The sequence below is a fragment of the Rapidithrix thailandica genome (assembly GCF_039710355.1).
Taxonomy (GTDB): domain Bacteria; phylum Bacteroidota; class Bacteroidia; order Cytophagales; family Flammeovirgaceae; genus Rapidithrix; species Rapidithrix thailandica.
In genome coordinates this window covers 57,672-147,593 of the sequence record NZ_JBDKWZ010000018.1, presented here as the reverse complement: position 1 = coordinate 147,593, position 89,922 = coordinate 57,672, and the positions used below count along the sequence as shown (strand labels likewise).

The window sequence follows — 89,922 nt, the reverse complement described above, 5'->3', positions numbered from 1 at the left end:
CTTTATCAATTATCGCTCTAAGCTCGGATACTTCTTCTTGCAGTAATTTGACCCTGTACCTTTTCATCTTTTTTCTAAAGGTACTGAATTATTACGTTATTTTAAATTTTACTTAACACTAGTTGGGTGTGCCTTATGGGCACAAGCCCAGGCGCCTCAACACGACTACTCCCACGCCTTGGTTCTCAAAATGTTTTTGTCTAAGCCGGATGGAAAAGGAGGCTGTTTGATTGGGAATACCTTTGAGGACGCTTTGCAATTGATCCGGTAAACGGATGCATTAACCCTTGCGGTTCCCAAAATTATTTATCTGGTAGGTTGGCAATACAACGGGCATGATGATCAATACCCGGCCTGGTTTGAGGTGAATCCGCTTTTGAAAAGGCCGGAAGATGCTACCGCAGAAGAAAGTTTGCGTTGGCTGATGCGGGAAGCCAAAAAATACCATACCACTGTCAGTCTGCATCTCAACATGACAGATGCTTATGAAGACAGTCCTTTGTGGAAAACGTATGTGAAAGAGGATCTGATTTCTAAAAACGAAGACGGTTCTCTAATGGTCATCGGGAAGTATAATGGTCGTAAAGCCTATCAGGTAAATTACAAAAACGAATGGGAAAAAGGGTATGCTCAACATCGTATACAAGTTCTTTTAAAGATGCTCCCTTTACAAGAAGCCGGTACAGTGCATATTGATGCTTGGTTTGCCCGGGCCAGCAAAGGCCATGAAGAAAGTATGGTTACCGAAGCCGAATACCAAAAGAAAATCTGTAATTATTGGATGGCCCATGGGGTAGATGTGACCAGTGAATTTATCATCGATTATATGAGTGGGCTCATTCCCTATGCCTGGTGGTTCAACCAGGGCAGCCAGCGCTATCTGGACATTCCGGCCAAACTGTATTGTGGCGGAAAAATCAATCCGGACTTGAAAGGTGACCAGGCTTTAGGGTTTTTGTTTGGTACCAGTATGCACGGGGAAGGAGTTTGGACGGATTTTAACACCTTTTCTTCACGAAAGGATTGGCAGGGGCTATTTGCCGAACGGTTTTACCTCAATAGTGTGCCTTATTTTTTCCTCAATCAGTTTGAAAGAAAATCCCTCGAAGGCAAAGGGCAAAACCGCATGGCTCGCTATAGTCAGGGCGTGGAAGTTCATTTGGCGGATAGTACGGTCAGGCAATACCAGCAGTTGTTGCGAAAAGGTGATGATGTATTGTTCCCGGCCATTTGGATGCAAGAGAAAGCCCTGGTAGCGTATAGCAAAGAAGGTTATCAACAGCGAGTGTGGACATTGCCTATAGGCTGGGATCATGTAGCGGAAGTAGAACTTTATCAAGTATCTGCAAAGGGAAATGTCTTTTTAAAAAAGACGAAAGTAAAGAAACAAGCTTTGACATTGACCTTGGAAAAGGGGCAGGTAATATTGGTTTTAGCAAAAGAGTGAATTGCAGATAGAAACCTTCCAGGTTTTCAAAACCTGGAAGGTTTCGGCCTTTCTTGATGAATTAAACCCCGAAAAATATGAAGATGAAAAAAATACTTTACTTATTGATTCCTTATCTGGTCATGGGTTGTCAACCAAGGGAGCAAGCAGACTTGCCGGTGACGAACCGGGGCATGTGGAGCAAACATCCGGCTGAAAAATGGCAAGACGCTCTGGTGACAGGAAATGGCCGAATGGGGGCTTTGGTCTTTGGAAAACCACATTCGGAACAGATCATTTTTAACCATGAATTTTTGTACGAATACATAGGTTCTGAGCAAGTAAATCCTCCGGATATCCGTCAGTACCTGAACAAAACCCGGAAGTTAATTATTGATGGAAAATATAAAGAGGCTACCGCCTATTCTGTGGAAATGGCGAAAAAAGAGGGTTATTCCGGTTTGCTTTGGACTGATCCTTATCATCCGGCCTATGCCATGAGCATTTCCCAACCGGAACACGGTACTGTAAAAAATTATCAACGCAGGGTGAATTTTCTAACCGGGGAGGTAGAAGTGACTTGGGAAGACGAACATGGCCAATGGAGCCGGAAGTTGTTTATCTCACGGCCGGACAATATCATCGTACAACAGATCAAAAACCTTTCCGGCAAACCTGTATCCTGTTCTATAGGAATACATTTTCAAGAAGGAAATCCTGAAGCTCGCACGAAGTATCTTACCGATAGTCAAGAGCTGTATATTCATGAGCCGGAAATTGAAGTAGACGAAGAGTGGATGACCTTTCGCTTGGGATATTCCAAAATTGAAAGGGGATATGAAGGGGTCGTACAAGTGATTGCCAAAGGTGCTGAGAAAAAGGCAGAGGGAAATCAGCTTCATATTAAAGGTGCCCATGAAGTGCTGTTGATTTCCAGAATCAATTACTTGGAAAATTTTGATCAGACGGAAATACCGGCTACTCAAAAATCCCTTTCCGGTTTTACAAAAGACTATCAAACTTTATTACAACCCCATGCGATTGTACATGGAGATATGTTTACCCGGACCGACTTGGATTTTGGGGGTAGTGATCAACGAAATCTCTCTTCGGAAGAGCTTTTTGAACTTCAGTCCAGCCTCCCTGATTCCATCGTTCCTGGATTTTTGGAAGAGGTGTTTGATATGGGAAAATATGTATTGATCACTTCCAATGGGGAAAACCCGCCTAATCTGATGGGGATATGGACAGGTGAATGGCGGCCGATGTGGTGTGGAGACTTTACCTTGGATGCCAATGTCAATTTGCAAGTGGCCGGCGTGAATTTGTTGAATTTGCCCGAAGCCATAGACAGTTATATGAATCTATTGGAACGAGTGGCACCGGACTGGGAAATGAACGCCCGGAATTTATACGGGGCAAGAGGGTTTCTGACGGGTACCCGTACTTCCGGAAGGCGTAATTTACATACACATTTCAATCCGGGATTTCCAGGGCATTTTTGGATAGCAGGTGCACAATGGCTGGTGTATCCGGGATATGAATATTATTTATGTACAGGGGATCGACAATTTTTGACAGAACGGTTGTTACCCTTAATGGAAAAAACGGCTTTGTTTTATGAGGATTTCCTGAGTGAAACAGACGAACAAGGCAATTATATTTTTGCCCCTTCTTATTCCCCTGAAAACTGGCCCAAAGGACAGGATTCACCCACTGCAATCAATGCGGTGATGGACATTGCCGTGGCCAAACAGGCATTGCAGGATGTGATTACTGTGTACAAAGAGCTACATCTTGATCCGGAGAAAATCAAAAAATGGGAAGGGATTTTGGCAAAACTGCCTCCTTACCTGATCAATGAAGAGGGCGCCTTGAAAGAATGGGCCTGGGAGAGCCTGGACGATAATTATGACCACCGCCATGCTTCCCATATGTATCCTGTATGGCCGGCCCATGAGTTCAATCCGGAAGATACTCCCGAGTTATTTAAAGCTACCTCTGTCGCCTTGGATAAAAGAGGGGACGGGGACTTATCCGCCCATGGTATTGTGATAAAGTCCTTGGCTGCCAGTCGCTTAAAAAGAGGCGATTTTATAGAGAAGAAACTTATTCAGTTTCTCACAGGCAATTATCTGAACCGTAGCTTGGTGACCAACCATAACCCCGGAATCATTTACAATACGGATGCTATCAATTGTTTTCCGGGATTACTTTATGAAATGTTGGTATATTCCAAACCCGGTGAAATCGAATTATTACCTGCTTTGCCTTCCCAGCTATCCAAAGGTTCTGTGAAAGGAGTGGCGTGCCGTACCCGGGCCATTATCGATCGGATGGACTGGGATTTAACCCAACGAACTATTCATGTAACTGTCAAATCCCTGGCAGACCAAAAAGTGCTCCTTACCTGTCGCCAAGGAATCAGTGAAGTTTCCACTCCCAACGCAAACTTTGAAAAAGTAGATGATACGCATGTTCAATTATCTTTGAAAAAAGGGGAGACGGTCACCTTGGAAGTGAGCTTGAAACAGTAGGTTTGAATCGGGGAGGGGATAAAAAACCTTCCAGGTTTTCAAAACCTGGAAGGTTTTTTACATTTAGTAGGATTAACACCTTTCAGTGGCATAATCCCAATACAAATTTTTAAATTACTCAGATGCTATGCTTTCTTTGATTTAACCATGATTAAAAATGTCTTACAAACACCTGAAAAACCAGTCCTTTTATAAAGTATTCTACGGAGTTTGGGGTGCTATTTTACTCTTTTGTTGCCTTTCTGTAAAAGCTCAACAAATGGGAAAAACACTATCCATAGAGTACTTTGGAGCAAAAGCCAACGATGACCGGAACGATGCCGAAGCTTTGAGAAAAGCGGCGGAGTATTGTCGCAAATCACCGGGAACTACACTTCGTTTTCCTCCGGGGCGTTACGATTTTCGGGATGAAAAGGCCGTGTCGTTTATGAAAGATGTACTGGCCGGTAAGATGGGTAAGAATCCTGAAAAAGTCATTTTTACTCCCTATTATCCTTATATAAAAGGGTTGGATTTTACCGGAGCCAAAAATATTACCTTGGAGGCTGAAGGTGCCGAGTTGTATTGTGAAGGTTGGATGGAGCCTATTAGCCTGGAATATTGTGAAAATATCACTATCAAAGGCCTGACGATTGATTACAAACATCAACCGCATAGCGAGGGCAAAGTGCTCAAAGTGAAAAAGGGATATATGGAAGTGGAATTTGACAGGCGTTTCCCGGTGCAGGAAGATATGGTTGTTACCCGTATCATGTTTTGGGATACACAAGCCGACCGTCTCTTACCTTATCCAATTTACTTTCCGGAGCAGGTCAAGTTAGTAAGTCCGCAAACCTTGAGGATTTATTCGGAAGAAATCCAGAAAAAACATAAGAAGAAAATAGCCTTGTTGAATCATAGCTTTCATTTTCGTCCGGCTATTCTGATTCACGAATCCCGGGATACGTATTTGGAAAATGTGACGATTCATGCACAACCGGGAATGGGTATTGTCGGGCACCGTTCACATAATGTGACGATGAAAGGGCTTCGAGTGGTGCCGAGAGAAGGACATTATCAATCTACGAATACCGATGCAACGCATTTCACCTCTTGTACAGGGTTAATTCGTTTTGATGGTTGTCAATTCAAAGGACAGGGAGACGATGCTACCAATATTCATAATTATTACAACACTATCACCCGGAGAAATACGGAAAAAGTATGCGAAGTGGCAGTGAAAACAGCTTATGGTACCCACGCCCAAGTATTGGATTACCCGGATGTCGGAGACAAGATGGAACTGGTAGACAAAATGTCTTTGAAGAAGATAAGAGTATATAATGTATTAAAAGTGGAAAAATTTGATACTTATTGGAAAACCCGTTTAACCTTGGACAAAGCCTTACCGGAGAATATCGAGGAGTATTATCTGATTAATAGTACCCGGTTGCCAAAAGTGGAAATGGTTCATTGCAATATTCAGAGTCATTTGGCCAGGGCAGTGTTGATCAAAACCCGGAATGTATTAATCGAACACAATACTTTTCAAAATACAACAGGTACCGGTATCCACATCGGAGCGGAAGGTGATTGGCAAGAGGGCGTAGCGGCTGCGGATGTAGTGGTGCGAAACAACCGGATTATTCATTGTGGCAGAGGAGATGGAACGCAAAATGGAGCTTGTGGTATTACAGTCAACGTAAAAGCGGAAAATACCAAAGTACCGGGCTTGCACAAACGATTGCTGTTTGAACATAATATTATCGAAGGGGAAAATGCGGAATGTGGAATATTTATTTCGGGTGCGGAAGATGTAACAATCCGGAACAATGAAATCTCCGGCTGTAAAGAACCGGTGAAAGTACAGTATTCCACCAAAGTGATGATTGATGGAAAACCTGTGCCGGAAGAAGGTTTTCCGTCAGCAGGAAATTGATGGGAAAGGTAGATAAGGTTAAAAAACCCGCCGGCACGATACATTGCTGGCGGGTTTTATATTTAAAGAGGGTTGATTGTTGTGAACCTTCCCTCGCTTTATTAGCTCTTCACTGTTTCTTCCACCCATTTTCTGGCGTTGACAAAAGCTTCGATCCAAGGGGAAACTTCGTCTTGACGCCCTTCAGGGTAGTTGGCCCAGTTCCATGGGAAGATAACTCGCTCCAAGTGCGGCATCATCACCAAGTGACGACCGTCTTTGGAAGCTAATGCAGCGGTAGCATAATCCGAACCGTTCGGGTTACCCGGATATGCTTCATAACTGTATTTCGCCGGGATATGGTATTCGCTTTCAGCCAGTGGCAATTGGAATTTTCCTTCTCCATGCGCAATCCATACACCCAATCGGCTTCCTGCCAGTGACTGTAACATTACAGCGTTATTTTCGGCAATGTTCAGGTTAAGGAAGGCGGATTCGAATTTATGTGTTTCGTTGTGAAGCATCTTTGGTTTTTCGTCATGTTCCGGAGTAATTAAACCTAGCTCAATCATCAATTGACAGCCGTTACACACTCCTAAACTCAAAGTATCTTCACGTGCATAGAAATTGTCCAATGCTTGTTTCGCTTTTTCATTGTACAAGAAAGCACCAGCCCAACCTTTTGCCGAACCCAGAACATCCGAATTAGAGAATCCTCCTACAAATACGATCAGGTTGACATCTTCCAGGTTTTCACGTCCGGAAATCAGGTCGGTCATATGCACATCCTTCACATCAAAACCGGCCAGATGCATGGCATAGGCCATTTCCCGGTCGCCATTCACACCTTTTTCCCGGATAATGGCTGCTTTTACACCCGTTTTTTCTTTTCTTTCCGGGCTGATGCCATATTGACTAAATGACCCGGTAAAGTCTTGTGGGAAGGAGTAGGAAAGCGTCTGTAGTTTATAGTTTTTGAAACGTTCCGTTGCTTTTTCGGCTCCGCTTTGTTGGCGATCAAGCAGGTAGGAAGTTTTCATCCAGGTATCTCGCAAGGTAGGAATGTCCAAAGCATACTCTGTGCTTCCTTTACTGATTTTCACTTCCTGGCCTTCTACCGGCTGACCGATGATATGGAAATCCAAATTGTTGTTTTCCAAAATACCTACTACTTTCTCTACCTCAGCTACTTGAATCACCACTCCGGTATTTTCACTGAATAAGACCTTGACTGCGTCTTCTTCTTCAATACTGTTCAAGCCGATGTTCAAGCCCAGTTCCGTTTGAGCGAACGTCATTTCCAACAAGCAAGTCACCAAACCTCCGGCAGAAATATCGTGTCCGGCCAATACCAGGTTTTGAGCGATGAGTGTTTGTAAAGTGTTGAAGGCTGTTTTGAAATAGGCAGTGTCCTGTACGGTCGGTACTTCGGTTCCCAGCTTATTTACAACTTGCGCAAAGCTACTTCCTCCTAATTTATACTGGTCTTTCGAAAAGTCGATATAGATCAAAGCCGAATCTTTTCGGTTTCTCAACACCGGACTCACTACTTTGTTGATATCTGCTACTTCTCCGGCGGCAGAAATAATAACCGTTCCCGGAGAGTATACTACATCGTTTTTGTACTTCTGTGTCATGGAAAGAGAATCCTTTCCTGTCGGGATGTTGATACCCAGATCGCAAGCAAACTGGCTTACTGCTTCTACAGCTTCGTACAAACGGGCATCTTCTCCCTCGTTTTTACAAGGCCACATCCAGTTAGCACTCAGAGAAACGGATGTCAGTTGTTCGCTCAATGGGGCCCAAACCATATTCGTCAAGGCCTCGGCAATACTGTTGATCGAACCTGCTTTGGGGTCGACCAAAGCGGCTACCGGAGCATGTCCGATGGAAGTGGCAACTCCCTTATTACCATGATAGGCCAAAGCCATTACGGCCACATTATTCAAAGGCAATTGAAGGGTTCCGGCAGTTTGCTGTTTGGCTACCTTACCCGTTACCGAACGGTCCACTTTGTTGGTCAACCAATCTTTACTGGCTACAGCCTCTAATTGTAATACGCTTTCCAAGTACTCTTGGAATTGTGCCGGCTCGTAACTTACCGGAGCGTAATTGGCCTTTATAGTTTTGTCTGCCATGACGGTTTTCGGAGGTTTTCCGAACATATCTTCCAACTGTAAGTCGATCGGACTTTCTCCGGTTTTGCTATCGGAGAATTTAAAGTGCTGATCGTCTGTGGTTTCACCCACTTCATACATTGGGCTGCGTTCCCGCTTGGCAATATTTTGTAAGCGTTCTATGTCTTTTTCCTTAATCACCAAACCCATTCGCTCTTGCGACTCATTTCCCACAATTTCTTTGGCAGATAAAGTCGGATCGCCGATTGGCAACTTGCGGATGTCGATGGTTCCTCCGGTGACTTCAACCAGTTCCGATAGGCAGTTGAGGTGACCTCCGGCTCCGTGATCATGGATAGAAATAATGGTATTATCGTCTGATTCGGCCAACGCGCGGATGGCGTTGTAGGCACGTTTTTGCATTTCCGGGTTAGAACGTTGTACCGCGTTCAGTTCGATTTTATTATCAAATTCTCCGGTAGCAACAGAAGACACAGCGCCTCCTCCCATACCGATACGGTAGTTATCTCCCCCTAATATGACAATTTTATCGCCCTTTTCGGGATCTTTTTTCAGGCTGTCTTTCAATTTGGCGAAACCAATTCCTCCCGCCAGCATGATCACTTTGTCGAAACCGAACTTCTTCTCATTTTCAAAATGTTCAAAGGTCAGTACCGAACCACAGATCAACGGTTGACCGAACTTGTTACCAAAATCGCTGGCTCCATTCGAAGCTTTGATCAGGATTTCAAGCGGGGTTTGATACAACCACTCCCGGGCAGGGGTAGCTTGTTCCCATTTTCTGGCTTCTTCCAGACGGGAATACGAAGTCATATATACAGCTGTTCCGGCCAAAGGAATACTTCCCTGACCTCCGGCCATCCGGTCTCTGATTTCCCCTCCGGCTCCGGTTGCGGCCCCGTTGAAAGGCTCTACGGTAGTAGGAAAATTGTGTGTTTCTGCTTTTAACGAAATGACTGTGTCAATGTCTTTCACCTCAAAGAAGTCTGCTTTATCGTGTGTAGCCGGAGCAAATTGTTCTACTTTCGGGCCTTTGATAAAAGCAACATTGTCTTTGTAAGCGGATACCAAATTGTGACCGTTGGCTTCGGAAGTTTTTTTGATAAGTTTGAAAAGCGAATAGGGCTTTTCTTCTCCGTCAATTACAAAAGTCCCGTTGAAAATTTTGTGCCGGCAGTGTTCGGAGTTTACTTGAGAAAAACCAAATACCTCACTATCGGTCAGTTTCCGGCCGATTTTCTTACTCACCGATTCCAAATAAGCGATTTCATCTTCACTCAGCGCCAAGCCTTCTTGTTGGTTGTAAGCGGCTATGTCTTCGATATGTTGTACCGGTTCCGGCTCGATATCAATGGTAAACACCTCTTGGTCCAAGCCTTTGTACAGGGCTTGCAACATAGGGTCAAAAGCCGCCTTTTCATCTTCTACCTGAAAAAACTCCTCAATGCGCACCATGCCCGGGATGCCCATGTTTTGAGTGATTTCCACGGCATTGGTACTCCAGGGAGTGATCATTTCCTTTCGAGGGCCTACAAAGTAACCCTCTACTTGGGTTTGATCAATATGCTCTGCATTGCCAAATAGCCATTTGAGTTTGTCCAGATCGGCAGGATTCAATTGCTGGCTTACCTGTGCCGCAAAGATTTTATGCTTGTGAAGTTGATAAAACAGAATCATGTGAATGAAGGGTATAATAACTTCAAAATAGTTTGCTGCTGCAAAGTTAGACAAAAAACATTTATACAGAGAGCCAAGACCAGTTATCAGTGATGGATGATCAATAATCAGGACAAAACTAGGAGAGGAGTAAAAAATTGAGAAGCGATTTATGAGGGCTATTTTGTTTAAATACCCTGTTATGATAGATTTAAAATAAAAGTAGATCATGAAGTATATAATTCATAAAATATGATCCTGGAAGTAGCAACCCTGGACGTAATTCCGGGAAAGGAAAAAGCCTTTGAAGCTGATTTTGGCAAAGCCGAATCCATTATTTCCTCCATGCAGGGGTATCTTTCACATGAGTTGAAACGGTGTATTGAAAAAAATAACCGCTACCTTTTGCTGGTAAAATGGGAAACCTTGGAAGACCATGAAGTGGGCTTCAGAAAGTCGGCTGAGTACCAAGAGTGGAAGAAGTTACTACATGCCTATTACGATCCTTTTCCTAGCGTAGAACATTATGAATCCCTCTGATTAAATGTTGGAAGAGCACTCGGTAAATTTGGTTTAACTTAAATTGTTATCGAGCACAATTGTATTATTTAGAAAATAATTGCCTATTTTTATACAATAAGTAAACCATAACAAAAAATTGAAAATGAAACTGCTGAGCTATCTTTTGGTTCTGTGTGGTGTGTGGTTAAGTCATTCCGGTGCCAACGCCCAAACAGATTTACCTTTGGTTCCCTATCCGCAAAAAGTACAGCGGCATGACGGAGCCTTTATTTTTTCTAAAAAAGTGAAAATACTTGCGGAGGAAGCTGCCCAAGCAACTGCAAAGTACCTGGAAAAGGAATTACAAGGAAAATTGCCTGTAAAGGTTTCGGCCAAAGCGAAAAAGAATTCCATTTATCTTCGCTTGAACCCGGCATTAAAAGAGCAGTTGGGGCAAGAAGGGTATCAGTTGGAAGTGACTGAAGATCAAGTAAAAATTACGGCCGCCAACCCTACGGGTTTGTTTTATGGAGTACAAACGTTGAAGCAACTATTGCCGGTAGATTTGGTAAACACACCCCTGAAAAGCTGGGAGATTCCTGCATTGAGTATAGAAGACCGTCCTCGTTTTGCCTGGAGGGCATTTATGTTGGACGAGTCGCGGCATTTCCGGGGAAAAGAATTTGTGAAAATGCTATTAGATCAGATGGCTTTGTTGAAAATGAATACATTTCATTGGCATTTGACTGATGACCAAGGCTGGCGGATTGAAATTAAAAAGTATCCCAAACTTACTGAGATAGGGTCGAAGAGAAAGGATACGCAAATTGGCGGCTGGAATAGCGAAAAAAGATCGGGTGAACCTCATGAAGGCTTTTATACACAAGAGGAGATCAAAGAGTTGGTACAATATGCTGCCGAGCGGCATATTACGGTAGTGCCTGAAATTGAAATGCCCGGACATGCCAGTGCAGCCATTGCGGCTTATCCTTGGCTAGGGACAACAGGGAAACAGATAGAAGTTCCGGTGATTTTCGGTAAGATGGAAGACAGTTATAATGTGGCCAATCAAAAAGTATATCGCTTTTTGGAGGATGTACTTACGGAAACCATGGCCTTGTTTCCCTCAAAAGTGATTCATATAGGGGGGGATGAAGTGAAATTCGAACAATGGAAAAACTCTGTTCAAATTCAGGAGTTGATGAAAAAAGAGGGTTTGAAAAGTCCGGCAGATGTGCAGATCTATTTCACTAACAAAATTTCGAATTTTATAGATAGTAAAGGTAGACGTATGATGGGATGGAATGAAATTTTGGGTGGAAACGTACACGAATGGCAAGCGGCCGAAGACGTACAGGTGGGACAATCCCTGGCGAAAAGTGCAGTGATTCATTTTTGGAAAGGAGATTTAAAACTGGTTAACCAAGCCGTAGAGCAAGGATATGACATCGTGAATTCTTTGCATAGTTTTACGTATCTGGATTATAACTATCAAAGTATTCCTCTTCAAAAAGCTTACGGTTTTGATCCGGTTCCAAAAGGTCTGAACCCCAAATATCATCAAAAAGTACTGGGTTTAGGTTGTCAAATGTGGGGGGAATGGACGGCAACGGAAGAGCGAACAGAACATCAGGTATTTCCCCGGATCAGTGCTTATGCGGAAGTCGGCTGGACAAATCTTGATCAAAAAGATTTTGCCCGTTACCAAAGTGCATTAAAATCTTTGCAAATGCGATGGGATGCTTTAGGTATCCGTTATACGAAAGAAGTGGAATAAATCACCCTCACTTTGTGATAATTTTAAACCTTCCAGGTGTTTAAAAGCTGGAAGGTTTTTTTGTATCAGACCTTTATTCATTATTGTCCCTTCCCTCATCTATCCGGGTAAGTTGGAGTAATGACTACTTGTATTCTCAACTTTACGGCTATTATCTCTTGAGCACAAGAAGTTTCGAATCGTTAATATGTGTTAAGTATTTTTACGTAGAGTGATAAATTTTCAATACTTGCGGACTTACTACGTATTTATAAAAATATTTAACACGCACATTTGCATATAATGCTACTTAGGTAAGATGAAGACCTAAATGGTGAAATTCTTACTGCTATTGCCACACACAGATGTACTATCCAATGCCAATTGGGCAGAATTAGCTTTTATCTACTCTTAAAATCATTCAAAAAATTAGTAAGATGCGAGAAATTCTTTTGCTAGTAATAGCTGTGTGCGCTTTTTTCAATAGTAGCGCTTGTAATTTTACTGCGGCCGATAATGCGCAGAGCGATACCTATCATTTGTCGGCAATCTGTAGTAGCCCGTACAATAATGTCACAATTACTTTGGAAGAAGGGGATATCTTGATTTTTGACGAAGCAAATGTGTCAGTCGTAAATTTAATCATACAATTTAACGGAGACAATATCTCTGTTCAAGTGCCCAACACCCTTAGTGTAGCCAGTAGCATAAGTTTTACAGGGTACGGATCGGGAACACTGGATGTAGACGGAGGGTTGAATGTGGCCGGAAGCTGGAGCAATTCGGGAGTTGATTTGGATTTGAACGGAAGCGGAGCGGTCAATGTGGCCGGAGCAATGCATGTGAGTGCAGGTACGGATTGTAGCGGTCCTTGCCCTACTTTTGATTTGTCTGGCCCTTGCGCAGACGGAGGTTCCGATTATTGTGAAACACATGTAAACTGCGGTGCTTCTTGTGATCAGCCTTTGCCGATTACCTTACTTTCATTCACAGCTCAATGGAACAGCCCTCTGGTGAGTTTGAAATGGACAACAGCAATGGAAATCAACAATGATTTTTTTAGCATTGAAGCTTCCGGGGATGGTAAAGAGTTTTATCCGGTGAAAAATATTGGCGGAGCAGGCAACAGTAATCAGCCCATCAACTATCGGGAAGAACTTGCCCCGGAACCTTGGCCGGTAACCTATTACCGGTTAAAACAAACAGATTTTGACGGAACGTATTCGTATTCGAAGGTTGTGTCAGTTAGCAGAAAAGATGAGGGTATAGTGGTGTATCCCAACCCGGCAAGCCAAGGAGATTTTACTCTGAAAATAAAAGTAGATGAGGATACCCATATTTGGCTGTATAATGCTTTGGGGCAAGAAGTTTATCAACAGGTTTTTACTGCCCGGGCGCTGGCCTATTGGCTCGAAAAGCCGATGAGTTTAGCAAAGTATGGACAGGGAACCTATCTGTTACGGATCCGGCAAGGGAAAAATATGATTCATAAAAAAGTGGTGTACTGATAGAAAAGACAAGAAATTTTCCAATCAAAAAGGCTGGAGTCAATTCTCCAGCCTTTTTGATTGGACTGGTATTTTGAATTGAGTCAAAGTAAATAACTATCCATTCTTTCTCTTTGTTTATAATTCGTTTAGGGTTCTTCGTTATTTATTTTTTTCCTAAAACTTGGTATTTGTTACCTTTCTTTTAGTTCCAATAATGCTTTAGGGATTGTGTGAGAAAAAATACATTTTGTCCGGATTATACTAAGGAGGTAGATTGACTTATTTCAAGATCTTTGAAAATTCGAGTATTTATGCAAAAAAATGCAAAATAAATCCAATACTTGCTAGTATTCAGCGTATTCAAGTATACTAAAGCAGTCATGCTAAGAATGCTACTTGGGTAAGAAAGAAATAAAAATTATAAAATTCCAACCCGGTAGCTCAAAAAATTACTCCCTAGTATTGCAGTTTGGATCAACTAGCATAGCCATTATACTCCTGAATTCAAAGAATTAACAAGATGAGAAAAAGACTTCTATTGCTTGTATTAGCAGTTTGTTATTATTCCAGTGTATATAGTGTTGATTGTAATTTTTCAGCTCCGAACAATGGGGTAAGTGATACTTATAACTTTTCCACTATCTGTGGTAGTTCTCCATACACAAATGTGACAATATCCCTGGAAGAGGGAGATATACTACTATTTGATAATCCTACAGAAGATATTGGTAATGGTTCCTTAACTTTAGTATTTAATGGTAATAACATCTCTGTAAAAATTCCTAATAGTTTAACTGTAAATGGAGGGGTTTCTATAGTAGGTTCAGGATCCGGGGAGTTTGAAGTAGGCGGATATCTAGAAGTAATTGGCAATTGGGACAGCCAAGGTGTAGATTTAGATATAAAAGGTGGAGGAGATATTAAATTTAACGGGGCGATGGCGGTTAGTCCGGGTACCGATTGTAGTGGTCCTTGTCCTACCTATGATTTTTTTGGGGCTTGTGGCGGTAATTTAACTTATTGTAATGATCATGTAAACTGCGGTGCTTCTTGTGATCAGCCTTTACCGATTACCTTGCTATATTTTAATGCTACATTAGTTGAAAATTTAGTAGTTCTTAAATGGGCAACAGCTATTGAGGTTAATAATAATTATTTCAGTATAGAGGCTTCCAACGATGGAAAAGAGTTTTACCTGGTGAAAGAAATTCCCGGGGCAGGAAATAGCACTCAATTACTTACTTATCAAGAACATGTTTCTCCCGAACCTTGGCCAGTTACCTACTACCGGTTAAAACAAACCGACTTTGACGGTACGAGTACGTATTCCAAAGTGGTGTTGGTAAGACAAGGCGATGGCGAAGGTGGAGTAAGTGTTTATCCTAATCCTACAGACAATGGCAATTTTACTTTAAGAATGAAAGTAAGTAGCGGGGCACAGGTTTGGGCCTTTGACGCACTAGGTAAAAAAGTATATCAACAAACTTTCTCTTCCAGAACTTCTGCCTATTGGGTAGAAGAACCCATCAGCCTTACAGGTTTCGGACGGGGGGCTTATACATTGCGTATACAACAAGGGGACAAAGTGGTACATAAAAAGGTTATATATTAAGGCTACACGACAACAAAAACAGTGAGCGGGCTTTACCTAAGCCCGCTTTTTTTGCTTTTGGGAAGATAAGGGGTTGAGAAAAGTACTGTTATGCAGCTGTGTTTAGAAATATTTATGGAAATTCACTGAAAAAATTTTTAACTTACTTTTCTCACCAAAGCACCGGAACATTATGTTAGTCGCATATTTTCAGATTATCATCGGTCTTCTGGCTACAAGTTTTGGCATGAAAAAGTTATTGCACTTTAGGTCCTTGATGAACAAAGGAAAAGTCAGTATCGGAAAAGTTTCAGGGTTTCATGAGAAAACCGAACAAGGCCACCGAAGATACTATCCCGTCATTTCTTTCCACACTCAAGAGCATCAGTTAATAAATAGTGAATTGCATATGGGAGCCAAAGTTCCCATGTTTCTCAAAGGAGAAAAGCTTCGGATTATCTATGAGGAAGATAATCCGAAACATATTGAATTATTTGACTTTACATATATCCTATCCCTGTTTATCATCCTGTTAGGCATTGTCGTCATAGTGTTAGGAGGGAGTAAGCTGGTATAAGTTGTCTTGATTTTAGTGGCTTATTGTATAATTTAGAGGAATTACCTTCTCTTAAATAAAAAGAAATAGTGCCATGAATTTTGAAGAGTTTTCTAACAGCCTTGCATCGCCATTTCCACCGCACAAACTCAGTCAGGCCTTGAAGGCATTATGGTATGATGCCAAAGGCGATTGGGATACTGCACACGACATGGCTCAAGAAGATTCTGGCAATGAAGCGGCTTGGGTACACGCCTATTTGCACCGGAAAGAAGGAGATTTAAGTAATGCCAATTATTGGTATCAGAGAGCCGGCCAAACAATGTCTTCCCATTCGCTAAAGGAGGAGTGGGTCATTGTGGCCAGGACCTTGCTGGAAAAATGTAATTAAAGAGTTCGGGTTCCCATAAATTTGACAATTCCACGTTACTTATTACACTGAGCAAATAAACTGAAATTTATTTAATAACTTTCGGGATAGGATAAAGCTCCCTGTCTTATTTTTTTAACACATTCTGGCAACGAAAACAGAGCTAGTAAGGCCGAACGACTACACAACTATGCAACCTAGTAAATCCTTGAACCGAACAGTGATTCTGTTCTCATTATTACTTTTGCAAATAATTGCTTTTACCGCACAAGCGCAACAAAAAGCACTCACATTTGATAACCTTACCTTGGAAGATGGCCTGTCCCAGAGTACCATCAATTGTATGCTCCAAGACACTGATGGATATATCTGGGTGGGAACCCGTGGAGGATTAAATAAATACAATGGGATTGATTTTGAAATGTTTAGCCACAATCCATCGGATTCTACCTCTCTTGTTAATAATATTATTTATTGTTTGTATGAAGACCATCAAGGCAAAATTTGGATAGGTACACAGTTTGGTTTGAGTATTTTTGACCATCAATATCAGAATTTCACCGCATTTGCCGGAAAAGGTGAACAAGGATTGAGTTCGAATACAGTGACGGGTGTTTTACAAGATTCACTTAATCACTACTGGATCGCTACCAACCCGGGAGGGTTGCATAAAGTTACTTTTGCTCAAAATACAAACGGTGAATATTCGGACAGGTCCATTACCTTATTTCAAAATATCCTGGGGAACCCAAGAAGCTTAAGTAGCAATAAAATTACTTGTATGCTTGAAGACCGTTATGGGTTCTTTTGGATTGGGACGGCTGACAAAGGGCTGAATAAATTTGACCCGTATACCGGCAAAGTGACCCGTTATGTTTTTCAAGAAGATAGTCGTAACACTTTGTTGAGTAATCATATCCAAACATTATATGAGGATTTTGACGGTAATATTTGGGTGGGTACGGACAAGGGGGTTAACAAACTTTCTTTGAGCAAAAAACAAAAAAGAAAACTGGATAAGAACGAACGGATTAGTGCTTATTTAAACAATGATGAAAAAGGAAGGGGGAGTAATTCGATTCTGGCCTTTGCGCAGACTGACTCGAGTAGTCTGTGGATTGGAACAGATGATGTAGGAGTGAAAATGCTGGACTTGCCTACTGAACGGATCAAAAGTTTTGTACACAGTGATACCAGACCCAAATCACTGTTGAGTAATAATATTATTTCTATGCTCTCGGATAAAGAGGGGACGTTGTGGGTGGGAACAAATGCCGGTCTAAGCAAAGCGAATCAACAAGGGGCCCGTTTTCATTTGTTACAAAGAAATCCCTCCAATCCGAATACCCTGAGTAGCGATAACATTCAAATGATCTATAAGGAGAGAAGCGGTACCATATGGATCGGGACGTTTGACGGAGGATTAAATAAATACAATTCCAGAACAGGTAAGTTTACCACTTATACCAGCAAGGACATCTTTGATGCCGGTGAAAGTCGCACGGAGGCCAAAAAATTAAAAGAACAGGCGTATATTAATAGCCTTTCCAGCCGGCGAAAAAGACGGTATTTGAGAAATCGAAAAGAAAAACCGAAGCCCCTGTTTTTAAGCAATGACCGGGTACTTTCACTACACCGGGATAAAAACAAAACCGTGTGGATCGGAACCGGTGGGGGAGGGTTGAATAAGTTGGATTTGAGGGATGAGTCTTTTACGCATTACAAAGCGGATTTGGGCAATACCGATAGCCTGAGTAATAATATCATTTGGGCCATATACGAAGATAAGCACCACAATTTGTGGTTGGGAACCGAGGGAGGATTGAATATCTTTAAAAACGGGCGCTTTCAGCGATATATGAATGATCCTAATGATGCGAACAGTCTTAGCCATAACGATGTGAGAACCATCCTGGAAGACCGGAACGGCAACTTCTGGATTGGGACATACGGGGGAGGATTGAACAAATTTGTGCCCCAGGAAAAGAAGTTTTACCGCTATCAGAGTAACGGGAAAAATTCCTTGGCGAGTAATGCGGTATTTAGCTTGTACGAAGACTCAGTAGGCATTATCTGGGTCGGTACTTCGGCAGGACTGAATAAATTTGACCCGGAGTCCGAAACGTTTACTTTGTATTCCGTAGAAGATGGGTTGCCTAATAATTTCGTCTATGGTATTCTGGAAGATCAACATCACAACTTGTGGTTAAGTACCAATAAGGGTCTTTCTCGCTTCAATATGGAAAAGGAGACGTTTAAGAATTATGACCAAAAGGACGGATTGCAAAGTAACGAGTTTAACCCGGGGGCCTATTTTAAAACCCCAAGCGGGGAGTTGCTTTTCGGAGGGATACAAGGATTAAATTACTTTTATACGGATGAAATCAAAGACAATCAAATCCTGCCAAAGATTGTAATCACTGATTTTAAGATCTTCAATAAAAGTGTACCTGTAGGGGGAGATTTGTTACAAAGAGATATCTCAGCAACCGGGGAGTTAGAGCTTTCACATCGCGACCATGTCATATCTTTTGAATTTACAGGTCTGAGTTTTCAACACGCTGAGAAGAATCAATATGCTTATAAGCTGGAAAACTTTGATAAAGATTGGAATTATGTAGGTACCCGTAGGTTTGCCAGCTACACCAACTTGCCTCCGGGAGAATATACCTTTAAGGTAATCGGGTCGAATAACGATGGTGTTTGGAATGAAGAAGGGGCAGCCATTCAAATTACCATTCACCCCCCTTTTTGGAACACCTGGTGGTTTTATACTCTATGTGGTCTTTTGAGTGTGGTGCTGTTATACGGCTTGATTCAGTACCGTTTTACCAAATTGCGGGAAGCGAAAGTGGAACTGGAAAAACAAGTGAACATTCGCACCAAGGAATTGCAAGTGGAAAAAGAGAGGGTGGAATCAGCGAACCTGGAGGTGGATCAAAAGAACAAAGAATTACTGAAAAAAAACCAGGACATTACCAGTAGTATTGCTTATGCCAAAAGGATACAAGAGGCCATATTGCCTTTGGATATTCAACAAAAACTGCCGGAATCCTTTGTCTTATATAAACCTCGTGACATCGTTAGTGGGGATTTTTACTGGCATACTCAGAAAGGTAATAAAATTTTATTAGCGGCAGTGGACTGTACGGGACACGGAGTGCCAGGGGCCTTTATGTCGATGATTGGCCATACCTTGTTGAATGAAATTGTGAATACCAAACAAGTGACACAACCTGCTGAAATCCTGTATTATTTGAATATGGGAGTGCGGGAAATCCTGAATCAGGACCAGGAAAGTATCAAAAGCCGTGACGGAATGGATATCAGCATTTGTGCAATTGATTTGGAAAATAAACAATTGGAATATGCCGGAGCCAAACGGCCCCTGTATTTGGTTCAGAATGGAGAATTTCAGGAAATCAAAGGCGATAAAATTTCGGTGGGGGGTATTCAACGAAATAAGGAAGCCAGTTATACCAATCATTGTATTCCTTTAGAGGATGGATTGCTAATTTATATGGCTTCGGACGGTTATGCCGATCAGGTGGGAGGGCCTAAAAAATCCAAATACCTTACGAAACACTTTAAAACCCTGCTGTATAAAAACCATCACCAGCCGATTAACAAGCAGTATCAAATATTGGAAAAAGAAATCGATTCTTGGCAAGGATCGGAAAAACAAGTGGATGACATCCTGGTGATGGGAGTAAAGGTAACAGTATAAAAGAATTCCTTTTCATGAGTAGAAATACGATTGCACTACTCTTGAGAAGGAATTTTATAGTAATTAAATCATTGCATTTTGAAGAATGTGCCGGACGCAATTGTTTGGTGATTTACATGATTTCCTTGCCATGGTGCCCATTCATCAATGAAATTTTATATTGAATGTCTTCCAGGGAAATCAAATCATCCGTGTCACCTAATATTTCGTCTACCAGACCAAAATCTTTAGCTTCCAAAGCATTTAGAAAACGGTCTCGGCGGAAGGCCTCGTCTATTTCTTGCCGGGTATGATTGGAATGTTTGCCCACCAAATAAAACAATTGATTTTGTAACCTTTCTTGCTCTCTGTAAGCAATTCGTACATCTTCCGTATAGCCTTTGGAGCCTCCTCCGGCCGGGTGCATATGGATGGTTGCGTGAGGCAGGGCATACCGTTGGCCCTTAGCTCCTGAAGTGAGAATCACCGTACTCATACTCATTGTGGCGCCCATGGCCACTGTAGAGACGGGCGATTTTATCGCTTTGATGGTATCGTAAATTGCCAAACCCGAGTAAATAACCCCTCCCGGACTGTTGATGTATAAACTTATGGGCTTGTGATTCTCATTATCGAGATACAATAATTGAGCTACCACCAGGTTTGCCACCTGGTCGTCAATGCCAGAGCCTAAGAAGATAATCCGTTCTTTGAGCAATAAGCTATAGATGTCATAGGCGCTACGAGTAGAGCCGTCTATGACGGTTGGTATAATGGCCATAGTAAATGATTAGATAAGTAAAGGATTCGTATTGAATGTTTGCTAACCAGCAGCAGTGTTGAGTAAAAGAAATATTCCGGTAACCGCGGATGGATACAGGGAATGGATAAATACAGTCAGTTATTATTATTTAAATATAGCATTGACCTCTTTGGCAAACTTTTCTTCTTGCATCAGGGATTGATGAAGAGATTCCAATTGAGATTTTTTTTGTTGTCGCGAAAGCCAACGGATCACTTGATACGTCTTTTGTTGAATACGGACATTTTCTTTTAATTCCGCTGAAGTGAGCATTTTGGCTTGAAAGAGCAATTGGTCATCTTCTTGCATTTCCTTCAAGAGGTATTGATCGATAAGTTGTATATCATGCAATTGCTTCCTCATACACATCCGAATGTTTTACTTGTTCTCTTACTTTTTCAAGACACTTGTATTTTTGCACCGTGGCCGAACGCTTTGTTTTGTAATTAAACTCTTGCGCTATTTGTTGCATCGACCATTTGTCATAGTAGAAAGCCTGAAGTAGTTGTATGCACTTTTGCCCCGCTGCTTTCAGATAGTGTAATAAGCGTTCGGTTTGACTGGATGGGTCAGGGTAAAAATCTTCCGGGATACTTAAGTGTTCTTCGAGCCCACCCAGGGAAGTATTCCTGGTATCTGCTTTCATCTTTTTTAGCCAAAGTATTTTGGCAATTCCTGTAATATAATTGCTTGGCGATGTATGCAAGTTTAAAGTATTGTTGCGCTCCTTTTCCAGATAAATAATCATAGCATCGTGAAAGAGATCTTTGGCAGTAGAAAGATCCCCTCCAAGCCGGTGAATTACCTTGGCAACTTTTGGAAAAGCTTCCCGGTAGAGAGCTATCAGTTGTTGATCTTTTTCTTGTTTCATAGAGATGGGTTTTTACTTATAGTATCCGGAACATGTGAAAGATCACCTTTAAGTTAAAAAAAATCTGACGAATTGATCAAAATACCTCTTTAATAAAAGAAAATAAGGATTGATAGTTAAAGTAAAAATACAAGTTGTATATACAATTAAATGCATTTGATAATACAGAGGGTGCTGCTTCATAATTTCTTAATCTAAAATTTCTCAAAGGGAGATTCATATCTGTTGTTTTTTTATTTATTTTAAACAAAATTTAATATTTGTTTACTTATTTGATTCGCCTTTTCAACAATGGAACAACATCAAGCAGCTGATAATCATTACCTTCTGTTGACTCCCGGGCCACTGACTACTTCTGACACGGTAAAACAAACTATGTTGAAGGATTGGTGTACATGGGACAATGATTACAAAGAAATTGTACAGGAAATTCGACAGTCTTTATTGCAAATTACCGGGTTGGATCAGACATATACCAGTGTTTTGATGCAAGGAAGTGGTACATTTTCGGTAGAATCGGTAATTGGAAGTGTTCTTCCTCCGGATGGAAAGTTGCTTATTTTAACCAATGGAGCCTATGGAGACCGGATTGTCAAAATCGCTACCCATTTACGCATTGACCATACTGTATACCAAAGGACTGAAAATGAAATTCACTCTACAGAACAGTTAGATCTATTGTTGCAAGAAGATCCGGCTATTTCCCATGTAGTAGTGGTGCATTGCGAAACGACTACAGGTATTCTGAATCCTATAGAGCAGTTTGCCCCGGTAGTCAAGCAGCATGGAAAGACCTTCATCGTAGATGCCATGAGTAGCCTTGGGGGGATTCCTATTGACATTAAGGGACTACAAATTGATTTTATCATCAGTAGTGCCAATAAATGTATTCAAGGTGTACCCGGTTTTGGTTTTGTATTGGCTAAGAAAGAAGCATTGGAGGAGTGCAAGACGTATGCACGTTCTCTGTCTCTGGATTTGTATGACCAATGGGCGGCCATGGAACAAGATCCGGGAAAATGGCGGTACACTTCTCCTACACATGTAGTCAGAGCTTTCCGGCAAGCCTTGTGGGAGTTGATCGAAGAAGGGGGGATAGAAGCGCGTTACCAACGCTACAAAGAGAATCACCGTATTTTGGTCCAAGGAATGAATGCATTGGGATTTCAATGTTTAGTGGATGAAGAAAACCAATCACCCATCATTACTTCCTTTGTCAATCCATCTGCATCAGTATATAACTTTCAACAGTTTTACAACCTACTCAAAGAAAAAGGATTTGTGATCTACCCGGGTAAAGTGTCTTATGCGGATACTTTCCGGATCGGTAATATCGGCCATGTATTTCCTGAAGATATGGAAAGGCTGGTGTCCAGTATCCGGGCATCCATGTTTTGGAAATAAACCTTGAGAATACCTAAGCACAAAGCCGTTTGGGAATGATTGTCCTATTAGCGGCTTTGTGCTTTAATGGAAGAATGTAATTCCTTGCATCAAAAGGAATGTGATAGCGCCTACGAAATAACCGATTAATGCCAGCCAGGAAATTTTTTTGAGATACCATCCAAAAGGAATTTTCTCCATGCCCATGGCGGCAACACCCGCAGCGGAACCGATGATCAAAGCACTGCCTCCCGTACCGGCACAATACGCGATGAATTGCCACATCAGATGATCGGTAGGGAATTGGGCTAAATCATACATGCCGATAGCGGCTGCCACCAAAGGGACATTATCCACAATGGCTGACAATAGGCCTAAGACCATACTAATGACAAATACATTGCCTACGGCCTGATCCAGAAAAGTAGCAAGGGATTTGAGGATACCGGTAGCTTGAAGACTGGAAATGGCTACCAAGATGCCAAAGAAAAACAACACACTGGGTACATCCACTCTCCGTAATACACCAATTACGGAAACCGGATCTTTCATTTCCTTCATTTTGTTTTTGTGCATGATCTCAGTGACCAACCACAAAAAACCCAAACTGAATAAAATCCCCATGAAAGGAGGGAGATGGGTTAAAGATTTGAATACCGGTACAAATAGTAAAGAACCTACTCCCAGAAACAAAATGATCATCCTTTCGGATTTTTTGACAAATTTTAATTCGGCAGGCTTCATATTGATGGAATTTCTGGAATATATATTTATCCGGGTGTGCTCAATAGGTGTATGAAAGTTGCCTTTGATCATACAGGAAGCCAAGGTAACCGGGATGACCATACAGATCAAACTGGGAATGATCAGATTGGTAATAATATTGACAGAAGTGATCTGACCATTGATCCAAAGCATGGTAGTCGTTACGTCTCCGATGGGTGACCAGGCTCCTCCGGCATTGGCGGCTACCACCACTATGCCTACAAAAAACATTCGCATCTCTTTTTCTTTGACCAATTTTCGCAAGATGGAAACCATGACGATGGTGGTGGTAAGGTTGTCTAATGCGGCTGAGAGGAAAAAGGAAAGCAAACAGGTGATCCAAAGAAGGGTAATGTTTTTATTGGTAGTGATACGGTTGGTGATAAACTCAAAACCTTCATGGGCATCGATAAGCTCTACGATGGTCATCGCACCCAAAAGGAACAATAGAACGCCAGCGATTTCACCTACATATTCATACAATTCATGGGTGACTAAATGGGCTTCTTTGTCGGAAAAAATAATGTAAATGGTCCAAGTAAGAATGCCGATTAAGAGAGAGGGGGCTGCTTTGTCTATTTTGAGGTTATGCTCTAGTGTGATTAACAGATAACCTACTAAGAAGATACTTACCAATGCAATTACCATGGTATTGACAGTGAGTGGTGAGGTGAAAAAATCAGAACTGCTTTCATAGAGTACTTCTGAGTAAAAGTTTTATTTTAAATTCTTGAAAGGAAATCAGGTGGATATTCAAAAAGTGCTAAAACCTCTTATTTCCATATTATATCAGTGAGTAGTATTTTGTTGATCCGGAAGGATTAGCAGGCTACATTTCCCGCATTCTTTCTATGTTTGTAGGTAAACTACTGATATCAAAATGTTTCTAAGAGAATTCCAAATACGTGTAAGATACGCGGATACCGATCAAATGGGCTATGTTTATTATGGCAACTATGCTACTTTTTACGAAATTGGAAGAGTAGAATCACTTCGGAGTTTGGGTTTTAGTTATAAGCAATTAGAAGAAGAAGGAGTGATGATGCCGGTGTTAGAGTCAAGTTCCAAGTACCTGGGGCCTGCCCGCTATGACGAACTTCTCACCATCAAAACCGTTATCAAAGAATTACCGAAGGTGAAAATCCGGTTTGAGTACGAAATTTTTAATGAGGCAGGAAATTTGATTCACACCGGAGATACTATTCTGGCATTTATCCGCAAGGATAATCACCGGCCCTGCCGGGCGCCAAAACAGATACTCTCATTATTGTCACCATACTTTTCTTGATGTAGGAGGGCTTTTGGGAGAGTATCCGGAAGCATAAAGTCCGCTCAACGGATGGAAATCAGAACCGGTAGGATCGTACGAACCCTGAAGTGAATGAGAATAATCAAAAAATACATTTTTGCAACCTATGCGTTTAAGGCTTTCGCCAAGCTGTTAAAAAATATCCGGATTGGTGACCCTGACATTTCCTTGTATGTGATCTTGTTGATTTTATTTAATAAACTGAAAAATTACGAAATCCGACAAAGGGCCTATGCCGTTGCATTTAATTTTACCATGGCCGTGTTTCCCGCCAGTATTTTTTTGTTTACGTTAATTCCTTATTTCCCGGTTGAACACCTTGATCAAATGCTGTTTAACTTCTTTAATGAAGTCGTGCCGCATTCTATCATGGGGGAATTGGAACATATGATTCGTGACATTGTCAGTAAACAACACGGTGGTTTGATGTCTTTTGGATTTCTATTGGCGTTGGTTCTCTCCTCGAGTGGAATGATGTCCTTGATCCATACCTTTAACCGGATCTATCACAAAAGTGAAGAGCGTCCCTTTTGGAAAAAACAACTGATAGCCACTTTCTTGAATATTGTCTTGGCATTTTTACTATTGGCTTCCATCATTGCCTTAGTGTATGGAAAACTTATTCTTAAGTTTTTGGTCGACTACAGTATTCTCACCAATGACTTCCTTTTTCACCTGATTAACTTTCTACGCTTTGTTATCATTTCTTGTATTTTCTTTTTGGCAATCTCGCTGATCTATTATTTAGCCCCTGCCGTGCCTCAGCGATGGAACTTTATCACAATCGGTTCTTTAGTGTCCACAGTGCTTTGTGTATTGGTGTCATGGCTGTTTTCTTTCTATGTGGAAACCTTTCAAACGTACAATAAATTATATGGCTCCATGGGGTCGATGATTGGATTGATGTTTTGGCTGTTTGCCATCTCTTATATCTTGTTATTAGGCTTTCAAATCAATGCAACTATTGATGAAGCAAAGGACAAACTCAGTGGGATTACAGACGAATTAAAAAAAGATGAAAAAATTTTTTAATAATATTTTGAGAAAATAAAAATCTGTTACATATTTGCAGCCCCAATCGAGGGGAATTAGACTAAAAATAGAGGGTTGGCGGAGTGGTCGAACGCGGCGGTCTTGAAAACCGTTGTACAGCAATGTACCGGGGGTTCGAATCCCTCACCCTCTGCTAGGGTAAGCCTTACCAGCAATGGTAAGGCTTTTTTTATTTCAAACTGTTTTTGATTTTTTTTAAAAAAAGCCTGGTAGTACTATTTTCTATCAGGCTTTTTTGTACCTAATCTGATAAGAAAAAAACCGGCTGCATTGGCATGGCAGCCGGAAATACCTTGTATTAACAATAAACCCTTAAGCAAATTGCTCTGCCTCTGTACTGTCTTTCATGGCTACCGTGGAAGATTTGCCTTGTTGGATCGTATCCTGTACATAATCGAAATATGTAGTGCCTACAAAAGCTTGGTGTTTTACCGCTGTAAAGCCTTCCTCTTGTAAAGCAAACTCTCTTTGTTGCATAGCGGAGTATCCGGCCATTCCGTTGGCTTTGTACGCTTTGGAAAGTTCGAACATAGACGTGTTTAAGGCATGGAAGCCTGCCAAAGTGATAAATTGGAATTTATATCCCATATCAGCCAGGCTTTCGCGGAATGTCAACATCTCTTTTTCGCTTAGGTGTGCGGCCCAGTTGAAAGAAGGTGAGCAATTGTAAGCCAAGAGTTTTCCTGGGTATTTTGCATGGATGGCTTGGGCAAACTCCCGGGCTTGTCCCAAATCAGGGTGGGAGGTTTCCATCCACAGCAAATCGGCATAAGGAGCATAAGAGAGTCCACGGTTGATTCCCTGCTCAATGCCGCTGCGCACTCTAAAGAAGCCTTCTGCGGTGCGTTCTCCGGTTAAGAAACTTTGGTCTGCCGGGTCGATGTCGGAAGTCAGCAGATTGGCTGCATCAGCGTCTGTGCGGGCAACGATCAGGGTGGGAACGTTCATTACATCGGTCGCCAAGCGGGCTGCGATTAATTTTTGAATGGCCTCTTGTGTGGGTACTAACACTTTACCACCCAAGTGCCCGCATTTTTTTGCAGAAGAAAGTTGATCTTCAAAATGTACTCCGGAAGCTCCGGCTTCAATCATGCCCCGCATCAGTTCGTACGCATTTAAATTACCGCCAAAACCTGCTTCGGCATCCGCTACGATAGGAACCATCCAGTCAATGTCGCCCTCCTCGTGTATGGATTGGATTTGATCTCTGCGTAAAAGGGCGTTGTTAATTTTTCGAACAACTTGAGGAACAGAGTTCGCCGGGTACAGCGACTGGTCGGGGTACATTTGTCCGGCAAGGTTGGCATCCGCAGCTACCTGCCATCCGCTGAGGTAAATGGCATTAAGTCCTGCCGCTACCTCCTGAATCGCTTGGTTGCCAGTGAGTGCGCCTAAGCCTGCTACAAAATGTTGAGTATGCAACTTATGCCATAGCTTTTGGGCGCCTTGCTTTGCCAGGCTGTACTCAATTTCTACACTTCCTCTTAATTTCAATACTTTTTCCGGAGCGTATGGCCGGATGATTCCTTCCCAACGCGGGTTGTTTTTCCAATCGCTGGCCAGCAGTTGGCTCTTTGTAGTGGTCTCCATTTTTTTTAGTAAGTTTGGATGTGAAACAAATCAATTTATTGAGTGCTCTCCCCTTGTTAATTTAATGATGGGAGAGTTTTTTATGTGGGGTAAACTTTGTGTGCCCCTGTGAAACTTAAAATAATAGTTATGTGCAGTAGCTATTCGTAATTAATCAATGAGTTTGTAAGCGGGTAAGGTTAAAAACTCCCGCAACGCTTGATCTTTGACTAATCGGTCAAACAGTTGGATGGCTTCCGGAAACCTCCCTTGCTCATAGTTTTCTTCTCCTAGCATGGTTTGAATGCTTTCCACCTCTTCATTAAGCAAGGTTTCGTATAGTTCTTGGGTGAAAGTCCGCCCGTCTTCCAGTTGGATTTGTGCGTGCAGCCATTGCCAAACCTGTGTGCGTGATATTTCGGCAGTGGCGGCATCTTCCATCAGGTTGTAAATGGCGGCAGCTCCGGTGCCTCTCAGCCAACTTTCGATATACAGAATCCCCACATTGATATTCATGCGTATACCTTGTTCGGATACGGTTCCTTCCGGAACTTCAATTAATTGAGAAGCCGAAGTATGGAAATCTTCCCGCAAGTTCTGTATTTGGTTCTTCTCGGGCATGTATTTATCAAATACATCCATGGCAATTTTTACTAGGCCGGGATGGGCTACCCAGGTGCCGTCATGACCGTTTTTGGCTTCCAGTAATTTGTCTTTCCTTACTTTGTCCAAGGCCTGGGCATTGGCTTCAGGGTCGTTTTTAATCGGAATGAATGCTGCCATGCCTCCGATAGCATGCACCCCTCTGCGGTGGCAAGTTTGTATGACTAGTTGTGAATAAGCACTCATAAACGGAACTGTCATAGTTACTTTAGAGCGGTCGGGCAAGATGCGGCCAGGAAGCTTGCGGAATTTTTTGATATAAGAGAAAATATAATCCCATCGTCCGCAGTTTAGTCCGGCTGAATGGTCGCGCAATTCATAAAGAATTTCATGCAGTTCAAATGTTGCCAATAGGGTTTCAATCAATACCGTGGCTTTGATTGATTTTTGAGGAATGCTCAGGTAATTTTGTGAAAAGACAAACACTTCGTTCCACAAACGGGCTTCCAAGTGGCTTTCTAATTTGGGTAAATAAAAGTACGGGCCACTTCCTCTGTCGAATAAGATCCGGGTATTATGAAACAGGTATAAGCCGAAGTCTACTAGGCTGGCACTCATGGGTTCTCCTTTGTAGCAAAGGTGTTTTTCTTCCAAGTGCCAGCCTCTGGGGCGCACCATTAAGGTGGCTGTCTTCGGGTTTAGCTGGTAAGATTTTCCATTGCCGGGTTGGGTAAAAGTAATGGTGCGCAAGTTGGCATCGCGCAAATTCAGTTGCCCGTTTATGGTATTGTCCCAGGTAGGGGTATTACTATCTTCAAAGTCGGCCATAAATACCTTGGCACCGGAGTTTAGGGCATTGATCACCATTTTCCGCTCTACCGGCCCGGTGATTTCCACGCGGCGGTCTAATAGGTCGGCCGGAAGAGGGGCTACTTTCCAGTCTGCTTCCCGGATGGCTTGTGTTTCCGGTAGAAAGTCAGGCAGGGTTCCTTGGTCTATGGCTTCTTGTCTGGCTTGGCGTTTTAATAACAGGTTTTTCCGTTTGTTGTTGAATTCTTGGTGTAAGGCTATTAAAAATTGCAAAGCCTCTTTGGTTAAGATTTCAGCAAATGCTTCGGTGTACTTTCCTTTTACCTCGAGTTCTTCAAGGGTGGGATAGCAAAGTGTTTCCGTGGGTTCCATAAAACAAATTCAATTTATTTAGGTAAAAAGCGGATAGTGATTTTCTTGTATGAATTATCCTATAGCAGGGTATTTTCGGTTAGCTGTTGTTGGGTTGAAAGGTCGAGTTAATGTAGTTAATTCAGGAAATGTTGTAAACCTCTGGCATTATATCAAACAGAGGTGTCTTGCTGCTGGTTGGACTAATTGGCTTTAGCCTTTCTTAGTAGAGCTGAAGAGTAAGATAATTTTTCACAATATAAGAAAAATATTCTATTAGAGGAAATTCCGCTAAAAATTTTTTTTACACTTTTTTCTTTATCTTTGTTTATTCCCATTTCTAAATGATTAATATTGATAAAGCTTTCGGAATGAGTCGTTTTGTATCAATCATAGCTACCAGAAAGAACCTTGGATTTTTTGAAAGGAAGTGGGTTAAAAGTGGAATGGCCCGGCAGAGGCAAGGTTGTTATGCTTTTCTCATTGAGAAAAAATAGGAGGGAAGTTTACTCAATATTTCATTCCGGGAAAAAGACGGAGTTTTAAAGTACATTTCTTATCAGTATGAATACGGATGATGCCTTAACAATAAAATTAATTTTTGCCTTTAAGCTCAAATTGCTTCGCTTGCAAAAAAAGCTTTCCTATCAGGAGTTGTCGGATATGACCGGGCTTTCTACTTCTTATTTGCACGATATAGAGAAAGCCAAAAAATATCCCAAAGTAGATAAAATCAATGCCCTGGCAAAAGCCTTAAATGTTACTTATGATTACTTGGTATCGACCACGGCATCAAAGAAATTACAGCCCATTATCGAATTACTCAACTCGGAGTTTTTCAAGATTTTTCCTCTGGAGATGTTTGGGATCAGCAACTACAAATTGTTTGAGCTGTTTACCAATACACCGGATAAAGTGAATGCCTTTCTGAGTACGATTTTCAAAATCACCCGCAATTACCAAATGCGCAGTGAGCATTTTTACCAAGCGGCATTGCGCTCTTATCAGGAAATGTATGATAATTATTTTGAAGATCTGGAGCAGGCGGTGCAAGCCTTTAAGCAAGAAAAAGATTTGAGTACTGAAGGTCCGTATTCCACCAATACGTTGATCCGAATTCTGATAAGTAGTTATGGTATCCAAGTGGACCGTCAACAATTGGTTCAATACGAAGAGTTGAAAGATTGCCGCTCTTATTATTCCGAGGCAAAAAAAGTGTTGTACCTGAACCAAAACCTAAGTGCAGCACAAGAAAAATTTCTTTTGGGCCGTGAACTGGCTTTTCAGTATTTGGGATTGACGGAAAGACCTTATATTACACGCATTGTAGAAGTGGATTCTTTCGAGCAATTGTTGAATAACTTCAAAGCCTCTTATTTTTCTATTGCATTGTTGATGGGAGAAATGGAGTTGGTCCGGGATGTTCAGGAGTTTTTAGGGCAACCTCACTGGGAGGCCGCTCATTTTTTGCATTTTCTTGAAAAGTACGATGTCACTCCGGAAATGCTCATGCAACGCTTGACCAATATCTTACCCAAGCATTTTGGGATTGATGATCTTTTCTTTTTGCGTCTGCAAGGAAATGGTGGCCACAAAGGCTTTAAAATGACCAAAGAATTGCACTTGTCCCGTTTGCATAGCCCTTATGCCAATTATACTCATGAGCACTATTGTAGAAGATGGGTAGCGATTAACATTCTTGAAAAATTGAGAAATAAAAGTCACAACGAGCTATTGGCTGATTTGCAGATTTCTGACTATTGGGAAAGCAATAACGAATACTTATGTATATCAGTCGCCAAACAGAGCCATGAAACTTCGGAAGAAGGGGTGAGTGTCACGCTTGGATTGAGAGTCAACCCAAGGCTCAAAAAACTGGTCGGTTTTCTCCAGGATCCGGCCCTGGAAACCCGAGAAGTGAATACGACATGCGAACGTTGTGCCATTTCGGATTGTGAAGTCAGGGCCATGGCTCCGGTTATATTGGATAAAAAGAGAAAAGTGGATCGGATCAAGGCTATCGTCCAAGAGGTGGATAACGAAGGTACCATGCGTTTCTAAACCTCCTCTTTTTTTAATAAAATTTGCCGCGATAGCCTGTTTAAAACCAACCTGGTAATACACTTTTCGTTCTTCCGGTAGCAACTCTTGCCAGATATGAATTTATTGCTACCTTTGTGTGAATAAGCTTTAGGGGTGTTCCGGCTTTGGCAGGAACTGAGATTATACCCTCATAACCTGATGCAGTTAGTACTGACGAAGGGAAAAGTTGAGAATTCCTTCCTGATTGTGAATGAATTATACTCCCCCCTGAAGTTTATTGTATGCCTGTGAGTGTGTATTTTCAATACCACAGTTCTCTGGCACAAGGCAAAACCAAGTGTTTACTTTTATACATTGTGTTTTTATGGAGGTATTTGTCAACAATAAACCGTACCGGTATGAAACTTCCCTTTCTCTAGAGCAAGTGCTCACAGAACTGGGCTTAAAAGGGAAAAATGGGATTGCGGTGGCTGTCAACCAGAAGGTGGTGAGCAAACCGCAGTGGCCTTCATTCACCTTGCAAAATCAAGATCAAATCACCGTAATTACCGCCACTCAAGGAGGTTGATACATTTCGTCAATATCCCCCCCTTTCAAAGGATTGAAAAGAGTGGCTGGAAGTAGATAATTGGCTAGAATACCGGCCATTCCCGCTTAACAAAATAATATTCTTTATCCACAAAAAAAATCAGACATGAAAAAAGACAAAATCCCTAATCAGGAAGTCATTTCCAGGGAACCTTTGCCAGCGTCTAAAAAAATCTATGTAAAAGGAAAAATCCACGACATCAAGGTACCGATGCGGGAAATTGCCTTATCGGATACCAAACAACACTTGACTGGAAAGTTGGAAAAAAATCCTCCGGTGACCGTATATGATACCAGTGGTCCGTACACCGATCCCAACATTGAGATTGATGTAAAAAAAGGAATTGAGCGGGTGCGTGAAAAGTGGATTTTGGAGCGGGGAGATGTAGAAAGGCTAGACCGGTTCAGCTCGGAGTATTGTAACGAGCGCTTGAATAACAAAGAACTGGATCAACTCCGGTTCGGGCATATTCAGAAACCTTTGAAAGCAAAGCCCGGAAAAAATGTAACCCAAATGCATTATGCAAAACAGGGAATCATTACTCCGGAAATGGAATATATTGCTATTCGCGAAAGCCAGCGAATCGAAGAAATTAAAGACTTGGGGATCCAACACCCGGGACAGAACTTCGGAGCCAATACGCCTAAAGGGGTGATCACTCCGGAATTTGTACGGGCCGAGGTGGCTGCAGGGCGTGCTATCATTCCGTCTAATATCAACCACCCGGAGATTGAACCGATGATTATCGGACGCAACTTTTTGGTGAAAATCAATGCCAATATCGGTAACAGTGCAGTGACTTCCAGTATCGAAGAAGAGGTGGAAAAAGCGGTGTGGGCATGCCGTTGGGGAGCAGATAACGTAATGGACCTTTCTACGGGTAAAAACATTCACGAAACCCGCGAGTGGATCATCCGCAACTCTCCGGTGCCGATCGGAACAGTGCCGATTTACCAGGCTTTGGAAAAAGTAAATGGAAAAGCCGAAGAGTTGACTTGGGAGATTTACAGAGATACCTTGATTGAACAAGCCGAGCAAGGAGTGGATTACTTTACCATCCATGCGGGCGTATTGTTGAGATATATCCCGATGACCGCCAAACGGGTAACCGGTATTGTATCCCGTGGTGGCTCCATCATGGCGAAGTGGTGTTTGGCCCATCACAAAGAAAGCTTCTTGTACACGCATTTCGAAGAAATTTGCGAAATCATGAAGGCGTATGATGTGTCTTTTTCATTAGGGGATGGATTGCGTCCGGGTAGTTTGGCCGATGCAAATGACAAAGCGCAGTTTGCGGAATTGGAAACCTTGGGTGAACTGACCAAAATTGCTTGGAAGCACGATGTACAAACCATGATCGAAGGACCCGGGCACGTGCCGATGCATATGATCAAAGAAAACATGGACAAGCAATTGGAAGCTTGTGGAGAGGCGCCTTTCTATACGTTAGGGCCCTTGACGACCGATATAGCACCGGGCTATGACCATATTACTTCCGGAATCGGAGCGGCCATGATCGGTTGGTTTGGTACCGCCATGCTTTGCTACGTAACGCCTAAAGAACACTTGGGCTTGCCCAACAAAAAAGATGTGAAAGATGGGGTGATTACGTATAAGATCGCTGCTCATGCGGCCGATTTGGCAAAAGGACATCCCGGAGCACAATACAGGGACAATGCCTTGAGTAAAGCTCGTTTTGAGTTCCGTTGGGAGGATCAGTTTAACCTGTCACTTGATCCGGATACGGCTAAAGAATTCCACGATGAAACCTTACCGGCTGACGGAGCAAAAGTGGCTCATTTCTGCTCTATGTGCGGGCCTCACTTCTGTTCGATGAAAATTACCCAGGATGTGCGGGATTATGCCAAGGAAAATGGCTTGGAAGAAGAAGACCAAGCTTTGGAAAAAGGTATGGAAGAAAAGGCAAAAGAATTTGCAGATAAGGGAAGTGAGCTATATTTGTAATTAGCTTTGTAGAAAGGGCGAATGAGGAAAAGATATTCTTGTGATGTATTTTCCTCATTCCCAGTATTTTTCTGCATATTTCCTGAATCAAAATTCTAAAAGAATATTATGAAACTAAGGGTGATTACTGATCCGGAAGCTGTGGACCGGGAAATTGAAATCATGCACGAATTATTCGCTCTCGGATTGGAATGCCTGCATTTGCGTAAGCCGGGTTATGAGGTAGAGGAGTTGGAGGCTCTTATTTCTGCTATAAAACCGGAGTTTCGTAATCGGCTCGTACTGCACAATCATTTTGAATTAGTCAAAAAATATCAATTGGGAGGCCTGCACCTTCCTGAGCGGATACGGGAGACCTTGGAAGCGAAAAATGCCTTGGAAACGTATATCACCGGATACAAAAACGAAGGATATAATGTGGGTACTTCCGTGCATCAAAAAGAAATCCTTTTGCAAATAAGCAATTCTTTTGATCATGTAATGGTCAGTCCGGTGTTTACCAGTATTTCCAAACAGCATCATATTCCTGCTTTTAGTTGGGATATAGCCGAATGGAAAGGACAATTAAAACCCAAAGTAGTGGGCTTGGGAGGAATCTCCGAACATACCTTGGAGCAGGCCTGGAACTATGGTTTTGAAGAAGTGGCCGTGTTAGGGTCCGTATGGTTGAAGCCGGCCAGAGCAATGACCAACTATTTACGCTTATTAAATAAAGCAAACTCTTTAGCAGTAAACTCTTGATTTCCAAGTTACAGTACATATCACAAGAAACGCCCCAACTCAGTCACCTACAGGCAATCGAACAAGCTTGTCAAGCGGGATGTGATTGGATACAACTTCGCATGAAGGATTGTTCTTTCGAGCAGTATAGAGTTGTAGCCAGGGAAGCCCAAAAGATTTGTGAAGGTTATCATGCACAACTCATTATTAATGATAATGTAGAAGTTGCCCAAGATGTGAAAGCGTATGGCGTACACTTGGGTAAGGAAGATATGAGACCTTCCGAGGCCCGGAAGCGCTTAGGAGAAAGAATTATTATTGGCGGAACGGCTAATACCTTTGACGATATTCAACGATTGCATGGCGAAGGGGTGGATTATATCGGGTTAGGGCCTCTGCGTTTTACAACTACTAAGAAAAAATTAAGCCCGGTATTAGGTTTGAAGGGTTACCGGAATATTCTCGACCAAATGCACAAGGCTTCTATTGTGCTTCCGGTGGTGGCGATAGGGGGGGTACGGCTGGTGGATGTGCCGGAACTGAGGCAATGTGGCGTATTCGGAATTGCGGTTTCCGGCTTGATTACACATGCAGAAAACAAGAAAGCAGTAGTCGACAGCCTTTTCGACAAATTGTCGGAGGAAGCGTAGGAGCATTGTAGGTGTATTGACACTTGCAATACAGAATTCACTCTAAACAAGATTGAAGAATGGAAAAATTAAAAATAGCAGATAAATCATTTTCATCCCGTTTATTTACCGGAACAGGAAAATTTGGCTCTAACCAACTAATGGAAGAGGCTTTGAAAGTTTCCGGTTCGGAGTTGGTAACGGTTGCTTTGAAAAGGGTAGATGTAGCGGACACTACAGATGATATTTTAAACCATTTGAAAGATCCCCAGTTCAATTTACTGCCCAATACTTCGGGGGTTCGGACTGCGAAAGAAGCGGTGTTTGCTGCGGAATTGGCCCGGGAGGCCTTGGGAACAAATTGGTTGAAATTGGAAATCCATCCCGACCCGAAATACCTGATGCCCGATCCGGTTGAAACGTTAAAAGCCGCTGAAGAATTGGTGAAATTAGGATTTATCGTATTGCCTTATGTACATGCCGATCCGGTATTGTGTAAGCGGTTGGAAGAAGTGGGAACTGCGGCTGTGATGCCTTTGGGGGCGCCAATCGGGAGCAATAAAGGACTGAAAACCTTTGACTTCCTGGAGATTATCATTGAACAAAGCAATGTGCCGGTAGTGGTAGATGCAGGTATCGGAAGCCCTTCGGATGCTGCCAAGGCAATGGAAATGGGGGCTGATGCGGTCTTGGTGAATACCGCCATTGCAGTTTCTCCTCAACCGGTAGCGATGGCCAAAGCGTTTAAAATGGGGGTAGAAGCCGGAAGGATGGCTTTTGAAGCCCAACTGGCTCAACCTGTTAATTATGCGCAGGCCAGTAGTCCTTTGACGGCCTTTTTGGACGATTAAGAGGATCAAAGGGTGTTTTTTGCATTATCTCTCCGATTTTCCACCCTTTAACTTTCAATCCTTATTAACAAACCTCTAACCCCAATTATATAAAGAATGAAATCTTTTCGACATACCTTTGAGCAATATCAGTGGGAGCAGGTGGAAGAGAGCATTTATGCCAAAACGGCTGTAGATGTGGAAAGGGCTTTGGCAAAAGACCACGTGGATTTGGAGGATTTTAAAGCGTTAATCTCTCCGGCAGCGGTACCCTATTTGGAACAAATGGCCCGTAAAAGCCACGAATTAACCGCCCAACGATTTGGAAAAACCATCCAACTCTATGCCCCGATGTATCTGTCCAATGAGTGTCAGAATATTTGTACTTATTGTGGGTTTAGTTTTAACAATAAAGTACGCAGAAGAACCCTGACAGATGCCGAAATCATCCGGGAAGCCGAGGCGGTAAAAGCCTTGGGGTATGACCATATTTTACTCGTTACCGGAGAAGCCAATCATACGGTGGGAGTCCCTTATTTTCAAAAGGCACTCAAACTTATCCGTCCTTATTTTTCTCATATCTCTCTGGAAGTCCAGCCTTTGGACCAAGCCGATTATGAGGCCTTAACGCCTTATGGCTTGAATACGGTGTTGGTGTATCAGGAAACGTATCATCAGGAAAATTATAAAGATTATCATCCGAAAGGGAAAAAGTCAAACTTCCACTACCGTTTGGATACTCCTGACCGTTTGGGAAAAGCCGGCATCCATAAAATGGGCCTTGGGGTGTTGATCGGTTTGGAAGATTGGCGGACCGATAGCTTTTTCAATGCTTTGCATCTTGAATATTTGGAAAGAAACTATTGGCAGACCAAGTATTCCATTTCTTTCCCCCGCTTACGACCTTTTTTAGGAGGACATGAGCCAAAAGTAAATATGACTGACCGGGAATTGGTGCAGTTGATTTGTGCTTACCGCTTGTTAAACCAGGAAGTCGAATTGTCACTTTCCACCCGGGAGTCGGAAAAATTCCGGGATAATGTCCTCAAATTGGGCATCACTACCATGAGTGCCGGGTCAAAAACCAATCCGGGTGGCTACGCGGTGGAACCTCAATCGTTGGAACAATTTGAAATTTCGGATGAACGCAGCCCGGAAGCCATCGCTGGCATGATTCAAAGGCAAGGCTATGAACCTGTGTGGAAAGACTGGGATACTACTTATGAGTTGCAAAGAAAAGAAGTGGTTGTGTGATAAATAACCAAGGAGTGCTTGCTCAGGTTACCAACCTATTTTATCATGCCATAGCATACTATTTTTCAACGTACGGGCCAGAGGATAAATGCTCCAGACTAACATAAGCGTTATCCCGGCCCATTTCCAGGTTTTATGTTTGGCCGATAGCTTTTCAACTTCTGAGAAGAAAACAAGCCAAAAGGGTAAAACAAAAATTCCTAAATACCGCTCTCCATCCGGCTCTAACAAATCTCCTTTCAAACTCATTGGGATAAAGTAACAAGTGAATAAAAACAGGAAGTACTTTTTGTATAAAGAAGGGCCTGAAGAAGCGAGCACTTGACGGAGTGTCCAGCAGATTATTCCAAAACAAAGTATAAAACCTAAGTAATTTAACCAGTCGAAGGGTAATGTAGGTAGAAACCAAGTATATATAGCCTGACTGTATACTTTGAGATTAAACCCGATATCTAAATCTTGTAAGAACACCGCAGCATTAGCTTTCAGCCCAATTGCCCATATCAGGTATTGCCAGGTAGTGAAAAATAATAAAGGTACGAATAGGTAGCCTCCGGTAATCCACCAGACAATAGGTTTTTTCCTTTGGTGCCAGAGTAAAAATAACGAACTGCTTAGGGTAATAAGGATGCCTATATGACGTAAGCTTACCAATAAAATCCCTAAAATCATACCTGTTAAAACATATGTGTATAGGGGAAAGCGCTTTTGTAAGGGGGACTCTAGGATGTGAATGGAAACCCATAAATAGCCGTACAGTAAGACGATGAATAAGGGTTCTGTGAACAAAAATTTATGAAACTGTAAAAAAGTCGTAGAGATAGCCAAATGGAAAAAACAGAGGTATTGCCAAAAAGGTTTTTGAAGAAAATACTGGGTAAAATGGTATGCCCAATTTAAAACAAACAGGTACATACAAAACTGGAAAAGGTTGAGAAGCCGCAGATCCTTTTGAAAAAGTGCGATTAATAGGGGAAATAAAGGCGGCTTTTCCTGAAAAACCAGTTGCGAAAACCATCCCGAAGTGCCATGGTTTAAAATATATTGTCCCCCCTCCAAATATACCAATGAGTCAAAGGTCAGTCCTAAGCCCTTCCAATTGGAATAACCTAGTAATGATAGGCCGATTCCGGCTGATAAGAGGTAAAAAAAATTGCGTTTGATCAATTGTCTCATTCCAATGAGGCTTTTTCTTCTTTTATTTTATGGTTTTTCTCAATCACAACCCCATGAGTGACAAATGAAATGCCCTGTTGGGAAATGGTGCTGATCATGACCGCTTGAATGACAGGGTGGTTGAGTTGGGGTTGATGCGTTCCCCAATCCACTACAAAGTTTGCTCCGGCTCCTCCTTGAGTTTCGTTGTGCTCAATGACAAATTCTACGGATTCCATGGGGTGGAGTACCAGGGAAGAATCCAGGTAATGCCTTAAGATTTTCCCATCCGATCCATAGTATTTGATATCATTGACAAACAAGCTGTCCTTGAAGCTGGTATTGCGCACACTTAGAGTAATGGTGAGGTAGATCGTTTTTTCTCCACTGAAATTGTAGATATCCGAATAGGCGGGCACATACACTTTTTCCTGATAAGCCAATTGGGATGTATCCAATGCAACATGTGTATATTTCTTGCTGGGGTAATTGGCCTTTCGTTGGGTGATTGAGGAATTGGTATAATCCGTGCAATTCCACAACAATACCGCCATTGCTGAAATGAAAAAATAAATTCGCATACTGTTTATATTTTGGCTGAAGCTGAACTCATGTTTTTATCACAATAAAAAAAGCTGATCTTGCTATTTGTCAAAGGGGGATTTAAGTGATGTTTTGCAATGTCTTGAGTACTTTTTTACCCCTTGCCACAAAACCCGGAGAACCATAAGGCATTTGATCTTCAATGATGATTTTCAATTCCTGGGTTAATTCCGGGACTTTTTTGCAAACATTGCCCAGTACTGTCATCGCAAAAGCTTTGGTGGCTACGGCCTCTTTGTTGGACTGTAAGGTAGCAAAACCTACTTCTGCGGCCAAACTTAATATTTCCTCATCATCCGGTAAATCAAAATCTTGTAAAACCCGGAAAGTATTTCTTTTGACAGCATTGTGTACCGGATTTTGCAAATTCAAAAGTAGCTTTTTCAGGTAAGGAGCGATTAATTGAGGATGTCGGTCCGCACATTCACTGAGTACGTGAGATGCCCTTTGCGTTACCCGGTATTCATCGCACAGGAACACCTCAATCAGTTCGGCAAATAGCATTGTATCGTTGCCGATAAAAGTGGCTAAAGATTGGCTATGTGCCTTGGAATGCTCTTTTAGTAGTTCATTACGTAGCTTCATAAGCATTGTGTGTATTTGCTTTTTGATTCAATAAACAACCCTGTGATCTGTCTTTTTACAATATGAATAATAGAGTACATTTCCTTTCTGTTGCTGTACCCTTGATACCACCTGCCTCTACCCCGGACATAGTGTTATTTTCCTAGATATTTAGTACTTTCAAGGTATATCCTTCGCCCGGATATTTTTTGTATACAAATCTAAGACAAAGGCATGGGAGAAACACAATGTCAAGCCCGTAGGGTTAGCGATTACGAACATCAAACGGAAACCGGCTCATACAAAAAATACTCATTGGGTCTGGTTTTGAGCGGGGGAGGTGCCCGGTGTTTTTTACAAATAGGGGTTTTAAAGGCTCTGGAAGAACATAACTTACAAGCCCAAGCCGTAGCAGGCTCAAATTTGGGAGCATTGATCGGGGCTCTTTATGCCGCTGGATTAAGTGCTTCCGAGATGCTGGAAAAGTTGAATGGGATTTTTCCGAAAAAAATCAGATCTTCGGAAATTGTTCAGCCTTTTGGCGTTCCGGGGCAGGTACTTAGGTCGGTACTTTCCGAAAATGACTTTCAGGTCTTAAAAAAGAAACTGTATGTGGGGGTTACCTGTTTGGAGTCGCAAAGTGCGGAAATATTACAGAAAGGAAAACTATTTGAAGCGGTAAGTGCTTCCTGTTCATTTCCTTTGTTGTACACCCCTGTCGTATTGAGAGGGAAACATTATCTGGATGGAAGTTTATTAAATGCCTTTCCCATACAACCATTGGAACACTCTTGTAAAATGGTGATCGGTATTAATGTAAATCATAGTAGTGAAAAGCTTGTGCAACATTCTTTCCAGTCATTGTATTCAAAAATTTTTTCAATGACTCCCGGCCAGCAAGTTCAAAATGCACTACACAAGTGCAAATACTTGATTGATCCATATCTTTCTTCTCCTTGTTCGCTTTTGGACTTTTCGCAGGCAGATCGCTTGTATGAACAAGGGTATCGGGAAGGGGTGAAATTGATTGAAGAAAATCCTGAAATTTTGCATAAATAGATCCGCTACAAGTCCCGGACCGGCAAGGGTTGGGCAAATTCGTGCTTGCCTTTCTCAAATGCTTTATGTTATTTTAAAAAATATGCTCAGATAAGGTCTATTTTTTTTAAGTCATGTATGTATTGGCTTCCATAAATTTTCTCGATGAAGTGGTTTACACGTATCGTTTTTGACCGAAGATGGAATCAAAATCGGCTCATCAAGGCACTTTTTGAAGAGAATAGCCAAAGCTATTGTTGAAAAAAGTAACACGGGGGAGGCGTTTTTGAAACAGTTTTTAGGAAAAAGAAAAAGGTTAATTCACTTCGATATGAGATTTTGTAGTTAAAATATGTCAGACAAATTTGAAGGACATATTGCCCCTCCTGAATTAGTTGCTTTGCTACAAGCCAGGAACAAAGCAGCCTTCAATTATTTATATGATCATTATTCCGGGGCATTATACGGGGTTATTTTGCGGATTGTGCAAAAGCAAGATATCGCAGAAGAAGTACTGCAAGATGTATTTTTGAAAATTTGGAATAAAATAGATACGTATGATTCGCAAAAAGGGCGGCTGTTTACCTGGATGCTGAATGTAAGCAGAAATTTGGCCATTGATAAAGTGCGTTCTAAAGAGCTTCGGAACGAGCGGAAAACTGATGAAATGGAAAATAACGTATATTCTTATGAACATAAAAGCCAAGTGCATCAATCCATAGACAGCATAGGAATCAAAGAACAACTCGACAAATTGAGGGAAGAAGAAAGAACAGTATTGGAGTATGTATATTTTAAAGGGTATACACAATCGGAACTTTCCAAAGAAAAACAAATTCCTCTGGGTACGGTAAAAACCCGCTTGAGAATGGCTATAAAGAATCTTCGAAACGTATTAGGAATCTCTTGAATATAAAAGATTACATAGCGTCCGGAATATTAGAAGCCTATGTGCTGGATCAGCTTTCTGAAAAAGAACGCATGGAAGTACTGCAATTGACCCAGGCGTATCCGGAGATCCGGGAGGAATTAAATAAAATCGAAAGTGCTTTTGAAGAACTGGCTTTCCAAACCGCCATTACTCCCGGTGCTCATGTAAAAGATAAAATCTTAAGCCATTTAGAACAAAACGAACCTTATACTCCCGTCAAATGGTCGCATAAAAAAGTGCGTAGCCAAACTATAGGAAATGCGTTTCGATTAGCATTGGCGGCTTCTGTCAGCATTGCGTTAGTGGCTTCCATCTTGGCCGGAGTTTTTTGGAATAAATGGAAGAGTACGGAAGACAAATTGAAGGGTCTTTTGGCGCAAAACCAAGAAATCGCTTCGGAATACAATCAAGTTCAACAGCGATTGGCACAAATTGAATCGGACTTGAAGGTGGTGAATAATCCGGCTTTTCACCGTGTGCGTCTCCAAGGAACCGGGCAATCACCGGAGAGCGAAGTACAAGTCTATTGGAACCCCTCTTCTCAAGAGGTATACCTGAATGTATTAAAGCTGCAAAAACTCTCTGAAGACAATCAATATCAGCTTTGGGCGATCATCGAGGGCAAACCTGTGGACGCCGGTGTATTTGATTTGGCGATCAGTACATTATTGAAAATGAAGTCTGTAGGAAATGCTTCTGCTTTTGCCATTACCATAGAGCCGAAAGGGGGCAGTGCAACTCCTTCTTTACATACAATGCAAGCAATTGGAAATACCGAAGGCTGATATGCCTTACTGCTTTTCCCAACCCCTCCATTAATTTAATTAATATCCTCCCTTAAATTTCCGTAAAAACCATTCGAAAGAAGCTAGTAAAGCCAAGGCTATCAAAAGCCATTTTAAATTGCTAAGATCTTCGTACTCTTCCTGGCTATGGATGAGGTCTTTTAATTTATTTTGTGTCAGGTCAGTTTGCAATTGTTTTAACTCGTTGGCCTGATAAAATTGTCCGTTGGTATGAGCCGCCAGATTACGCAACAAGTTAAAATCAGCGGTAGTGTTGATGGCTTCGATTTCCAATTCTCGCACTGTAAATTCTCCCGCACTCACTTCCGTTTTCCCGTTAAGTTGAGTAGTCGCTTGGTAACGATACACCCCTTGCGACAGTCCGTTAACTTTGTATTGAAAACCCGGTCCACTGTTGGTATAAGTATAACTGCTGGTTTCGTTGGCCTCATTCGTAATTTGTAAATCTATTTTTTGGCCGTATATCCGTTCGTAAATTTCGTTGTACACCTCTGTTTCAAAGATCACACTTTCCGTATCAAAAAATTCATTTGAAATAGGATATACCCGGAATCTGCGCTTGTCTTCTTTGGTGGAGAGGTATTGTACGGTTTTATTGATGATTTCATCGAAGGCATTGGTATTGTCATTAACCGAATATTCGTGCAAACGCCATTGCCAGATTCCCTCTCCCAACGTGACTGCACTTTTGAACCCGTTATGTTCATTCAGTACCAGTAAAGGTTTGTCTGTAGTAATATTTCCTATTTTTTGAAACATGACCACTTCCGAAGTGCCTGTCAGGTCGAAGTTGCCAAATGGAACCGTGACCGGAGGGTATTTGCTGATGACCAGTCGCTTATCGTTGTCCATGGTAAACTTGCTGAAGACATTGTTGTAGGAAGGTGTTACTTTATCAAATTGCCTTCCATTGGCATGTACCTGCACAGCTTCGCTGATCGTATTGAAAGCAGAAAGATTGGATTGATTCCCCAAAATAAACCACATGGCGGTTTTCTGCTCTTGAAAATGTTGGATCAGGTTCTGCCCTACCCGTTGTACATTGGGGATTTGATGAAATATCACCAAGTCGTATTTTTCATCCAGATTCACAGGTTCGGCATTTCGAGTCCCGTCCATTCCCGGAATATGAACGATAAACTCATAGTTTTCATTTTTTTCTACCGCGCTACGCAGTGCTTTGATATCAGGGTGGGGGCTCAAGGCAACCATTAAGATTTTCTCCTTGCTGTCAATGATATCTATATACACATTTTTAATATTGTTTTTCTTGGTAAACTCTCCTTCAAGAGGCAGTACTTCCACCACATAATGTTGAAGTCCTTCTTTTTCGGATTTAGGGAGGAATTCTATGGTCTGAAGACTGTTTTCCCGGGTGAAAGTAAGCGTTTTCCGCTCAATGATTTTTCCCTCTTTTCTTAATAATACTTCAGACTTTTGATTTTCGAAACCCATATTGCCGATTTCGGCTACAATAGGAAATTTGTTACCCAGATAGGCAATTTTATTGGCATAAGCGGCTTTGAGGTTGATATCTTCCTGTGGCAATGTATCTCCAATACCCACTGCAAATACTTTCATCAAATAAGGCAGGTAATTAGGAGCAATTCCTTGATTGTAGATACCATCGGTGACCAATACCACTCCACCCAGGTTCCGGTTTTCGTATTGGGCTTCTATGTCTTTCAGCCGGGAGCTGATATTGGTAGAAGCTCCTCCAAAACCAATGTCTTGAATCCCGGATAAGTTTTGATTGGCATTGAGCGTTTGAATATCCACTTCGTATTCCTCTTCTTCCAGGCTTTCGGCCAGCGTTTCCAGTTCTCCCCGTAATTGAAGCAACCGGGTAGAATCATTTACCAAAGCAATGGATTGGGAATCATCGATCAGAAAGGTAATAACCGGTTTTTCAAAATAGTTTTTTATGGTTTTGACATAAGGCCCCAACAGTAAAAAACAAACACAAGTAACTAAAATAAAACGCACTGTGCCCAGGAAGTAATTGACTGGCTTACTCCAAGGGGCCTTACTGGTATAGAGCAGGTAAGCATATAGAAAACCTGCCATTAGGCATAATAAAAAATACCAGGAAGAATATTCTGTGAGAACTTTAATCATGTTTGGATTTTTAACTTACCGGTTGTTCACCACCTTTCTGATGAAAAAAATCTTTATGTTTCTATAAGGTAGTGTTTTTTATTTTCCTTGGCAGCCTCTGCCAACCTTTGTGGTGCCCCTGGAAAAACCTATCCAATGCATTTACACACTGATAGGGTAGTATAAAATTACACGATAAGTTCGAACTTACAACCATTCACCTGAGGTATTTGTTTGTAAATCCAAATTTATGCGTATAAGCGGTTGTCCGGTTGTACAGAAATGCACTACCCTGTCCGAATTTGTACAGGTTTTCAAATAGTATATAGAAAAATTTATTATATAAATATCTATTTATCAGATAGTTAATTCTAATGGTACGACCTTGGCATTAAAGCAAAACAAGTATTTATATAAGCTTTAAAAACACATGAAAAACGTAATTAAACTATTCGCTTTCACTTTCATTTTATTGTCATTGCCTCGTTTGCTATTTGGTATGCAACTCAGTAATCAACCTGGACCTGATAAATTCAGCAAAGAGGCCCTTTTACAAGGATATACCACGCTCAGCCCTGAAGAACTTAGCTTATTGGAAGAATTGGAAATGGAGGAAGAAACTCCGGATGTAGATCAACTGATTGCCGCTCAACTTCCATCCGAAAAAGAAATTTACTTGGTTGATAATCAAGGAATCATAGAAGAAATAGAATATCATGAATTGCCTGCTTCGGCTAATTTACTATTTACAGAAGAAGCAAGTGCCTATTACATTGTTGATTAACTTTCTTAAGAAACTAGTGTCAGATTAACTATCCACAAAGCAAGCCTGTAAGGGCTTGCTTTGTTATTTACTTGACCTTGTAGAAAGGTATTGTTCCAACACCGGAATATCAGCCTTACACCAATCCAGATGACGTAACTCTTCTCTTTCTAACCATTTGATTCGTTTGTGCTCCAATAGCTTCACCTCTTTGTGCGTACAAGTGCCTACAAAAGGCAGCAAACGGATTTGTTTATGGCCATAATCGTATTCACAACTATGCAAGCGATAACGAATGGAAAATGACAGTTGTAATTCTTCCATAATCTCCCGGACAATGCATTTTTCAGGAAGTTCTCTGGTATGCAATTTTCCTCCCGGAAACTCCCATTGTAGTGGGTGTGCCATGGTTTCGCTGCGTTGCGCAACCAAGACTTTTCCCTCATATTCGATAATAGCACAAGTGACAATAATGATTTTGTTGGACATTTTTGGCAGTCGACTTATAAAATCCGAGTAAGTTGTAGTGGAGTAAATATGATCGGTTTTTCTCCGATGTGTAGCATAGCAACTGGTGGTAACGACTCTATTCCCTCACTATTCATCCCTTTCTTTTATGCGGATGAAAAAAATACCTTCACACTTAACTTTCAGCATTCTGTTTCAGACATTTGTATGAAACCTAACCCGAACAAATTTATGCAAAGCTGGACGAATTATCATAGCCATTGCCATTATTGCGATGGAAAGTATGCTCCCGAAATACATATCAAAGCAGCCCTTCAGCAAGGAGTCAAAATTTATGGATTTTCTTCGCATTCTCCTTTATTTGTTCCAACTACTTGGAATATGAAAATGGAGCGTTTAAAAGATTATTTGCAAGAAATTAACCGCTTGAAAGAACAGTATCAGGCTGATATTCAGATTTATACTGGAATGGAAGTGGATTTTATTCCGGGAAGCACCCAAGTGGATAGTCCCTATATTCAAGAGGCCGGTTTGGACTATACCATTGGCTCTATTCATTTTGTAGACAGTTTTGCTGACGGCACCCCTTGGGAAGTAGACGGAGGCCACCAATTGTTTTTAAAAGGCTTGAAGGACATTTTTGATGGAAATGTACAACAAGCGATAAAACGGTATTTTGAACGAACCCGGGAAATGTTACAAACGGCCTGTCCGGATGTATTGGGGCATATGGATAAAATCAAAATTCAATGTGAAGAGGGGCAGCTTTTTAGTGAAAACGAAGATTGGTACCGGGAGGAAGTACTGGCTACGTTAGAAGTGGCTCAACAATCCGGAGTGATCATTGAAGTAAACACCAGGGGAGTGTACAAGAAGAAATTACCGGACGCTTATCCCAGCCGGTGGATTTTGGAAGAGATATTGAAACTCGACATTCCGGTAATGCTCAATGCCGATTCCCACCATCCGGACGAAATTACCGCTAATTTTTCCGAATCGGCTTCCATGCTTCAAGACATCGGTTTCAAAACATTCCGCATTTTACATCAGAACAAATGGCAAGATGTTCCATTTACTTCCGAAGGACTTTTTATTCCATAATCTGTTTATTCAGCTTCAGAAGTAGATTTACAAAAGTGAATACTGAGGGTTTGATACAATCTTTGCGATAAGCGACTACCGTTTCGGTTTTTTCACCAGTGGAGGTAAGTTCAATATAATCTACTTCCAGGTTTTTATACATTTGGCTTACGCTGAAAGGTACGATTGAAACCCCCAGGCCTTTCTCCACCAGCCTGACAATAGAGTGCATGTTGATGGCTTCATGGGCTATATTCGGAGTAAATCCGGCCCGGTTGCACATATGCATCAGGTCATTGTAATACTCCGGTGAATAATCTTTGGCAAAGAAGATAAAAGGTTCTTTTGCTACTTCTTGTAATTGTTGTTTTGGGGAATGAATCATAGGGTGGCCTTTGGGGACCAACAGAGCAAAGTTTTCTTTGTATAATGTATAAATTACAAATTGGTCGGATTTGATAGGGGCGCGCATGATTCCTACATCCAGTTGCCCTTCCGATAGCAAACTTGTTTGGCGGATGGTATTGAGTTCATACAAACTGGTGCTAATACCCGGCAAGTCTTTTTTTAAATTCAACAGTACCCTGGCCAATACATCTTGAATGGCGGAACTGACATATCCGATTTGCAAATGCCCGGCTTCTCCCAAATCTATTTCTTTCACCTTTCGTTTGATGGATTCCAATCTGGTGAACAAATGCGCTACCTCTTCTTTTAAGAATTGCCCGGCTTCTGTCAGGTTTACGGATTTTTTAGATCGCTGAAACAACTGTACACCCAATTCTCCTTCCAGCTCTTTGATTTGCCGGCTCAAAGGGGGCTGGGAGATAAACAAGCGTTCGGCTGCTTTGCGAAAGTGTAACTCTTCGGCCAATACCATAAAATACTTTAAATGTCGTAATTCCATTGGGATAAGTTTTGCTTGAGAGGAACCCGTTCTTTTTTTAATACCTCAAAGGTATCAAATATTGACAAAAACAGTATTTTTAAAGTATTACAAATTCCCGTAGCTTTGCTTAAGCTTGATTCGAAAAAGAGAATAGAAGTCAGAAAGAAAGAAAGTAAATTGAGAAAAGGAAATCGTCAATTTATTTCATAATTTGCTGACAATCAGAAGTACGATATCCGTTAACCAAACTAAATACAACATTGGCTGGTAAAACATTATTTGATAAAATTTGGGATGCTCATGTGGTTTCTGAAATCAAAGGCGGTCCCAGTGTATTGTATATCGACAAACATTTGATTCACGAGGTCACCAGTCCGCAAGCCTTTGCCGGATTGGACAAAAGGGGGATTTCCGTATTCCGTCCGCAAAATACAGTGGCAACTCCGGATCACAATGTCCCTACCCTCAACCAACATTTACCGATTAAGGATGAATTGTCGCGCTTTCAGGTAAACAAACTGACTGAAAATTGTGAAAAGCACGGAGTGACATTGTACGGTTTAAATCACCCTTATCAAGGAATTGTACACGTGATCGGGCCACAATTAGGATTGACCCAACCCGGAATGACCATGGTATGTGGTGATAGCCACACCTCTACCCACGGTGCATTCGGGAGTGTGGCATTTGGTATTGGGACCAGTGAAGTGGAAATGGTATTGGCCACTCAATGTATCTTACAGCCGAAACCAAAGAGAATGCGCATCACTGTGGACGGTGATTTAAAAGGTGGAGTGACGGCCAAAGACGTAGTCCTCTATATCATCTCCAAAGTGACCGCCAGCGGTGGAACCGGATACTTTATTGAGTTTGCAGGATCGGCAATCCGTAGCTTATCCATGGAGGGAAGAATGACCGTGTGTAACATGAGTATTGAAATGGGAGCTCGCGGAGGATTGATTGCACCGGACGAAACGACTTTTGACTATATTCAAGGAAGAGAATTTGCTCCACAGGGAGAAGCGTTTGAGAAGGCTGTAGCCAAGTGGAAGCAATTGTACTCGGATGAAGATGCTGCTTTTGACAGAGAATTGACTTTTGACGCTGCTGACATCGAGCCGATGATTACCTATGGTACCAATCCTGGAATGGGTACCAAAGTAAAAGGATCAATCCCTACCTTAGAAGATATTCCGGCCAGTGCCCAACCTTCGTTCGAAAAGTCTTTGAAATATATGGGCTTTGCGCCTGGCGATGCCTTGGTGGGCAAACAAGTGGATTATGTGTTTGTGGGAAGTTGTACCAATGGCCGTATTGAGGACTTACGAGAAGTAGCTCAATTTGTAAAAGGGAAAAAGAAAGCTGACAATATCACGGCTTGGATTGTGCCGGGTTCCAAACAGGTAGAGCAACAGGCCTATGAGGAAGGAATCGTGGAGATATTGGAAGAAGCCGGATTTAAACTGCGTCAACCGGGCTGTTCGGCATGTTTGGCAATGAACGATGATAAAATTCCGGCCGGAAAGTATGCCGTGTCTACCTCCAACAGGAATTTTGAAGGACGACAAGGACCCGGGGCCCGTACTTTATTGGCCAGCCCGCTTACAGCTGCAGCCGTAGCAGTAGCTGGAAAGATTGTAGACCCTAGAGAACTGTAATAAACGGGGCGTACAATCTGAAAAACTAATTCTAATTAATTGATAATGAGTTTTCAAGAATGTCTTTACCCAAAAGGGTAAACCTGCTCGTTATCTCATCTAAAAGTAAAAAATACCATGGCAATAGATAAATTCGAAACGGTAGTATCCACGGCAGTGCCTTTGCCCATTGAGAATGTGGATACCGACCAGATCATTCCAGCCCGCTTTTTAAAAGCCACTACCCGTGATGGCTTTGGAGACAACCTTTTCCGCGACTGGCGCTATGACAGCAATAACCAGCCCATTAAGGATTTTGTGTTGAACGATCCTACCTATTCAGGAGCCATTCTGATCGGAGAGAAAAACTTCGGAAGCGGTTCTTCTCGCGAACATGCTGCCTGGGCTGTACACGATTATGGATTTAAAGTGGTAGTGTCCAGCTTTTTTGCAGACATCTTCAAAAACAACTCTTTGAACAATGGCCTGTTGCCTGTTCAAGTCTCTGAGGAATTTTTGCAAAAAATCTTTGCCGAAATTGAGAAGGACCCTAAAGCCGAATTTGAAGTAAACCTGGAAAAGCAGGAGTTTACCATTAAAGCGACAGGGGAGAAGTCATCCTTCGAAATCAACGCTTACAAAAAAGAGTGTTTGCTGAAGGGCTATGATGATATCGACTATCTGTTGAGCATGAAAGATGAAATTGAATCTTTTGAAAAAACAAGATCATAAATTAGACAGGGGTAGTTGCTAAAACTACCTGGCCAACCCAAGATTTACCAGTTAGTGAATTTTCTTATGACTATCTGGTAAATAGATTACTAACACAACGATTGATTAAAGTTCAAATCTGAAAGAGAGAGGGCATTGTGCCCAAAACTAACGTTTCAAACCTCCGAAAACCCTTGTTTTTGGAGGTTTCCTTTTAGGGGTAACACCTGTACGATGGAGATGCTAAGGGTTGTATAGCTTCAAGACGAACCGCAGAAATTGACCCCTTCCGGAAAAACAGGTTGTATCTTCAACGCAAAGCGGAAAGAATCTTACGGATTCTTCTTATTTTTATTGAAAAGAAAAAAATAGCCAAAGAAGTATGTTTGAACGATTTCTTTACTTTCTTTCTCGAAAGTAGAGACAATGTTTTGATTTGCTTCAAGTAAGACGGGAACGCCATGAAAATCACAATAATGGATACCACCCTTCGGGATGGCGAACAAACTTCGGGAGTCTCCTTTTCCGAAGCTGAGAAATTAAATATAGCCCGGCTGTTGCTGGAAGAATTGAAAGTGGATCGTATTGAAATTGCCTCTGCCAGAGTATCGGAAGGGGAATATAAGGCGGCCAAAAAAATTCTGGACTGGAGCCATCAGCACGCTTATCAGGATCGTGTGGAAATTTTGGGTTTTGTCGATGGGAAAACTTCCCTGGAATGGATCCAAAAGGCAGGGGGAAAGGTGATTAACCTCCTGTGCAAAGGTTCCTTAAAGCACTGTACCCAACAACTTCGCAAACAACCCGAAGAACACCTGGCTGACATCCGGGAAGTGGTGAAATATGCGGAAGAGATGGGTATCGGGGTCAATGTCTATTTGGAAGATTGGTCGAATGGTATGCGGGATTCTCAGGAGTATGTTTTTCAAATGATTAGAGGCTTGCAAGCGGAAAAAATAGGACGCTTTATGCTTCCGGATACCTTGGGTATTCTCAATCATGACGAAACGTATGAATACTGCAAAAAGATGAAAGACGGATTTCCGGATTTAAAATTCGATTTTCATGCCCATAACGATTATGATTTGGCTACGGCCAATGTGTATAGTGCCATCAAAGCAGGAATTTCCGGTATTCATACAACCCTAAACGGGCTAGGTGAACGGGCCGGTAATGTTCCGCTTTCCAGCGTGATTGGTATTGTGAAGGATCATTTCCATCACGAATTATCCATTAATGAGCAAAAGCTCTATGCCGTTAGTAAAATTGTCGAATCCTTCTCAGGAGTGCGTATCCCGGCGAATAAACCCTTGATCGGAGAGTTTGTCTTTACTCAAACCAGCGGGATTCATGCCGATGGGGATAACAAAGACAATCTGTATTACAATGACTTAATGCCGGAGCGTTTTGGCCGTAAACGGGAATATGCCTTGGGAAAAATGTCGGGAAAGGCCAATATCAAAAAGAACTTGGAAGAATTGGGCATAGAGCTGGATGCCGAGGAAATGAAAAAGGTGACCTCCCGGGTCATTGAACTGGGAGATAAAAAAGAAATGGTTACTCAGGACGACCTTCCTTATATCATTTCCGATGTGTTGAAAAACGATACCATCGAGCAAAAAATCAAAATCAAAAACTATGCTTTACAAGTGGCGGAAGGCTTGCGTTCCGTGGCTACGCTGAGTATAGAAATTGATGGCAAAAGCTATGAGGAAACGGCTTCCGGTGACGGGCAGTACGATGCCTTTATGAATGCTCTTTGGAAAATCTACGATTCGTTGGAAAAACCTTATCCCAAATTGACGGATTATGCAGTGAGTATTCCTCCGGGTGGGCGTACGGATGCATTGGTGGAAACAGTCATCACCTGGAAGATCGGGTATCGTGAGTTTAAAACCCGTGGCTTGGATTCTGATCAGACGGTGGCGGCCATCAAGGCAACCATCAAGATGTTAAACATGATTGAAGATTAATATATACTGATAGCCTTAAACCGCCCGGTTTTTTAAAATTTGGAAGGTTTTTGGCACAAAAGAAATTTTTAAAACATAACTTGACTATAAGAAATGCAATTCAAAATAGCGACTTTACCAGGAGACGGAATCGGTCCGGAAATTATCGAACAAGCCGTAAAAGTGGTCAATGCCATCGGAGAGAAATTTGGCCATCAGTTTGACTATCAACATGCGGTAGTGGGAGCTGCAGCCATTGATGCCACCGGAGATCCTTTTCCTGAGGAAACCTACGAAGCTTGTAAAAATGCCGATGCGGTATTGTTTGGGGCCATTGGCGATCCTAAATACGACAATGATCCCAAGGCAAAAGTCCGTCCGGAGCAAGGTTTGTTGGCGATGCGTAAAAAGTTAGGCTTATACGCGAATATCCGTCCGGTATCTACTTTTAAATCTTTGTTGCATAAATCTCCTTTGCGCACGGACTTGGTGGACGGAGCGGATTTCGTAGTAATCCGGGAGTTGACAGGAGGAATTTATTTCGGACAGCCAAGAGGCCGTTCCGAAGATCAAAACACGGCTTTTGATACTTGTGTGTACACCAAAGAGGAAGTACAGCGTATTGTCAAGTTGGCTTTTGAGTATGCAGGGAAAAGAAATAAAAAATTAACCGCAGTAGACAAGGCCAATGTACTGGCAACTTCCCGTTTGTGGAGAGAAACCGTACAGGAAATGGCGGGTGATTTTGCCGATATCGAATTAGAATATATGTTTGTGGATAATGCTGCGATGCAGATGATCCAATGGCCGAAACGATTTGATGTAATCGTTACGGAAAATATGTTTGGAGATATCCTGACCGACGAAGCCAGCGTAATTACCGGATCTTTAGGCCTGTTGCCATCGGCTTCCGTAGGAATTCAAACATCCGTGTTTGAGCCGATTCACGGGTCTTATCCGCAAGCTGCCGGGAAAAACATTGCCAATCCGTTAGGAACAGTGCTTTCTGCAGCCTTGATGTTCGAGCTAGGTTTGGATCTGCAGGATGAAGCCAAAGCCATCCGAGAGGCGGTAGATGCTTCATTGGAAGAGAAAGTAGTAACAGAAGATATTGCAGAAGGAAAAGCATATTCTACTTCGGCCGTAGGAGATTGGTTAGCGGAGTATATTTTGAAGAAATAAGGATTTTTGTTTATTTATTTTTATAATCTGTATGAAGGGATACCTTCGGGTATCAGGCCGTCCGGTGAATACCGGGCGGCTTTTTTTGTAAAGATGTAACATTGCGTGTTTGTACGGAAAATGACCAACTTCATATTCTTTCCCTCTTTTGATCTGACGTAGGTCACTGTTTCTTAATGAAGGGCTTTCTAGTTTTGCCTTGATCGATGACCTAAATATTACAATCCATGAATACTGAGTTGGTTACCAAATACAATATTCCAGGCCCCAGATATACCAGTTACCCCACAGTACCTTATTGGGATGAAAAAGGAATTGCCATAGAAGATTGGCAACGTACGGTAAAAGAAGCGTTTCAGGTTAGCAATGCTACGGAAGGAATCAGCCTGTATCTTCACCTGCCTTTTTGCGAAAGTTTATGTACCTTTTGCGGCTGTAACAAGCGCATTACGAAAAACCACTCTGTAGAGGAAGTGTATATACAAGCAATTTTGAAGGAGTGGCAACTTTACCGGAATCTGTTGGATGAAACGCCCGTTATCAAAGAAATTCATTTGGGAGGGGGCACTCCTACGTTTTTTTCGCCAGAAAATGTAAGTGACCTGATCCGGAAGATTTTAGCAGAGGCCGAACTCGCTCAAGAGCATTATTTTAGTTTTGAAGCCCATCCCAACAGTACTACAGTAGCACATCTGAAAGCCTTAAATGAGGTGGGCTTTGACCGGGTTAGTTTTGGAATTCAGGATTTCGATCCGGTTGTACAACAGGTTATCAACCGGGTGCAAAGTTATGAACAAGTAAAAGCTGTGACCGAAGCAGCCCGGAACAATGGCTTTACCTCAGTCAATTATGACATTATTTATGGTTTGCCTTTGCAGAAAGAAGCCAGTATTGTGGATACTATTGAAAAGGTAAAGATGCTCAAACCAGACCGCATTGCTTACTATAGTTATGCTCATGTGCCATGGATTAAAGGAGTGGGGCAACGCAAATTTACCGAAGCAGACTTACCGGAAGGGGATGTAAAAAGAAGGCTTTACGAAGTAGGTAGGGAAATGCTGCAAGCAATGGGATATGTTGAAATTGGTATGGATCATTTTGCTCTTCCGGAAGATGATTTGCACCTTGCCATGCAAGAGAAAAGACTTCACCGGAATTTTATGGGGTATACGGCTGGCAAAACCCGCTTGCAAATAGGTTTGGGAGTATCGGCCATCAGTGATTCATGGGGGAGCTTTGCGCAAAATGAGAAAAAGTTGGAAGATTACTATGCCCGTCTTCAACAAAATGAAATTCCGGTCTTCCGGGGACATCTATTAAATCAGGAAGATTTAGTGGTGCGGAAGCATATTCTCAATTTGATGTGTCACTTTGAAACGGAAGTGACTCAGGAAGATAAAGTTTGGATCCCTGGGGAAGTCATTGAACAACGATTGGAAGAAATGCTCAAGGATAGATTGGTGGAAATTGAAGACAATAAGATCAAAGTGACAGTAGCGGGTCAGACATTTATCAGGAATATCTGTATGGCGTTTGATCTGCGGTTTTGGCGCAAACAGCCTCAAGCACAATTATTTTCTATGACAGTCTGATTCGATTTGTTATGACATGGATAATACAGTTGTATTTACAACTGTATTTTTGTAATGCTTTTGCTTATTCTATTTTTTTAGTAGAAAATTTAAAATAGGATAAAAAAATCCCAACCTCACACCTCCAATTGTAGTATTTATTAACATGCTGCTATCGCCAAGTTGCCAGGAGACTATTTAATAATCATCTCGGAAGTGGATGTACGTAGCAGCAATGCGATTGCACAAGAGTTAAGTTGAAACGCAGCTAATCTTAGTATGCTTTTTCACACTTAGAATAAAATCGTTAATTTCGAAGACTCACTTCTCTACGGATTAAGAAGAATAGAGAGGATATTCAACAGACTTACAGACAAAATAAATACATCTATGTCAAAAAAATTCAGATCGACCACCGTACTCGCAGTGGTGAAAGACGGGAAAATCGCCATTGGTGCGGATGGACAAGCAACTTTTGGAAATACCGTAGCCAAGAGCAATGTGCGTAAAATTCGAAAATTACAAGAGGGAAAAGTAGTATTGGGCTTTGCCGGTTCTACGGCGGATGCTTTTACCCTGATGGAGCGCTTTGATGAAAAATTGAATGCCTTTGGTGGAAATATGAAAAGAGCGGCTATCGAATTGGCCAAAGATTGGCGTACAGACCGCTACTTAAGACGCTTGGAAGCGATGATGATTGTGGCGAATAAGGAAGAGGTCTTGATTATTTCGGGAACCGGAGATGTAATTGAACCGGACAATCAAATTGCGGCCATCGGTTCAGGAAGTATGTTTGCTCAATCGGCTGCTTTGGCATTGCAAAAGCATGCACCACATTTATCAGCCAAAGAAATTGTGGAAGAGAGTCTGCATATTGCAGCGGATATTTGTATTTATACCAATCATAATCTGGTGTTGGAAACCATTGAATAAGGGGAGTGGATTTACTGAATACAACAACCAAAATTCAAGAAATCAACGATCCGGAAATTACCCAACGGGGGATCAGGTTATTGGTGAAACGCGATGACCTGATTCACCCGCAAATTTCCGGGAACAAATGGCGCAAGCTCAAATATAATTTGTTGGAAGCTCAACGGCTTGGTCACAAAACCCTGTTGACCTTTGGCGGAGCTTATTCTAATCATATTTATGCCACTGCGGCCGTTGGAAAACTTTTTGGCCTTCGCACTATCGGAATTATCCGGGGCGAAGAACACTTGCCTTTAAACAGTACCTTGGCTTTTGCCAAAGAAGCCGGAATGCAGCTTCACTATATGGACCGCAGTACGTACCGGCAAAAGCAGCAACCGGAAGTGATTCAAACATTACAAAAGGAATTCGGCCCTTTTTATCTGGTGCCGGAAGGCGGTAGTAATGCTTTGGCTGTAAAGGGCTGTTCGGAAATTCTTGAAGAGATTGACCGGGAGTTTGACTATATCTGTTGCCCTTGTGGAACAGGAGGAACTTTGGCCGGAGTGATAGCTGGATTAAAAGGAGAGAAGAAGGCTTTAGGTTTTGCTGTGTTGAAAGGTGCTCATTTTTTGACGGATGAAGTAAAACATCTTTTACTGGCATATCAGGCAACTCCTTATTCAAACTGGGACATCCATCTGGATTATCACTTTGGAGGGTATGCGAAAAGCAAACCGGAGCTAGAGGCTTTTATTCAAAAGTTCACCCGACAGCATCATATCCCTTTGGAGTTTGTCTACTCAGGTAAAATGTTTTTTGGCATTTATGATTTGATTCAAAAAGGCTATTTTGCCAGAGGAACCACACTTCTGGCCGTTCACACCGGAGGGTTACGAACAGAGCAAGAATAAGAAGTTCAATTGGAATATTGTAAAAAAACACCCGTCAAACCCTTGAAAAGGGCTTGACGGGTGCAAATTATTTATCGGATATTACCTTTTCAAATTTTATTTTGCCAATTCCCAGAGCCATGAACCGTCCAGTTTCAAATAGCCTAATTTGCCCTGTTTTTCTACTTTGATCACATTGCCTACCCGTTTGAGTGTTTCGTTTTCGGCAGGGGTGACTACACGACCCGAAGCCGTAGCTAAGCCGTATTGGCGATTAATTTTTACCAGGAAGTTGCCGTCAGAAGTAGGATTCACTTCTTCATAAATTACATCATTGGCAAATAATCCATCCGGGTGAATCATCCTCCACTGGCCATTATTTACTAACGTCCATTTCAAGTCTTTGATCAAATCACCGTATTTGGTCTTGATGGTTCTGCGTTTTTCATAATTAGCCAAGTACTGGTTTTTGGCAATCCGGCTAAAAGGAACTTTGACCGTTTGGTTATTGGCTTGGCGGGTCAATATCCACTTTTCTCCTCTTTTCACAAAAGCAACCTCGTTCTGAAAATCCGTTACTTCATCGTACTTGGTGAAGTAGGCTGGCATACCGTCAGGCTTGATATGGTACATGCCCCCCACGGAATTTACTTTGGCCCGGTTAGCTTGAAAACCTGTCATAATCTCTCCATCCAGTACAAATTCACCGGTTTTTTCTCCTTTTTCATTGATGATTTGCCGGCCATTGACAATGGCATAACCTCCTGAAAACGGAAGAGCCTCTTCAAACTGAGGTTGAATGACCATTTTGCCTTTTGTATCAATATACCCCCATTTTCCTCTGACAAACACAGCTGCCTTTCCTTCACTGAAGTGACCAGCTTTATTGTAGACAGGTTCTATCACTTCGTTTCCCTGAAGATCCACAAAGCCGAATTTTCTGTTTTTTACGTCTTTATCTTCCCGTTGGGCATAGGCCAAGCCTTCATGAAAAACACCTATTTCTTTATATAATGGTTTGGAAAGCAGTTTGCCCTGTTTGTCTAATAAAGCCAGTTTGCCTTTGGTTTTGACTACGGCAATGCCATTGGCATCGTAGGTACGTTCGTATTCATATTTACCGGGAATCTCCGGAGTCAATGCTTTTACTTCTTTGGTGTAGTTTTCAGCTTCCTCCTGTGTCAATGTTTGTTGAATTGTCCCTTGATCATTTAATAATTGGAAAACTTCTCCTTTATCAAAAAATTCGATCATCACTGCTCCCTTGCCTTCTAAAAATTTGGCTCCATCGTGAGTGGCAGGCAATACCGGTTTGTTTTCCATGTTGATAGCGCCAAATTTTTGGCCTTTTCTGACAATGGCAATTCCCTGACGGAACTCACTGATGTAATCGTACAATAGGGGAATGATCAGTTTGCCGGAGTAATCTACGTAGCCGAATTTTTTATCTTTGCCTACTTTGGCCAATCCGGTACTGTCTTGCCACACCGTGAGAAAATCTTTGGAAACAAAATCATAGTCAATAGGCAAAGCCGCTATTCCATTATGGTCGATATATCCTTTTTTGCCGTTTTTTTCCGCTTCGGTGATACCCTTGTCCAATAACCAGATTTCTTCGAAGCCCTCTAATTGATCGTATTCGGCAGGCACGATGATTTGTCCTTTATAATTTACATAACCGACTTTGTTGTTTTTGACGATTTTGGACAATCCTTGTTGCTTTTTCCACACCTCTTCAAAATCCACAATGCGTTGATATACCGGAGGAATCAGAAAAGAACCGTCTTTCTTTAGGTAACCTTCGTAACGGAAGTTGACCAAAGAAGCCCCTACCGGAGATTCCTGTACATAACGACCCCGGCCCACCCAAGCAATGCCGTTGACAAAAGGTCCTACGGCATCCACTTTCAATTTGGTAGGAATGACTATTTTACCTTCCGTATTCACCACTCCAAATGCATTGTTTTGCTTGATAGCCGCCAATCCATTATGAAATTCCCCGATCATCTGATATTCGAAGGGGATGATCATCTTTTGATCTTTGACCCGGATACCGCCCCATTTGCCTGTGGATCCACGTCCTTGTTTTAACCGGACGATGCCTTCGGAACTAGGGCCGATACCATCGTATTGTAGAGGAACTATCATCTTACCGGAAGGGTCAATAATTCCGAACTTTTCTCCCTTCCGGACTACGGCAAATCCGTCTACATAATCCCCTGCCTGATCGTACTCAAAGGGGATAATAACTTGGGCTTCTCCATTGATAAAGCCATATTTACCATTCATTAACTGTACCCAGGCTTTTCCCTTTCGGAAAGGACCTGTATTCCGGATTTTTTGATTTTGAATCGTTTGAACCACATTACCCTGTTGATCAATCAAGGCATCCCAAAGAGTATCTACGGTGGCCCTTGCGTATTGAGAGCTGTTAAAATCACTGATAACCATGTCTTCCAAAGGTTTGGCAAATAGGACTTTTCCTTGGTTATGGTCGATTAAAAAGCATACAGTGGGTGATTTTTGACTTTCGGCATATTGTCCGATAGAAAGCCCCAAAACTTCGTCTACTCCAATATTGTAAAATGATTTACCGATCAAATCTTTTCCTACACCATTAATGAGTTTGTATTGTACGCCATCCATCACCCAACGGGGCTTGCGGGCATCCGGATTGTTTTTCAGGATTTGTAACTGCAAATGGCGGCTTTGAGCTCTGGCAAATACCTTATAGGCGGCCTCATTGGTAAAGTCTTTATGTAAAGTGGTTTTTCCCTGTTGATCAAATTCAATATATACCAAAGACTTGCCTTTGTAGGCTTTGAGCATTGTTCCCTGAACCAGGATGGAATCATATTCCGCAGACAAGATTTGTTCACCTTGAGTATTCACCAGACCGGTTTTTTGATTGACTTTGAAAAACAGGAAAGGCAAACCCTGATTGCCTGTCATAATTTGATCAGCGATAGGGTTCAATACAATCCCGCCTTGTTGGTTGATCAATCCTGATTTTAAGTTTTTGTACACTTTGAAATAAGAATCAAAACCGGAATCATGGATTGCTTCAATGGCATCGTACTCGGGTTGTTTTAATACTTGACCGGTTTGGGTAGCCAGTCCACACTGTTGGTTCTGCCATATGGCGATAAAGGCCCCTTTTAGGGGTTGTATTTTTTGATAGGAAGCCGGAATGCTGGCCTGCCCTTGTGGATTCAATACTCCTTTTTTGCCACCTTGTTCAAATACCGCATAGTCTTCGGTATTAAAATCACTGACAAAGTCATAAGATGGATTTACTACCAATTCCCCTTTTGTATTGATTACACCCCATTTGCCCTCTTTTTTGATTGGAAAGAGGTTTTGAGCAAATAAACCATTACAAAAAGTAAGAAGCAATAGCAAAAATGTATATGCTTTGGTTTGGTGAGTCATAGTTTTGACGGTTAATACTGTTTTCTGTATTTCAATTTTTTTATTACAGAGTTAAAAGAACAATAATTTTACCATAAAAAGCAACCGGTGGTCAGTTATCGGGGATGAAAGGTTGGAAAGTGTATCAACAAGTAAGGGAGCATACCCATCAGAAGGAATACTACCTATAAGCCTTCAATTCTTCATTCCCTCGATCCTTCTAGCTTAAATTTCTTGTTTCCTTCTCTATTTTTGCGGCCATGAAGGAGATTAAAGGAATTGTATTGGTGTTTTTGGGCGCCTGTAGTTACGGCATTCTTTCCACTTTTGCCAAATTGGCTTATAAAGAGGGCTTTACCGTAGCGGATGTTACCGGAAGTCAGATGTTGTTCGGTTGGGTGATACTTTGGGGAATTGTGATAGGAAAGTCATTTCAATCAAAAAAAACGCTTGTGAAAAGCCCCGTGTCCATGCGTACTGTGGGAAAATTCCGCTCTGTCCTCACATTAATGGGAGTCGGAACCAGTACGGGGATGGTGAGTTTGTTGTATTATCAATGTATTAGCCTGGTACCGGCCTCTATTGCAATCCTTTTATTAATGCAATTCACATGGATAGGGCTATTATTAGAAGCGCTAGTCCACCGCAAATGGCCGTCCCGCCCAAAGTCAATAGCAGCTTTGGTGATTATCATCGGGACATTCTTTGCTGGAGGAGCGATAGACGGAACTGCCGGAAATCTTGATATGGAAGGAGTGATTTATGGATTATTGTCAGCCATTGCATATGCCTTGTTTGTCTTTGTGAGTGGCCGTAGTCAAACACAAATTCCTCCTCTCAAAAAATCAGCCTTTATGATCACCGGGGCAAGTATTTTAGTTTTATCCGTACACCCGCCTACCTTTCTTTTTGATGGGAGCCTGCAAATGAATTTTACGGAAAGTTTGTGGGTATGGGGAATTCTTTTAGCCCTTTTCGGGACGGTTATCCCTCCTTTATTTTTCTCCGCGGGAATGCCAATTGTCGGAATCGGATTGGGCTCAATTCTCAGTGCTGCTGAACTACCGGTGGCTGTTCTGATGTCAAATATTATATTACAGGAAAAAGTCAGTTCTTTACAGTGGTTGGGTGTTTTGTTGATTTTGATGGCAATGGTAGTACCCAATATGTATAATTTACGATGGAGAAAAAGCATTAGCTGAACATTCATTCCTGTGAAATCTGTTCCTTAGGAAAGCTGCACCAATAATCTGTTTAGTCCAAATTAGGGGCAAAACGAAATGTCTGAGATTTCTTATAGTCATTTTTACTATTTATAATTTTGTTTCCCTAATTTTAACCACAAAAACGAATACGGTTAATCACAGGCTTTAAAATGATGAAACACCTTTCCTTAAGTTTTTGCTGGATGGTATGCATAGCAATCTTCCAATCCTGCCAACAAAATCAATCCCCCGTTTATAAAAATGCCAATTTACCCGTAGAAGACCGGGTGCAAGATTTGCTTTCTCGAATGAGTCTGGAAGAAAAAATCCGGCAAATGGACATGTACTCCGGGGCTGATTTTAAAGAAAATGAGGCTTTTTCAGCTGAGAAGACTCAAGAGCAATTAGGAGAGCTGGGAGTAGGAGCAATTCATGATTTGTATCCGAAAGATGCTGTAACCATCAATCAATTACAACAATATGTTATAGATCACAATCGCCACGGGATACCCGCTTTGATTCTTTGTGAGTTTCTGCATGGGTATTTGGGCGAAGGAAGTACGGCATTGCCTATGAATATCGCTTTAGGGGCTACCTGGGATAGTGAATTGTTACAGAAGGCCGGACAAGTGATCGGTACGGAAGGCCGGGCATTCGGAGTACACTTTGGCTTAGGGCCTAATCTGGATTTGGGCCGGGAGCCGCGCTGGGGGCGGATTGCCGAAACCTTTGGGGAAGATCCTTATTTGGCAGCCCACTTGGGTTCGGCCTTGATCCGGGGAATCCAAGGGGACAGCCTGACCAGCAATCGAGCCATGATAGCCGAACCCAAACACTTTGCCGTACACGGAGTGCCACAAGCCGGGGGAAATTCCTCTCCGGTGGAATTGGGCCGGAGAATTGTCCGCCAGGATTATTTACCCGTATTTGAAAAAGCTTTTAAAGAAGGAGGGGCTTTGGGAACTATGGCTGCTTATACGGAATTGGATGGCGTGCCTTGTGCTGCCAACCAATGGTTGTTGACCGATGTACTGCGCAAAGAATGGGGATTTAAAGGCATCGTGGTGTCTGACTTGGGAGCGATCCGTTTTTTGGAAAATGTACACTACGTTTCCGATTCGCCCAAAGAGAGTGTACGTCAGGCCATTGAGGCCGGTATTGATATGCAATTTTACGATTTTCCCACGGAAGATTATCAACGGTATTTATTGGAGTTGGTGCAGGAGGGAAAAATCAGTGAAGAGCGAATCGACCAATCGGCAGGCAATGTGCTGCGTCTGAAATTTCTTTTAGGACTTTTCGAAAATCCCTTTACCGAACAACAATGGATCGATGAGCGGCATCATAGCCAAGCGCATCAGGAAGTGGCTTTGGAAGCAGGCTTGAAATCTATTTGCTTGCTGAAAAACCAAAATAAGGTGTTGCCTTTGAGTAAATCGCTGAAAAATGTGGCGGTGATAGGCCCCTTGGCCAATGAGTCGGTTTTGGGGGGATATTCAGTGAAAAAGAAAAAAGCCATCACGGTTTACGAAGGCATCAAAGCGCATTTGCCGGAGGCCAATGTGCGCTATGAAAATGGCACTCCGTTGATCTTTAAAGGACAAGCCATTAGCCAAGCTAACTTATGGACACCAGATCAGAAAGAGCGGGGCTTGAAAGCGGAATATTTTGCCAACCGGCATTTGAAAGGAGAACCCACTTTAACACAAGTAGATCCGCAAGTAGATTTTCACTGGCCGGGTTCTCCGGGTGAAGGTATGCCGGAAGATCAGTTTTCCGTGCGTTGGACAGGCTATTTAAAACCGGTTACTTCCTTTTCCGGTTGGATCGGGGTTAGCTCTGACGATGGAGTAAGACTATGGGTGGATGATGTATTGGTGATAGACAATTGGAGCAAAGGATCTACTAATATCGCTACCTCCCCGATGGAATTTAAAGCGGGGAAGGCCTATAAAATCAAGCTGGAAATGTGGGAAGGTGGCTATGGGGCCAAAGCCCAATTGCTTTGGGATTTGAAAAAAGTAGATTTCCAACCAGCCGTACATTTAGCCCGTCAATCGGATGTGGCTGTGGTGGTGTTGGGAGAGTCGGAAGAGTTGGTAGAAGAAAATAAAGATGTGGCATCACTGGATTTGTTTGGCAACCAGGAGGAGCTGATCAAAGCGATTCAGGCCACAGGTACTCCGGTAGTTTGTGTATTGCTCAATGGCAGACCCTTGTCTGTTAACTGGATCAATCAACATGTGCCGGCCGTTGTGGAAGCTTGGTTTCCCGGTGAAAAATTAGGAGAAGCAGTTGCCAAGGTACTTTTTGGTGATTACAATCCGGCCGGTCGTTTGCCCGTCACCTTTCCTCGCTCAGTAGGACAATTGCCTTTCTATTACAATCAGAAACCTTCTGCCATTCACCGTTATAACAAAGAAAGTCACAAGCCGCTTTACGAATTTGGTTATGGTTTGAGTTATACCAGCTTTGAGTACAGTAATTTGAAAATTACGGGGCAGGAGGCCAATTATTCGGTTTCCGTCACGGTGACCAATACAGGCGACCGGGATGGGGAAGAAGTGGTGCAATTGTATCTCAACGATGTACGCAGCTCGGTAACCACACCACGAAGAACGTTAAAAGGTTTTCAACGGGTGATGATTGAAAAAGGACAAAGCAAAGAAATTACCTTCCAGCTCACTCCGGAAGATTTGTCGCTGTGGAACCGGGACATGCAACGGGTAGTAGAAGCAGGTGAATTTGAAGTATTCGTAGGGGGTAATCAACACGATGGCCTGGAAGGGAAATTTGAGGTAAAGAAGGATGTAGTGTTGTAAGGATTTGCCGGATACCGTTTTGACTGTGAAGTGAATTAACCTTTTTCTTTTTCCTAAAAAATGCTTCAAAAACGCCTCCTCTGTGTTACTTTTTTTAACAATAGCTTTGGCTATTCTCTTCAAAAAGTACCTTGATGAGCCGGTTTTGATTCCATTTTCGGTCAAAAACTATACGTTTAAACCACTTCATAAAATAATAAAGGAGCAGAGATGATTTCTGCTCCTTTATCTTTGGATTCAATTTTACTCTTTTAAAAATTTCAATTTTTGAACCTGTCCGTCTGTTTTGGTGATTTCCAGGATGTACAACCCTTTTACCAGTTGGCTTATATCTAATTCCGCTTTGTTCAGGTTTTGCAGAGTAGTTTGTAATACCACTTGCTGTCCGGTGATAGGAATTATCCGGATTTTACTATTTTGAAAATCAGAGATATATGACAAATTCAAGCGGTGGGCACTTGGGTTAGGATAAATCCTGATACCATTGGCCTCGCTTTTTAATTCCGCTAACTTGTTAAGGTTGTTATCTTGGGCCTCTTTTGCCGAGGAATGACTGCCAAACGGGCAATCTTTCACTACAAAATCTGTCCTTTCATACCGGCTGTCTACTCTTAATTCCGGTTTGACATATTCAAATTTAGTGATTTTGGTGATACAGGGTTGGTGTCTGATCACTTCTTGTTGCATACGGATTTCGCAGTCGGTACCCGATTTGCCGTTTAGGTCGGTTTCTACCAAATAGATATCGTTGCTTCCCGCCCCATAGGAGGAGACCGATCCGGTGAAAACATATCCTGGTTTGCTCCGGGTCAATTCGTAACTGTAATCATAGTTATCGATGCCGTAAGTATTGGTCCATAGTAAGTTACCGTTGGCATCGGTTTTAAACATATAAGCATTGTTTGGGCCAACGCTGTTGGTATACCCTGACACTACATAGTTCCAAGAGCCTGTTGAATTTTGGTCAATGATCAATCCTTTGGCAATATCCACTCGCTCGAGGCCATAGGTTCGCATCCATTGGAAGTTTCCCGCTGCATCCAGACTTAACAGGTAAGCATCCCCTTGGCTTCCTACTCCGAAACTTTGTGTATATCCGGTAATGATAAAATTTCCTTTAGGCGTTTCTTTCACACAAAAAGCCTCATCGTTCAATTCACCTCCGATATACCGGTCCCACATTACGGAAAGGTCCGGTTTTAATCGAACAACATAAATATCATTGAGTTGACCATTCCCGCCGGTACAGTTCAAGGTAGAGCTTCCCACCAATATATAACCGCCATCTCGGGTTTGTTCGATCCAATAGCCAATTTGGTCGTATTTATAACCCAACACGACTGCACGCTTGACATTTCCTAATAAGTCTGTAAGCACGACATAGACATTTTTGCCGGGTAGGATATGTGGAAAGCTTTGTGTTTCTCCCACCATGATGAATCCTTCTCCTATATCCGGATCTTTTATCCTTTGTATACAATGTCCCCGGTCGTCTTTCTCTCCCCCATAGATTTTACTGGTAATCGGGTTGCCATTAAAATCGGTGCGCACGAAATACATGTCGTGATTTCCGAAGCCAAAGCTATTGGTATGCCCCAAGGCTCCATATCCTTGATTGCCAATATACCTTACCGAATTGAACTGCTCATAGCGTTCTCCGCCATATGCCATTTGCCAGAGGGGGTTTCCGGCCGGGTCGGTTTTCATCAGGGTGGCGTCCCCTCCGGCGATCACCGGAAAACTGGTGGTACCCGCTACGATAAAGCCATTGTCATGCTGGGTCATTTGTACGGAATAGCCTGATTCCCGGCTATCCAGCCCGTACGAATGTTGAAATTGAGCAAAAGAGTACTGATAGAAAAAAATGCATAATGCAAGTAAAGTGAAACAACGTTTCATAGTGATATAATTTTTTTTGAATAAAAAATGAAGGTACAGTCAGGCCAGGGTAATGTGTAGAGTGCTACACTTACCAAAAAAATAGCCTAAAAAGGTAGCGGAGTATTTGGTGTGTTTTTTTGAGAAAAAAATTAGGCTTGTAGATAAGTACTACTCATGAAAATGAGTGAGAATAAGTTAGCTGTGTAGAGTGATGCTAGCTGTGTGGATTATTTACCATGTCCCGATAATGGGGTATTAAATTTACGAAAAATAAATTAACATACTACTATGCTATCGCATTTTTAGGGGGCTTATTAGAAGTTGTTTCTTTTGTATAGAATACGGTTTGTTTTGCAAAGGATTTTTATTCAGAAAAATAACAATGAGTAATGGCCTTTGTGTAGAAAAAAGCACATTACTCACTGTTGTTTCAGGGTTGATTCGTTTACGATTGTTTTTACACGAAACTGCAAACTTCGTCTTCCATTTTATGGATGGCTTGTTGGATGGATTTTTCTAATCGTTCCCCTCCAAACTCATCATTGCCGCTATAAATAAATCGAATGTCCTCAACCCCTATAAAACCAAAAGCGGTGCGTAGGTGAGGCTCGAGGTGATTCATAGGTTCCAATATTTCTCCCTTTTGATACCCATGGTCACCGGTGGCTACTACCACGAACATCTTTTTTCCTTTTACCAAAGGCTTATAAGGTGCCTCTTTGTCTTCAGGGGTGAAGAGGAAAGTCCGGTTAACCCGGATAATATTATCTATATAGGCTTTTAGAATACTGGGCATGCCAAAGTTATACATTGGTACTCCTAACAGATAATAATCGGCTTCGAAAAATTGGTCCACCAGATGATCGCTGATTTCCAAAGCTTGTGTATGGTGGATTGTGCGCTTCGTTGGGGGAGTAAAAGCAGCCGCTATCCAATTTTCATCTACATGAGGCGGAGGGGTAACATACAAGTCCCGGTACATTAAGTCAAATTCCGGAAAGTTATCCAACCATTTTTCTCTAAACAACAAACTGAGCGACCGTGAATGCGAACGTTCTTTCCGGGGACTACTATCTATATGCAATAATTTCTTTTTCATGGATATAAGCTTAAAAATGTCTTACTTTTTTGATTGATCTCAGTAAACGCGCTTTTAAAATACTGATAAGGCAAAAGTAAGACAGGATAAGTCTTCAAGTCCATGAACTAGTTTAGGAAATTCTCTTGAACTAGTTTAAGAAAATGAACCGGATTTATTGTTTCGCAAGTTTTTTACGGATTTTACTTAAAAATTCAGGGGTAATGCCCAAATACGCTGCGATGTGGTATTGTGGGATACGGTGATGGAGGTTGGGGTATTGTTTGAGAAAATCCTGGTACCGCTCCTCAGCCGGTTTGCTCATGGAAGAGACCATTCTCTTATAAAGAGATAAATATGATTTTTCAAGCATCAATCTGGAAAACCGCTCAAATTTAGGAATGCGCTCATAGATTAATTGTAAAGACGGATAATCGATTTGTAACAAAGTACAATCCTCCAGAGCCTCAATGTCCAAGGTGGCCGGTTTCCCTGTCAAAAAGCTTTCAAAATCATTGATCCACCAATCTTCCATGGCAAATTGAGTCATGTATTCCTGAGCATTGGGTGTGGTATAAATAGCCCGTAAGCAGCCTTTGATCACGAATGTTTCATGCTTACAGATATCTCCTTTCTGCACTAAAAATTGTCTTTTCCGCAGTTTACGCTTTTTCAGCATTGAAATGAAAAACGAGGTTTCCTCTTCAGTGAATTGAATGTGTTTGGATATATTTTGTAAAATGAGTTCGTACATATTGAATGATGATAGAGGGTAATGTCAAAATGCAATACATGGATGGGAAACAGCCCAATCTGCATTAGCATTTATTAATAGCTTTTAATTCCAAAAAATAGACTTTCTCATTAACTTGGTTGTATCATTTTAGGCTTCAAAACTTGCACTTTGCTTACATTGAGTAGGTAAAAAGTGCAATTTGTAAATCATGGAGTATTGAATTTCTTACAAAAAACGAGATATCCTAATAATTAGGGGAATTCAAGAAAGAAGCCTTCAAGAACCAAAATTAGCCGAATATTAATGAAAGATAAACAACCTCAAGTGATGGATCGTGTTTCTGTGAAAAGCAACCTGTAATCTTCTTTCTTCACTTCCGGTATTTATCAATTCTTTGTGTCAAAGAGCTACCAAAATTATTATTTCATTTAATTACCAAGAAATCATGCTTATTTCTCATTCCAAGAAGTTCATCTTTGTCCACAACTTTAAGGTTGCCGGAACCAGCATCCGCGGAGCGTTGGAGAAGTACACTTACAAATGCATGCCACAAGTGAAGCGGATGGAGAAAATTCTCTATCTGTTAGGATATTATCCCTGGATATTTACAGATGACTTTGAGCAACATAGTTTGGCCAGAGAACTTAGGGGACAATTGCCCCGGAAAATTTTCCGGAAGTATTATAAGTTTGGTTTTGTACGGAATCCTTGGGACTGGCAGGTGTCTCATTACACGTATATTTGTAAAAGTCCCCATCACTATCAGTATGATTTAATCCGGAATATGAGCGGGTTTGAGGAATATATCCATTGGCGAGTAAACGATTGCCTGGAGTTGCAAAAAGACTTTTTTTACGATACGGATGGAACGTGCCTGGTGGATTTTATCGGAAAATTTGAAAACCTCAGCCAAGACTTTACTACGATATGTCAAGCCATCAAAGTGAAAAGTGAGCTGCCGCATCTCAACAAGAGTAAAAGTAGTAAGTACTTGAATTTCTACACTCCGGAAACCATTGATTTGGTATACGAAGCGTACCAACCCGATATAAAACTGTTTGGCTATGATAAACCTGAATTAAACCGCCGTGCAGCGGCCTCCTGATAACAAAGAACTCCCATACAGATAGATTTCAGTGATTAGCGCCCGGTTTATTGAATAACCGGGCGTATTTTGTATACGAAGTCTTGAGCATCTTACCCATTGTTTTGAGCATTTCACCACTTTTTGCTTTTCCCTTTCCTATGGTCCTCCCAGTTTTGTGAGCAAGACTAATTATTCACAAAATGAAATATGTACTAACCAACATTTTATGGCTGGGCATTTTAGGGGCAGTGCTACAGGCCTGCCTTACGCCCCAGTCAGAAAAAGAAGAAAAAACGGCAGAAACAGAAAAATTTGTCACTTCACAAGGGCAAAAGTTTCTTGATCCGGAGGGGCAGCAGCTTATTTTACATGGGGTGAATGTGGTAAATAAAGAAGCTTCTACAAATTATCTGGGGCATGTGAGTAAAGCGGATTTTCAGCAGTTTAAGCAATGGGGATTTAATTGCATCCGTTTAGGGGTGATTTGGGATGGTTTGGAACCGGAACCCGGATTGATCAACGAAGCTTACTTAAAAGGAATTGATGAACAAATTGCTTGGGCCAAAGAAGCAGGCTTGTATGTGTTTCTGGATATGCATCAGGATCTGTTTAGTCAAAAATTTGCCGATGGTGCTCCTGCCTGGGCAACCTTAGATGAAGGAAAGCCCCATATTGCGGATGGCCCGGTTTGGAGTGATGCGTATTTTACCAGTCCGGCAGTACAAACGGCATTTGATAATTTTTGGATCAATGCCAAAGCCAGTGATGGAGTAGGAGTGCAAGATCACTATGCTAATGTTTGGAAGAAAATCGCACAACGTTATGCCAACGAACCTACCGTAATCGGATATGACCTGATGAACGAACCTGTAAGTGGCTCGCTGTATTTACAGTCCATGCCATTCATCGCAGCACGTTTGGCAGAAGTGTTACACGAAACAGATGGTGAAGGAAGTTGGAGTGTCGAGCAAATCGGGCAAATGTGGAGTTCACCTGAACAACGTGTACAAGTGTTACAGAAATTAAACGATATTGAGGTTTATGCTGCCACAATCGACACGCTGAATCATGTGTTTCAGGCCTTTGAGAAGGAAAAACTAATGCCTTTTTATCAAAAGGTAGCCAATGCAATCCGGGAGGTCGACAACAAACACATCCTTTTCATGGAGACGAACATTAATAGCAATATGGGTGTGTTGACAGGAATTGAACCGCTAATGACGGGCAAAGGAATGCGCGATCCCCAACAAGGTTATGCACCTCATGCATATGATATTGTAGTGGATACGGATCTGGGTGGAACGCCCACTTTTGAACGGGTGGAGCTCATTATGCAACACCATTATCAAAGCTCTCAAAGGTTAAATATGCCAATGTTGGTTGGAGAATGGGGTGCTTTTTACGGAACAAGCAATGCCTTGCCAGCCGTATCTCATATGATGAAGGAATTCGAAAAATACTTATGTGGCAATACATATTGGGAATATAGTGATCTTCTCAATGAGCCAACCTATCTATCTGCGATCATTAGACCATATCCTATGCAAACTGTGGGAAACTTGTTGGCTTATCGTACAGACAGCAATTCTTTTTCCTGTATTTGGGAAGAACCTGAAGGACAAACCGGAGCCACTGTAATCTACCTGCCATTTGCCGGACAAATAGAAAATACCGAGGTGGTATTCACAACAGGTAAAGGGATTTCCGAAGTTAAAATGATTGAGCCGGGAAGGCCCGAAGGTTATTTGGTGATTCCTTCCTTATCTCAAGGAGGGAAACGCGAATTAAACATACGCTTACGGAACGTTCTGTAAGGAAAGGTTTTACTATACACTTTTACCCTTCAAGGCTATTTGACTTGTGCTTTATGTATAATTCTGGCACAATGTTGAAGATGCCTTGAAGGGTTTTTGCATTCTGATGATCTAATGGGCTATATCATTCATTTGCTCACATCTGTTCACATATATTCACCACAAGGATTTGCTCCTCCACGTCCTTCAGGAATTATTTTTATGAATTCATTGTAAACAAATTAGCCAGCTATTTCATCTTTAGTTTACAAACTGAAACGAACCTATGAAGCTCCTGAAAATGGTTGAATTATGTGGGCTTTTTGTGGGGATTCCATTACTATACAAATTTGATTTGATTCCCTTTCACAAATCCATTCCCCTTCTTGCCGTATTTACTTTAGCGATTGCTATTTTATATAAAGACAAAAATTTTGAATTTAATTGGTGGAAATTGCGCACCTGGCGTTATTGGCGTGTTCACCTGTTGCGCTATTTGTTGTTTGTGGTTCTGACCACAGTGGCTGTGCGAGTTTATGAACCTTCCTCGCTTTTTGATTTTCCGGCCCACAATCCGAATATGTGGTTACTTACAATTTTATTATATCCGTTATGGTCAGTGTTTCCTCAGGAAGTGATTTACAGGGCTTTTTTCTTTCACCGTTATAAAGAATTGTTTCAAAAACCTTGGGCATTATTATTAATGAATGCCCTGTTATTTTCCTTTTCGCATATCATTTTCAATAATCTATTGTGTTTGGTAATGACCTTTTTCGGCAGTATCATTTTTGCCTGGACCTATTTAAAAAGTAAATCCGTATTGGCAGTATCCATAGAACATGCCTTATATGGGAATTATATTTTTACTGTGGGCTTAGGAAAATATTTTTTCTTGCCATAGCGAAAAGCCCCCAGGCATTTCCGGATGCAAGGGGGCCCCTCATGTTGGCATTTGATTTTAATGGACACTTTTCCCCGTCAATTCAAATTCTGTTTCTTGTAACTCTTCGGAATTTGTTCCGACCATCACTTTAAACTTCCCAGGTTCAGCTGTAAATGTCATGTCTTTGGTATAAAAAGCCAAGTCATCAGAAGTCAATTCGAAAGAGACAGTACGGCTTTCTCCGGGAGTGAGCAAAATTTTCTGGAAGCCTTTTAATTCCTTCACCGGACGGGTAACGCTGGCCACCAAATCGCGGATATACAATTGTACTACCTCTTCACCCGACACAGTGCCTGTATTTTTAACAGAAACACTTACCTCCAGTTTTCCATTAAAGGGCAGTTGAGAAGTACTTACTTCCAACCCTGTATATTCAAAAGAGGAATAGCTCAAGCCAAACCCAAATGGAAACAGAGGTGTATTGGGAATGTCCAGGTATTTGGACGTGTATTTATTGTTCGGGTCCATAGGGCGTCCCGTATTTTTCATATTATAGAAGGTGGGGACTTGGCCTACGCTTCGAGGAAAGGTAATGGGCAATTTTCCGGAAGGGTTGTATTTTCCAAAAATCACATCGGCAATGGCATCTCCGGCAGTAGTACCTAAGAACCAGGTTTCTAACATAGCATTTGCCAAAGACACTTCTTTTTCCAAGGCCAGAGGTCTTCCGTTCATTAAGACAACTATAAGGGGTTTTCCGGTTTGTTGAAGGGCTTGTAGCAGGTCTGTTTGTACGCCAGGTAGCGTGATGTCAGAACGGCTGGCTGCCTCTCCGGACATATCCCAGGCTTCACCCAAAACGAGTACAACTACATCCGATTTTTGAGCAACGGCTAGGGCCTCCGTAAAGCCCTTTTGCTCCTGATCGTTGATTTCACAACCTTTGGCATATAAAAGTTGGCCGTTTTGACCCAATTGTTTCTCTAAGCCTTCTTTTAGGGTGACGGATTTTTTCCAATCTCCTGCAGCCGACCAAGAGCCTATCAAATCTCTACGGGCATCCGCTAAAGGACCGATGAGACCTATCTTGATATTTTCTGTTTTAAGGGGTAATGTTTGTCCCTCGTTTTTTAACAAGACGATGGATTTGCGGGCGACATCCCGGGCGATGGCCAGGTGTTCATCCGACATGATGACGGCTTTTTCCCGTTCTTCATTGCAGTATTTATACGGATCGTCAAACAAGCCTAGGCGGTATTTCATCAGTAAAATATTCATCACCGCATTGTCAATTTGTTGTAAGGTAACTTTTTCATCTTTCACCAATTGTTCCAAATGATTGGCATATACGGCACCCTGCATATCCATATCGATACCTGCATTCATCGCCAGAGCACCGGCTTCGTATTCATTGGTTGCCACCCCGTGTGGAATCATTTCATTGATCGATGTATAATCCGTCACTACAAAGCCGTTAAAACCCCACTCATCTCGCAAAATTTCTTTGAATAAGTAAGCATTTCCCGAAGCAGGCATTCCGTCCAATTCATTAAATGAGCTCATAAAAGTAGCCACTCCTGCGTCCACGCAAGCTTTGAATGGAGGCAAGTACACTTCTCTGAGCACCCTTTCGGACATATCAACTGTGTGATAATCACGACCGGCTTGAGCCATTCCATACGCTGCAAAATGCTTGGCACAGGCCAATACCGTATTTTCTGCTGACAAGTCGTCTCCTTGAAAACCTTTTACCCTTGCTTTGGCGATTTGTACTCCCAAGTAGGTGTCTTCACCTGCGCCCTCGGATACCCGGCCCCAACGAGGGTCGCGGGCTATGTCTACCATGGGAGCGAAGGTCCAGTGAATGCCTTCTGCCGCGGCCTCAGTGGCTGCTACTTTGGCGGAAGATTCCATTGCTGCCAAATCCCAACTGGCGGCCTCTCCCAAAGAAATAGGGAAAATGGTGCGATGGCCATGAATGACATCGTAACCAAAAAGTAGGGGAATGCCTAAACGGGTTTCTTCTACTGCTAATCGTTGAAGTTCGCGGGTATAATTAGCGGTGTAGGCATTGAAAATAGCTCCTACTTTTCCTGCCTTGATATCTTCTTTATACCCTTTGCGCATGGTAGGCCCAGTGACATCCCAGTCACTCGTGAATAGATTCAGCTGGCCGATTTTTTCCTGTAGGGTCATTTTGTTCAGCAATTCTGTTGCTTTACGGTAAATTTCCGGATTGTCTTTCTCACCGGAAAAACTTGCCTGAGTGCCTTGTTGTTCTACAGGGCTACAGGCATATATGATCATACTTAGGAGGACGACAATTCTAATTTTCATATTTTTTTTAATCATTATTTTAAGCTCATAGATAAAGTCACTTGCTTACACCTTCCAAGTTTTTAAAACCTGGAAGGTTTGTCGTTTAAAGACTTTCAAATCCCAGCTTTTCCAAACCCATTTGCACTTCCGGACAACTCATGAACAAGCTCCAGAGCAAACCGGTACGGTGGTTTTCGATCATTACCACAATAGGCCCCTGATCGATAGCCAGATACTGTGTGGGATACCAGTTTTCTTGTTGATTAAAAGCATCATAAAACCCGTATTCTCCCCAGATTTTATCACCCAAGTCAAAGTAAAAATGTTTTAATACAACCATCACCTCCTTGGGGGCATAGGGGAAAGAAGAAAGGGCTGCTGTAGGCGAAATCACCCCCAGGTCGTTTTTAGGACTGTGTCCGGCATAGCCATTAACCGAATAGCTGGAGGTCAGGCCCCAACAATTTTCCCCATATCCTTGATGATTTTTTGGATTTTTAATACAATACTGACGGTTGATCAACACATGATTTTTGTTGTGTTCCCAGTAATCAGCATACTGGTCCTTCAGGTTGCGAGGGTCCAAACCCAGAAAAGAATAATGTTCCCAAAAGAGCGGCCCACCGTACTGTATTGCATCGTTGTGTTTTAAAGCCAGGTGATAACCATATTGCTGGTGATTGGGATCGTTTTTGATGTTCCCGTTTCTAGCCCAACCTTTGTGATAAGCCTCGGGAGGAATTCCATGTGTAGGGGATGATGCCGCCAAAACATACATAATCAGTCCTTCGTTATAGCCTTCTACAGGAAAATTCATTTCCCAGCCATAGGTAGGTGACCAGTGCCAATACAAGACGTCTTCTCCTCCTTTGGTATACCAGTCCCATTCGATTTGTTTCCAGAGTGTATCAATTTTTTGAGTCAGGGCTTTTTCTTCCTCATTTCCATTTAAGAAATATTGTCGTGCACATAACAATCCTTGGGCTAAAAATGCGGTCTCGACCAAATCCCCTCCGTCATCCTTTTGACTGAAAGGCTTTACCTTGCCCGTTTCCCCGTTCATCCAATGAGGCCAAGCGCCATGAAAACGATCGGCTTTTTCCAGCCAGTTGACCAGTTGGTGTAAGCGTTGAAAGCCTTGTTCCCGGGTGATGAAGCCCCGTTCAATACCAACCAAAATAGCCATTATTCCAAAACCCGTACCTCCGGTAGTCACAATATGTTTGTCATTTTGTGGATAGACATTATCGGAATGGTACCGTTCCCGTGCCGCCCCTGAAGTAGGCTCTGCTCCATCCCAGAAATATTGGAAGGTATGATATTGGACCAAATTCAGTAAGGAGTCTTCGCTGATTTCAACGGTTTGTGGTGCTGTATGATCCTGATCACCCTGTTTGTTAGGAGTACAACCGATCATTAGCCAACTGGCGATTAATAATAAGGAAATATTTTGGGTCATTCTTGTTAGTTGTTTTGAAAGATTAAGTTAAAAATGATTATTAAAGTTGGCTTCTGTTTTGAATACAGGCGTTGTGTATACATCTTTATTTGAAGCCGGTTGAAATGAACTTCCAATTTTCAAAGTGTTTAAAAATTACCTGCTCGGCTACTGGGTGTAGCCAGACAGGTAGTTTGGTTTTCCATCGAAATGTAAGAGTTGATCAAAATCAATATCCGGGGTTTTGAAGGAGTTTTCCTTCACTCAAGTTTATTTGGCTTTGAGGGATGGGAAAGAGTTCGTGTTTTCCATCCACAAAGTTTTTACCATGAGCTCTCAATACTTCCCCGGCCCTGCCTTGACGCACCAAGTCAAAGAAGCGGTCGTGTTCAAAGGCAAGTTCTACCCGCCGTTCATGCCAGATGATTTTCCGGAGTTTGTTCGGGTCTGTTTCGTTGACAGGAGCTAATTTGGCCCTATCTCGCACTAAGTTGAGTGATGTCAAAGCGTCCATTCCCAATTCATTGGCAGCCTCTGCATTCATCAGTAAAACTTCGGCAAAGCGGAAAACCCGTAAGTTTTTGTTGGATTCCCAATCATTTCCGTTAAAGGTCTCTTGTACCCGGCTGATATAGGCTTTTTGATTGTAGTAAGGGTTGGGTACATCGGTAATGATCTCCACTCCGTCCCAGAGCGTTTCTCCCGGAAAAATAATGGTGGCCTCCTTTCGGGTATCTCCCACCTCATAAGTATTGGCCAGGTCTTCGGTAGGGGTATTAAATCCCCAGCCAAATTGTCCGCGTACTCCTTGAGTGGCGGTATAGCCTTGCAGACCCTTGTTCGGAGTATCCCCCCGGCCCTGCACTTCAAAAATCGATTCGACGGAATTTTCTCCCACCTCTCGCCAAATAGTTGCATAATCATCAACCAAAGCATATTCTCCGGAAGAAATTACTTCGTTGGTCAGCCGGGACACTTCCGACCAATTGTTTAAGTACATGTTTACTTTTGCCAAAAACGTTTTGGCTGCTCCTACAGTAGCCCGGCCTACGTCTTCAGGACCCAATTCACTTTTGGGGTATAAATTTTCAATGGCAAATTGAAGGTCGTTGATAATCAGTTGGTAAATCTGCTCTTTGGACGCACGGGTACGGGCTTGTTCCAGTTCTTGCGTATTGGTAGGGTCCGGTATTTTTTCAATCAAAGGAACTCCTCCGAAGGAACGGACCAGGTTGAAATAAAAATAAGCTCTTAAGAACCGGGCTTCTCCCATCAAACGGTTTTTGACGCGTTCTTCGATGGTAAAGTCCGGAATGACTTTCAAAGCTTGATTGGCCCGGGCAATTCCCTGATAGTTTGCCACCCAAACCTCATTGAACGAGACTGCGTCCACGCTAAAGGTGAAATTGTCCAACAGGTTCTTATCCGTGCCTGTATCGCCCGGCACACTGCCTTTGTCGGCATCGTCTGAGGTAATACTGGTAATGCCAATCCAGGCAAACGTATGTTGGTTCCAGTCGAGTAGTTTATTGTAAATTGCATTGACCACTTGAGCAGCGGCCTCGTTGGTTGACAATTTGTCTTCAGGAGTTTGTTCATTTTGTGGTGGAACATCCAGGAAGCTTTCTGAGCAAGAATACATCGTCCAAGAACAAGCAAGTATTCCAAGCCAATAGCTGATTTGTTTTATAAATGGTTTCATTTTCATCTAATTTGAAGGTGAAAGAATCATCAAAAGCCAATGTTTAACCCTAATAAGTAGGTGGAAGAGGTAGGATATGCATTGAGTTCAATTCCGGCATTCCGGGTATCACCGGGTAGCTCGGGAGTGAACCCGCTGAAATCTTTAAAAATCACCGGGTTTTGAGCACTGGCATAGACGCGTAAATTGCCTACATGGATTTTTTCACTCAAAGAAGCAGGCATTGTATATCCTAGAGTAATGTTGTTGATCCGGAAGAAGTCACCGGATTCCAAGAAGTATGTAGTGGCTAATGGGACATCGTTGGAGGCTCTCGGAATGGAATTAGAGGGGGTAGTCGTATTCCACCGGCCTGCCAAGTCCGCTTCTATATTTTCATTACCAAAGCGTTGAGCTTTTTTTCCATTGTAGACTTTATTGCCTAGATTGCCATACGTATCGATAGATAAATCAAAGTTTTTATAAGAAATACTACCTACGAAACCAAAGTAAAATTCCGGTTGGTAAGAACCCGAAAAGCTGCGGTCCGCTACATCAATGATCCCATCCTTATTAATATCTTTTAACCGGAAGTCCCCCGGTTTGGCATCCGGTTGAATTAATCCGCCTTCTTCATTTACATACGCATTGATTTCGTCTTGACTTTGAAAAATACCATCGGTTTCCCACAGCCAGAAACTGCCGATAGGCTGCCCCACATCGGTACGGGTAGTCACTTGTCCGTTGCCTAAGCTTCCGGAAATGATTGGGGTAGCACCTTTGATATCCTCCAGTTTGTTTTTGTTGTAAGTCAGATTGACACCTACAGAATAATTGAACCCAGAGGGAGCAGATTGGCGCCAGTTCAGGGCAAATTCCAGCCCTTCGTTTAGAATATCGGCTTTATTAGTAATAAAAGAGTTATCCCTATCGCCAAAAATGGCATCCAAAGGAGCGGGCATCAATACATCTTTGGTGCGTTTGTGGTAATAGTCGATTTCACCCGTAATACGACCATTGAACATACTGAATTCTACACCCAGGTCCGTTTCATAGGTAGTTTCCCAAAGCAAATTGAGGTCTTTGATATCTACGATGGTAGCGCCTTGTTGCAAGGTGCTGCCTCCGGCAAAGGCGTAATCCAAGCCCGAAACAAAGGTCAATAAGAAAGCGTCCGAATCTATATTGTCATTTCCGATTTTTCCCCAACTTCCCCGTACTTTCAAATTGTCTAACCAATCGATGTCTTGCATAAAGGGCTCTTCTGAAAGCCTCCACCCTAAACCTACGGAAGGAAACAGAACCCAACGGTTGTTTTTGGGGAATTTGGAAGAGCCGTCATAACGGGCCGTGACAGTGAGCAAATAGCGATCGGCGAAACTGTAGTTCAGTCGCCCGATATAAGAATTGATTTTGTTTTCGAACGTTTTGCTGTTGTTGGTGGCAGAGGCTTCATCGCCCAAGGAAAGGTTCCAATAGCGCTCTTGAGCGGGCACATTCTGCCGGCTGGCTTCGAACTCATCATTTTTGTTGGATTGAGCGGTGGTTCCTGCCATCACTTTGAGTGAATGTCTGTTCCCAAAATTTTTACTATAGGTCAGCGTATTGTCCCATACCCAATTGTTGTAGTTATTTCTTTTTAAGGTAAGGACAGAGATTTCATTTTTTTGCGTATCGGAGATTCTGTACACCGGAACATAAATTCTGCCTTTATTACGGATTGCATCCAAACCGAAGCTGGTACGGAATTGAAAATCTTTTAAAAATGTCACTTCGGCAAAGAGACTTCCTTGCATACGATCTCCCCAGCTACGGTCGTGGGTATGGTCGATGGTAGCTACCGGGTTGCCCACATTATTTTGTGAGGTAAACCCATAGTTTCCCTCGGCATCTTTTACAGGTACGGTTGGAGCTGCTTTGTATGCAGCGGTGAAAACACTAAAGGGGATATTATTTCCAACAAAGTGGGAAAGGCCCAATACATTGCCGAGTTTAATATTTTTCGTTAGTTGGAAGGTATTGTTCAGCCGGAAGTTGATCCGCTCGTAATCGTTGTTCTTTAAAATTCCTTCCTCTCCATAATATCCCAGACTGGCATAATAAGTGGCTTTGTCGTTTCCGCCTTTCACCGATAAATTATGACTTTGTGTCAGGGCGGTACGCGTCACCGCATCCAGCCAGTCGGTATTGACTTGTGCATCGGCATCGTCAAAAGCAGGAGGTTGGTTGTCATAAGAGAGTGCTTCATTGGCATAGTCAATGAACAAACGGCTGTCAGCCATATCTACTTTACTGGCAATGGTTTTCACCCCGATAAACCCATCGTAATTTATATTCATTTTGCCTTTCTGGCCGGCTTTGGTCGTGATCAGAATGACGCCATTTGCACCCCGTACTCCATAAATAGAGGCAGAAGAGGCGTCTTTTAAGACATCTATGGAGACGATATCGGATGTATTGATATTGCGGATATCATTGGTAATAATCCCGTCAACTACATATAGTGGGTCTGCCCCTCCTAAAATGGTACCTACTCCACGCACCCGTACCATGGGATTTTCACCAGGGCCACCGGAGTTTACAATTTGTACACCCGTAAGCTTTCCTTGCATCGCTTGCGTTGGAGTGAGGGCCGGTTGTTTGAGTAGCTCTGTTCCGCTGATTCCTGAAATAGAGCCGGTTACATCGGATTTCCTCTGGGTGCCATATCCTACCACAATGACCTCTTCTAGCTGCTGTAGGTCGACTTCCAGTAAAATTTCCAATGAACTTTGCCCGTTCAGAGTAATTTCCTGGGTTCTCATGCCTACAAAGCTGACTGTCAATACATCTCCTTGTCGGGCAAGCAGGGAAAATTTTCCTTCGATATCGGTGACAGTGCCTTGTTGAGAATTTTTGACTAGCACGTTTGCTCCGGGAATCGGAGCCTGATCACCCGCACTTTTCACTACTCCTGAAATAGTTTCTTGTTGAGCGTAAGATACGGTAAACCACAGGAGTGCAATAAGGGTAAATATCCTCCTTTTCATATTCATATTTTTTAGTAAAATGGTATTTAATTGTTTGTGTTTGAAGGTTAACCTGTGGAGTCAAAGTAAATGATCTTATATGTGGAAGCGAAATATTTGGTTACATCACTACTACTACAAAGAATGATGGGGTGAGTACCTTCAAGTAGGTTAGCTGTAACTTGTTCATTTCCAGTGTAAATTCCGAATGTTTGCCCCAGAGGTTTTTTGAGGGAAAGCCAGGTAATGTAGAGGGAGAAAATAGGCCAAAATACTTGTTTGATGTAGTGATGATGTAGTAAAAAAGGTTGTGGAAACCCGGAATTATACACATGAAAGTACATCGAAACGGAATACACCTGATTGAGGTATAAACAACCTTAACGCTTGGAGATGTTTTACTGCTGGTGAAAGCCTGCCTGTGAATTTCTAGACATTTAAAATAAAATCCACCAGGTTTTGCTCATGGTTTAAGTTGAGTTTTTTACGCAAACGATATCGTCTGATTTCTACCCCTCGCACAGAAATATTTAACAAAGGAGCAATTTCTTTACTGGAAATATTCATCCTGAGATAGGCACAAAACCGGAGATCGTTAGGACTGAGATCGGGATACAAGCTTTTCAGACGTTTGAAAAAATTCTCATGAGCCCGGTCGAAATGTGCCTCAAACACTTCCCAATCATCTTCGTTGGAAATATTCCGGTTAATTACTTTGAGTAATTGTTGATAACACTCTTCCGGGAAGCGATTGTTCAATTCATTTTTTTGTTGGTTCAATACCTCTTTAATTTCGATTAGCACTTCATTTTTTTTGACGATACCCCGGGTAGAGTTTGCCAACTCTTTGCTTTTGTATTCTACTTCGGCTTGTAATTTTTCATTTTGTACTTTCATTAGCTTTTGCTCATTCATCAGGCTTTCTTGTTGCAATTGTTCTTCCTTTTCTTTGTGAAGCTTTTGCTTAAGCATTTCCTGGTGTATTTGGAGTTTGCGCTTATAAACATATCTCAATAGGATAAGCAAACCGGCCAACATAAAGGTGTAGACCGACAGGGCTTTCATCGAAAAATACCAAGGCCGGTCGATGGTAAATTTGTACCGGACAGGGACAGAAGTATGGCCAAAGGGATCTTCTGCAATAGCTTCAAATTCATATTCGCCAAAGGGCAAACGGTAATAACTGACAGAGGGATTGCTGGTAGGAGGGGCCCATTGGCTTTCCAAGCCTTTTAACCGGTAGCGGAATTTCATATCTTTCAAATGGTAGGCGGGCAGATAGACTTGGAAAGAAACAAAATTTTTCTCAAAAGGAATGAGGGGAGCAGATGAGGTGGATTTACGGTCCAGCGATAAAGATTGTGTTTGACAGATAGCCTGTCGTAAATGCAATTGTTGTTTCCAATCTCCGTCAGTTTGTGCTAATTGCCGGTTGTATAGCGCAAAGCCGTTGTCCAGACAGATTAAAGTGAGTTCTTCGCTTAGAGGAATAAGGTTTTCTTCTTTTTTGACTAAGGCTCCGTAAAACTCAAAAAAAGGAAGCTCCCGGCTCAGGTGTACTCCATGTGGGTCGATTGTAAACAGTCCCAAGGATTTTTTGCCCACCAGCCAATATGCTTTCTCTGAAGACTGAATGATCCGGGTTGCTCCGGCAAATGCCCCCAACTTCTCATTCAATTGTGTATAAAGATCAATGCTGTCGTTTAATTCATCGTAGTAGAATAATTGCTGTCCGGTGCTGAAGAGCAATTGGTTCATTACCTTGAATACCTGTACATTAAATTCTGTTCCAAAGGTTTCTTTTCCATAATAGTGCAGGTTTTCTATCTGGCTGAGAGTACTGTCCAATTGAATTTTATAAACTCCTTTGAAAGCATGGCTGGCCCATAAAGTGCCGTTTTGAGCAAACTCAATAAAACGGATGGGTTCGGCAAAGCCCTCTTGATCAATCACTTGATAAAGCGCCCATTGCCCGGAGGGGGCCTGGTGGTACACCAATAGTTTTGTATAGGTACCTTGAATCAAATACTTTTTCCCTCGAAAAGTAAAGGGTTTGAGGTCCCAGCCACCGGTATAAGGAGATATCTGCTGAAATTGCTCGTTTTGGATGAGATAAGTGCCTTGATTATGACCGCAAATCAATTGCTGGTCAATGACTTTGAGTTGCCATACCTGTCCTTGTGAGCCTTCCAACAGTTGAAAACTGCCCGTTTCATGATCCTCTTGCCATTCTTTATAAAAGACCCCTTGATTAGTGCCCAAATACAACTTCCCCTGATGGAGGGCGGCTGTGTATACGGAACCAAAAGTACCTTGTTGATCAATGTAAAAGCGAAAGGGGGAATTTAACTGCAAATAATCAATGCCTTTATCCAAGGCCAGCCAGAGGTTTTGTTGCCGGTCAAGATATAAGTTAAGGACAGTGTTATTTTGCAAGCCGGATCGTTGGTTCAAGTGTTCTGTAATGTTTCCCTTGAGATCGAGTTTGATCAAGCCGTTGAGGATTGTCCCTAAAAGGAATCCTTCACCTTCCTGATAGATGCCGCAGTTCAGCTGGTGTTTTTTCAAAAAATCACTCGCAGGGATGTTCCAGGAATGAAAGCCTTCTTGGTCATAAAGGTAAAGCCCTTGGTTCTCGGTTCCTAACAAGATTTGTCCGTTGGGCATTGGGAGAATAACCGGAATCAGGGCCTCTTTCAAAAGTTCACTCCCTTCTATTTTTACAAATTTTTCTTCTTTGATTTCATAAAGGCCCTTGCCTATCACCTGGGCCAGGTACCGGCCTTGAACGCTTGCCAAAAATAAAATGGGAGAGGGAGGCGAAATCACACGGATTTTGCCACTTTGATATTTGAATACTTTCGAAAAAGTTTGAAAATAGATACCCTCTTCTCCAATCAAAATTTTCCATATTTCTTCATTGTGTAGCGTGTATTCAGTGAGTTTTGATACCAAAGAGTGGTAGGTGAAATTCCCGAAAGCATCCCATTGCCAGTAGCCGAATTCCTCGTAAGAACCCGTGTAAATCTTTCCATCCGGAGCAACAGCCACGGAACGGACGATCATCTTATTGGGCATTGTATAATGCTCCCATTGATTGCCATCGTATACTAAGAGTCCGTTGTGGTTTCCTATATACAGGATTCCCATCGAGTCCTGGGCAATGGCCCAATTGCTATTGGCTCCTCCATAAACCGATTTCGAAAAATTGCGGATATAGGGGGAGCCTAATTGAGGATTGGCTTGACCTGAAAATGTAAACCCAATGGTAAGAAGGAGGAGTGTGTGTATCAGTTTTTTCATTTTCATAAAATGCCCTACATGTATTTGCTTCAAAAATGGAAGGTTAAAAGTAGAAAACAAAAACCAAACAGGCCAAAAGCCTGGTTTGAGCAAATCCAAGTCATATGGATCTTTATCCCCTTTTGTTGAAAACTAGTATATCTTTGCGCTTGCTATGAAAACACAAACAACACATGCCACAACTAAAAAACAGAGCTTACTGCCTGTTATCTTCTTGTTAATCCTATCTTTGGTATGGGGGAGCTCCTTTATCCTTATCAAAAAAAGTTTACAGGTATTTACCTTTGAGCAGGTAGGGGCAGGACGCATTTTCTTCGGTTTCCTGGCCTTGGGCTTTTTGGCTATTACCCGGGCAAAGCAAATTCCCAAAGCCCAATGGAAATATGTCTTGGCCATGGGCTTGTTGGGAAATTTGTTTCCGGCTTTCCTGTTTGCCATTGCCATTACCCAAGTACCCAGTTCTGTCACGGGGATTTTAAATGCCTTGACTCCACTGTTTACCTTCTTGATCGGTATGGTGTTTTTCAAAGCCAAAATGCAAAAAGGGCAACTTTGGGGCTTGCTATTGGGGTTTGTAGGGTGTGTAGGCTTAAGTCTTGTCAACAGTAACGGACAACTGGGACAACTTAATTATTTTTTGTTGTTTGTGGTGATTGCTTGCCTGTGTTATGCCACTAGTGCCAATATTATCAAAACCCACTTATCAACTATCCATCCGGTTACGTTGACCGCTTGCGCAATGATCTTGATAGGGCCACTTGCAGCCACTTATTTATTCAGTTCGGATTTTGTAGAGCGTATACAGACGCATCCCGATGCCTGGTTTTCTCTTTCTTGCCTGATATTTTTAGGCACTGTAGGTACGGGGTATGCCCTGATTCTTTTTAATAGGTTGGTGCAGACGGTTTCCCCGGTGTTTGCAACTTCCGTTACGTATATTATTCCCATCATTGCGGTGATGTGGGGAGTGTTGGACCAAGAGCAACTATTTCCCTTGCACTTCATCGGGATGGCGTTGATTATTGCCGGAGTATATGTGGTGAACAAGTTCCGGAACGTAGCCTAAATCTTCCGGAATCAACAAAAACCGGAGAAAACTGATATTGGAAAAACTATAAAAATTGGAAGAGGAGTGTAGGGATGTTTTGCTTATGTTTGCCGGGTAGGTGTATTCTAAAAAACTCCTATTATATTATTCTAATAAATTCCTCCGTGCCCCAAAGCTTTTGTTGATTTGGGTATTATATTTTAGTATATTGATTTTGAAAATTATACAAACTTCTAGTTCTGTAAAAGAACAGGGTGCCTCTACAGAAAACTGATTCAAATACTAGCAAACCATGAAACTTTATTACCTTCATTTCTTATGTATGCTAAACTAGCAAAAAGCCTATTTTTTTACACTATATTGCTTACTTGCTTTTTCTACCACTCAGTACATGCCCAATCAAATGAAATAGAAAATCCCGGACAATGGCTCAAACAAACCATTGAACAAGCCGCTCGGGGTAAGTTATTCGGATACGGAGTCTCCTATCATGTCGAAATTACAGGCAATTGGTTGTACATCAACCAACATATGTTTCTCCATCCCGAAAAGCAGTTTGATATGCGTTATGCCGTTGACCTGACTCAACTGGAAATCGGAAAAACCCTCAAAATCCGCTATCATGTAAAGAAAAAGAGACTTTGTCTGAAGTTTAAAAGGCGCCTCATCAGCATGTTAAGCGAACATCCTGATGACAGTCAGTACCTGATATTTGATCAGGTAACACAGGCTGAGTTTCCTCAACAAGTTATCCTGGCTCTCCGGAATGTCCAACAAAAAGCATTGGAACATCGCAACTTTCACTTAGTGAGTAAGCGATGAATTTTCCAGGCGATTACATTTTCGTTAATGATCGGTAACACAGTGTACGTTTTGTTGTGAATAACTAATTTTTTGGGTAACTTTTTATAAATAAAATCCAAATTTTTAACTATTAACACTTACATCGTCATGAAGGCTAAACCAATATTTTTTGCTACATTGTGTTTGGTGGCCTGGGTAGGTACCTACCCAACTAGTAAAGCGGCTATCCTTGACGAAAAACCTGATAAAACCGACTTGGAAGTAACCCAAATGTGGTTGAAAATCATGATTGAATCGAATGCGGGAGCTTATGCATATGGTCATGTTATTTCATACCGGATTACCTTTGAAGGTGCTGAAATGATCATTGAACAAAGGATGAGAAAAAAGAACAATTGTTTTAAAATCCTGTATGCGGTGGACATGCGTAAAATGAATTTAGGAGCCAATGTCACGCTCAGCAAAGACGAGAAAGAACGACAACTCCGGATTATATTTGATCAATCACTGATCCGGTTGATAAACGACCATCCGGATAGGGACCAAGAGTTGATCTTCGATAACTTGCCGAAGCTATCCTTGGGAGAACGGATTTTTGAACATTTGGCCGAAGCCAAAAAATTGCTTTCCGGATTTCAAATTGCTAAAAACGAATAAAGCCGGGCTTTACTTTGGACTATTTACCAAAAGGGTATTTTTTGAAGGAGATGGTTCCCATACCGTTTTTTTCAAAGCTCGCCAGGCAGTTGGGTTTGAAATCATTGGTAAAGTGATCGGGTTCCAGGTTCAGTTCTTCCGGTGAGCTTGTACCGGTAGCAAAAAAGAACACCTTTGTCGTACCGTATTTGGTATGAGGCATCAACTTTCCGTATTTTTCCATTTCGCTCCAGAGTGTATCCGATACACTGACTGCATAAATTCTTTGTACAGGCCCGGTATTATTTTCATTTCTGATAAAGCTGACTTCTTGAAAATCGCCCTTCAGATCATTGACCCCTGGTTGGGTGAATGTTTCCCAAAAAACGTAAATCAGCAAGACCGGGAGGGTGACCCACAAAACATGTTTGAGTTTCATTGCAATATTCTTTGTTTCCTGGGCAAGGTTCGTAACTGTATACCAGAATCTCAGCTTTTAGTGAGAAAAAATTGAAAAAATCCACCACTACTAGTTTTGACGGTGTCCATAAACTCATAAAAAGGTAGAAGAACCTTGCACTTTCCACAAAAAAACTGAAAAGTGCAAGGGAGGTTATTGCTTGCTTTCCACAAATTTGGCGACTTTCATCGCGACTCCCATACTGCCATCCACTTTCATCTTTCCTGTCATAAATGCCATGGTAACGTTAAGCTGACCATCCAGAAATTTATTGGCATTGTTTAACGACATATGAATGGTTGTATCCGCATCCTTATCCTCGTTGGAAACCTGATCCGGTTGTTGGGTGGCATCGACATGTACCACTCCCTCTTCAAAAGCAAATTTGACTTTGTAATTGATGTTGCTGCCATCTTTAACCAGGTCTTTTACCCGGTCCGTAAATGTAAGTAGTGACATAGTTGTTCAATGTTTAAGGTGATGATTCATAACAAATATATTAATTTTAAGGGCAAGGAAAAGGGAGCGTGAAGAAAGTAAATACCTTTTGCGGTTTTCTATTCAGATTTCTTATCATGAACAGAAAGAGCTGTTTATAAAAGTAAAGAAGTGCGTTGCGCTACTCTTACATAGTAAAACGAAAGATAAAACTAAGGCTGATATGGCAGATATGTTGGTTAAATTGTATACACTACCTTCGGTAGAAGAAGCGATAAAAAAATTAAAAGCCAATGGCATTACTGTCCGGAGAGCTCTGGTACCGGAAAAACACTTTGTGACGAATTGGGTGGGAAAACACTTTAGTCAATATTGGCAAAGTGAATGTGAAGTAGCTTTTTCAAGACAACCTGTAAGTTGTTATCTGGCTTTGGAACAAGGAAAGATTATTGGTTTTGCCTGTTACGAAGTGACTTGTAAAAACTTTTTCGGCCCCACAGGAGTATTGGAGTCACACCGAGGAAAAGGATTGGGCAAAGTGCTACTGGTAAAGGCCTTGGAAGCTATGAAAGAATTGGGCTATGGATATGCTATTATTGGCGGAGTAGGGCCTGCCGATTTTTATACCCGTGCTGTAGGTGCGATGTTAATTGAGAATTCGGAGCCGGGGGTTTATGAAGGATTGATAAGAGACAAGTGAACAATCATTCAGAAGCATTCATAGTGAATTTCTTACCTGATGTTTGTGATGTGTTTATACCTTCTTCAATCCCTAATTACTTGAATCCTCCCCACTTTATCCAAATAGATTGTACCGTAAGATGCAATACAATGCCCAAAAGCCATCTTTCCAGGTGATTTTTTTGCCTTCCTTATAAGTCCGGCCGTAGTAGGAGATGCCGATTTCATAAATCCGGATGCCTTTGATTTTGCTGATTTTTGCAGTGATTTCCGGTTCAAAACCAAATCCTTTTTCTTTCAATTGCAACGATTGCAGGTATTCGGTGCGAAACAGTTTATAACATGTTTCTATATCTGTCAGGTTGAGGTCTGTCATCAGATTGGAAAGAAATGTGATAAAACGGTTGCCCACGTAGTGCCAGAAATACAAAGTGCGGTGAGGACGGTTGCCAATAAAACGCGAACCGTATACAACATCCGCAAATCCTTCTACCATTGGTTGTAGCAAGAGGTTGTATTCCCGGGGATCGTATTCCAGGTCGGCATCTTGTATAATTAAGTAATTCCCACGTGCCTGTTGCAATCCTGTATGGAGAGCCGCCCCTTTTCCTTGGTTGGAAGTGTGATAAAGGTACTTTACAGTCAAAGAAGGATGCTTTTGTTGAAACCGGGTTACCACCGACTTACTGTCGTCTTCCGAACCGTCATTGATTACGATAATTTCCTTCCGTATGCCTTCAAAGAGCTCTACATCTGCGATTTTTTCGAGGATCAGGCCCAGTGTTTTTTCTTCATTGTAAACAGGAATGAGAATGGATAACAAGGCGGCTTGAGTGTGTTGCATTGGATCTTGGCTTAGTCAAACAACAAAAGTTGTAAAAATTTATGGGAAATCATACTACCCTTTTTTCTTACGGAGGAGTTGAAAGGGGGACAAGTCGGGCGTTTGTCCAAACCTTTAGGGGGTTTGCAGGTTTATATTTTTCAAAATCCATGTATGACAATGATTAAAAACTAACCGTAATTCCCTAATTTTAAACCTTTCTGACTACCAACTTTTTATACGATAAGACGAAAATGAAAAGAATCGCTTACTTACTTTTGCTATGCAGTTTGATTGCCTGCCAAGAAAGATTGACCGAAGAACGGCTTTTCATTATTTTTCAAGCCGAATATGTCGCTTCGGCTGAAAAGCTCATGGCACTGGCTCAAGAAGAAGGTATCAAGGCCGATACTTCTTCGAATTTGCAAATGCTCACAGAAAAGAAGTTACAACAGCAAAGTACTGTATGTGTATTGGGAATCCCCGGAAAGCATTTGAGCCAAGAGCAACAACTTGACTTGGAGCGTTACATTCAGGCGGGAGGGGCTTTGTTGGCAATGGAAACCCAACTCATTCCCGAATATAAGTGGCCCTGGCATCATCGTTTGATGAGTCAATTGGCTCCGGAATCCCAACCCGAATCCTATTTTACTTCCGTTCATTTATCTACAGAGGCAACGGCCGATACCGAAAATATCCGAAGACTTTCCTATGAAGGAGGCCGGGTTGCCATGGTAAAATCAGTAAAATCTTTAGAGACAAAGGCTTTTAAAGAACTGATGACCTATGCCATTGGAGAAAATACCCTGAACTATGAAAAATGCCGTACCCAACGCATGCCGGACGAGAAGCGTTTTGTGGCGGTAACCCTGGATGATCAACTGAACGAACCCATGGAGTTGGATGTAACTCCCGATCTCAAAGTGATCTATATAGAGCGGGAAGGAAAGGTGAAGATGTACGATCCCGAAAGTGGAAAAACCAAGCTCTTGGCAAATTTTGAGGTACATACGGAGGGTAATTATGAAGATGGTATGTTGGGTATGGCCCTTGATCCCAATTTTGCGTTTAACGGATGGATTTACTTCTATTATTCTCCGGTAGGCGATGAACCGAAGCAGGTCTTGAGCCGGTTTTTGATGTCGGGAGACAGTTTGATTATGGCCTCTGAGCGAATCATACTGGAAGTTCCCGTTCAAAGGGAAACTTGTTGCCATTCGGGTGGCTCTATTGAATTCGGTTCGGATGGTTTATTGTATCTTTCTACGGGAGACAATACCAGCTCCAAAGAATCCAACGGTTATTCTCCATTGGACGAACGGCCTGGAAGAGGGCCGTTCGATGCTCAAAAATCTTCCGGAAACACCAATGATCTCCGTGGAAAAATCCTGCGGATCAAAGTTCATCCGGACGGCTCTTACAGCATTCCGGATGGGAATCTGTTTGCAAAAGACAGTCAAAGCGGGAAGCCGGAAATTTATGTGATGGGAGCCCGTAATCCTTTTCGTATCTCTATAGATCCCAAAACACATTATGTTTATTGGGGAGATGTAGGCCCGGATTCGGGTGTGGATAGTGAGCAAGGGCCGCAAAGTTATGACGAATGGAACCAGGCAAAAAGCCCGGGCAATTACGGATGGCCGTATTTTGTAGGAGATAATAAAGCCTATCCGGACTTTGACTTTGTGAGCAATACTCCGGGGACGTATTTTGATCCCGAACATCCTGTGAACGAATCGCCCAATAACACCGGGGCAAGGGAATTACCTCCTGCGCGCAAAGCCATGATCTGGTACCCTTATAGCCGTTCGGAAATTTGGCCCATCCTGGATAAGGGCTCGCGAAGTGCCATGGCGGGGCCGGTATATTATTCCGATAGGTATCAGAAGTCCGGTCGCAATTTCCCCAGTTACTACAATGGAAAGCTATTTATCTATGAATGGGCCCGGAGTTGGATCAAAGTGG

At 42.1% G+C, this 89,922-nt stretch carries 67 protein-coding genes, 1 tRNA gene and 1 riboswitch (1 of these 69 cut by a window edge); of the genes, 43 read left to right on the top strand and 25 right to left on the bottom strand.

The genetic code is table 11. The features are described from left to right. Positions 1-301: 301 nt before the first annotated feature. From AAG747_RS24145 to AAG747_RS24135, 3 genes are all read left to right on the top strand, one after another. On the top strand, positions 302-1,447 hold the full coding sequence (locus AAG747_RS24145) for an endo-alpha-N-acetylgalactosaminidase family protein (RefSeq protein ID WP_346823818.1): 1,146 nt from the start codon (positions 302-304) through the stop codon (positions 1,445-1,447). 77 nt (positions 1,448-1,524) lie between these two features. Continuing rightward, complete coding sequence (locus tag AAG747_RS24140) at positions 1,525-3,963, top strand: glycosyl hydrolase family 95 catalytic domain-containing protein (RefSeq protein ID WP_346823816.1); 2,439 nt, start codon at positions 1,525-1,527, stop codon at positions 3,961-3,963. A 157-nt stretch (positions 3,964-4,120) separates the two neighbouring features. Beyond that, the gene (locus AAG747_RS24135) at positions 4,121-5,881 is read left to right on the top strand and encodes a right-handed parallel beta-helix repeat-containing protein (RefSeq protein WP_346823815.1); all 1,761 of its coding nucleotides are present in this window, start codon (positions 4,121-4,123) and stop codon (positions 5,879-5,881) included. 101 nt (positions 5,882-5,982) lie between these two features. On the opposite strand, the gene purL is transcribed toward AAG747_RS24135, so the two are convergent. Then, a complete protein-coding gene (purL, locus tag AAG747_RS24130; protein WP_346823814.1) occupies positions 5,983-9,675 on the bottom strand; it encodes a phosphoribosylformylglycinamidine synthase in 3,693 nt (1,230 codons plus the stop codon). A gap of 231 nt (positions 9,676-9,906) precedes the next feature. Here purL and AAG747_RS24125 point away from each other — a divergent pair, with 231 nt between their 5' ends. The 7 genes from AAG747_RS24125 to AAG747_RS24095 all read left to right on the top strand — a co-directional run bounded on the left by AAG747_RS24125 (position 9,907) and on the right by AAG747_RS24095 (position 19,645). Then, positions 9,907-10,194: an antibiotic biosynthesis monooxygenase family protein gene (locus AAG747_RS24125; RefSeq protein WP_346823813.1), complete on the top strand. Its 288-nt coding sequence runs from the start codon at positions 9,907-9,909 to the stop codon at positions 10,192-10,194. Positions 10,195-10,318: 124 nt separating this feature from the next. Further along, positions 10,319-11,932, top strand: a complete 1,614-nt coding sequence (locus AAG747_RS24120) for a beta-N-acetylhexosaminidase (RefSeq protein WP_346823817.1) — start codon at positions 10,319-10,321, stop codon at positions 11,930-11,932. A gap of 416 nt (positions 11,933-12,348) precedes the next feature. After that, the gene (locus tag AAG747_RS24115; RefSeq protein ID WP_346823812.1) at positions 12,349-13,419 is read left to right on the top strand and encodes a T9SS type A sorting domain-containing protein; all 1,071 of its coding nucleotides are present in this window, start codon (positions 12,349-12,351) and stop codon (positions 13,417-13,419) included. A 502-nt stretch (positions 13,420-13,921) separates the two neighbouring features. Beyond that, positions 13,922-15,013, top strand: a complete 1,092-nt coding sequence (locus AAG747_RS24110) for a T9SS type A sorting domain-containing protein (RefSeq protein WP_346823811.1) — start codon at positions 13,922-13,924, stop codon at positions 15,011-15,013. A gap of 172 nt (positions 15,014-15,185) precedes the next feature. Continuing rightward, a complete protein-coding gene (locus AAG747_RS24105) occupies positions 15,186-15,569 on the top strand; it encodes a DUF3592 domain-containing protein (RefSeq protein ID WP_346823810.1) in 384 nt (127 codons plus the stop codon). Positions 15,570-15,642: 73 nt separating this feature from the next. Continuing rightward, positions 15,643-15,939 (top strand): hypothetical protein, encoded by a 297-nt coding sequence (locus AAG747_RS24100; RefSeq protein WP_346823809.1) that lies wholly within the window; start codon positions 15,643-15,645, stop codon positions 15,937-15,939. 169 nt (positions 15,940-16,108) lie between these two features. Then, the gene (locus AAG747_RS24095) at positions 16,109-19,645 is read left to right on the top strand and encodes a ligand-binding sensor domain-containing protein (RefSeq protein WP_346823808.1); all 3,537 of its coding nucleotides are present in this window, start codon (positions 16,109-16,111) and stop codon (positions 19,643-19,645) included. Between the two features lie 112 nt (positions 19,646-19,757). Here the strand turns inward: AAG747_RS24095 and AAG747_RS24090 are convergent, their stop codons facing one another. The 3 genes from AAG747_RS24090 to AAG747_RS24080 all read right to left on the bottom strand — a co-directional run bounded on the left by AAG747_RS24090 (position 19,758) and on the right by AAG747_RS24080 (position 21,297). Further along, positions 19,758-20,405, bottom strand: a complete 648-nt coding sequence (locus tag AAG747_RS24090; RefSeq protein WP_346823807.1) for a ClpP family protease — start codon at positions 20,403-20,405, stop codon at positions 19,758-19,760. A 126-nt stretch (positions 20,406-20,531) separates the two neighbouring features. Beyond that, positions 20,532-20,789: a hypothetical protein gene (locus AAG747_RS24085; protein WP_346823806.1), complete on the bottom strand. Its 258-nt coding sequence runs from the start codon at positions 20,787-20,789 to the stop codon at positions 20,532-20,534. Continuing rightward, positions 20,770-21,297 carry an RNA polymerase sigma factor gene (locus AAG747_RS24080; RefSeq protein WP_346823805.1) on the bottom strand — a complete coding sequence of 176 codons (528 nt, stop codon included), beginning with the start codon at positions 21,295-21,297 and terminating at the stop codon, positions 20,770-20,772. Before AAG747_RS24080 ends, AAG747_RS24085 begins: the two co-directional genes overlap by 20 nt. Before the next feature lie 291 nt (positions 21,298-21,588). On the opposite strand from AAG747_RS24080, the gene phnW reads away from it, so the two are divergent. Further along, positions 21,589-22,701 carry a 2-aminoethylphosphonate--pyruvate transaminase gene (phnW, locus tag AAG747_RS24075; RefSeq protein WP_346823804.1) on the top strand — a complete coding sequence of 371 codons (1,113 nt, stop codon included), beginning with the start codon at positions 21,589-21,591 and terminating at the stop codon, positions 22,699-22,701. Between the two features lie 63 nt (positions 22,702-22,764). On the opposite strand, the gene nhaD is transcribed toward phnW, so the two are convergent. Further along, positions 22,765-24,093: a sodium:proton antiporter NhaD gene (gene nhaD / locus AAG747_RS24070; protein ID WP_346823803.1), complete on the bottom strand. Its 1,329-nt coding sequence runs from the start codon at positions 24,091-24,093 to the stop codon at positions 22,765-22,767. A 232-nt stretch (positions 24,094-24,325) separates the two neighbouring features. Between nhaD and AAG747_RS24065 the strand changes: the two genes are divergently transcribed. The 3 genes from AAG747_RS24065 to AAG747_RS24055 all read left to right on the top strand — a co-directional run bounded on the left by AAG747_RS24065 (position 24,326) and on the right by AAG747_RS24055 (position 25,940). Further along, complete coding sequence (locus AAG747_RS24065) at positions 24,326-24,733, top strand: acyl-CoA thioesterase (protein WP_346823802.1); 408 nt, start codon at positions 24,326-24,328, stop codon at positions 24,731-24,733. 93 nt (positions 24,734-24,826) lie between these two features. Further along, the gene (locus tag AAG747_RS24060; RefSeq protein WP_346823801.1) at positions 24,827-25,786 is read left to right on the top strand and encodes a YihY/virulence factor BrkB family protein; all 960 of its coding nucleotides are present in this window, start codon (positions 24,827-24,829) and stop codon (positions 25,784-25,786) included. A gap of 69 nt (positions 25,787-25,855) precedes the next feature. Then, positions 25,856-25,940, top strand: a tRNA-Ser gene (locus AAG747_RS24055). Positions 25,941-26,119: 179 nt separating this feature from the next. Here the strand turns inward: AAG747_RS24055 and aceA are convergent. Together aceA and aceB are read right to left on the bottom strand one after the other, a co-directional pair. Continuing rightward, positions 26,120-27,397, bottom strand: a complete 1,278-nt coding sequence (gene aceA / locus AAG747_RS24050; protein ID WP_346823800.1) for an isocitrate lyase — start codon at positions 27,395-27,397, stop codon at positions 26,120-26,122. Between the two features lie 150 nt (positions 27,398-27,547). Continuing rightward, positions 27,548-29,161: a malate synthase A gene (aceB, locus tag AAG747_RS24045; RefSeq protein WP_346823799.1), complete on the bottom strand. Its 1,614-nt coding sequence runs from the start codon at positions 29,159-29,161 to the stop codon at positions 27,548-27,550. A 543-nt stretch (positions 29,162-29,704) separates the two neighbouring features. On the opposite strand from aceB, the gene AAG747_RS24040 reads away from it, so the two are divergent. From AAG747_RS24040 to thiH, 7 genes are all read left to right on the top strand, one after another. Further along, the gene (locus AAG747_RS24040; protein WP_346823798.1) at positions 29,705-31,201 is read left to right on the top strand and encodes a helix-turn-helix domain-containing protein; all 1,497 of its coding nucleotides are present in this window, start codon (positions 29,705-29,707) and stop codon (positions 31,199-31,201) included. 121 nt (positions 31,202-31,322) lie between these two features. Then, positions 31,323-31,422: riboswitch (TPP riboswitch) on the top strand. 125 nt (positions 31,423-31,547) lie between these two features. After that, positions 31,548-31,751 carry a sulfur carrier protein ThiS gene (gene thiS, locus AAG747_RS24035; protein WP_346823797.1) on the top strand — a complete coding sequence of 68 codons (204 nt, stop codon included), beginning with the start codon at positions 31,548-31,550 and terminating at the stop codon, positions 31,749-31,751. Positions 31,752-31,877: 126 nt separating this feature from the next. Then, positions 31,878-33,737: a phosphomethylpyrimidine synthase ThiC gene (gene thiC / locus AAG747_RS24030; RefSeq protein WP_346823796.1), complete on the top strand. Its 1,860-nt coding sequence runs from the start codon at positions 31,878-31,880 to the stop codon at positions 33,735-33,737. A 108-nt stretch (positions 33,738-33,845) separates the two neighbouring features. Continuing rightward, a complete protein-coding gene (locus AAG747_RS24025) occupies positions 33,846-34,478 on the top strand; it encodes a thiamine phosphate synthase (protein WP_346823795.1) in 633 nt (210 codons plus the stop codon). Then, positions 34,475-35,107, top strand: coding sequence for a thiamine phosphate synthase (locus tag AAG747_RS24020; protein WP_346823794.1), 633 nt, complete (start codon positions 34,475-34,477; stop codon positions 35,105-35,107). The genes AAG747_RS24025 and AAG747_RS24020 overlap by 4 nt, the downstream gene beginning before the upstream one ends. 59 nt (positions 35,108-35,166) lie before the next feature. Continuing rightward, positions 35,167-35,937 carry a thiazole synthase gene (locus AAG747_RS24015; RefSeq protein ID WP_346823793.1) on the top strand — a complete coding sequence of 257 codons (771 nt, stop codon included), beginning with the start codon at positions 35,167-35,169 and terminating at the stop codon, positions 35,935-35,937. A gap of 96 nt (positions 35,938-36,033) precedes the next feature. After that, entirely contained in the window at positions 36,034-37,170 is a 1,137-nt protein-coding gene (thiH, locus tag AAG747_RS24010) for a 2-iminoacetate synthase ThiH (protein WP_346823792.1), read from the top strand. Between the two features lie 27 nt (positions 37,171-37,197). Here the strand turns inward: thiH and AAG747_RS24005 are convergent, their stop codons facing one another. The 3 genes from AAG747_RS24005 to AAG747_RS23995 form a co-directional block, all read right to left on the bottom strand. Then, positions 37,198-38,346, bottom strand: a complete 1,149-nt coding sequence (locus AAG747_RS24005; RefSeq protein WP_346823791.1) for a hypothetical protein — start codon at positions 38,344-38,346, stop codon at positions 37,198-37,200. Next, a complete protein-coding gene (locus AAG747_RS24000) occupies positions 38,343-38,906 on the bottom strand; it encodes a DUF3124 domain-containing protein (protein WP_346823790.1) in 564 nt (187 codons plus the stop codon). The genes AAG747_RS24005 and AAG747_RS24000 overlap by 4 nt, the downstream gene beginning before the upstream one ends. Positions 38,907-38,988: 82 nt before the next feature. Continuing rightward, positions 38,989-39,513 carry a hypothetical protein gene (locus tag AAG747_RS23995; RefSeq protein ID WP_346823789.1) on the bottom strand — a complete coding sequence of 175 codons (525 nt, stop codon included), beginning with the start codon at positions 39,511-39,513 and terminating at the stop codon, positions 38,989-38,991. A 213-nt stretch (positions 39,514-39,726) separates the two neighbouring features. On the opposite strand from AAG747_RS23995, the gene AAG747_RS23990 reads away from it, so the two are divergent. The 3 genes from AAG747_RS23990 to AAG747_RS23980 all read left to right on the top strand — a co-directional run bounded on the left by AAG747_RS23990 (position 39,727) and on the right by AAG747_RS23980 (position 42,246). Further along, positions 39,727-40,551 carry a patatin-like phospholipase family protein gene (locus AAG747_RS23990; protein WP_346823788.1) on the top strand — a complete coding sequence of 275 codons (825 nt, stop codon included), beginning with the start codon at positions 39,727-39,729 and terminating at the stop codon, positions 40,549-40,551. A 331-nt stretch (positions 40,552-40,882) separates the two neighbouring features. Then, positions 40,883-41,440, top strand: coding sequence for an RNA polymerase sigma factor (locus AAG747_RS23985; protein WP_346823787.1), 558 nt, complete (start codon positions 40,883-40,885; stop codon positions 41,438-41,440). Beyond that, positions 41,437-42,246, top strand: a complete 810-nt coding sequence (locus AAG747_RS23980; protein WP_346823786.1) for an anti-sigma factor — start codon at positions 41,437-41,439, stop codon at positions 42,244-42,246. The genes AAG747_RS23985 and AAG747_RS23980 overlap by 4 nt, the downstream gene beginning before the upstream one ends. Before the next feature lie 39 nt (positions 42,247-42,285). Here AAG747_RS23980 and AAG747_RS23975 read toward each other — a convergent pair whose 3' ends face one another. Then, positions 42,286-44,385 carry a VWA domain-containing protein gene (locus tag AAG747_RS23975; protein WP_346823785.1) on the bottom strand — a complete coding sequence of 700 codons (2,100 nt, stop codon included), beginning with the start codon at positions 44,383-44,385 and terminating at the stop codon, positions 42,286-42,288. A gap of 409 nt (positions 44,386-44,794) precedes the next feature. Between AAG747_RS23975 and AAG747_RS23970 the strand changes: the two genes are divergently transcribed. After that, complete coding sequence (locus AAG747_RS23970; protein WP_346823784.1) at positions 44,795-45,148, top strand: hypothetical protein; 354 nt, start codon at positions 44,795-44,797, stop codon at positions 45,146-45,148. Positions 45,149-45,211: 63 nt separating this feature from the next. Here the strand turns inward: AAG747_RS23970 and AAG747_RS23965 are convergent, their stop codons facing one another. Beyond that, positions 45,212-45,616 carry a (deoxy)nucleoside triphosphate pyrophosphohydrolase gene (locus AAG747_RS23965; protein ID WP_346823783.1) on the bottom strand — a complete coding sequence of 135 codons (405 nt, stop codon included), beginning with the start codon at positions 45,614-45,616 and terminating at the stop codon, positions 45,212-45,214. A gap of 210 nt (positions 45,617-45,826) precedes the next feature. On the opposite strand from AAG747_RS23965, the gene AAG747_RS23960 reads away from it, so the two are divergent. Next, positions 45,827-46,696 (top strand): histidinol-phosphatase, encoded by an 870-nt coding sequence (locus tag AAG747_RS23960; protein ID WP_346823782.1) that lies wholly within the window; start codon positions 45,827-45,829, stop codon positions 46,694-46,696. Here AAG747_RS23960 and AAG747_RS23955 read toward each other — a convergent pair. Further along, positions 46,686-47,582 carry a LysR substrate-binding domain-containing protein gene (locus AAG747_RS23955; RefSeq protein ID WP_346823781.1) on the bottom strand — a complete coding sequence of 299 codons (897 nt, stop codon included), beginning with the start codon at positions 47,580-47,582 and terminating at the stop codon, positions 46,686-46,688. The two genes, AAG747_RS23960 and AAG747_RS23955, sit on opposite strands and share 11 nt — an antisense overlap. A 242-nt stretch (positions 47,583-47,824) precedes the next feature. On the opposite strand from AAG747_RS23955, the gene leuC reads away from it, so the two are divergent. The 7 genes from leuC (at position 47,825) to AAG747_RS23920 (ending at position 56,443) form a co-directional block, all read left to right on the top strand. Continuing rightward, positions 47,825-49,222, top strand: coding sequence for a 3-isopropylmalate dehydratase large subunit (gene leuC, locus AAG747_RS23950; protein WP_346823780.1), 1,398 nt, complete (start codon positions 47,825-47,827; stop codon positions 49,220-49,222). 117 nt (positions 49,223-49,339) lie between these two features. After that, on the top strand, positions 49,340-49,933 hold the full coding sequence (gene leuD / locus AAG747_RS23945; RefSeq protein WP_346823779.1) for a 3-isopropylmalate dehydratase small subunit: 594 nt from the start codon (positions 49,340-49,342) through the stop codon (positions 49,931-49,933). Between the two features lie 440 nt (positions 49,934-50,373). After that, the gene (locus tag AAG747_RS23940) at positions 50,374-51,885 is read left to right on the top strand and encodes an alpha-isopropylmalate synthase regulatory domain-containing protein (protein WP_346823778.1); all 1,512 of its coding nucleotides are present in this window, start codon (positions 50,374-50,376) and stop codon (positions 51,883-51,885) included. Positions 51,886-51,978: 93 nt separating this feature from the next. Next, positions 51,979-53,046, top strand: a complete 1,068-nt coding sequence (gene leuB, locus AAG747_RS23935) for a 3-isopropylmalate dehydrogenase (RefSeq protein WP_346823777.1) — start codon at positions 51,979-51,981, stop codon at positions 53,044-53,046. A gap of 227 nt (positions 53,047-53,273) precedes the next feature. Then, a complete protein-coding gene (hemN, locus tag AAG747_RS23930) occupies positions 53,274-54,638 on the top strand; it encodes an oxygen-independent coproporphyrinogen III oxidase (protein WP_346823776.1) in 1,365 nt (454 codons plus the stop codon). A 369-nt stretch (positions 54,639-55,007) separates the two neighbouring features. Further along, a complete protein-coding gene (gene hslV, locus AAG747_RS23925) occupies positions 55,008-55,550 on the top strand; it encodes an ATP-dependent protease subunit HslV (RefSeq protein ID WP_346823775.1) in 543 nt (180 codons plus the stop codon). Between the two features lie 5 nt (positions 55,551-55,555). Next, positions 55,556-56,443, top strand: a complete 888-nt coding sequence (locus AAG747_RS23920; protein WP_346823774.1) for a 1-aminocyclopropane-1-carboxylate deaminase/D-cysteine desulfhydrase — start codon at positions 55,556-55,558, stop codon at positions 56,441-56,443. 96 nt (positions 56,444-56,539) lie between these two features. Here the strand turns inward: AAG747_RS23920 and AAG747_RS23915 are convergent, their stop codons facing one another. After that, positions 56,540-59,854: a WG repeat-containing protein gene (locus AAG747_RS23915; RefSeq protein WP_346823773.1), complete on the bottom strand. Its 3,315-nt coding sequence runs from the start codon at positions 59,852-59,854 to the stop codon at positions 56,540-56,542. Positions 59,855-60,093: 239 nt separating this feature from the next. On the opposite strand from AAG747_RS23915, the gene AAG747_RS23910 reads away from it, so the two are divergent. Both AAG747_RS23910 and AAG747_RS23905 read left to right on the top strand, forming a co-directional pair. Next, positions 60,094-61,035 carry an EamA family transporter gene (locus tag AAG747_RS23910; RefSeq protein WP_346823772.1) on the top strand — a complete coding sequence of 314 codons (942 nt, stop codon included), beginning with the start codon at positions 60,094-60,096 and terminating at the stop codon, positions 61,033-61,035. A gap of 173 nt (positions 61,036-61,208) precedes the next feature. Beyond that, positions 61,209-63,860, top strand: a complete 2,652-nt coding sequence (locus AAG747_RS23905; RefSeq protein WP_346823771.1) for a glycoside hydrolase family 3 N-terminal domain-containing protein — start codon at positions 61,209-61,211, stop codon at positions 63,858-63,860. 243 nt (positions 63,861-64,103) lie between these two features. Here the strand turns inward: AAG747_RS23905 and AAG747_RS23900 are convergent, their stop codons facing one another. From AAG747_RS23900 to AAG747_RS23890, 3 genes are all read right to left on the bottom strand, one after another. Then, complete coding sequence (locus AAG747_RS23900) at positions 64,104-65,759, bottom strand: T9SS type A sorting domain-containing protein (RefSeq protein ID WP_346823770.1); 1,656 nt, start codon at positions 65,757-65,759, stop codon at positions 64,104-64,106. A 439-nt stretch (positions 65,760-66,198) separates the two neighbouring features. After that, a complete protein-coding gene (locus tag AAG747_RS23895) occupies positions 66,199-66,840 on the bottom strand; it encodes an FMN-dependent NADH-azoreductase (RefSeq protein ID WP_346823769.1) in 642 nt (213 codons plus the stop codon). Between the two features lie 154 nt (positions 66,841-66,994). After that, positions 66,995-67,573 carry a Crp/Fnr family transcriptional regulator gene (locus tag AAG747_RS23890; protein ID WP_346823768.1) on the bottom strand — a complete coding sequence of 193 codons (579 nt, stop codon included), beginning with the start codon at positions 67,571-67,573 and terminating at the stop codon, positions 66,995-66,997. Between the two features lie 427 nt (positions 67,574-68,000). Here AAG747_RS23890 and AAG747_RS23885 point away from each other — a divergent pair, with 427 nt between their 5' ends. The 3 genes from AAG747_RS23885 (at position 68,001) to AAG747_RS23875 (ending at position 71,336) form a co-directional block, all read left to right on the top strand. Next, positions 68,001-68,660, top strand: coding sequence for a sulfotransferase family 2 domain-containing protein (locus AAG747_RS23885; RefSeq protein WP_346823767.1), 660 nt, complete (start codon positions 68,001-68,003; stop codon positions 68,658-68,660). 182 nt (positions 68,661-68,842) lie between these two features. Then, on the top strand, positions 68,843-70,456 hold the full coding sequence (locus tag AAG747_RS23880; RefSeq protein WP_346823766.1) for a cellulase family glycosylhydrolase: 1,614 nt from the start codon (positions 68,843-68,845) through the stop codon (positions 70,454-70,456). 265 nt (positions 70,457-70,721) lie between these two features. Beyond that, on the top strand, positions 70,722-71,336 hold the full coding sequence (locus AAG747_RS23875) for a CPBP family intramembrane glutamic endopeptidase (RefSeq protein WP_346823765.1): 615 nt from the start codon (positions 70,722-70,724) through the stop codon (positions 71,334-71,336). A 57-nt stretch (positions 71,337-71,393) separates the two neighbouring features. Here AAG747_RS23875 and AAG747_RS23870 read toward each other — a convergent pair whose 3' ends face one another. The 5 genes from AAG747_RS23870 to AAG747_RS23850 all read right to left on the bottom strand — a co-directional run bounded on the left by AAG747_RS23870 (position 71,394) and on the right by AAG747_RS23850 (position 83,100). Next, positions 71,394-73,655 carry a glycoside hydrolase family 3 N-terminal domain-containing protein gene (locus tag AAG747_RS23870; protein ID WP_346823764.1) on the bottom strand — a complete coding sequence of 754 codons (2,262 nt, stop codon included), beginning with the start codon at positions 73,653-73,655 and terminating at the stop codon, positions 71,394-71,396. Between the two features lie 85 nt (positions 73,656-73,740). Continuing rightward, positions 73,741-75,096: a glucoamylase family protein gene (locus AAG747_RS23865; protein WP_346823763.1), complete on the bottom strand. Its 1,356-nt coding sequence runs from the start codon at positions 75,094-75,096 to the stop codon at positions 73,741-73,743. Positions 75,097-75,304: 208 nt separating this feature from the next. Further along, a complete protein-coding gene (locus AAG747_RS23860) occupies positions 75,305-76,777 on the bottom strand; it encodes a RagB/SusD family nutrient uptake outer membrane protein (RefSeq protein ID WP_346823762.1) in 1,473 nt (490 codons plus the stop codon). A gap of 29 nt (positions 76,778-76,806) precedes the next feature. Continuing rightward, entirely contained in the window at positions 76,807-79,785 is a 2,979-nt protein-coding gene (locus AAG747_RS23855) for a SusC/RagA family TonB-linked outer membrane protein (RefSeq protein WP_346823761.1), read from the bottom strand. Between the two features lie 408 nt (positions 79,786-80,193). Next, the gene (locus tag AAG747_RS23850) at positions 80,194-83,100 is read right to left on the bottom strand and encodes a triple tyrosine motif-containing protein (protein ID WP_346823760.1); all 2,907 of its coding nucleotides are present in this window, start codon (positions 83,098-83,100) and stop codon (positions 80,194-80,196) included. Between the two features lie 121 nt (positions 83,101-83,221). Here AAG747_RS23850 and AAG747_RS23845 point away from each other — a divergent pair, with 121 nt between their 5' ends. The 3 genes from AAG747_RS23845 to AAG747_RS23835 all read left to right on the top strand — a co-directional run bounded on the left by AAG747_RS23845 (position 83,222) and on the right by AAG747_RS23835 (position 85,576). Continuing rightward, entirely contained in the window at positions 83,222-84,133 is a 912-nt protein-coding gene (locus AAG747_RS23845; protein WP_346823759.1) for a DMT family transporter, read from the top strand. A gap of 300 nt (positions 84,134-84,433) precedes the next feature. Then, positions 84,434-84,937, top strand: a complete 504-nt coding sequence (locus tag AAG747_RS23840) for a hypothetical protein (protein WP_346823758.1) — start codon at positions 84,434-84,436, stop codon at positions 84,935-84,937. 129 nt (positions 84,938-85,066) lie between these two features. Next, positions 85,067-85,576, top strand: a complete 510-nt coding sequence (locus tag AAG747_RS23835; RefSeq protein ID WP_346823757.1) for a hypothetical protein — start codon at positions 85,067-85,069, stop codon at positions 85,574-85,576. A 19-nt stretch (positions 85,577-85,595) separates the two neighbouring features. Here the strand turns inward: AAG747_RS23835 and AAG747_RS23830 are convergent, their stop codons facing one another. Both AAG747_RS23830 and AAG747_RS23825 read right to left on the bottom strand, forming a co-directional pair. Continuing rightward, a complete protein-coding gene (locus tag AAG747_RS23830) occupies positions 85,596-85,994 on the bottom strand; it encodes a hypothetical protein (protein ID WP_346823756.1) in 399 nt (132 codons plus the stop codon). A 174-nt stretch (positions 85,995-86,168) separates the two neighbouring features. Next, positions 86,169-86,474 (bottom strand): SCP2 sterol-binding domain-containing protein, encoded by a 306-nt coding sequence (locus AAG747_RS23825; protein ID WP_346823755.1) that lies wholly within the window; start codon positions 86,472-86,474, stop codon positions 86,169-86,171. A gap of 202 nt (positions 86,475-86,676) precedes the next feature. On the opposite strand from AAG747_RS23825, the gene AAG747_RS23820 reads away from it, so the two are divergent. Further along, the gene (locus tag AAG747_RS23820; protein WP_346823754.1) at positions 86,677-87,153 is read left to right on the top strand and encodes a GNAT family N-acetyltransferase; all 477 of its coding nucleotides are present in this window, start codon (positions 86,677-86,679) and stop codon (positions 87,151-87,153) included. Positions 87,154-87,249: 96 nt separating this feature from the next. Here the strand turns inward: AAG747_RS23820 and AAG747_RS23815 are convergent, their stop codons facing one another. Continuing rightward, complete coding sequence (locus AAG747_RS23815) at positions 87,250-87,978, bottom strand: glycosyltransferase family 2 protein (RefSeq protein ID WP_346823753.1); 729 nt, start codon at positions 87,976-87,978, stop codon at positions 87,250-87,252. Positions 87,979-88,211: 233 nt separating this feature from the next. Here AAG747_RS23815 and AAG747_RS23810 point away from each other — a divergent pair, with 233 nt between their 5' ends. Then, positions 88,212-89,922, top strand: partial view of a PQQ-dependent sugar dehydrogenase gene (locus AAG747_RS23810; protein ID WP_346823752.1) — the 5' portion only. It continues 1,469 nt past the right edge of the window; only the first 1,711 of its 3,180 coding nucleotides appear in the window; its start codon is at positions 88,212-88,214; the stop codon falls past the right edge of the window.

Excerpts from the sequence above, each read along its gene's own strand:
- AAG747_RS24140 (WP_346823816.1), top strand. The coding sequence starts at position 1,525 with ATGAAGATGAAAAAAATACTTTACTTATTGATTCCTTATCTGGTCATG.
- AAG747_RS24135 (WP_346823815.1), top strand. The coding sequence starts at position 4,121 with ATGTCTTACAAACACCTGAAAAACCAGTCCTTTTATAAAGTATTCTAC.
- purL (WP_346823814.1), bottom strand. The coding sequence starts at position 9,675 with ATGATTCTGTTTTATCAACTTCACAAGCATAAAATCTTTGCGGCACAG.
- AAG747_RS24125 (WP_346823813.1), top strand. The coding sequence starts at position 9,907 with ATGATCCTGGAAGTAGCAACCCTGGACGTAATTCCGGGAAAGGAAAAA.
- AAG747_RS24120 (WP_346823817.1), top strand. The coding sequence starts at position 10,319 with ATGAAACTGCTGAGCTATCTTTTGGTTCTGTGTGGTGTGTGGTTAAGT.
- AAG747_RS24115 (WP_346823812.1), top strand. The coding sequence starts at position 12,349 with ATGCGAGAAATTCTTTTGCTAGTAATAGCTGTGTGCGCTTTTTTCAAT.
- AAG747_RS24110 (WP_346823811.1), top strand. The coding sequence starts at position 13,922 with ATGAGAAAAAGACTTCTATTGCTTGTATTAGCAGTTTGTTATTATTCC.
- AAG747_RS24105 (WP_346823810.1), top strand. The coding sequence starts at position 15,186 with ATGTTAGTCGCATATTTTCAGATTATCATCGGTCTTCTGGCTACAAGT.
- AAG747_RS24100 (WP_346823809.1), top strand. The coding sequence starts at position 15,643 with ATGAATTTTGAAGAGTTTTCTAACAGCCTTGCATCGCCATTTCCACCG.
- AAG747_RS24095 (WP_346823808.1), top strand. The coding sequence starts at position 16,109 with ATGCAACCTAGTAAATCCTTGAACCGAACAGTGATTCTGTTCTCATTA.
- AAG747_RS24090 (WP_346823807.1), bottom strand. The coding sequence starts at position 20,405 with ATGGCCATTATACCAACCGTCATAGACGGCTCTACTCGTAGCGCCTAT.
- AAG747_RS24085 (WP_346823806.1), bottom strand. The coding sequence starts at position 20,789 with ATGAGGAAGCAATTGCATGATATACAACTTATCGATCAATACCTCTTG.
- AAG747_RS24080 (WP_346823805.1), bottom strand. The coding sequence starts at position 21,297 with ATGAAACAAGAAAAAGATCAACAACTGATAGCTCTCTACCGGGAAGCT.
- phnW (WP_346823804.1), top strand. The coding sequence starts at position 21,589 with ATGGAACAACATCAAGCAGCTGATAATCATTACCTTCTGTTGACTCCC.
- nhaD (WP_346823803.1), bottom strand. The coding sequence starts at position 24,093 with ATGGTAATTGCATTGGTAAGTATCTTCTTAGTAGGTTATCTGTTAATC.
- AAG747_RS24065 (WP_346823802.1), top strand. The coding sequence starts at position 24,326 with ATGTTTCTAAGAGAATTCCAAATACGTGTAAGATACGCGGATACCGAT.
- AAG747_RS24060 (WP_346823801.1), top strand. The coding sequence starts at position 24,827 with ATGAGAATAATCAAAAAATACATTTTTGCAACCTATGCGTTTAAGGCT.
- aceA (WP_346823800.1), bottom strand. The coding sequence starts at position 27,397 with ATGGAGACCACTACAAAGAGCCAACTGCTGGCCAGCGATTGGAAAAAC.
- aceB (WP_346823799.1), bottom strand. The coding sequence starts at position 29,161 with ATGGAACCCACGGAAACACTTTGCTATCCCACCCTTGAAGAACTCGAG.
- AAG747_RS24040 (WP_346823798.1), top strand. The coding sequence starts at position 29,705 with ATGAATACGGATGATGCCTTAACAATAAAATTAATTTTTGCCTTTAAG.
- thiS (WP_346823797.1), top strand. The coding sequence starts at position 31,548 with ATGGAGGTATTTGTCAACAATAAACCGTACCGGTATGAAACTTCCCTT.
- thiC (WP_346823796.1), top strand. The coding sequence starts at position 31,878 with ATGAAAAAAGACAAAATCCCTAATCAGGAAGTCATTTCCAGGGAACCT.
- AAG747_RS24025 (WP_346823795.1), top strand. The coding sequence starts at position 33,846 with ATGAAACTAAGGGTGATTACTGATCCGGAAGCTGTGGACCGGGAAATT.
- AAG747_RS24015 (WP_346823793.1), top strand. The coding sequence starts at position 35,167 with ATGGAAAAATTAAAAATAGCAGATAAATCATTTTCATCCCGTTTATTT.
- thiH (WP_346823792.1), top strand. The coding sequence starts at position 36,034 with ATGAAATCTTTTCGACATACCTTTGAGCAATATCAGTGGGAGCAGGTG.
- AAG747_RS24005 (WP_346823791.1), bottom strand. The coding sequence starts at position 38,346 with ATGAGACAATTGATCAAACGCAATTTTTTTTACCTCTTATCAGCCGGA.
- AAG747_RS24000 (WP_346823790.1), bottom strand. The coding sequence starts at position 38,906 with ATGCGAATTTATTTTTTCATTTCAGCAATGGCGGTATTGTTGTGGAAT.
- AAG747_RS23995 (WP_346823789.1), bottom strand. The coding sequence starts at position 39,513 with ATGAAGCTACGTAATGAACTACTAAAAGAGCATTCCAAGGCACATAGC.
- AAG747_RS23990 (WP_346823788.1), top strand. The coding sequence starts at position 39,727 with ATGGGAGAAACACAATGTCAAGCCCGTAGGGTTAGCGATTACGAACAT.
- AAG747_RS23985 (WP_346823787.1), top strand. The coding sequence starts at position 40,883 with ATGTCAGACAAATTTGAAGGACATATTGCCCCTCCTGAATTAGTTGCT.
- AAG747_RS23975 (WP_346823785.1), bottom strand. The coding sequence starts at position 44,385 with ATGATTAAAGTTCTCACAGAATATTCTTCCTGGTATTTTTTATTATGC.
- AAG747_RS23970 (WP_346823784.1), top strand. The coding sequence starts at position 44,795 with ATGAAAAACGTAATTAAACTATTCGCTTTCACTTTCATTTTATTGTCA.
- AAG747_RS23965 (WP_346823783.1), bottom strand. The coding sequence starts at position 45,616 with ATGTCCAACAAAATCATTATTGTCACTTGTGCTATTATCGAATATGAG.
- AAG747_RS23960 (WP_346823782.1), top strand. The coding sequence starts at position 45,827 with ATGCAAAGCTGGACGAATTATCATAGCCATTGCCATTATTGCGATGGA.
- AAG747_RS23955 (WP_346823781.1), bottom strand. The coding sequence starts at position 47,582 with ATGGAATTACGACATTTAAAGTATTTTATGGTATTGGCCGAAGAGTTA.
- leuD (WP_346823779.1), top strand. The coding sequence starts at position 49,340 with ATGGCAATAGATAAATTCGAAACGGTAGTATCCACGGCAGTGCCTTTG.
- AAG747_RS23940 (WP_346823778.1), top strand. The coding sequence starts at position 50,374 with ATGAAAATCACAATAATGGATACCACCCTTCGGGATGGCGAACAAACT.
- leuB (WP_346823777.1), top strand. The coding sequence starts at position 51,979 with ATGCAATTCAAAATAGCGACTTTACCAGGAGACGGAATCGGTCCGGAA.
- hemN (WP_346823776.1), top strand. The coding sequence starts at position 53,274 with ATGAATACTGAGTTGGTTACCAAATACAATATTCCAGGCCCCAGATAT.
- hslV (WP_346823775.1), top strand. The coding sequence starts at position 55,008 with ATGTCAAAAAAATTCAGATCGACCACCGTACTCGCAGTGGTGAAAGAC.
- AAG747_RS23915 (WP_346823773.1), bottom strand. The coding sequence starts at position 59,854 with ATGACTCACCAAACCAAAGCATATACATTTTTGCTATTGCTTCTTACT.
- AAG747_RS23910 (WP_346823772.1), top strand. The coding sequence starts at position 60,094 with ATGAAGGAGATTAAAGGAATTGTATTGGTGTTTTTGGGCGCCTGTAGT.
- AAG747_RS23905 (WP_346823771.1), top strand. The coding sequence starts at position 61,209 with ATGATGAAACACCTTTCCTTAAGTTTTTGCTGGATGGTATGCATAGCA.
- AAG747_RS23900 (WP_346823770.1), bottom strand. The coding sequence starts at position 65,759 with ATGAAACGTTGTTTCACTTTACTTGCATTATGCATTTTTTTCTATCAG.
- AAG747_RS23895 (WP_346823769.1), bottom strand. The coding sequence starts at position 66,840 with ATGAAAAAGAAATTATTGCATATAGATAGTAGTCCCCGGAAAGAACGT.
- AAG747_RS23890 (WP_346823768.1), bottom strand. The coding sequence starts at position 67,573 with ATGTACGAACTCATTTTACAAAATATATCCAAACACATTCAATTCACT.
- AAG747_RS23885 (WP_346823767.1), top strand. The coding sequence starts at position 68,001 with ATGCTTATTTCTCATTCCAAGAAGTTCATCTTTGTCCACAACTTTAAG.
- AAG747_RS23880 (WP_346823766.1), top strand. The coding sequence starts at position 68,843 with ATGAAATATGTACTAACCAACATTTTATGGCTGGGCATTTTAGGGGCA.
- AAG747_RS23875 (WP_346823765.1), top strand. The coding sequence starts at position 70,722 with ATGAAGCTCCTGAAAATGGTTGAATTATGTGGGCTTTTTGTGGGGATT.
- AAG747_RS23870 (WP_346823764.1), bottom strand. The coding sequence starts at position 73,655 with ATGAAAATTAGAATTGTCGTCCTCCTAAGTATGATCATATATGCCTGT.
- AAG747_RS23865 (WP_346823763.1), bottom strand. The coding sequence starts at position 75,096 with ATGACCCAAAATATTTCCTTATTATTAATCGCCAGTTGGCTAATGATC.
- AAG747_RS23860 (WP_346823762.1), bottom strand. The coding sequence starts at position 76,777 with ATGAAACCATTTATAAAACAAATCAGCTATTGGCTTGGAATACTTGCT.
- AAG747_RS23855 (WP_346823761.1), bottom strand. The coding sequence starts at position 79,785 with ATGAAAAGGAGGATATTTACCCTTATTGCACTCCTGTGGTTTACCGTA.
- AAG747_RS23845 (WP_346823759.1), top strand. The coding sequence starts at position 83,222 with ATGAAAACACAAACAACACATGCCACAACTAAAAAACAGAGCTTACTG.
- AAG747_RS23840 (WP_346823758.1), top strand. The coding sequence starts at position 84,434 with ATGTATGCTAAACTAGCAAAAAGCCTATTTTTTTACACTATATTGCTT.
- AAG747_RS23835 (WP_346823757.1), top strand. The coding sequence starts at position 85,067 with ATGAAGGCTAAACCAATATTTTTTGCTACATTGTGTTTGGTGGCCTGG.
- AAG747_RS23830 (WP_346823756.1), bottom strand. The coding sequence starts at position 85,994 with ATGAAACTCAAACATGTTTTGTGGGTCACCCTCCCGGTCTTGCTGATT.
- AAG747_RS23825 (WP_346823755.1), bottom strand. The coding sequence starts at position 86,474 with ATGTCACTACTTACATTTACGGACCGGGTAAAAGACCTGGTTAAAGAT.
- AAG747_RS23820 (WP_346823754.1), top strand. The coding sequence starts at position 86,677 with ATGGCAGATATGTTGGTTAAATTGTATACACTACCTTCGGTAGAAGAA.
- AAG747_RS23815 (WP_346823753.1), bottom strand. The coding sequence starts at position 87,978 with ATGCAACACACTCAAGCCGCCTTGTTATCCATTCTCATTCCTGTTTAC.